Origin of the sequence: Streptomyces sp. LMG1-1-1.1 (assembly GCF_040815545.1) — a bacterium.
Lineage (GTDB): Bacteria > Actinomycetota > Actinomycetes > Streptomycetales > Streptomycetaceae > Streptomyces.
The window spans coordinates 1-114,634 of the sequence record NZ_JBFPNH010000018.1 but is presented as its reverse complement, the minus strand read 5'-3'; the positions used below and the strand labels follow the sequence as shown (position 1 = coordinate 114,634).

Genomic DNA, 114,634 nt, shown 5'->3' with positions numbered 1-114,634 from the left:
GAAGGAGCCCTTCAAGGGGTCGGTGCGGTCCGACGGGTCGACCCTGAACGCGGACCAGACGTCCTTCCTGCTGACCGTCAACCCGATCGAGACGGCCGTGTACGGGGAGCCGGAGAAGGACCCCGACGAGGACTTCGCGGCCAACAAGGCCTGGGCCGGGGACCTGCTGAAGGAGATCGACCGGGCGCGCGCGGGCCTCAAGGGCCGCCACTGGCCCGCCGCCGCCAACGGCCCGATCGCCGAGCTCGGCACCACCCTCGACGGGGCCTCGAAGCTGTGGGCCAAGCTGGCGACGGCCGCCGACGCGAAGGCCTACTGGGCCGCGTACGACACGGCCTGGGAGGCCCTGCCCCCGGACCTCGGCGCGGACGTGCGGACCGCGCTCGGCCTCACGGACACGCTGCCGGAGGGCCAGGGCGGCGCCTCGGCCTGAGCCGCCGACGGGACGAGTCGTTCCGCGGGCGGTCCAGGCGCCGTGGCCTTGCCGTGTCGTGCCGTTGCCTTGCCGACACGGCCGATGGCGGCCGGCCCGGGCTCCGTGCCGGGCCGGTCCGTCAGCGGCGGGTCAGGCCCCGGTCGATCGCGGTGATCAGTTCACCGTCCGGGGTGTCGGCGTCGAGGGACCAGACCATGGCGCCGCCGAGTCCGCGCTGCCGGACGTAGGACGCCTTGGTGCGCAGGACGGTGGGGTCGTCGTACGTCCACAGGGTGGTGCCGTCGAAGAGCCAGGCGTGCCCGTTCTTCGGTCCCCGGTAGAGCGTGTACGTCCCCGAATCCGCGAGCTTCTTCAGGTGCTTGTAGTCCTCGGAGCCGGCGGTCCAGGTCGCGGGCGCGGGTCCGGCGGCGGGCTGGCCGAGGCCGTCGCCGCCGCCGGTGACGCCGGTCCAGCCCTGGCCGTAGAACGGCATGCCGACGACGAGCTTGTGGGCGGGGGCGCCGCGGCGCAGCCAGGCCTTGACGGTCCCGTCGACACTGAAGTCGTTCTCGGCGAAGAGCGCGGACTGCTGGGCGGTGGTCTTCTCGCCGGAGACGTGGAAGTCGTAGCCCTGGAGGTTGACGAAGTCGAAGTCCCGCATGATCTTGGCGACTTCGAAGCCCGCGTCGATCTTGGCGGGGGCGGTGGGCACGTACGCGCTGAGGTCGTAGTGCCTGCGCTGCGGCAGCGAGCGGCCGTAGGCGTCGAGCTGGGTGCGGAACTCCCGTACCAGCTTGGTGAAGTTGGGCTTGTCCTCCGGGCGGATCACGTTTCCCGGGGCGCCGTCCGAGCCCGGCCACTCCCAGTCCAGGTCGACGCCGTCGAAGACGCCCGCCGCCGCTCCGGCGCCGCCGCGGGCGCCGTCGGCAGGGAGGTCGCCCTTGATGTACGTGTCGACGCAGGACGCCACGAGGGCCTTGCGGCCGGCGTCGGTGCGCACCGCGTCGGAGAAGTGGGCCGAGCCGCTCCAGCCGCCCAGCGAGATCATGACCTTGAGGCCGGGGTGCTTCGCCTTGAGCTCGCGCAGTTCGTTGAAGTTGCCGGCGAGGCGCTGGTCGGTGGTGTCGGCCACGCCGTCGACCGAGTTGGCGGCGTCGACCGGGCGCACGTAGTCGGCCCAGGGGTCGGATCCGGGGGCGTTGCCCATGAGGCACTTGCCGTCCGGGCCGATCACGCCGAACGCGTAGTTGACGTGGCTGAGCTTGGCGGCGGTACCGCTCGTCTCCAGGTCCTTGACCTGGAAGTTCCTTCCGTAGATGCCCCATTGGGTGAAGTAGCCGACGCGCTTCTGCGCGGGCGTGGGGGAGGAGGGCTGGTGCGCGTCGGCGGTCGGGGCCAGGGTGGCGAGGAGGCCGAGGGTGGCGGCGGCGGCCGCGCCGAAGGTCAGCTTGGTCATGGCTCTGGGACGCATGGGCTCGTTCCTGTGCGAGGCGGGATGGAGCGTGCGGTGGTTCCGGAGGGTTCAGGCAGGAACGTATTGGTCTGGACCAATGGGGTCAAGGGGTTCGGTGCCGCCTATCCGGGGTGACCGCGGGTAGCAAGCCCTCTCGTCAAGCTGTCATCACATCGGGTGAAACTTTGGCCCATGCTTGCGGATCGCCACCGTCGGTTGTCAGGCTGTAGCTGTCAGTCAACCTGAGGGGAGTGTCCAGTGACGTTCGGTGAGCAGCCCGCCTATCTGCGCGTGGCGAGCGATCTACGGGAGAAGATCGCCAACGGCTCGCTTCCTCCGCATACCCGCCTCCCCTCGCAGGCACGCATCCGCGAGGAGTACGGGGTGTCGGACACCGTCGCGCTGGAGGCCCGCAAGGTGCTCATGGCCGAGGGGCTCGTGGAAGGACGCTCCGGCTCCGGCACGTATGTGCGGGAGCGCCCCGTGCCGCGCCGCATCGCCCGCTCCGGCTACCGTCCCGCGGCCGGCGCCACCCCGTTCCGCCAGGAGCAGGCGGCCGAAGGGGCCCGCGGCACCTGGGAGTCGAGCAGCGAGCAGGAGCCGGCGAGTGCCGAGGTCGCCGAGCGGCTCGGCATCGACCCGGGGGAGCGGGTGATGCGCACGCGGTACGTGTACCGGGACGGGGGCGAGCCCATGATGGTCTCCACCTCCTGGGAACCGCTCGCCGTCACCGGCCGGACGCCGGTCATGCTGCCCGAGGAGGGGCCGCTGGGCGGCTGCGGTGTCGTCGAGCGGATGGCCGCCATCGACGTCGTCGTGGACAACGTGGTGGAGCAGGTCGGCGCCCGTCCCGGCCTCGCCGAGGAACTCCTCGCGCTCGGCGGGGTCCCCGGCCACGTCGTGATGGTCGTCGAGCGGACCTACTACGCCTCGGGCCGCGCCGTCGAGACCGCCGACGTCGTCGTCCCCGCCGACCGCTACCGCATCGCCTACCACCTACCGGTGCGCTGACACCCCCGCCGCCGCGCTGACACCCGCGCCGCCGTGCTGACACCCGCGCCAGCCGTGCTGACCCCCGCGCCGCCGCGCTGGCACCCGCGCCCGGATGCGCTGACCCCTGCGCTGCCGCGCCGGCGCCGGCGCCGCGCGGCGCCGGTCAGGTGGGGTGGCGTCAGGTGGGGTGACGGGTGCGCCGATGTCCGCGCCGGCGTGTGCGCCCCGGGCGTGGCGGGGGTGTGGGCTTCGGCCGCGTTCCGTCGGTTCCCGGCCGATCCGTGTCTCTTTGTGAAAACACATATCCGCTGTGTGAAGGTCAGGCGTAAGCTCCGGCATATGCGGATTGCGGTTTCCCGGAGATCCTCGACGGCGCCCGGACCGGCGGAAGGAGCAGCCTGATGACCGACGGTGGCCCCCTCCTTCCCTGGTTGGTCATAAGGCAGGACGACAACGGCAATCGCTACCGGGTGGGGCGGTACGCGACCAGGGACGAGGCGCAGAAGATCGCGGACAGCCTCGACGACCGCGGTCACAAGCAGCTCTACTGGGTCGAGCGCATCGGCACCCCCGCCCTCTGAGCCGCTCGGCCGCCGGCGGGGGCGGGCTACGCTCGCGCCCATGACCGAACGCGCCACCGACCCCGCACCGACCCGCGAACCCGACGCCGTGGTCGTCGTCGCGGGGGCCCTGTACGACGAGGGGCGGCTGCTCGCCGCCCGCCGCAGCGCCCCCGTCCAGCTCGCCGGCCGCTGGGAACTGCCGGGCGGCAAGCTCGAACCGGGCGAGACCGGGGAGCAGGCCCTGGTGCGCGAACTCCGCGAGGAGCTCGGCGTGGAGGTCGAGCCGGGTGAACGCATCCCCGGCGAATGGCCGCTGAAACCCGGTTACGTCCTGCGGGTGTGGACCGCCCGACTGGTCTCCGGCACGCCGCGCCCGCTGGAGGACCACGACGAGCTGCGCTGGCTCGCCCGGCACGAACTCGACTCGGTCGACTGGCTCGACCAGGACCGCCCGGCCGTCGCCGAGGCCGCGCTGCGGCTGCCGGAGGAGCCCTCCGGCGGAGCGCGGGGCTGAGTCTCTACGCCGTTCGTGCCACCGTGCGCCCGCTGCTGCGACCCACGCGATATCCCGCCCCGAATTCCGGGTATGTCCAGATTGATCCCTGTAAGGGGACGTGGCCCTTCCGCTGAGACACGGCTGGGGAAGTGATCGGGTGTGATCGACACCGACGGCGACCGCGCCGAGTGGAACTTCCCCGCGGAAGCGAACGCCGTGCGGACGGCCCGCCACGCTGTGCGCGAGACCCTGCGCGCCTGGGAGCTCGACGCGGCCCTCGGAGATGTGACCGTTCTGCTGGTCAGCGAGCTGGTGACCAACTCCCTGCGGTACGCGTCCGGCCCGATCGGGGTCCGGCTGGTCCGGCCCCGCCCCGCCGGCGCCGACCCGTCCCACCCGCCGTCGCTGCTCGTGGAGGTTTCCGATCCGCTTCCGGATCCGCCGACCGCACGGGCCTCCGGACCCGAGGACGAGGGGGGTCGCGGCCTCGGGCTCGTAGCCGGTTCCGCCCGCCGCTGGGGGACCCGTAAAGGGAGAACGGGCAAAACCGTATGGTTCGAGCTGGCTCTCCCTGGTGAGTAAACAGGGAGGGACAACGATCACCGGTACTCGGCACGGGACGACCGAGACCACCCTGTGATCGGGAACGTCGTGCCGTCGGGGCCTGCCGTATTGAATACTGCGGGAATGGCCGATCCGGTGCGGTGAGCTGGAGGGGACGGTCGCGTGAGCGAGATATTCGAGACGGCGAGCGGTGGCGTCGTGTGGCAGAGCAGCCCGCCCGGCTCCATCTACGACTACATTCGGGTCGCCTCCTTCTCGATCGGGCCCGACGGCCTCGTCGAGCAGTGGAGCCGACGGGCCGTGGACCTCTTCGGAGTCACCGCCGAGGAGGCCAGGGGCAAGGATCCCGTCGAGGCCTTCATGCCCGCCGACCTGCGCGAGCGCGGCCACCGACGGGTCAAGGAGATCCTCGACGGCAAGGAGTGGACGGGACTCGTCCCCTTCCGTCTGCCCGGCGAGGAGCAGCCCCACGGCATCGCCGAGATGTACGTGATGCCGAGCGAGACCCAGACCGGCGAACGGGCCGCGCTGTGCATCGTCGTCGATGTGCGCGCCCTCCGCCGCATCGAGACGGACCTCGCCGCCTCCCAGGCGATATTCGGCCAATCCCCCTTCGGTTTCCTCCTCTTCGGCACCGACCTCACGGTCAAGCGGGCCAACCGGCGCTTCGCCACCGTCTTCGGCGGCTCCGCCGACGACCACCGGGGCCGCACCGTCCACGACTACCTCACCCGGCCCGAGGCCGACCGGATGACCACCGCCCTCCAGCGGGTCCTCGACACCGGGGAGGCCGTCACCGACTTCCGGATCGTCGGCGCCGCGCCCGGCGCCCGGGACCGCCGCCACTGGTCCATCAACCTCTACCGGGTCCACAGCGGCTCCGGCCGGCCGGTCGGCGTCGCCGGCCTCGGCATCGACGTCACCCGCCGCCACAACGCGGCCAGGGAAGCGGCCAGCGCCCGGCGCAACCTCGCCCTCCTGAACGAGGCGGGGGCCCGCATCGGCAACTCCCTCGACCTGGAGGCCACCGCGCGGGAGCTGCTCGACGTCGCCGTCCCCGGCTTCTGCGACCTCGCCTCCGTCGACCTCTACCAGGGCCTGCTGACCGGCGACGAGGCCCCGCCCGGCCGCTGGGGCAGCTCCCACGACGTCGGCTACGGGGCGGGCAGCGCCGAACTCCGCAGGGTCGCCTTCGCCAGCGCCGTCTCGGACACCCCCCTCAGGTCCGACGAGGGCCACGCCGCCGACAGCGGCTGTTGCGGACCCGTGCCCATCGAGGTCGGGGCCGTCCACCGCTACCCCTTCAACTCGCCCTGCGCCGGGGCCCTGCGCACCGGCCGCGTCCGGACGGTGCCCGGCGCCGACGGCGAACTCGTCCAGTCCACGCTGGTCGTCCCGATGGTCGCCCACGACATCGTCGTCGGCCTCGTCCAGTTCTCCCGGGCCAAGGGCAGCGAACCCTTCGGGGAGCGCGACCGGGCCCTCGCCGTCGAACTCGCCGCCCGCGCCGCCGTCTGCATCGACAACGCGCGCCTCTACCGCCGCGAGCACGAACGGGCCCTCATCCTCCAGCGCAGCCTGCTCCCGCCCGGCGACCCCGAGGCGGCCGGCCTCGACATCGCCTGCCGCTACCTCCCGGGCACCACCGCCACCGAGGTCGGCGGCGACTGGTTCGACGTGATCGAACTCCCCGGCCACCGCACCGCCCTCGTCATCGGCGACGTCATGGGCCGCGGCCTGCGCGCGGCCGTCGCCATGGGTGAACTGCGCACCGCGGTCCGCACCCTCGCCCAGCTCGACCTGGAGCCGGCCGAGGTCCTCTCCCACCTCGACGAGATCGCCCGCGGCCTCGGTGCCCCCATCGGCACGCAGCAGTCCCGCAGCCAGAAGTCCCGCGGCCCCGAACTCTCCGAGGTGTACCTCGCCACCTGCGTCTACGCCGTCTACGACGCGGTCACCCGCCGCTGCACCTTCGCCAACGCCGGACACCTCCCGCCGGTGCTCGTCGAACCCGGCGAGGAGGCCCTGCTGCTCGACGTGCCCCCCGGGATGCCGCTCGGGGTCGGCGGCGAACCCTTCGAGGAGGTCGAGGTCGAACTCCCGGAGGGCGCCCTGCTCGCCCTCTACACCGACGGCCTCGTCGAGTCCCGCGACCATCCCCTGGACGAGGGCCTCAACGCCTTCCGGCGCGCCCTCACCGACCCGGCCCGTCCGCTCGAGGACGTCTGCGACCGCGTCCTGAGCAGCCTGAACACCGGCCACGGCGAGGACGACATCGCCCTCCTCATGGCCAGGATCCAGGGACTCCCCAGCGAGGCCGTCGGCGACTGGCAGCTGCCCAGGGAACCCCGCTCGGTCGGCCGCGCCCGCGAACTCGCCCGCGCCCAGCTCGCGGCCTGGGACCTCGGACCGCTCGTCGACACCGTCGAACTCCTCGTCAGCGAGCTCGTCACCAACGCGCTGCGGTACGGCGAGGGCGAGATCAGGCTGCGGCTGCTGCGCGACCGCACCCTCGTCTGCGAGGTCTGGGACGCGGGCCTGGTCCAGCCGAGGCGACGACGGGCCCGCGACACCGACGAGGGCGGCCGCGGCCTCCAGCTCGTCGGCCTGCTGTCCTCCTCCTGGGGCTCGCGCCGCACCCCGCGCGGCAAGACCGTCTGGTTCGAACTGGCCCTGCCGGACGGCGAGGGGGCGGCGGAGCCCACGGTGGAGCAACTCCTCAGCATGTTCTGAGGCGTAGTCCCGGACGGCCGCGAGGAGTCGCCGGATCAGCCCTTGAGCGCGGCCAGCCGGGCCTCGATCTCGGCGCTGTCGCCGAGCGCGTCCAGCTGCTCGAACTGGGCGTCCAGGGAGGAGGCGGCGAGCTCCTGCTTGCCCGTCGCCCGCGCCTCCTCCCGGCGCACCTTGTCCTCGAAGCGGTTCAGTTCGCTCGTCGGGTCGAGCACGTCGATGCTCTTCACCGCGTCCATCATGCGGTTCTGCGCCCGCGCCGACGTGGCGCGGGCGACCAGCTCGTCGCGCTTCGCCCGGAGCTCGCCGAGCTTGGCCTTCATCTGGTCCAGGCCGGTCCTGAGCTTCGCCACCACCTCGGTCTGGGCGGCGATCGTCGGCTCCGCCGTCCGCGCCTCCTTCTCGGACTGGAGCTGGCGGCCCAGCGCCACCTTCGCCAGGTTGTCGAACCGGTCCGCCTCCGCCGTCTGCCCGCCGCCCCGCAGCTCGTCCGCCTTCCGGCTCGCGGCGAGGGCCTTGCCGCCCCACTCCTTCGCGGCCTCCACGTCCTCTTGGTGGTCCTGCTCCATCAGCCGGAGGTTGCCGATGGTCGAGGCCACCGCGTCCTCCGCCTCCGCGATGTTGTTCGAGTAGTCGCGGATCAGCTGGTCCAGCATCTTCTGCGGATCCTCCGCCTGGTCGAGGAGCGCGTTGATGTTGGCCTTCGCCAGCTGGGTGACGCGGCCGAGGACGGTCTGCTTGCTCATGGCTCTCCTTGAGCTCCTTGAGAGGGACGGAAAAGGGGAGGACGGAGTGGACGCGGAGCGGTCCGCCCTCAGAAGCGGCCGCCGCCGCCCAGCCGGCCGCGCGTGCCGCTGCCGCCGAAGCTGCCGGGCCCGCCGCCGAAGCCACCACCCCCGAACCCCCCGCCCGAACCTCCACCGAACCCACCGTGTCCCCCTCCCCGTCCCCCGCCGAGCAGTCCGCCGAGGATGATGCCGCCGAGGACCGCGCCGCCGAGACCGCCGCCGCTTCCTCCTACTCCTGATACACCGCCCAGGCCGTTCGGGTTCCCATACGTGCGGACGTCCTGCTCGGCGAGGTCCTGGGCGCGCCGGGCCAGCGCGTCCGCCTGCCGGGCCTCCGCCAGCGCGGCCTGCGGGTCCTCGGCGGCGGCCGGCGCGTGGGCCTCGTTCCAGTGCCGCTGGGCCTCGGCCAGGCGCGTACGGGCCTCGCTGCCCACCGCGCCCCGGTGGGTGGTGATGTAGTCCGAGGCCGCTCCGATCGCGGAGCGGGCCGTCAGCATCGCCTGATCGAGGAGCGCGCGGGCGCGCCGGGTGCCCGACTCGCGCTCCCGCGCGCCCGCCAGGGCCTCGTCGAGCGCCGTGTCGGCCTCCTCGACCCGGCGCAGGGCGTCGATCGGGTCGTACCGCCCGGCCTCCATGCCGCGCCGCACCTCGGCGACCACCGACTCGGCCCGGGCGATCCGGCCCTGGAGGTCGGCCGTGGACACCTCGGCGGCGGTCCCGCCGAGCAGTCCGCGGGCGTCCGCGAGGTCCGCGTCCGTCTCCGAGAGCGCACCGGGCAGCTTGCCCACCGCCTCGGCCAGTTCCTGCGCCCTGCGGTCCACGGCCTCGATCAGCCGGGCCGCCTGGTCCACGGCGCCCTCGGCCGCCCTGATGTGCACGGCGGCGCCGCCGTTGTCGCCGGCGTCGATCCGCTGGCGGGCCTGGTTGACGTGGGTCGTCGCGAACACGAGCCGGTCCTTCGCCTGCTCGGCGTCGCCGGCGACGGGGGAGGCGGCCGTCTCGGCGTACCGCTCGCGCATCGCGGTCAGCGCCGCCTCGGCCGTGCCCACCTGCCCGGTCTGCTCCCGGAACGCGGCCTCGACCGCGGCCAGGGCCTCGGGGGCGGTCCGCTCCAGGGCCCGGAGCCGGTCGAAGTCCTCGGTCTCGGCGTCGAGCCGGGCGTCCGCCTCCGCGCAGCGGCGGAGGATCTCCTCCAGCATGGTCCGGCGGGTGGAGTCGTCCTCGGGGAAGGAGTCGTCCAGCTTCTGCCGCAACCGGAAGGATGCCGTCAGCTGCTCTTTGGCGAAGGCGAGGGCCTCGGTGAAGGGACCTACGGCGTCCTCGCCGAACTGGGCCGAGGCGAAGCCGAGTTCCTCCTGGCTGGTGCGGACGGCGTCGTCGGTGGCGACCAGCACGTGCCGGGCCTGGCCGTCGAGTTCGTCCAGGGACGGCGGTGCGGGTTCCGGCGGAGGACCCCAGCCCTGCCCGCCCCGGGGGGTGGTGCGGGTCTCGGTGCGCCGGCGCCGTTTGGTGTACGCGTAGGCCGCCACGGCTGCCGCGCCGCCGACGAGGACCACCGGCAGGACGAGGTCGGAGGCGGAGGTGCCGTCGTCGGCCGCGCCGCCGGGGTCGGCGGGTCCGGGGGTGATCGTCGGGGCGGGGACGGGCTGCCCGGCGAGGACGGCGGCGTAGCCGTTCGCGGCGCCGATGGCGGCGCCGGCCCAGTCGTTCCGCCGCAGCGCCGGTTCGATGGCGGTCCTGGCCACGTCGTCGAGCTGGTCCTGGGTGAAGCGCGAGGCCGGGTCGGCGGAGTAGCCGTACCGCCGGTCGCGGGTGGCGACGGCGAGGAGGACGTCCTCGGTGCCGAGGCCGTTGCGCTCGGCGGTGGCGTCGGCCCAGCCCTGCCCCGTGCGCCCGGAGAAGTCCCGTACGTAGACGACGAAGAGCTGGATCCGCCGGTCGTCGTAGAGCCGGTCGAGGGCCTCGACCACGGCGGGGCGGCGGTCGCCGAGGGCGTCCACCCGGTCGGTGATCTGCCCGTCGCGGGACAGGGCGACGGGGTCGTCGGCGTGGGCACCGTGAACGGCGGGCACGAGGAGCCACCACGCCGCCACCAGTGCTGCGAGAAGGGCTCGGGTGGCTATTCGCGTCACAAAGGGGAGGTTATGTCCCGGTATCGCGTGCCGCGACCGGGCGGAAACCGTTCCCGCCCGCCCGGCGTCACTGTCAGTGGCCGCCTCTACGGTGGTTCCAGTGGCGTGACGACCTTCGGGGGGCTCGGGTTGAACGGACGGCTGCGGCGGTGGTGGCGGCGGGGACGCTGGTGGGTCCTCGGCCTCGTGCTCGTCCTCGTCGTGCCCCCGCTCTTCGGGGCCCTCGCCCTCCGCGTCAGCTACGCCGGCGATCTCAGGGACGACGCCAGGACGCGCGGCAAGGACGCCTTCTGGATCGGCCACGCCTGGGTCGACGGCCGCAAGAAGGACGCCGACCTCACGGCGCTCGCCGCCCGGCTCAAAGGCACGGGCATACGCGACCTGTACGTGCACGCCGGGCCCCTGGAGCACGACGGCACCCTCCCGGCCGCCAGGTACCCCCAGGCGAAGTGGCTGATCGACGGGGTGCACCGGACCATGCCCGGGATACGGGTCCAGGCCTGGCTGGGCGACGTCCTGGCCACCGAGGGCCCGACGGGGCTGCGCCTGGAGGACGCCGGGTCCCGGCGGGCCGTGGTGGGCTCGGCCCGGCAGATCCTCGACGCCGGGTTCGACGGGGTCCACTTCGACCTGGAGCCGCTCCACTCCGACGACCGGGACTACCTCTCCCTCCTCGACGACCTCGGGAAGGTGACCCGCGCCCGCAAGGCCCCGCTCTCCGTCGCCGCCCACCAGATAGACCCGCTGCCGGGCGCCCACACGGCGCTCGGCGCGGTCAGCGGCAGCGAGAAGTGGTGGTCGCAGGAGTTCTTCGGCGAGGTCGCCCGGCGGGTCGACCAGATAGCCGTCATGTCGTACGACACGTGGATGCCGCTGGAGAGCCTCTACGGCGGGTACGTCGCCCAGCAGACGAGCCTCGCCCTGGAGGTCACCCCTGAGTCGACCGACCTGCTGATGGGGCTCCCCTTCTTCCACGAGGACGACCTCGGCCACCACGAGGACGCGGAGACCGTCGCCGCGGCCGTCAGGGGCGCGCGGCTCGGCCTCGGCCGCACGGACCCCGGCCGCGAGCGCTTCGGCCTCGCCCTGTACGTCGACTTCGCCGCGCGCGAGGGGGACTGGGCGGCCTACCGCGCGGGCTGGCACTGAGCGGTCCGGCACTGAGCGGTCCGGCACGGAGCGGGCCCCCGGCCGCCGGGTCGGGAACGGGCGGAGGAGGATGGGTGCCGCACGGCCCGTGCGGGCCGTGAACAGGGGGAGTACGCCATGACCAGTCGCATGCTGATGCCGGTGCGCGCCGGCCGCACCGCTGCCGCCGGCCCCGCCGGTGACGGGGGAACGCCCGCGGGGGAGGTCCCCGGTTCGACCCGGCCCACCCCGATCCTCGACCGGGAACACCCGCTCGTGACCGCCCTCGTGGCGCGGGTGCTGCGCGAGTCCGAGGCGCGGGGAGCCGTCACGGACCGCGCCAGGCTCCAGGTGGCGCACGGCGTCCTCGTCTCCGCCGTACGGCCGGTGTACTCGGTCGAGGACCGCCGCCGGGTGTCGCGCACGCTGCGGCTCGGCCGCGGTTCGTGCAGTCAGCGGATGGCCGCCCTGGAGGCGGTGGCCCGGTCGCTCGGCGTGGCGACCAGGGTGCGGGGCCTGCTGGTCGACGGCTCCTTCTGGTACCCGCGGTTTCCGAAGCTGCGCCCGTTCGTGCCCGCGGAGGTCCTGCTGGCCTGGCCCGAGTTCCGGCTCGACGGTGCCTGGGTGCCGATCGCGGAGCTGTTCGGCGCGGCGGCGGACCGGCCGGCCGACGCAGCGGGACCCGGCCGCGCCGGGCACGACGGCGGATTCACCAACACCGGCGCGGAGACGCTCTTCGAGGCCGTCGCCCGCACCGCCGTCGACTGGGACGCGCCGGCCGCCTGCGCCGGCTCCGCCCCCTGCGACCTCTCCGCCCACCTCCGTACGGACCTGGGCCGCTTCTCCTCCCGCGACGAGCTGTTCGACCGCCACGGCCAGACGCTGTGCCGCCCCGCCCGCACCCTCGCCGAGCCGGTCCTCGGCCGCTGGAGCGCGGGCGCGACCGCTCCCGCCGCCGGTACTAGTCCTTCCGCCGCCTGATCGTCTTCCCGAGCCAGACGAGCGGGTCGTACTTCCGGTCCACGACCCGCTCCTTCATCGGGATCAGGGCGTTGTCGGTGATCCGGATGGACTCCGGGCACACCTCCGTGCAGCACTTCGTGATGTTGCAGTAGCCGAGGCCGTGCTCCTCCTGCGCGGTCCGCCGCCGGTCGAGTCCGGCCTCGTCCGCCGCGTCCAGGGGGTGCATGTCGAGCTCCGCGATCCGCATCAGGAAGCGGGGCCCGGCGAAGGCCTCCTTGTTCTCGTCGTGGTCGCGCACCACGTGGCAGGTGTCCTGGCACAGGAAGCACTCGATGCACTTCCGGAACTCCTGGGAGCGGTCCACGTCCTCCTGCCGCATCCGGTACTCGCCGGGACCGACGCCGGCGGGCGGGACGAACGCCGGGATCTCCCGGGCCTTCGCGTAGTTGAAGGAGACGTCGGTGACGAGGTCGCGGACGATCGGGAAGGCCCGCAGCGGCGTCACGGTGATCACCTCGTCCCGCCCGAAGACCGACATGCGGGTCATGCACATCAGCCGCGGCCGCCCGTTGACCTCGGCCGAGCACGAACCGCACTTGCCGGCCTTGCAGTTCCAGCGCACGGCCAGGTCGGGCGTCTGGGTGGCCTGGAGCCGGTGGACGATGTCGAGGACCACCTCGCCGTCGTGCACCTCGACGGTGTAGTCCGTCAGCTCCCCGCCCCCGGCGTCGCCGCGCCAGATCCGGAAGCGGGCCTCGTAGGTGCTCATGCCTCCAGTTCCTCCTCCGCCAGGTACTTCGCGAGCTCCTCCCTCTCGAAGAGGGCGAGCAGGTCGGGCCGTACGGGTTCGGTGCGCACCCGTTCCAGGACGACACCGTCGTCCGCGACCCGGCACAGCAGGTTCACCGGGCGCCACGACCGCTCCATCGCCGGGCGGTCCTCGCGGGTGTGCCCGCCCCGGGACTCGGTGCGCTCCAGGGCCGCCCGGGCCACGCACTCGCTCACGAGCAGCATGTTCCGCAGGTCGAGGGCGAGGTGCCAGCCGGGGTTGAACTGCCGGTGCCCCTCGACGGCGACCCGGCCGGCCCGCTCCCGCAGGGCGTCGATCCGCTCCAGGGCCTCGGCCATCTCGCCCTCCCGCCGGATGATCCCGACGAGGTCGTTCATCGTCTGCTGGAGCTCCTGGTGGAGGGTGTACGGGTTCTCCCCACCGCCGTCGAACGGGGCCAGGGCCTCGGCCCTGGCGGCGTCCACCTCGTCCGCGACGACTCCGCCGCCCGCTCCCGACACCGCGTACTGCGCCGCGTAGAGCCCGGCCCGGCGTCCGAAGACGAGCAGGTCGGAGAGGGAGTTGCCGCCGAGCCGGTTGGAGCCGTGCATGCCGCCGGCCACCTCGCCGCAGGCGAAGAGGCCCGGGACGCCGACCGCGGCGGCCGTCTCCGAGTCGACGGCGACGCCGCCCATCACGTAGTGGCAGGTCGGCCCGACCTCCATCGCCTCGGCGGTGATGTCGACGTCGGCCAGCTCCTTGAACTGGTGGTACATCGAGGGCAGCCGGCGTCGGATGGCGTCCGCCGGCAGCCGGGTCGACACGTCGAGGAACACCCCGCCGTGCGGGGAGCCGCGTCCGGCCTTGACCTCGGAGTTGATGGCCCGCGCCACCTCGTCGCGCGGGAGCAGTTCGGGCGGGCGCCGGTTGTGCTCGGGGTCCTCGTACCAGCGGTCGCCCTCCTCCTCCGTCTCCGCGTACTTCTCCTTGAAGACGTCGGGGACGTAGTCGAACATGAACCGCCTGCCGTCGGAGTTCCGCAGCACCCCGCCGTCGCCGCGCACGGACTCGGTGACCAGGATGCCCTTCACGGACGGCGGCCAGACCATGCCGGTCGGGTGGAACTGCACGAACTCCATGTTCACCAGCGGCGCCCCCGCGAGGAGCGCGAGCGCGTGCCCGTCGCCCGTGTACTCCCACGAGTTCGAGGTCACCTTGAAGGACTTGCCGATGCCGCCGGTGGCGAGGACGACGGCGGGCGCCTCCAGGACGAGGAAGCGCCCGCTCTCCCGCTCGTAGCAGAAGACGCCGGCGGCCCGCCCGTCCGCGTCCTTGAGGATCCGGGTGACGGTGTACTCCTGGAAGACCTTCAGGCGCGACTCGTGGTCGCCGGTCTCGCGGTGGTCCTCCTGCTGGAGCCCGACGGCCTTCTGCTGGAGGGTCCTGAGCAGTTCCAGGCCGGTGCGGTCGCCGACGTGCGCGAGCCGGGGGTACTCGTGGCCGCCGAAGTTGCGCTGGGCGATCCGGCCGTCCGCGGTCCGGTCGAAGAGCGCGCCCCAGGTCTCCAGCTCCCAGACCCGTTCGGGGGCCTCCTGGGCGTGCAGCTCGGCCATCCGCCACTGGTTGAGGAACTTCCCGCCGCGCATGGTGTCGCGGAAGTGGACCTTCCAGTCGTCGTGCTCGTTGGCGTTCGCCATGGACGCGGCGATGCCGCCCTCGGCCATCACGGTGTGCGCCTTGCCGAAGAGGGACTTGCAGACGACGGCGGTGCGCGCGCCGGCCCGGCGCGCCTCGATCGCGGCCCGCAGCCCGGCGCCGCCCGCGCCGACCACGACCACGTCCCACCGCTGCCGTTCCACGGAGCTCACAGGACTCATGTCAGAAGAACCTCGGGTCGTCGAAGGCGCCGGTGGCGAGCAGGTAGACGTACAGGTCGCAGACGGCGACGCTGACGAGCGAGGCCCAGGCGAGCCGCATGTGGTGCCGGTTGAGCCGTCCGACCCAGGTCCACAGCCGGTAGCGGACGGGGTGTTTCGAGAAGTGCCGCAGCCTGCCGCCGACGATGTGCCGGCAGGAGTGGCAGGACACGGTGTACGCCCAGATCAGGGCGATGTTGAGGAGGAACAGCAGCGTCCCGAGCCCCGCGTGCCCCCAGGCGTAGGAGGAGTCGCGGAAGGTGAGGACGGTGTCGTACGTGAGGATCGCGGCGACCGGCACGGCCGCGTAGAAGAAGTACCGGTGGAGGTTCTGCAGGATCAGCGGGAAGCGGGTCTCGCCGGTGTACGTGCGGTGGGGCTCGGCGACCGCGCAGGCCGGGGGAGAGGCCCAGAAGCTCCGGTAGTACGCCTTGCGGTAGTAGTAGCAGGTCAGCCGGAAGCCCAGCGGGAAGACCAGGATCAGCAGGGCGGGGGAGAGCCCCCACCAGCTGCCGAAGATCTCGGCGTTCGGTCCGCCGCGCATGGGGACGCAGTTCTCCGCCAGGCAGGGCGAGTAGAACGGGGAGACGTAGGGGGCGGCGTAGTAGTCGGCGTTCGCGAAGGCCCGCCAGGTCGAGTACGCGATGAACGCCAGCAGTCCCGCCGCGGTGGCTGCGGGGGCGAGCCACCAGCGGTCGGTGCGCAGATGGGGGGCGGTGAGGGCGGCGCGTCCGGGGGAGCGGACCCCCGTCGCCGCTCCGTGGCTCGGCGGGGGCTGCGTACCTGCGGCCAACAGGGCCTCCTACGGTCGGTTGCCGGTCCGTCCTACGGGGCGTGGCGGTCGCGTGCTCCCAGTCCCTCGTCGTCGGTGTCCGTCCAGAGCCCGCTGTCGTACGGGGCGTCGGGGATGGTCACCACGCTTTCGGGGCGGCCCGGCGCCGGCGGCGGGGTCGTGCCCTCGGCCGCGACGGAGCGCTCCAGCTGTCCGACGGTGCGGACCAGGTCTTCGAGGCAGCGCTTGACGGCCGCCAGATCGTCCTGAACGGACATGGGTTGCCCTCACTTCCGCGAGCGGCTTCGGCAGGAGTGTCGCGCGTCACATCCCGCTTGGGAAGCCATGTGCACGGGATTCCACTCGTCCGGAGCGCCCGGTCCGGGGATGTTGAGCCGCACGAGTGGCGTTTTCCGGACGTGCCGCCGTGTCGCCGTGGCCGAAACCGCTCCGTCCTTTTCAGTGTATGAGCAATAGGTCTGATCATCTCTCTATGGCATAAATCTGGACGAAGGGGTACAAGTCATGTCCCAGATCGGCGCCCCTCGCGGGAGGACATGCTCCAGGAGCCCCCGCTCCCGCACGCTCCGCACCGTCGCCACCCTCACCAGCGCCGTCCTCGCCGTCACCGTGCTCGCCGGGTGCAGCTCCGACGACGAGGCCGACGAGTCCCGGGCCGCGGCCCAGGACAACGCGCCCGCGGCCCGCGACAAGGTCGCCGACGGCGGCACCGTGCGCTGGGCGATCGACGCGCTGCCCACCACCCTCAACAGCTTCCAGGCCGACGCCGACGGCGCCACCTCCCGCATCGCGGCCGCGGTGCTCCCCTCCCTCTACACGCTCGACGAGCGGGGCCGGCCGCAGCGCAACGCCGACTACCTGGAGTCGGCGCAGGTGGTCGAGACCGAGCCCAAGCAGGTCGTCCTCTACAAGCTCAACCAGCAGGCGGTGTGGAGCGACGGCCGGGAGATCGGGGCGCCCGACTTCGTGGCCCAGTGGCGGGCCCTGAGCGGCCGCGACACCGCGTACTGGACCGCCCGCAACTCCGGGTACGAGCGGATCGAGAAGATCGAGCGGGGCAAGAACGACCTGGAGGTGCGGGTCACCTTCGCCAAGCCGTACGCCGACTGGCAGTCCCTCTTCACCCCGCTGTACCCGAAGCAGGTGATGGGGTCCCCGAACTCCTTCAACGACGGGGCCCGCACCACCCTCAAGGCCACTGCAGGACCGTTCCTGCTGAAGTCGATCGACCTCAAGGGCGGCGGCGTCACCCTCACCCGCAACCCCCGCTGGTGGGGACAGGCCGCCAAGCTCGACAGCATCGTCCTCGCCGCCGTCCCCCGCTCCGAGCGGGCCGCCGCCCTCGCCGCCGGCAAGCTCGACCTGGCCGAGATCGACCGCTCCACCGCCGAACGGATCTCCCTCGCGCTCCGCGACGCCCGCGCCGGCCGGAACGGGGCGCAGGCCGCCCTCGCCCACGGCCCCGGCTCCGGGACCACCCCCTCCAAGGCGCTGAAGTCATGGGCCCTCGCCCACGGCTCCGACGTGGAGAAGGCGGACGCGGTCCAGGCCGCCCGCGCGAACAACCAGCAGGCCATCGCCCAGTACGCGGCCGCCCAGGACGCCCTGGCCGGATACGTGGTCCGCAAGTCCCTCGAACCCGCCTACACCCAGCTCTCGCTGAACGGCGAGTCCGGACCGCTCGCCGACGAGCGGGTCCGGCGCGCGGTGGCCCGCGCCATCAACCGCCAGGAACTGGCCGAATCCGTACTCAAGCCGCTCGGCCTCCCCGCCCGGCCCCCCGGCAGCCACCTGGCCCTCGCCGGCCAGGCGGCGTACGCCGACAGCAGCGACGCGCTCGGAGACCAGGACACCAAGGAGGCGCGGGCCCTCCTCGCCGACGCGGGCTGGGTCCCGGGCGGCGCGGCCCGCAAGCCCGCCGGCACCAAGGCGGGCAGCGAAGCCGAGGAGAAGGCGAAGGCGGAGAAGAGCGGGGGCGGCTCCACCGACAGCAAGAAGAAGGCCGCCGACACCGCCTCCGACGCCCAGAAGAAGGCCGCCGACACCGCCTCCGACGAGGGCCTCTACATCGTCGGCGACGACAAGCCCGGCGACCGGCGGGCCCCCGCCCCCGTCATCGGCGCGGGCGGCCCGGAGAACGGCACCGGCATCCTCGCCCCGGCCCCCGCCGCCGCCGTCCAGAGCGCCGCGCTCCTCGCCCGCGCCGAGGCCCTCGACACCGGTACGGGCTCAGGAGCCCGGGCCGGCGGCGCCCACTCGGTCGCCAAGCCCGACCAGGGCATGGCCGGGGCCTACGCCCCGCGCGGCACCGCCGCCCCCGTCACCGTGCCCGAGTCCGCGCAGGCCCTCGGCAAGGACGGCAAGGCCCTCAGCCTCCGCTTCGTCCTGCCCTCCGGGCCCGGCTCCGAGTCGCTGCGGGCGGTCGGCGACCGGATCGTCCGGATGCTCGACGCCGTGGGCATCCGTACCGAGGTGACCAAGGTCTCGGACGACAGCTTCTTCAAGGACCACGTGGCCTCCGGCGACTACGACCTCGCCCTCTACTCCTGGCCGGCGTCCGCCTTCCCGGCGACCGACGCCCGGCCGATCTTCGCCAAGCCCGAGCCCGCCTCGGACGGCTCGCTCCTGGTCGAGCAGAACTACTCGCGGGTCGGCACCGACCGCATCGACCAGTTGTTCGACCAGGCGGCGGGCACGCTCGACGAGGAGGAGGCGCGCGATCTGGTCCGCCAGGCCGACGCACGGATCTGGGCCGCGGCCGGCTCCATCCCCCTCTACCAGCGCCCCCAGCTGGTCGCCGCCAAGGCCGATCTGGTGAACGCCGGAGCCTGGGGTCTGGCCGGCCCCCGCTTCCAGGACATCGGCTACAAGAAGCCCGAAACCTCCAAGGGTGCCGAACGAAACCGCTGAAACCTCCGAAACCGCAGGTCACAACCTCAGAACCAGCTCAATTTCCTTGCCCGCCGGCGAACCCGGCGGGCAGGATCGCGTCGGCCCCTTGACCCGGTCGCACGACCCTCCCCACACCCTTGAAAACTCCCAGTAGACCCTCTCGGATCCCGGGCGGGGAAGCCCCTTGCGCGGCAGCCCCGTACCATAGGACTTAGCCGTGGCGCGTCCGCCCGGTGGGCGTAAGAGGAACTGACGCCGCATCCCACGATCCGAGAGAAGCGCAAGCACCCATGCCCACGCGCCACGACATCCGTAACGTCGCCATCGTCGCCCACGTCGACCATGGCAAGACGACCATCGTCGACGCCATGCTCAAGCAGGCCGGTGCCTTCGCCGCCCACCAGCAGCTCGACGACCGCATGATGGACTCGAACGACCTGGAGCGTGAGAAGGGCATCACGATCCTCGCCAAGAACACGGCGGTGAAGTATCACCCCAAGGACGGCGGGGCCCCGATCACGATCAACATCATCGACACCCCCGGCCACGCCGACTTCGGCGGCGAGGTCGAGCGCGGTCTCTCGATGGTGGACGCGGTCGTCCTCCTCGTGGACGCCTCCGAGGGTCCGCTCCCGCAGACCCGCTTCGTGCTGCGCAAGGCGCTCCAGCAGCGCAAGCCGGTCATCCTCTGCATCAACAAGACGGACCGCCCGGACTCCCGGATCGACGAGGTCGTCAACGAGACCTACGACCTCTTCCTCGACCTGGACGCGGACGAGGACCAGATCGAGTTCCCGATCGTCTACGCCTGCGGCCGTGACGGCGTCGCCTCGCTGACCAAGCCGGAGAACGGCACCGTCCCCGCGGACAGCGACAACCTGGAGCCGTTCTTCAGCGCCATCCTGGAGCACGTCCCGGCCCCGGTGTACGACGAGGAGGCCCCGCTCCAGGCCCACGTCACCAACCTGGACGCCGACAACTTCCTCGGCCGCATCGCGCTGCTCCGCGTCGAGCAGGGCGAGCTGCGCAAGGGCCAGACGGTCGCGTGGATCAAGCGGGACGGCACGATCTCCAACGTCCGCATCACCGAGCTGATGATGACCGAGGCGCTCACCCGCAAGCCGGCCGAGGTCGCGGGCCCCGGTGACATCTGCGCCGTCGCCGGTATCCCCGACATCATGATCGGCGAGACCCTGGCCGACCCGGAGAACCCGATCGCGCTTCCGCTGATCACGGTCGACCAGCCGGCCATCTCCATGACCATCGGCACCAACACCTCGCCGCTCGTCGGCCGCGGTGGCACCGGCAAGGGCGCGGACGCCAAGTCCGCGGTCAAGCAGCGCAAGGTCACCGCCCGCCAGGTCAAGGACCGTCTGGACCGCGAGCTGATCGGTAACGTCTCGCTCCGCGTCCTCGACACCGAGCGCCCCGACGCCTGGGAGGTCCAGGGCCGCGGTGAGCTCGCGCTCGCCATCCTGGTCGAGCAGATGCGCCGCGAGGGCTTCGAGCTCACCATCGGCAAGCCGCAGGTCGTCACGAAGCTCGTCGACGGCAAGGTCCACGAGCCGGTCGAGCGCCTCACGGTCGACGTCCCCGAGGAGCACATGGGCGCCGTGACGCAGCTCATGGGCGTCCGCAAGGGCCGCATGGACAACATGTCGAACCACGGCTCCGGCTGGGTGCGCATGGAGTTCGTCGTTCCGTCCCGCGGCCTCATCGGCTTCCGTACGGAGTTCCTGACCAACACCCGCGGTACGGGCATCGCCCACTCCATCCACGAGGGCCACGAGCCGTGGTTCGGCACGCTGACGACCCGTAACAACGGTTCGCTGGTCGCCGACCGCGCCGGCGCCGTCACCGCCTTCGCGATGACCAACCTCCAGGAGCGCGGCGTCCTGTTCACCGACCCCGGCACCGAGGTGTACGAGGGCATGATCGTCGGCGAGAACTCCCGCTCCGACGACATGGACGTGAACATCACCAAGGAGAAGAAGCTCACCAACATGCGCTCCTCCTCCGCCGACTCCTTCGAGGCGATCGTCCCGCCGCGGAAGCTGTCCCTGGAGCAGTCCCTGGAGTTCTGCCGCGACGACGAGTGCGTCGAGGTCACCCCGGAGGCCGTGCGCATCCGCAAGGTCATCCTCGACCAGAACGCGCGTGGTCGCGCCTCCTCCCGCGCCAAGAACGGCTGACACCGGCCGGAAGACGGGGAGTCGGGGACGAACCACCCGAGACCTCCCTCGAGTAGCGCCATGGGCGGGTGAGAGCGCTCGCTGATGTGACTGGGCCCCGGCGGTTGCGCCGGGGCCCAGTCGTACGAGGGCGGCTGTCGCCGTCCCCCGTACCGGACACGCGCAGCGCCCGACGAACGGCGATCGGAAGCCCGGCACCCCTCACGGGGTGTCGGGCTTCCGGCGATGTGACGTCCGACACCCCGTCAGGGAAGCGTGGGTGTGGTCGTTGACGTCAAGTCGAATACAACGACCGGATGTCCGGATACCGGGCGTCGCTCTCCGGAACGTGTATTAACAGTCCGTTTCGGGGGTGTCTGTCTGAACTCACTTTGTCCGGATTTCGGTATCCCAGGCCTCGGTGATGTTGTCAAAACGAGACCGCTTAAGTGTGGTTTACGGCCCGGACGTACTTAATAGTTGGCTCCATTGAGCTCGGGTCAATGGGTCACGCACTGTGGGGAGTGCCGACTCACGAGCACACTTGGGGTACATGAGTGCAACGCCGTCAGGGGTGTCGGCGAGACTCGAAGTACCCCCCATGAAGCGACAAGTGGACTCATGAGGAGGAACCCATGCGCGGTGCCAAGAGCGCCAAGTGGGTAACGGGCGCGATCATCGTCGCCCTGGCTGCGACCGCCTGTGGCGGGGGCAAGAGTGACGGCGGCTCGGACGCCAAGGGCGCTGTGGACCCGAACGGGATCTTCACCACCGACCTTGGTGAGCCGGAGAAGCTGCTGTACACCGGCGACACGATGGAGTCGAACGGCGCCGGCGTGATGAAGGCCGTCTACTCGAACCTGGTCGGCTACAAGGCCGATGGTTCGCTGGAGATGATCAACGCCGAGTCGCTCACCACGACCGACTCGAAGAAGTGGACCGTCAAGCTCAAGCCGGGCTGGACCTTCCACGACGGCACTCCGGTTACCTCCAAGTCCTACGTGGACGCGTGGAACTGGAACGCCCACATCGACAACGCCATGGGTCTCTCCTCGTGGTTCTCCGACATCGTCGGTTACGACAAGGTCCACCCGGACGCGGAGGGCGCCAAGGCGACCGCCAAGACCCTGGCCGGCCTGAAGATCATCGACGACACGTCGTTCACGATCGAGCTGACCACGGCCGTCCCGTACTTCGGTCACAAGCTCGCGTACACGCCGTTCGCGCCGCTCGCCGCGTCCTTCTACGCGAACCCGAAGGCCGCCGCCGAGAAGCCGGTCGGCAACGGTCCCTACAAGTTCAAGAGCTGGGACCACAAGAAGCAGATCGAGATCGTTCGCTTCGACGGCTACAAGGGCCCGAACAAGGCGAAGAACGGTGGTGTGATCTTCAAGAACTACACCACCCTCGAGACCGCGTACGAGGACCTGAAGTCGGGCAACCTCGACGTCATCCGCCAGATCGGTCCGAAGGACCTCCCGGTCTACCACCAGGACCTGGGCGACCGCGCCGTCGACGCCGACCACGCCGCCATCCAGTCCATCGGTGTCGCGTTCTACGCGGACCAGTGGAAGAAGCCGAAGCCGGTCGACGTCCGCGTCATCCAGGGCCTCTCGATGGCGATCGACCGCGCCACCATCACGAAGACGGTGCTCCAGGGCACCCGTGAGCCGGCGACGGGCTGGGTCCCGAAGGGCATCCTGGGCTACCAGGAGAACGCCGCGGGCGACGTCACCAAGTTCGACCCGACCAAGGCCAAGGAGCTCATCAAGGCCGGCGGCGGCGTCCCGGGCAACAAGATCTTCATCCAGTTCAACGCGGATGGCGGTCACAAGGAGTGGGTCGACGCTGTCTGCAACAGCATCACCCAGGCCACCAGCGTCGCGTGCGTCGGCGACAGCAAGACCGACTTCCAGGCGGACCTCACCGCTCGGAAGACGAAGCAGGTCAAGTCCCTGTACCGCTCCGCCTGGTCGCTCGACTACCCGGTGAACGCGAACTTCATCAAGGACCTGTTCCTGAGCACCGCGGCGGGCAACCAGGGTGGCTTCTCCGTCAAGGAGCTGGACACCAAGATCCTCGCCGCCGACTCGGCCGCCACCCTCGACCAGTCGGTGAAGCAGTACCAGGAGGTGGAGAAGGAGCTCGTGAAGTACATGCCCTCCATCCCGCTCTGGTACTACAAGGTCAACGCGGGCTTCTCGGAGAAGGTCTCCGGCGTGACGTACGGCCAGGACGGCGACCCGATCCTGGACACCGTGATCGTCAAGAAGTAACCACCCAAGCGTAGTCCGCACGCCGTCACGGGGCTGATGGAACGTCAGCCCCGTGACGGTGCCTTACGCAGCGGCCGGGGGGCCCTTCCACGACATCCCATGCCCGATCTCCGGGTATGCCGTGTCGGGGGAGGGCCCGTTGGTTGCCGCTGTCACATCTCAACGGAGGCATGATGGGGCGTTATGTCGCACGACGACTGCTCCAGATGATCCCGGTATTCCTCGGGACGACCCTGCTGATCTTCCTCATGGTGCACAGCCTGCCCGGTGACCCCGTGCTGGCGATGTTCGGCGACAAGGGCGCCGACCCGGCGACACTCGCCGCCAAGCGCCACGAGCTGGGTCTCGACAAGCCGACATGGCAGCAGTACATCTTCTACATGCGGGACATGGTCCTGCACCTGGACTTCGGTACCCAGATCCGCAACGGACTGCCGGTCACCGATGTGCTGGGCGACGCGTTCCCCATCACCCTCCAGCTGGCCACCCTGGCGTTCGCCATCGAGCTGATCTTCGGCATCGGCCTGGGTGTCATCGGCGGCCTGCGTGCCGGCCGCCTCGCGGACAACCTGATCCTGATCTTCACCCTGCTGATCATCTCGGTTCCGGTCTTCGTCCTCGGCTTCATCATCAAGATGGTCTTCGCCTTCAACCTGGGCTGGATCTCGCCGAACGTCAGCACCGAGCCGCAGTGGGCCGAGCTGATCGCGCCGGCCATCGTGCTCGGCTGCCTCTCCCTCGCGTACGTGGCACGACTGACCCGTACGTCCATGGCGGAGAACCTGCGCGCCGACTACATGCGCACGGCCGTCGCCAAGGGCCTGCCGCGCCGCCGCGTCATCGGCGTCCACCTGATGCGCAACTCGATGATCCCCGTGATCACCTTCCTCGGTACCGACATCGGCGCCCTCATGGGCGGCGCGATCGTCACCGAGTCGATCTTCAACATCAAGGGTGTCGGCGGTGTCATCGCCGAGTCGATCTCCCGTCGTGAAGGCGCCACCCTGGTCGGCCTGGTCACCATCCTGGTGATCGTCTACCTCGTCACCAGCCTGCTCATCGACCTGCTGTACGCGGTCCTGGACCCGAGGATCCGGTATGCCTGACGTGACCAAGACCGCCACCGCAGTCGAGGACGCCGTCGCCACCCCCTCGGTGGACGCGTCCGCGGCGGCGGGCAAGCCGGAGAAGGCCCGCAGCCTCTGGGGCGACGCCTGGGCCGACCTCCGCCGCAACCCGTACTTCCTCGTGTCGTCGGTGCTGATCGCGCTGCTGCTGCTGATCTCGGCGTGGCCGACCCTCTTCACCAGCGCGTCCCCGACCGCCGGTGACCTGGTCCACCACTTCCTGAGCAAGCCCGAGCTGAGCAAGGTCGGTTCGCCGGAGTGGCTCGGCTACGACCAGCAGGGACGTTCCGTCTACGCCCGACTGATCCACGGCACCAGTGCCTCGGTCACGGTCGGCATCGCCGTCACCGCGATCGTCACGGTCGTCGGCGGCATCATGGGCATGATCTCGGGCTACTTCGGCGGTCTCATCGACGCCGTCCTCTCCCGTCTCACCGACGTCTTCTTCGGCATCCCGTTCCTGCTCGGTGCCATGGTCGTCCTGCAGGCCTTCGTCGAGCGGACCGTCTGGGTCGTCGTCTTCGCCCTCGCGTTCCTCGGCTGGACCCAGATCACCCGCGTCATGCGCGGTGCCGTGATCACCATCAAGCAGGCCGACTACGTCCACGCGGCGAAGGCCCTCGGCGCCGGCACGACCCGGATCCTGTTCCGGCACATCCTGCCGAACGCCATGGCCCCGGTCATCGTCGTCGCCACCATCGCGCTCGGCGGCTACATCTCGGCCGAGGCGACCCTGTCCTACCTGGGCCTCGGCCTCGCCGCCCCGACCGTCTCGTGGGGTGTCGACATCTCCGCCGGTGTCGCCCAGATCCGAGTGGCCCCGCACGTCCTGCTCTGGCCCTCGATCATGCTGAGCATCACCGTTCTGGCGTTCATCATGCTCGGCGAAGCCGTCCGCAACGCCCTCGACCCCAAGCTGCGCTGAGGAGGGCGTAAAAGATGAGCATCATCGACAAGACCGCGGCCGTCCCCGCGCCGCGCGACGGAGCCGACTCCAACGGCCCGCTGCTCGAAGTCCGCAACCTGCACGTCGAGTTCCACACCCGTGACGGTGTGGCCAAGGCGGTCAACGGTGTCAACTACTCGGTGAACGCCGGCGAGACCCTCGCCGTCCTCGGCGAGTCCGGCTCCGGCAAGTCCGTCACCGCGCAGGCCATCATGGGCATCCTCGACATGCCGCCGGGCAGGATCCCGCAGGGCGAGATCCTGTTCCGCGGCGAGGACATGCTGAAGATGTCCGAGGAGGAGCGCCGGAAGATCCGCGGCCGGAAGATCGCGATGATCTTCCAGGACGCGCTGTCCTCGCTCAACCCGGTCCTCACCGTCGGCTACCAGCTCGGCGAGATGTTCCGCGTGCACCACGGGATGTCCAAGAAGGACGCCAAGGCCAAGGCCATCGAGCTGATGGACAAGGTCAAGATCCCCGCCGCCAAGGCGCGGGTCTCGGACTACCCCCACCAGTTCTCCGGTGGTATGCGCCAGCGCATCATGATCGCCATGGCGCTTGCCCTGGAGCCGGACCTGATCATCGCCGACGAGCCCACCACGGCTCTCGACGTGACCGTCCAGGCCCAGGTCATGGACCTCCTCGCGGAGCTCCAGCAGGAATACAACATGGGCCTGATCCTGATCACCCACGACCTCGGCGTCGTCGCCGACGTCGCGGACAAGATCGCCGTGATGTACGCCGGCCGGATCGTCGAGCAGGCGCCCGTGCACGAGCTGTACAAGCGCCCGGCCCACCCGTACACCCGCGGACTGCTCGACTCGATCCCGCGCCTGGACCAGAAGGGCCAGGAGCTCTACGCGATCAAGGGCCTGCCGCCCAACCTGCTCAAGGTGCCCTCCGGCTGCGCCTTCAACCCGCGCTGCCCGAAGGCCGACGACATCTGCCGTACGGAGATCCCGGCCCTGGTGCCGGTCACCGAGCAGGACGGCGCGGATCTCCCGGGCCGTAAGAGCGCCTGCCACTTCTGGAAGGAGACGATCCATGGCTGACCTCAGCACGAACGACGAGGCCGTGGCCGCCGCCCTCGATGCCCCCGTGGGCCGCGGCGAACCGATCCTCCAGGTGCGCAACCTGCAGAAGCACTTCCCGCTGACGCAGGGCATCCTCTTCAAGAAGCAGGTCGGCGCGGTCAAGGCCGTGGACGGGGTCTCCTTCGACCTCTTCCAGGGCGAGACCCTCGGCATCGTGGGCGAGTCCGGCTGCGGCAAGTCCACGGTCGCCAAGCTCCTGATGAACCTGGAGCGGGCCACCGCCGGCGAGGTCTTCTACAAGGGCCAGGACATCACCAAGCTGTCCGGGCGCGCGCTGAAGGCCGTCCGCCGCAACATCCAGATGGTGTTCCAGGACCCGTACACCTCGCTGAACCCGCGCATGACGGTCGGCGACATCATCGGCGAGCCCTTCGACATCCACCCCGAGGTGGCCCCGAAGGGCGACCGGCGCCGCAAGGTGCAGGAGCTGCTCGACGTCGTCGGTCTGAACCCGGAGTACATCAACCGGTACCCGCACCAGTTCTCCGGCGGCCAGCGCCAGCGCATCGGCATCGCCCGCGGCCTCGCGCTCAACCCGGAGATCATCATCTGCGACGAGCCGGTCTCGGCTCTGGACGTCTCCGTCCAGGCGCAGGTCATCAACCTGATGGGGAAGCTGCAGGACGAGTTCAACCTCTCCTACCTCTTCATCGCGCACGACCTGTCGATCGTCCGGCACATCTCGGACCGCGTCGGCGTCATGTACCTCGGCAAGATGGCCGAGATCGGTACGGACGAGCAGATCTACGAGCACCCGACGCACCCGTACACGCAGGCGCTGCTCTCCGCGGTGCCGGTGCCGGACCCGGAGGCCCGTGCCCACCGCGAGCGGATCATCCTCACCGGTGACGTCCCCTCGCCGGCCAACCCGCCGTCGGGCTGCAGCTTCCGCACCCGCTGCTGGAAGGCGCAGGAGCGGTGCTCCCAGGAGGCTCCGGTCCTCGCGGTCCCGGCGCACTTCAAGGGTCTCGACACCCCGGCCGCGCACTTCTCCGCGTGCCACTTCGCCGAGGAGAAGAACGTCGTCGCCGCGCACTGACGCATCGCGCGCATGACAGAGGGGCGCCCCCGGTCCACACGGACCGGGGGCGCCCCTTCGTCGTGGGGGCGTCCGTACGGGTGCCCTGGAAGTGCATACCCGTCAATATCAGGTGATATTGGGGCCTAAGTGAGACTCAGGACATACGGGAGGCACTCCATGCGCGGAGCCACGCACGCCAAGTGGGCCGCACTGGCCACCGCCGTCGCCCTCGCGGCGACTGCCTGCGGCGGCGGCGACGACAGCGGCGGCGGCGGAGGTGCCGACGGCATCGTGAGTTCCTCGTGGGGCGACCCGCAGAACCCGCTCGAGCCGGCCAACACCAACGAGGTCCAGGGCGGCAAGGTCCTCTCCATGATCTTCCGGGGGCTCAAGCAGTACGACCCCAAGACCGGCGAGGCCAAGGACATGCTCGCGCAGAGCATCGAGACCACCGACTCGACCAACTTCACGATCACGGTCAAGGACGGCTGGACCTTCTCCAACGGCGAGAAGGTCACCGCCAAGTCCTTCGTCGACGCCTGGAACTACGCCGCCCACCTGAAGAACAACCAGAAGAACGCGTACTTCTTCGGCCAGATCGAGGGCTACGACCAGGTGCACCCCGAGAAGGGCGAGCCGACCGCCGAGACGATGTCCGGCCTCAAGGTGACGGGCCCCCAGACCTTCACGGTCAAGCTCACCCAGAAGTTCTCCACCTGGCCGATCACCCTCGGCTACGCGGCCTTCTCGCCGCTGCCCCAGGCCTTCTACGACGACCACGCCGCCTGGCTCTCGAAGCCCGTCGGCAACGGCCCGTACACCGTCGACTCGTACTCCAAGGGCTCGCAGATGGCCCTCAAGCGCTGGGACTCCTACCCCGGCAGCGACAAGGCCCAGAACGGCGGCATCACCCTCAAGGTCTACACCGACAACAACACCGCCTACACGGACCTGACGGCCGGCAACCTCGACCTCGTCGACGACGTGCCCGCCTCCCAGCTCAAGAACGTCCAGGCGGACCTCGGCGACCGGTACATCAACGTCCCCGCCGGCATCATCCAGACCCTGTCCTTCCCGTTCTACGACCCGGCCTGGAACAAGCCCGGGCAGGAGAAGCTCCGCCAGGGCCTCTCCATGGCGATCGATCGCGACCAGATCACCGAGACGATCTTCCAGAAGACCCGCACCCCCGCCGTCGACTGGACCTCCCCGGTCCTCGGCGAGGACGGCGGCTTCAAGGACGTCTGCGGCGAGTTCTGCAAGTACGACGCGGCCCAGGCCAAGAAGCTCGTCGCCGAGGGCGGCGGCATCCCCGGCGGCACCATGAAGATCTCGTACAACGCCGACACCGGCTCCCACAAGGAGTGGGTGGACGCCGTCTGCAACTCCATCAACCGCGCCCTCGGCGACAACAAGGCCTGCGTCGGCAACCCGGTCGGCACCTTCGCCGACTTCCGCAACCAGGTCACCCAGTCGAAGATGGACGGCCCCTTCCGGGCCGGCTGGCAGATGGACTACCCGCTCATCCAGAACTTCCTCCAGCCGCTCTACTACACCAACGCCTCGTCCAACGACGGCAAGTACTCCAGCCCCGAGTTCGACAAGCTGGTGAACGAGGCCAACGCCGAGGCCGACACCGCGAAGGCCATCGGGCTCTTCCAGCAGGCCGAGGGCGTCCTCCGCGACGACATGGGCGCCATCCCGCTCTGGTACCAGAACGGCAGCGCCGGCTACTCGGAGAACGTCTCGAACGTGTCCCTGAACCCCTTCAGCGTCCCGGTCTACGACCAGATCAAGGTCAAGTGACGCCGTAGCAGGCCGTACAGGTCGGCGGCGTACGGCCCGGCCCGCGGACCCCCGCGCCGCCGGGCCGTACGCCTTCCCCAGTCCTCTCCCCGGAGCCAACCCCCGGAGCCCCTCATGGGTCGATATGTGATCCGGCGGCTGCTGCAGATGATCCCGGTCTTCTTCGGCGCCACGCTGTTGATCTTCCTGATGGTGAACGTGATGGGCGACCCCATCGCCGGACTGTGCGGCGACCGCCAGTGCGACCCGGCGACCGCCGCCCAGCTGGAGAAGGAGTTCGGCCTCGACAAGCCCGTCTGGCAGCAATACCTGACCTACATGGGCAACGTCTTCACCGGAGACTTCGGCACCGCCTTCAACGGGCAGCCCGTCACCGAACTGATGGCCAGCGCCTTCCCCGTCACCATTCGGCTCACCATCGTCGCGATCCTCTTCGAGATCGTCATCGGCATCAGCCTCGGCGTCGTCACCGGCCTCAAGCGCGGCCGCCCCGTCGACACCACCGTCCTGCTGCTGACCCTGGTCGTCCTCTCCGTCCCGACCTTCGTCACCGGCCTCCTCGTCCAGCTCCTCCTCGGCGTGAAATGGGGCTGGATCAAACCGGCCGTCTCGCCCGAGGCGACCTTCGGCGAGCTGATCGTGCCCGGCCTGGTGCTCGCCTCCGTCTCACTCGCGTACGTCACCCGGCTCACCCGGACCTCGATCGCCGAGAACAAGCGCGCCGACTACGTCCGCACGGCCGTCGCCAAGGGCCTGCCCCGCCACCGGGTCATCAGCCGGCACCTGCTGCGCAACAGCCTGATCCCCGTGGTGACCTTCATCGGCGCCGACGTCGGCGCCCTCATGGGCGGAGCCATCGTCACCGAACGGATCTTCAACATCCACGGCGTCGGCTACCAGCTCTACCAGGGCATCGTCCGCCAGAACACCCAGACCGTGGTGGGCTTCGTGACCATCCTCGTCCTGGTGTTCCTGCTGGCCAACCTCCTGGTCGACCTCCTGTACGCCGTCCTTGACCCGAGGATTCGCTATGCCTGAGCAGCCCGAGCCGCTTGAGTCGTACGAGGAGGGCCGAGCCATCGCCCCTACCGGTGCCGGCGGCGCGTCCGATCTCGCGACGGCCGAAGGCGAGACCCTGGAACAGCGTCCATCAGCCGCCTCCGGCGGGCGGGCGCCCGGCGGCCCGATGGGCACCGGTGCCGACAAGAAGCCCCGCTCCCTGTGGTCCGACGCCTGGCGCGACCTGCGCCGCAACCCGATCTTCATCATCTCCTCGCTGGTCATCCTCTTCCTGGTCGTCATCTCCATCTGGCCCCAGCTCATCGCCTCCGGAGACCCCCTCGACTGCGACCTGTCCAAGGCGCAGGAAGGCTCCCAGCCCGGCCACCCCTTCGGCTTCAACGGCCAGGGCTGCGACGTCTACACCCGCACCGTGTACGGCGCCCGGACGTCGGTGACCGTCGGCGTCCTCGCCACCCTCGGCGTCGCGATCCTCGGCAGCCTCCTCGGCGGGCTCGCCGGCTTCTTCGGCGGCGCCTGGGACGGCGTCCTGTCCCGGATCACCGACGTCTTCTTCGCCATCCCCGTCGTCCTCGGCGGCCTGGTGCTGCTGTCCGTGGTGACCAGCTCCACCGTCTGGCCCGTCATCGGCTTCATGGTGCTGCTCGGCTGGCCGCAGCTCTCCCGCATCGCCCGCAGCTCCGTCATCACCGCCAAACAGAACGACTACGTCCAGGCGGCCCGGGCCCTGGGAGCGTCCAACTCCCGGATGATGCTGCGCCACATCGCGCCCAACGCCGTCGCCCCGGTGATCGTCGTCGCCACCATCGCCCTCGGCACGTACATCGCGCTCGAGGCGACGCTGTCGTACCTCGGCGTCGGCCTGAAGCCGCCGACCGTCTCCTGGGGCATCGACATCTCCTCGGCGTCGCAGTACATCCGCAACGCGCCCCACATGCTGCTCTGGCCGGCCGGCGCGCTCGCCATCACCGTGCTCGCCTTCATCATGCTCGGCGACGCCGTCCGCGACGCCCTCGACCCGAAGCTGAGGTAGGGACCCATGCTGCTCGAAGTGCGCGACCTGCACGTGGAGTTCCACACCCGGGACGGGGTCGCCAAGGCCGTCAACGGCGTCGACTACTCCGTCGACGCCGGGGAGACCCTCGCGGTCCTCGGCGAGTCCGGCTCCGGCAAGTCGGTCACCGCCCAGGCCGTCATGGGCATCCTCGACATCCCCCCGGGCAAGATCACCCAGGGCGAGATCCTCTTCCAGGGCCAGGACCTCCTGAAGCTCAAGGAGGACGAGCGGCGCAAGATCCGCGGCGCCAAGATGGCGATGGTCTTCCAGGACGCGCTGTCCTCCCTCAACCCCGTGCTCAGCGTCGGCGACCAGCTCGGCGAGATGTTCCAGGTCCACAAGGGCATGTCCCGCAAGGACTCCAAGGCCAAGGCCGTCGAACTGATGGACCGGGTCCGCATCCCCGCCGCCAAGGAACGCGTCGGCCAGTACCCGCACCAGTTCTCCGGCGGCATGCGCCAGCGCATCATGATCGCGATGGCGCTCGCCCTCGAACCCGAGCTGATCATCGCCGACGAGCCCACCACCGCCCTCGACGTCACCGTCCAGGCGCAGGTCATGGACCTCCTCGCCGAACTCCAGCGCGAGCTGAACATGGGCCTCATCCTGATCACCCACGACCTCGGCGTCGTCGCCGACGTCGCCGACAAGATCGCCGTCATGTACGCCGGCCGGATCGTCGAACGGGCCCCCGTCCACGAGATCTACAAGGCCCCCGCCCACCCCTACACCCGGGGACTGCTCGACTCGATCCCGCGCCTGGACCAGAAGGGCCAGGAGCTCTACGCGATCAAGGGCCTCCCGCCGAACCTGCTGGCCATCCCGCCCGGCTGCGCCTTCAACCCGCGCTGCCCCATGGCCCAGGACGTCTGCCGCACCGACGTGCCCCCGCTCTACGACGTGACCGAGTCCCCGGTGCCGCGCGCCAGCGCCTGCCACTTCTGGAAGGAGTGCCTCCATGGCTGAGGCGATTCTCGAAGTCCGGGACCTCCACAAGTACTACCCGCTCATGCAGGGCGTCGTCTTCAAGAAGCAGGTCGGTGCCGTGAAGGCGGTCGACGGCGTCGACTTCGACCTCCACGCCGGCGAGACCCTCGGCATCGTCGGCGAATCCGGCTGCGGCAAGTCGACCGTCGCGAAGATGCTGGTCAACCTGGAACGGCCGACGTCGGGCGAGATCCGCTACAAGGGCGAGGACATCAGCAAGCTCTCCCCCCGCGCGCTGAAGGCCGTCCGCCGCAACATCCAGATGGTCTTCCAGGACCCGTACACCTCGCTGAACCCGCGCATGACGGTCGGCGACATCATCGGCGAGCCGTACGAGATCCACCCCGAGGTCGCCCCCAAGGGGGACCGGCGCCGCAAGGTGCAGGACCTCCTGGACGTCGTCGGCCTCAACCCGGAGTACATCAACCGGTACCCGCACCAGTTCTCCGGCGGCCAGCGCCAGCGCATCGGCATCGCCCGCGGCCTCGCGCTCCAGCCCGAGATCATCGTGGCCGACGAACCGGTCTCCGCGCTCGACGTCTCCGTCCAGGCCCAGGTCATCAACCTGATGGGGAACCTCCAGAGCGAGTTCTCCCTGTCGTACGTGTTCATCGCCCACGACCTCTCGATCGTGCGGCACATCTCCGACCGGGTCGGCGTCATGTACCTCGGCCGGATCGTCGAGATCGGCACCGACGCCCAGATCTACGACCACCCCACCCACCCGTACACGCAGGCGCTGCTCTCCGCGGTGCCGGTGCCGGACCCGGAGGCCCGCGCCCACCGCGAGCGGATCATCCTCACCGGCGACGTCCCCTCCCCGGCCAACGTCCCTTCCGGCTGCCGCTTCCGGACCCGCTGCTGGAAGGCCCAGGAGCGCTGCACCCTGGAGGTCCCCGAACTCGCCGTCCCGGCCGTCTTCCGCCTCACCGACAGCCCGGCCAAGCACGACTCGGCCTGCCACTTCGCGGAGGAGAAGCAGGTGGTCCCGCCGGAGGGCGGCGGCGAGGAGCCCAAGACCCTTTAACCCGCGGGCAACTCGACGGAATCCCTTCCGAGACACGGACACGGCAGGCTCGGAGACGTACGGCCGTGCGGGTGCCGTAGGCCGGCCGGGGCGCATCACGCGACCCGGCCGGCCGCCCGTATCCCGCGCGACTTCGGCCGTACATGCGGAACCGCTTGTTTCGGACGGTCGCGACCGTGAGTATCGGGTCCGTGACTGTGACACGACCGGCACGTCTCACGGGCGCCGCGCTGTGCGCCGCGCTCGCCCTCATCGCCGCCGTGTGGATCCTCAAGGACCTCGCCGCGCTCGGGTCGCCCGTCGACCTCGCGTGGTACTGGGCCGGGGACCGCTCCTTCCTCATGCGGGGGAGGTCCGCCACCTCGCTCGTCGACCCGGTGCTGCTCGTCGTCTCGGCGGTCGCCGCCGTCGCCGCGCTGCGCTCCCGGCACGCGGCCTCCGCGCTCGCCGCCGCCGGCACGGTCACGCTCGCCCTGCGGCTGCCCGGACTCTGGGCGCCGGACAGCGGGGCGCTCGTCACCGCGCTCGGCGAACTGGCCCTCGCCGCCGGTCTGGTCGTCACCGCGGCGGCGGGCCGGCGCCCGGCGACCGCCGCGTACGAACAGCTCCCCGGCCGGCCCCGTACGGGCCGCGCCGTCGCCGCCGGGGTCCTCCTCGCGGTCGCCGCCGCCGTCGTGGCCCTGTGGGAGCTGTACTGGGCGACCGAACTGCCCGTCGAGGTGACCGTCGACCGGCTCACCGGCGGCCGGTCCGTCGTCAAACCCGACCTGGCGCCCCCGCCCGGCTGGCTGTCCGTGATGCTCGTCGGCCTGTACGGCACGGCCGCCGGCTCCGCCTTCGCCCGCGCCCGCCACAGCCGGGCGTTCGGCCTCCTCGCCGGCGGCTTCCTGGCGGCCGGCGGTCTCGCCGAGGTCGCGCGGGCCGTCCGGTACGACGTGGTCGCCCACTTCGACGGCCTCGCCTCCGTCGGGCAGCTGAGCGTCCTCAGCGCCGTCTTCGGCCTGCTCGCCGGCATCGCGGTACTCGTCCTCCTGGCCGGGCGCGGCGCCCCGATCCCCCCTCCCACCCCATACGGGCAGTACGGCCAACACGGGCAGTACGGGGTTCCCGCGCAGCCCGGCCCGTACGGGTCCTACGGGTCCCACGGGCCGGCCGGGGCGGGTCCGCCGGCCCCGCCCTCCCCGCCGCCGCCCGGCTGGTGACCCGCCCGGGCGCCGACCGGCCAGGTCACCCGCCCATGGCCAGCGACCGCTTCAGGAAGTCGACCTGGAGCAGCAGCAGGTTCTCGGCCACCTGCTCCTGCGGTGTCATGTGCGTGACCCCGGACAGCGGCAGCACCTCGTGCGGCCGGCCCGCCGCGAGGAGCGCGGACGAGAGCCGCAGCGCGTGCGCGACCACCACGTTGTCGTCGGCGAGCCCGTGCACGACCATCATCGGCCGGGCCGGCCCCTCGGGCGCCGTGAGCCCCTCGTCGGTCAGCAGCGACTGCGCCGCGTACACGTCCGGATCGTCCTGCGGGGTGCCGAGGTACCGCTCCGTGTAGTGGGTGTCGTACAGCCGCCAGTCCGTCACCGGCGCCCCCGCCACCGCCGCGTGGAAGACGTCCGGCCGCTGGAGCACCGCACGGGCCGCCAGGTACCCGCCGTACGACCAGCCGCGCACCGCCACCCGGCCCAGGTCCAGCGGGAACCGCCCGGCCAGCGCGAGGAGCGCCTCCACCTGGTCGTCGAGCGTCGGCGTCAGATCGCGCAGGATCGCCTTCTCCCAGGCGGGGGAGCGGCCCGGCATCCCCCGACCGTCCGCCACGACCACTGCGAAGCCGTGGTCGGCGAACCACTGGGACGTCAGATACGGATCGTGCGCGGCGACCACCCGCTGCCCGTGCGGACCGCCGTACGGATCCATCAGGACCGGCAGCGGCCCGTCCCCCTCCTCGTACCCCGAGGGCAGCAGCACCGCGCACGGAATCCGCCGGGCGCCCGCCTCCGTGAGCCGCACCCGCGCGGAGATCACCGGCCGCTGCGCGTACGAGGCCACCACCGCGACCCGTGCGCCGTCCCGCAGCACCCGCGCCACGCTCCCCGGCTCCCCGGGCCGCGCCGACACCAGGACCGAGACCGCTCCGGAGCGCACCGCCCCGTGCACCCCGACGCCCTCGGAGAGCCGCTCGGCCCCCCTCGCCGCCGACACCCGGTACACATGGATCTCCCCGGTCTCCGGCCCCGCGCCCGCCGCCGGGCCGCCCGCCGTGCCGCCCGCCCCGGCCTCGCCCGCCGACGCCGACACGAGCACGTCGTCCGCGCCCACGTCGAGCACCGCCCGCACGTGCAGGTCCGCCCCCGTCCACGCCTCGTCCCCCACGGCCAGGGCGCGCGCCCCGCTCTCGTCCGTGATCCGCACGAGGCCGCCGCCGGGCCCCCACGCCGGCACGCCCCAGTGCGCCTCCAGCCACGCCGGGTCCGCCTCGGCGCGGACGACGGAGGTGCCGCCCGCCGCCACGTCCACCGCCAGGACCAGCTGCTCGCGCTGGTCCCGGGTCTGCACGAGCAGCAGCGGCGCCCCGGCCGCCGACCAGTGCACCCGCGCCAGGTACGGGTACCGCTCCCGGTCCCACCCGACCTCCGTGCGCGCCCCGTCCAGGCCCACGAGGAAGAGCCGGACCTCCGCGTTGGGCGTCCCCGCCACCGGATAGCCCACCCGCCGGGGCTCCCGCTCCGGATGCGCCGGGTCGGCGATCCACCAGCGCCGCACCGCCCGGTCGTCCACCCGCGCCACGAGCAGTCGATCCGCACTCGGGGACCACCAGTAGCCGCGGTCGCGCCCCATCTCCTCCGAGGCGATGAATTCGGCCAATCCGTAGGAGACGTGCCCGTCCTCCGGAGCGGCCAGCTCCCGGTCGCCCGAACCGTCCGCGCCCACCACCCGCAGCGCCCCCTCCGCCACGTACGCGACGAGCCGCCCGTCCGGCGAGGGGCGGGGGTCGATCACCGGCCCGGGCACCGGCAGCTCACGCGCCGTCCCCGCCCGCAGTTCCGCCGTGAACAGCCGCCCCGACAGGGAGAACGCCGCCAGCTCCACCGCCCCGTCCACCGCGTACGCCACGATGCCGCCGGAGCCCTCCCTGCTCCGCTCCCTGCGCGCCAGCTCCTCCTGCGACAGCTCCTCGTCCGCCCCCGCGAGCAGCGCCCCCGGGTCGGCGGCCACCCGCTCCGCCGGAACGCCGCCCGGCGGCAGGTCGAGCACCCACAGCAGGTGCGAGCGGTCCGTGCCCGAACCGGACCGGACGAACACCACCCGCTCCCCGTCCGGGGACACCGAGAACCCCCGCGGAGCCCCCAGCGTGAACCGCTGGGTGCGGGCGAGCTGTCGCGGGAAGGAGAGCGGGGCCGGGGGTGTGGCCGGCTGCTGTCGCGTCGAGGTCATGCGGCTGAAAGTAGCGCCGTGCGCCCCCCTCGTGCCTCCGTCCGCCGATCGATGCGATGGCACGGATAGTTATGATCCGTAGCGCTAGGTGGGTATGTACCCGACTGGCACATGCTCGCTGCCCTGTCCGATCGAATATCCGACCGAAGAAGTGTGGAGGTGAACCGCCGTGGCACTCTCGATTTCGGCGGTGGTGCTGCTGGCGATCGTCGTCTTCCTGCTGATCCGGAAATCCGGGTTGAAGGCCGGCCATGCGGCGGTCTGCGCGCTCCTGGGCTTCTACCTGGCGAGCTCGTCCATGGCTTCGTCGATCAGCACCCTCACGACGAACGTGGCGAGCATGATCGGCGGCCTCAAGTTCTGACCCGGCCGGGTGGCCCTGAGGGATCGGCGCCGCCGCGGGAGGGGTCTCGTAGGGTGGGGACATGACCGATCTCCCCGCCCGTCGTCTGCTCCTCGTGCACGCGCACCCGGACGACGAGTCGATCAACAACGGCGCCACCATGGCCAGGTACGCGGCCGAGGGCGCCCTTGTCACCTTGGTCACCTGCACGCTCGGCGAGGAGGGCGAGGTCATCCCGCCCGGCCTCGCCCACCTGGCACCCGACCGGGAGGACCGGCTCGGGCCGCACCGCGTCGGCGAACTCGCCGCCGCGATGCGCGAGCTGGGCGTCACCGACCACCGCTTCCTCGGTGGCCCCGGGCGCTTCCGCGACTCCGGGATGATGGGCGTCGAGCAGAACAAGCGCGACAACGCCTTCTGGAACACCGACGTCGACACCGCCGCCCCGTACCTCGTCGAGGTGATCCGCGAGACCCGCCCGCAGGTCCTGGTCACCTACGACCCCGACGGCGGCTACGGGCACCCCGACCACATCCAGGCACACCGGGTCGCCACCCGCGCCGCCGAGCTCGCCGCCGACCCCGGCCACCGGCCCGACCTCGGCGCCGCCCACACGATCGCCAAGATCTACTGGAACCGCGTCCCCCGCCCCGTCGTCGAGGCCGGATTCGCCCGACTCCGGGCCGAGGGCTCCGCCTTCCCCGCCGTCGCCGACGTCGCCGACGTCCCCGGTGTCGTCGACGAGGACCGGATCACCGCCGCGATCGAGGCCGGGCCCGAGCACGCGGCCCGCAAGAGCGCAGCGATGGCCGCGCACGCCACCCAAGTCGCCGTCGACGGTCCCTTCTTCGCCCTCTCCAACGACCTCGGCCAGCCGATCTTCACCACCGAGTACTACGAGTTGGTCCAGGGCGTCCCCGGCGCCCCCGCCGGCGTCCGCGAGACCGACCTCTTCGCGGGGGTGACCGCGTGAGCACGCCGTCCTCCGACCCCTCGCCGCAGCGGAACCCCAAGCCGGACCCGAAGCGGAAACCCGAGCCGGACCCGAAGCGGAACCCGAAGCAGGATCCGAAGCCCCACTCGAAGGCGCGCTCGAACGCCGGCCCCAAGGCGGCCGCGGAGGGCGCCGCGACCACGGCTCCGAAGGCGGCGGCGAAGCCCGCCCGGACGCCCGACCCGATGCCTTCCCCGGCCGTCCGATACGCCTGGTACGGGATCCTCGTCGTCCTCGGCGCCCTCGTCGGGACCGCCGGCGCCCTCGTCCAAGCCGCCTGGCTCCCCGGCGGCTTGATCCTCGCCCTCCTGGCCACCGCCGCGCTCTTCTACGGAGGATTGCGCGCCACCGGCACCCAGGTCGCCGTCGCCGCGGCCGGCGGCGGCTGGCTCGTCGCCATCGTCCTGCTCAGTTTCGGACGCCCCGAAGGCGACGGGGTGTTCGGCGGGGGCGTCGGCGAGCTGCTCTTCCTCTTCGGAGGAATGGCGGCCGCTGTGATGTGCACCACGCTCTCCCGGCTGCCGCGACCGACCCCGTGAACAGGACTACTTGAGACCGGGGACGTCCTGACTTCGGCCGGAATGCCCGTCGTACGTCACCCGGGGGTCGGGTACGAGGCGGCGGCGGCCAGTATGGTGGTGCGCGCCGCCGAACCGCCCGGGTAACACGAGCATCTGCAAGAGCGGGCGGTGGAGCCAACCGGGAGATCCTGCTTTGAGTCGTGAATCTGGTCGAGAGACTGACAGTTCGTCCTCCGGCGCCCAGGGGCGCGGTGGAGCCGCGTACCCCTCGGGTACCCCGCCGTACGGATCCCGCCAGTATCCGTCGCTCCACCCCACGCAGGACGCGCCGGAGGGGTCCCCCGTCGCGCCCGCGCTGCCGGAGGAGCCCAAGACCGAGACGACCCTGACGACCCGGATCCGGATCAACATCCCGGGTTCGCGTCCGATCCCGCCGGTCGTGGTCCGCCAGACGGTCAACGAGGCGCCCGCTCCGGACCCCGAGCCGGAGCCGGCCCCGGTCGCCGTCCCGGAACCGGAACCCGCGCCCGTGGCGGCCCCCGAGCCGCCGCAGGCCGAGGAGGCCCCGAAGGCGAAGGGGACCAGCGACTGGTTCGCGCCGCGCAAGGCGGCCGCGCCCGCCGCCCCGGCCGCCCCCGCCCTCCCCGCCGCCCCGGCACCCACGCTCAAGCCCGCCCCGCAGGCCACCGGCCCCGACACCCAGGGCACCGGCTTCGCGGGCTCGGCGACCTCCGGCGTCCCGACGGTCGGCAACACCCCGTCGAGCCGCCCGGTCACCTCGCCCCAGCCCGGCAACCCCCTCTACGAGAGCGGCACCCCCGCGGGCGGCACGCCGATGTACGACGGGACCCCCGCGGGCGGCACCCCGACGTACGACGGCACCCCGGCCGGCGGTACGCCCCCGTACACCGGGACCCCCGCGGGCGGCACCCCGATGTACGACGGCACGCCCGCCGCCGGCACGCCCCTGTACACCGGGACGCCCGCCGGCGGCACCCCCGTCTACCGGGGTCCGGGAGCGTCGGCCCCGACCGGCCCCACCACCGGCCCGGTCACCGGCACCGCCTCCCTCGGCGGCCCCGGCCCCTTCCAGGGCCAGGGTCCGCGTCAGGGCCAGGTCCCCGGACAGCCCCAGGGCCGGTCGGGAGCACCGGGCGCGGGCTCGCCGTTCCCCGGCGGTGCCCCCCGCATGTCGGACGACACCGCGATCCTGACCCCGCAGGCAGCCGCTCCGGCGTCCGGACGCGCACCCGCGCCCGGCCAGGGCGCGGCGGCCGACGGCGGCGCGGGCCACGTCTCCGGGGACACGCTCACCAGCGGCATCCCCGTGGTCCCGCCGGGCGCGGCCCGGCCGAACCTCACCCCGCGCATCGACGAGCAGGTGACCCCCGCGCCCGCCCCGGCACCGCGTCCGGCGCCCGCGGCCACCCGTCCCCCGGCGAAGAAGGGCCGCTCGAAGCTGGTCCTCGTCGCCGCCGGAGTCGTCGGCCTGGCCGGCGTCGCCTACGGTGCCGGACTGCTCCTCAACCACTCCGACGTCCCGAAGGGCACCACCGTGCTCGGCGTGGACATCGGCGGCGGTACGAAGGAGGAGGCCGTCAACAAGCTGGACAAGGCCCTCGGCACGCGCGCCCACGCGCCGCTCCGGCTCAGCATCGGCGGCACGAAGGTCCAGCTCGCCCCCGACAAGGCGGGCCTGGCACTCGACAGCCAGGAGACCGTCCGCGCGGCGGCCGGCAGCGACTACAACCCGGTCTCCGTCATCGGCTCTCTGTTCGGCGGCGAGCGGATCGCCAAGCCGGTCTTCCCGGTCGACCGCGAGAAGCTCGCCGTCGCCCTCACCGACCTGGCCGGCAGCTCCGCCTCGGCGACCGAGGGCACGATCCTCTTCGCGCCGAACAAGGTGACCCCCGTGCCGGGCAAGCCCGGCAAGGGCCTGGACGTCCAGCGTTCGATGATCTCCGTCCAGGACGCCTTCCGCGCCCAGGTCGAGACCGGCCAGGGCAAGCTCGTCGAACTGCCCGTCACCACCCGCCGGCCGACGGTCACCCAGGCCGAGCTGGACCGGGCGATGAAGGAGTTCGCCACGCCCGCGATGTCCGGCCTGATCCGGATCCAGGCGGGCGGCAAGAAGATCGACTTCGGTCCGGCGCGCTCGCTGCCGCAGATCCTCTCCATGAAGGCCGTGGACGGCCGACTGGTCGAGGTCTACGACAAGAAGGCCATCGAGCGGCTCCTCGACGGCGCCTTCGACGGCGTCATGATCACCAAGGGCGACGGCACCAAGCACCAGGTCTCCGCCGACGACGTCGCCTTCGTGATGCGCGACGCCCTGCGCGGCAAGACCCTCGCCGAGCGGACCAAGACCATCGACCTCAGCGGCGAAGGCTGACCGCACCCGCCCCGGCGCCCGAGCCCCCGTCCCACCCGGGACGGGGGCTCGCCGCGTCCCACCCGCGCACGCCCACCGCAGCCCCGTCCCGCTTCTTCCCCCGTCGCTAGTTCAGGCGCGCCCTGGCCGCCTGCGCGCGGCGTCGGATGGCGGTCGCCGACTCGGGGTCCACCGCGTCCATCACCTCCGCGTAGGCCTCCATCTCCACCGCGCCCGTCAGGAAATCCCCGCGCTGTACGAAGAGTTCGGCGCGCTCGTAGCGGAGGCGGGCCGGGTGGGAGGGGAGCAGCAGGGAGAGCTCCACCGCCCACAGGGCCACGTCGGAGCGTTCGGGACGGGAGGCGGCCCAGGCGCGGATGTTGTTGAGGATCCGCAGCACGATCGCGCCGGGCTCGGCGGGCCGGAGCATCGAGCGGTCCAGCGCCTCGCCCGTCGCGCTCGCCACGAGCAGCTCGGCGTCCGCGCCGGTCATGGCGCGCCCGCCCGCGAACGGGTCGGCGAGGTTCAGGTCGGCCGGGTCGCCGAAGCCCACGACGAAGTGGCCGGGCAGTCCGAGCCCGTACACGGGGGCGCCGGCCCGGCGGGCGACCTCCATCCACACGACGGAGAGCAGGATCGGCAGGCCGCGGCGGCGCCGGAGCACCTCGTGCAGGAGCGAGGACTCCAGTCGCTGGTAGTCCGCGGGCACGCCTTCGAAGCCCTCGTGGACGCCGAGGAGCGCGGCGAGCTCGGTGGCCCAGTCGCCGGTGATCCGGGTGGCGTACGGGACGAGCCCGGCCAGCCGGTCGAGCTCGATCTCCGCCTCGTCGAGGGCGTGCCGGGTGACCAAGGGGTCCGCCACCGCCCCGACCAGCAGGCAGAGCCGTGCGAGGTCCGGCCGCTCGGCCCGGGCCTCCTCGGCGAACTCCCGCCGCCAGTCGGTCACCTCGTCCGGGCCGTGGTCGCCGGAGCCATCGGCTCCGGCGTCCGGTGGTCCTTCCTCCGTCACGCCTCCACCCATCGGTAGTGGTGGTAGTGGTGATGGGCGGCGAAGCCCATCCCGTCGTACAAGGCCCGGGCGGAGTCGTTGTCCGCCTCCACCTGGAGCCAGGCCGCCGACGCGCCCTCGTCGAGCGCCTGTCGGGCCAGCGCCGTCATGACGGACGTCGCCAGGCCGCGGCGCCGGTGGGCCGGGTCGACCTCGACGGCCATGAAGCCGGCCCAGCGTCCGTCGACGACGCAGCGGCCGATCGCCGCCGGTACTCCTCCCGTGCCCGCCACGGAAGCGAACCACACACTCGGGCCGGAGGCGAGGACGGTGCGGACCGCCGGGCTCGCCTCCCCGGACCGCCGGTACGCGCCGAGCCAGGCGTCGTCGACCGTCCGGGACAGTCGGACGGCCGACACGTCGGCGTCGAGGTCGCCGATGGGGGCGAGGGCCGCGATCCGCACCTCGGCGGACACCTCGCGCCGCCAGCCGTGGCGGTCGAGTGCGGCGCACAGGAGCTCCTGGGTCCCTTCGGCGCCGGTCGCGGCCTGGACGTACGCGGGAAGGCTCCGGGCCGCGTACCAGTCCCGTACGCGTTTCAGCGCCTCGGCCGGCGGGAGCCCGGGGTCACCGAGCGGCAGCGCGGAGTTGGCCCGCCGGGTGAATCCGGCGGAGGCCCGCAGGGTCCACTCGCCGAGGGGTTCGCTCTCGACCGGCTGCCACGCGCGCGCGGTGGCCCTGGCCAGCTCGGGGAAGGTGGCGGCGGGGCCGCGGCGGCGGGCCGGGGCGGCCGGGACGACCTTCCCCGCGACGAGCGAGGACTCCTCGATCCGGACGGCCGCGCCGCCCTTTCGTGTGATCAGGAGCACACCGGAGTCCCATGATGTGAGAACTCCGACCGCATCGGTGTATTTCCCGCCCGCACCCGGTGCCTCCGTCACGCACCGAACGGAGACACGTTTTCCCACGTCAGCGCTGGTGATTCGGACCTCAAGGCGCCCTCCGCCGGTGAATTCCACAGCTTCTCCGCCCCTCCTGTTCGGATCGCCCCCAAGAACGGAGATACTAGGGGCGGGCATCGACGACGCCGCGCTCCCGCGCAGACCAGCCCTATCGAGGAGGAACGACAGCGTGACTTACGTCATCGCGCAGCCTTGTGTCGACGTGAAGGACAAGGCGTGCATCGAGGAGTGCCCCGTCGACTGCATCTACGAGGGCAAGCGGTCCTTGTACATCCACCCGGACGAATGCGTCGACTGCGGGGCCTGTGAGCCGGTCTGCCCGGTGGAGGCGATCTTCTACGAGGACGACACCCCGGAGGAGTGGAAGGACTACTACAAGGCGAACGTCGAGTTCTTCGACGACCTCGGTTCGCCCGGTGGCGCCTCCAAGCTCGGCGAGATCGAGCGTGACCACCCCTTCATCGCCGCCCTGCCGCCGCAGAACGGCTGATCGACCGCATCCGGTCCCGTACGGCGTCGGTCGCCGTACGGGACCGAGGCGTTTCCCCGTACGTAAGAGGAAGTGAGAGCCAACCCGTGAGCGCAGTCTCTTCGCGCCTGCCCGTCTTCCCCTGGGACAAGCTGGAGCCGTACAAGAAGACGGCCCTGGCGCACCCGGACGGAATCGTGGACCTCTCCGTCGGCACCCCCGTCGACCCGGTCCCCGCGCTGATCCAGGAGGCCCTGGTCGCGGCGGCGGACTCGCCGGGCTATCCCACGGTGTGGGGGACGAAGGAACTGCGGGACGCGCTCACCGGCTGGTGCGAGCGGCGGCTGGGAGCGGTGGGCTTCACCCACGGGAACGTTCTGCCCGTGGTGGGCTCCAAGGAGCTGGTGGCCTGGCTGCCGACGCAGCTGGGGCTCGGTGCCGGCGACAAGGTGGCGTACCCGCGCCTCGCCTACCCGACGTACGAGGTCGGCGCGCGGCTCTGCGGCGCCGAGCCCGTCGTCTACGACGACCCCACGGAGCTCGACCCGGCGGGCCTGAAGCTGCTCTGGCTCAACTCCCCGTCCAACCCGACCGGCAAGGTCCTCGGCAAGGACGAGCTGACCCGGATCGTGGCCTGGGCGCGCGAGCACGGCGTGCTCGTCTTCTCCGACGAGTGCTACCTGGAACTGGGCTGGGAGGCCGACCCGGTCTCGGTCCTGCACCCGGACGTCTGCGGCGGCTCGTACGAGGGCGTCGTCGCCGTCCACTCGCTGTCCAAGCGCTCCAACCTGGCCGGCTACCGTGCCGCGTTCATCGCCGGCGACGCGGCCGTCCTCGGCGAGCTGCTCCTGATCCGCAAGCACGGCGGCATGATGACCGCTGCCCCGGTGCAGGCGGCGACGGTCGCGGCGCTCGGCGACGACGCGCACGTGGCCGAGCAGCGCGGGCGGTACGCGGCCCGGCGCGCGGCGCTGCGGGCGGCCCTGGAGGCGCACGGCTTCCGGATCGAGCACAGCGAGGCGAGCCTGTACCTGTGGGCGACGCGGGACGAGCCGTGCTGGGACACCGTGGCGTACCTGGCGGAGCAGGGCGTCCTGGTGGCTCCCGGCGACTTCTACGGCGAGGCCGGGGAGCGGTTCGTGCGAGTGGCGTTCACGGCGACGGACGAGCGGGTCGAGGCGGCCGTCAAGCGCCTGGCCTGAGTCCGGGAGGCGCCGGAGGGCCCGGGGAGCTTTCGCTCCCCGGGCCCTCCGTGCGTGCGTGGCGCGGGTCAGCCGATGGGCAGGCCGCCCAGCGGCGCGGCGCCGAGGGCCTGGCCGGTGGGCAGGTTGCCGAGGCCGCCGCCGACGGCGCCCCCGGTCGGCGCCTCGGCGCCCTCGGCGGCGGCGCCGGCGGTCTTGCCGACGACCTCGCCCGCGCTGCCGGCGGTGTCGCCGGCGACCTTCTGGGCGGCCGGGGTGGCGGTCTTGCCCGCCGCGCCGACGGCCTTGCCCGCGGCGGGGACGGCCGTGCCGACGGCCTGGCCCCCGGCGGCGCCGACGACGCCGGTGGTGGTCTGGGAGGCGCCGTCGACGGCGGTGCCCGCACCGGCGGCGTCCAGGGCGGTGACACCGCCGAGGGCGCCGGTCGGGACGATGCCGTGGTCCAGGGCGCTCGCGGAGCCGGCCGCACCGACCACGGGGGCTGCTCCGGCCGCGATGAGGAGGGCGGCGCGGGCGATCCGACGGGTCAGGGGGAGGGACATGGTGCTCCTTCGACGAGGTGCGAGGTGTTCGTTCGGACGCAGTGACAACCGGCCCTGGGGCGGGAGAGGTTGCGGAGGTCGAAGGTAAAGAGTTGGCAATGCGTCGTATTGTCGGGTGGGGAGGAAAACGGACGAACGCGTCATTGCGAAGGTGTCTGCCGAACCGTCACTTCCCTTGCCCGGCAAGGGACTTGAGGGGGTGGAAAGGCACGCGGGAATTCCGGTGCGAAGGCGTCTCGAATTTCCCGCGCCCCGGACCGGGTCCGTGCCACCGTCGAGTGAACGACCGTACGCCTGACCGGCTACTGCGCGAGCCGGACGCGCACCGAATCCCCGCCGGAACTCCCCCCGGCCTTCCCGTCCGCCCCACCGCCCGCGGCGAGCGGACCCGAGGACTTCGACCATGCTCCGTCGGCCTCGCCCGCGCGCCACACCCGGCCCCGGTAGCCGACCTCCGCGACGCGCAGCTCGTCCGCCCGCGCCACCGCCCACTGCGCCAGCTCCCAGCCGCGCCGCTCCTCCGCCCCGGGCGCCGCACCCGACCCCGCCCGCACCGGCAGCGAGAGCACCACGGGCTCCGCCGCCGACCGGCCCGCGCTCGGGCCGCCCGTCACCGCCTTCGGCGCCGCCTTCTCGCCGAAGGCGCGCACCAGCTCCGCGCGGAACCGCTCAGGATCCCCCGGAGGGCCCTCCAGCTTGCTCGTCGTACAGATCAGCGCCGCCGGCGACCGGCCCGTCAGCGCGGCCGACAGCAGCGTGGCGTCCGGCTCGTGCTTCGCGTACGCCTGCGGGAAGCCGCTCCGCTGCACCTTCTGCGCCGCCACCGTCAGCGGCAGCCGCGAGTACCCGGGGACCTTCTCCAGGCCCGCGTAGAACTTCCCCGACGAGTAGACCGGGTCCATGATCTGGGCCGGCGTCCCCCAGCCCTGCGACGGCCGCTGCTGGAAGAGGCCCAGCGAGTCCCGGTCGCCGTGCTCGATGTTCCGCAGCGCCGACTCCTGCAGCGCGGTCGCCAGCGCGATCGTCACCGCCCGCTCCGGCAGCCCCCGGGTCGTGCCCACGGCCGAGATCGTCGCCGCGTTCGACGCCTGCTCCGGGGTGAACTCGTACTTGTTCCCGCCACTGCCCACCGTGCAGCGTGGCGCGCCCTTGCTGCCCGTCACCTGGTGGACGGCCACGTACGAGGCGAGGCCGAGGAGCACGGCGAAGGCGGCCGCGGAACGGGCGAGGCGGCCGCGACGGCGGGGGCGGGTGGGCTCGGACACGGGCCCACCGTACTGGAGGGCGCGTTAGGGTCGGCACATGGCAGACATCACCCCGCTCGACGGCCCCCTCGACCTGTTCCAGGACGGGGCCGCGCTCACCGCCGCCCTCGTCGACTTCCCGTCCGTCAGCGGGACCGAGCAGCCGCTCGCGGACGCGATCGAGCAGGCCCTGCGCCTCCTGCCGCACCTCACCGTCGACCGGTACGGCAACAACGTCGTCGCCCGCACCCGGCTCGGCCGCGGCGAGCGGGTCGTCCTCGCCGGCCACATCGACACCGTGCCGATCGCCGACAACGTGCCCTCGCGGCTCGACGAGGACGGCATCCTGTGGGGCTGCGGCACCACCGACATGAAGTCCGGCGTCGCCGTCCAGCTCCGGCTCGCCGCGACCGTCCCCGAGCCCAACCGCGACCTCACGTTCGTCTTCTACGACAACGAGGAGGTCGCCGCCGACCTCAACGGCCTCGGCAAGATCGCCGCCGCGCACCCCGACTGGCTCGAAGGCGACTTCGCCGTCCTCCTGGAGCCCTCCGACGCCCAGGTCGAGGGCGGCTGCCAGGGCACCCTCCGCGTCATCCTGCACACCGCCGGCGAGCGGGCCCACTCCGCGCGCGCCTGGATGGGCTCCAACGCCATCCACACCGCCGCCCCGATCCTCGCCCGCCTCGCCGCCTACGAGCCGCGCAAGCCGGTCATCGACGGCCTCCAGTACCACGAGGGCCTCAACGCCGTCGCGATCCAGGGCGGCGTCGCCACCAACGTCATCCCCGACGCCTGCACGGTCACCGTCAACTTCCGGTACGCCCCGGACCGCTCCCCGGCCGAGGCCCTGGCGTACGTCCGCGACTTCTTCGACGGCTGCGACATCGCCGAGTTCGTGATCGACGACGAGAGCCCCGGCGCCCTGCCCGGCCTCTCCCACCCGGCCGCCGAGGCCTTCATGAAGGCCGTCGGCGGCAGCGCGCAGCCCAAGTTCGGCTGGACCGACGTCGCCCGCTTCAGCGCCCTCGGCGTGCCCGCCGTCAACTACGGGCCCGGCGACGCCATCTACGCGCACAAGGTCAACGAGCACGTCGTCGTCGACCGGATCCACCACTGCGAGGCACGACTCCGCGACTGGCTGACTGCCTGACTTCCGTAATTTCGCGTTTCGTCACCTCTGTCGGCCTACTCTGACCGGACCAGAAGATCAGTTGGCGGTCGAACGACGACTGATCGCCGATCGGCGGAGGGAGCAGGCCATGGGCATTCCCGAGGGAATGGCGAAGCCCGAGGAGCAGCGTCTCGGTCCGGTGCTGCGGCGCAGGGAGCAGGTCCAGCCGGGGACGACGGACCAGCGGCTGCTCGACACCGAGGGCGACTCGGAGTGGGTGCACACCGACCCCTGGCGCGTCATGCGCATCCAGTCCGAGTTCGTCGAGGGCTTCGGCGCCCTCGCCGAACTGCCGAGCGCCATCAGCGTCTTCGGCTCCGCCCGCACGAAGCCGGACTCGCCGGAGTACGAGGCGGGCGTACGCATCGGCCGGGCACTCGTCGAGGCCGGCTTCGCCGTCATCACGGGCGGCGGCCCCGGCGCCATGGAGGCGGCCAACAAGGGCGCCAGGGAGGCCAAGGGCGTCTCCGTCGGCCTCGGCATCGAGCTCCCCTTCGAGCAGGGGCTCAACCAGCACGTCGACATCGGCGTGAACTTCCGCTACTTCTTCGTCCGCAAGACGATGTTCGTGAAGTACGCGCAGGGCTTCGTCGTCCTCCCCGGCGGTCTCGGCACCCTCGACGAGCTCTTCGAGGCCCTGACGCTCGTCCAGACCCGCAAGGTCACCCGCTTCCCGATCGTGCTCTTCGGCACCGCGTACTGGAAGGGCCTCGTCGACTGGCTCCGCGACTCCGTCGTCGCCGGCGGCAAGGCCTCCGAGCGCGACCTCCTCCTCTTCCACGTCACGGACGACGTGGACGAGGCGGTCGCGCTGGTGACGAAGGAGACCGGCAAGTAGGTCCGCTCCGGGGGCGCCGGATCCCGGCGCCCCCTCCCGCCCCCTACGCCAGCCCGCGCCGGGCCACGGCCGGCGCCCGGTGACCGGCGATGGACGCCACCATGTCGAGCACCTGCCGGGTCTCCGCGACCTCGTGCACCCGGTACACCCGCGCGCCCAGCCAGGCGGAGACGGCCGTCGTCGCCAGCGTCCCGAGGACCCGCTCCTTCACCGGCCGGTCCAGCGTCTCGCCCACGAAGTCCTTGTTCGACAGGGACACGAGCACCGGCCAGCCGGTCTCCGCCATCTCGCCGAGCCGCCGCGTCGCCTCCAGGCTGTGCCGGGTGTTCTTCCCGAAGTCGTGCCCCGGGTCGATCATGATCGCGTCCCGGCGGACGCCCAGCGCCGCCGCCCGCTCCGCGAGACCGACCGTCACGCGCAGGATGTCGGCCATCACGTCGTCGTACTCCACCCGGTGCGGCCGGGTCCGCGGCTCCGCGCCGCCCGCGTGCGTGCAGACGATGCCGGCACCGTACTTGGCGGCCACCTCCGCGAGGGCCGGGTCGACCCCGCCCCACGCGTCGTTGAGGACGTCCGCGCCGGCCTCGCAGACCGCCGCGCCGACATCGGCCCGCCAGGTGTCCACGCTGATCACCACGTCGGGGTGGCGCCTGCGGACCTCCGCGACGAACCCGACGGTGCGCCGCGCCTCCTCCTCGGCCGTCACCTCCTCGCCGGGACCCGCCTTGACCCCGCCGATGTCGATGATCGCGGCCCCTTCGGCGACCGCCTGCTCGACCCGGGCGAGCGCGGGCTCGTCCCGGAAGGTCGCGCCCTGGTCGTAGAAGGAGTCCGGGGTCCGGTTCACGATCGCCATGATCACCGGCTCGTGCGGCCCGAATTCACGCCGTCCCAAGCGCAGCATCCCTTTTGTCCTCCCTCGCGTCCGTTCGCCTGTGACCCTAACCGCCGGTGGCGCATGGCACGATCGGCACGGGACGAATTCCACTCCGGGGAGAGGCGCGCAGGTGTTCTGGTTTCTGCTCATCACGATGGTCGTGGTCGTGGCCGCGGTGACCCTGGCCGTGGTCGGCGGCGGCGAGAGCGAGGCGCTGCCCGAAGTGGCGCCCGAGCAGCTCGTCGACCCCCTTCCGGCGGCCCGGCCGGTCGACCGCGCCGACGTCGAGGCGCTCCGCCTCCCCGTCGCCGTCCGCGGCTACCGGATGGCGGACGTCGACGACGTCCTCGTCCGGCTCGGGGCGGAGCTCGCCGAACGCGACGCCCGGATCGCCGAGCTGGAGGAGGCGCTCGCGGGCGCCGGCGCCCGCGGGGACCGCGAAGGCGACCAGCAGTGACCGGGGAGGCGGTCCCCGGCCCCGACGGCCGGCTCCGCTGCCCCTGGGGCCTGTCCACCGAGGACTACGTCGCCTACCACGACGAGGAGTGGGGCCGCCCGGTCCACGGCGACGACGCCCTCTTCGAACGGCTCTGCCTGGAGGCCTTCCAGTCGGGCCTCTCCTGGATCACCATCCTGCGCCGCCGCGAGGGCTTCCGGCGCGCGTTCGCCGACTTCGAGATCGCCTCCGTCGCCGGCTTCGGGGAGGCCGACCGCGAGCGCCTCCTCGCCGACGAGGGCATCATCCGCAACCGCGCCAAGATCGACGCCACCCTCGCCAACGCGCGACTCCTCGCCGGCTGGACCCCGGGCGAACTCGACACCCTCATCTGGTCGTACGCCCCCGACCCGGCGACCCGGCCGGCCCCCCGCACCGTCGCCGACGTCCCCGCCGTCACCGACGAGTCCACCGCCCTCTCCAAGGCGCTCAAGAAGCGCGGCCTCCGCTTCATCGGCCCGACCACCGCCTACGCCCTGATGCAGGCGTGCGGCCTGGTCGACGACCACGTGACGGGGTGCGTGGCCCGGGGCGCGAGCCGCCCCGGGCCGGTGGTCCCCGCCTGATCAGAAGACGAGGACACCCGTTCCCGGGTGCGTCACCTGCCCAGGTAGCGGGGCTTCTCCTTGGCGATGAAGGCGCGGACCGCGATGGTGTGGTCCTCGGAGGCGCCGGCGAGGGTCTGGAGCTCGTCCTCCTTCTCCAGGGCCTCGGCGAGCGAGTGGTCGGCGCCGTACGCGAGGGACTCCTTGAGCGCCGCGTAGGCCACCGTCGGGCCCTCCGCGAGGGTGCGGGCCACCTTCACGGCCTCGGCGGCGAGGTCGGCGGCGGGGACCAGGCGGTTCACGATGCCGAGCTCGTACGCCTCCTGGGCGCTGATCGAACGCGGGAAGAGCAGCAGGTCGGAGGCGCGGCTCGGGCCGATCAGCCGGGGCAGCGTCCAGGACATGCCCGAGTCGGCGGTGAGCGCGACGCCCGCGAAGGAGGTGTTGAAGGCGGCCGTCTCGGCGACGATCCGGTAGTCCGCCGCCAGCGCGAAGCCGAAGCCGGCGCCCGCCGCGACACCGTTCACGGCGGCCACGACGGGCTTCCGCATGCCGGTGAGCGCCTTGACGATCGGGTTGTAGTGGTCACGGACGGTGTTCATGGTCTGGCTCGTGCCGGACTCCTGGTCCGCGAGGAGCAGACCCACGTGCTCCTTCAGGTCCTGGCCCACACAGAACGCCCGGTCGCCGGCCGCGGTGAGCAGCACCGCCCGAACGGCGGGGTCCGCCGCGGCCGTCTCGACGGCGTCCCGGAGGGCGACTTTCGCGGCCACGTTCATCGCGTTCATGGCCTCGGGCCGGTTGAGCGTGATGGTGGCGAGACCCTCGCTCACCTCGTACAGCACCGTGTCGGCCATCGGGATCCCTTCGCCTCATTGCGTGGTTGACCAGCCCAGCATGGCGGAGATCACGCGCGCCGCACATGTGAGCTGCGTCAAAGAACGAAGGTGCCCGGTCGGACGCAGAGCGGCGAAGTATCGCAGGCCGGTCGCCGAATTGTGGGGTTTTGAGAGAGCGCGTTGCGGAAGCGATGCAGATCGATGTTGGTCATCGGGTCCTGTGATGCGGGATAATGACCTGGAAGCAATGTGTTCGAAGCCGGTGACGCGTGCTCCACACCAAGGAGCTGCCCGGCTGACGATGAGCTGGTTTCAGGAAGGGGAACAAGCATGGCGGCCATGAAGCCGCGGACGGGTGACGGCCCGCTCGAGGTGACCAAGGAGGGGCGGGGCATCGTCATGCGCGTACCGCTCGAAGGCGGCGGTCGGCTTGTCGTCGAGCTGACCCCGGGTGAGGCCGAGGCGCTGGGCGACGCCCTGAAGAAGGTCGTCGGCTGACCCGACCCTCCACGCATTCATCCGCTGCCCCGGTACGGTCCGCCGCGCCGGGGCAGCGGTGCGTCCGGCCGCGGACGGGCCGGGGGCGGGGGGCCAGCGGTCGCGCGGGGCGTCAGCCGCGTCGGACGGCGCAGAGCAGGCCGTCGCCGACCGGGAGGATCGAGGCGATGAGGTCCTGGCTCTCGCGCACGGCCCGCAGCAGCTCGCGGACCCGCTGGACCTCCGGCGGCTGGGCGGCGGAGTCGACCGTGCGGCCGTCCGCGAAGACGCCCTCGAAGCAGACGAGACCCCCAGGTCGCAGCAGGCGCAACGATTCAGCGAGGTAGTCCAGGTACTCCAGCCGGTCGCCGTCGCAGAACACCAGGTCGTATCCGCCGTCCGCGAGCCGCGGCAGCACGTCCAGGGCGCGGCCGGGGATGAACCGGGCCCGGTTGCCCGCGAAGCCCGCCGCCCGGAACGCCGTCTTGGCCAGCTGCTGCCGCTCCGGCTGGAGGTCCACCGTCGTCAGCACCCCGTCCGGCCGCATCCCGTGCAGCAGATAGATGCCCGACACGCCCGTACCGGTGCCGATCTCCGCCACCGCCTTGGCGTCCGCCGTCGCGGCGAGCACCCGCAGCGCGCCACCGGTGCCGGGGGACACCGAGGGCAGCCCTGCCTCCCGGGCCCGCTCCCGGGCCCAGCGCAGAGCCTCGTCCTCGGCGACGAAGGCGTCGGCGAACGACCAGCTCGTCTGCCGGTTGGCGGTAATGGCCCTCTCCTGTCCCCGTAGTTGACGCAACGGTGACTGTATCCGCTGACAGCGGGAACCTGCTGATGGGACCGGGCGTTCACCAGGGGAGAGACGCGGCAGGAGGAAGCCGGGGGAGCCGGTTCCAAATTCGCGTAAAGATTCTTATCCGGAGCTAACGGGCGAGGTGGCTATGGTAGGGGCTCCACTGGACACCACCAGAGCCGACAGGGGAGGTGCGGCTGCGCCTGTGGATCGGGGAGGAGTGCTTCGGCGTCTTCTCAGGTCGGCGGGTGAGCCGAAATCCGTGACCGACACAGCTGACCGCTTCCGCACCACCGACTCCGCTCCCACCACCGCGACCTTCGCATCGGATGCGGAATCGCAGGCGTGGACCCCTCCCACCTGGGAGGAGATCGTCAGCACGCACAGTGGCCGGGTCTACCGCCTCGCCTACCGCCTGACGGGCAACCAGCACGACGCCGAGGACCTCACCCAGGAGGTCTTCGTCCGCGTCTTCCGCTCGCTGTCGACGTACACGCCGGGCACCTTCGAGGGCTGGCTGCACCGCATCACCACCAACCTCTTCCTCGACATGGTGCGCCGCAAGCAGCGCATCCGCTTCGACGCGCTCGCCGACGACGCCGCCGAAAGGCTGCCCAGCCGCGAGCCCTCGCCGCAGCAGGTGTTCAACGACACGCACTTCGACGCCGACGTGCAGCAGGCCCTGGACACCCTCGCGCCCGAGTTCCGTGCCGCGGTCGTCCTCTGCGACATCGAAGGACTGTCGTACGAGGAGATCGCCGCGACCCTCGGCGTGAAGCTCGGCACCGTCCGCAGCCGGATCCACCGCGGGCGCTCCCACCTGCGCAAGGCGCTCAAGCACCGCTCGCCCGAGGCCCGGGCGGAGCGCGCGCTCGCCTCCGTCGGATGGGAGGCAGGGACAGCGTGACCGGCACACGTCCTTCGTCGCCGACCCCCGCGGAACACCACCTGGGGGACCGGCTGGCCGCGCTCGTCGACGGCGAACTCGGCCACGACGCGCGCGAGCGGGTCCTCGCGCACCTCGCGACCTGCCCCCGCTGCAAGGCGGAGGCCGACGCCCAGCGCACCCTCAAGAGCGTCTTCGCGTCCGCGGCGCCCCCGCCGCTCTCGGAAGGCTTCCTCGCCCGGCTCCAGGGCCTCCCCGGCGAGCCGCCGGGCGGCTCCGGCGGCCCGGGAGGCCCCAGGGGGCCCCTCGAAGGGCTGCTCGCAAGCGGAGTGAAGTCCGACGGCTTCGCCACCGCCGCGGTCGTCACCCCGGGCCCGGGCGCCGCCGGCGGCGCCGGCTTCCGGATCCACGACGTCGGGGACCGCGCCGGGACGTCCGGGCGTGGCCGCCGTTTCGCCTTCGCCGCGGCCAGCGCGGTCTCGTTCGCCGCCATCGCCCTCGGCGGCACCCTGCCGATGGACACCTCGGTCAACGTGGGCGCACGCGGCGGCCAGGGCACCGGCAGCGCGGTCACCCCGCTGCGCGCCACCGGCACCACGGGCGGCGGCGGGAGCACGAGCCCCTCGTCACGCGGCACGCGCTCCGGCGAGCGCTACGGCGCCCAGTCCGTGGACGCCGGGGCGCTGACACCGCCGGCCTCGGCGGGCGTGCCCCACGGGCCCGTCGCGACGGCGCCCTCGGGCGCGGTCCCGCCGGGAGCGGTGCGCGTCGACGCCGCACCGCTGGTGGCCGTGGGGGTCCGGAACCCGGCACCGCAGTCGCTCCTGGCCCTTTCGCCGTTCATACGGCCGACCGCTCCGGCCCTCCGACTGGCCTTCGCGCCCGACCCCGCCACGGGGTCGACGTCGACGGCCGTACCGCTCGTCGCCCGGCGCTGACCCGAGACCTGGTTGAATCCAGGGACACGGGCGCCCGACCCAGGGGCGCGGACGGGTCAGCGGTTGCGGGGAGAGCATGAACAACGGGAAGCCGAACTGGTGGAGCCGGCCGTCGAACACACCGGAGGCGGCGCGGATACCCACGCCGCCGCCGGCCGAGGACGGCGACGGTGACTTTCCCCTGCCCGCACCCCAGCCGTCCGCGGCGCCCGACCCGGCCGTCCCGGCCGAGCCCGGGCCGGCCGCCGACCTGACGGAGACGGCGCCGACGGCCGGGTTCGCGGTGTCGGAGCCGCAGCCCCTCAGGGCCGAGCCCCTCCCGGCGGAGCCGCCGAACGCCGAACCGGCGAACGCCGAACCGCCGAACGCCGAACCGCCGGTGGCCGGGCCTCCGGCCGAGGCCCCGTCGTCCGGGCCCGCGCCGGCCGTCGGGCTGACGAAGTCCGCACCGGCGTCCGACGCCGACGCGGCGCCGACCGCGCCCGTCGCCGTACCCCCGGGGGACGAGACCCGGGGCGCGGTCTCCGTGGCGCAGGCCGAACCCGCGGCGCCGCAGCCGCTGCACGCCCCCGACGAGTACCGCACGCCGCCCTACGGCGAGCCGGGGCCGTGGGCGCCCGCGCCGCCCGTACAGCGCCCGCCGGCCCCCGTACCGCCGCAGCAGCAGGCGGCCGTGCCTCCGGCGCAGCCGCACCCGCAGCATCCCCAGCCTCAGCCGCACCCGCAGGGGCCCGTGCCGCCGCAGGGCGGCGGGTCGCCCTGGGTGCAGTACGACCCGTGGGGGGCCGGCGGGCCCGGGTTCGCGTTCGAGCCGGCTCCCGCGAGGAAGTCCCGGAAGGGCCTCGCCCTCGCGGGCGCGCTCGTCTTCGCCCTGATCACCGGCGTCGTCGGCGGCGGGATCGGCGCGTACGTCGAGCGCAACGGCGGCCTCACCACCGTCGAACTGCCGCAGGCCGAGGCCGGGGACACCGACCGCGCCCCGGAGAGCGTCGCCGGGATCGCCGCGAGCGCCCTGCCCGGCGTCGTCACCCTGCACGTCCGGGGCAACGGCTCCTCCGGCACCGGCACCGGCTTCGTCCTGGACACCAAGGGCCACATCCTCACCAACAACCACGTCGTCGACGGGGCCGCGTCCTCCGAGGACATCTCGGTCACCTTCTCCAGCGGCGAGACGGCCCGCGCCAAGCTCATCGGCAAGGACGCCGGCTACGACCTGGCCGTCGTCCAGGTCACCGGCGTCTCCGGCCTCAAGCCGCTGCCCCTCGGCAACTCCGACAACGTCCGGGTCGGCGACCCCGTCGTCGCCATCGGCGCCCCCTTCGACCTCTCCAACACGGTCACCTCCGGCATCATCAGCGCCAAGGAGCGCCCCATCACCGCCGGCGGCGAGAAGGGCGACGGCAGCGACGTCAGCTATGTCGACGCGCTCCAGACCGACGCCCCCATCAACCCCGGCAACTCCGGCGGCCCGCTCCTCGACTCCAAGGCCCGGGTCATCGGCATCAACAGCGCGATCCGCGCCGCCGGCGGCGGCTCCGGCGAGGGCGAGGGCGCCGGCGCGAGCCAGCCCGGCTCCATCGGCCTCGGCTTCGCCATACCGATCAACCAGGGCAAGCGCGTCGCCGAGGAGCTCATCAACACCGGCAAGGCGACCCACCCCGTCATCGGGGTGAGCCTCGACATGCAGTTCAACGGCGACGGCGCCCGCGTCGGCGAGAAGGGCAAGGACGGCTCCGCCTCCGTCACCGCGGGCGGCCCGGCCGCCAAGGCGGGGCTGCGGCCGGGAGACGTCATCACCAAGGTCGACGGCCAGCGGGTGCACAACGGCGAGGAGCTCATCGTGAAGATCCGCTCCCACCGCCCCGGCGACAAGCTGGAGCTCACGCTGACCCGCAACGGCAAAGAGCTGACAAAGACGTTGACCCTGGGCTCCTCGCAGGGCACCTGAGGGTCATGTGATGGATGCCGCAAGGTACCCGTCGGGCAGTTTCGGCGGGTACCTTGGACCGGGCCCTGGACCGGCGTGAAGGAGCTACTAGGTGTTCAGCGACATAGGCGCACTCGAGCTGGTGGCTCTTGTGGTGCTCGCCGTGCTCGTCTTCGGGCCGGAGAAGCTCCCGAAGGTGATCCAGGACGTCTCGCGCTTCATCCGGAAGGTCCGTGACTTCTCGGACAGCGCGAAGGAGGACATCCGCAGCGAGCTGGGGCCGGAGTTCAAGGACTTCGAGTTCGAGGACCTCAACCCCAAGACGTTCCTCCGCAAGCAGATGGAGCAGAACGACGACCTGCGGGAGCTGAAGGAGCTGCGGGGCAGCTTCGACCTCAAGAAGGAGATGAACGACGTCGCCGACGCCGTCCACGGCCGCGCGAGCGCGCCCGCCGCGGTCAACGGCTCCCCGGTCAACGGCACTCCGGACCTCCTCAAGAAGCAGGACAAGCCGGACACCGGCGAGCGCCCGCCGTACGACTCCGACGCGACCTGACGACGGGCTGTCACCGACCCGACGCGTCCTGGTGGCTATCCTCCCTCTGTTGACGGAACGAGGAGGCGGCCGAGATGGAGACCACGAGTCGGGCGGAGGGCGTGCCCACGGCCCGGCGGACCGCCGAGGGCTACCTGCGCGCGTCCTTCCCCTGGTACGGCCTCGATGAGGCGTTCACCGGCCCCCGCCGGCTGATGCAGGTCGGCACGGCAGCGGACGGCAGTGTGCAGCACGGATCGACCGGGCACGGTGACACGCCGTCCATAAAGTCGGACGTGAGCGGCGTGGAGAAGGAGCGCTTCGCCGTCGTCGTGACGGTCGCGGCGAGCCCGGTGCGGCGCACCGGCGACGGCACGGGCGTCCTCGACGCCACCACGGTCTCGTCCGCCGCCTGGCTGGCCGGTTCCGGGCTGCTCGTCCACACCTGGCCCGCGTCGCTCGACCACGCGACGCGCGACAACTGGCTGGACCAGCAGACCGAGACCGCCTTCGAACTCGCCGACGACCTCACCGGTCCCGCCTGGTCGACGCTGTCGCTGCCGGTGGACGGCGTGCCGGCGCCGTTCCACTACCGGGAGTCGGAGTTCGGCTGGGTCCTCGCGGGGTCCGCCCCCGGGGTCCACATCGGGGCGTACGGGCGGGGGATGAGCGCGTACGGGCTCGGCTTCTCGCAGATCAAGGACCTCGACGCCTACGCGTGACGGCTGACGCCTGGCCCTGACGGCACGACGCCTGACGGCAGGACGTCTGACGGCGTGACGGCGTGACGGCGGGACGGCATGACGAAGGGGCGCCCCGGAACCGGGGCGCCCCTTCGGCGTACGGCCGGAAGCCGTACCGCTAGAACTTGTTGCGGGGCGTGATGCCCAGGCTCATGCCCGAGAGGCCGCGCTGACGGCCGCCCAGCTTGCCGGCGATGGCGCGCAGGGCCGCGCCCGCCGGGGAGTCGGGGTCGGAGAGGACGACCGGCTTGCCGTCGTCGCCGCCCTCGCGGAGCCGTACGTCGATCGGGATGGAGCCGAGGACCGGGACCGTCGCGCCCGTGGTCTGCGTCAGGCCGTCCGCGACCTTCTGGCCGCCGCCGGTGCCGAACACGTCGACCATCTCGTCGCAGTGCGGACAGGGCAGGCCCGCCATGTTCTCGACGACGCCGACGATCTTCTGGTGGGTCTGGACGGCGATCGAGCCGGCCCGCTCGGCGACCTCGGCGGCGGCCTGCTGCGGGGTGGTGACGACGAGGATCTCCGCGTTCGGCACCAGCTGCGCGACCGAGATCGCGATGTCGCCGGTGCCCGGCGGCAGGTCGAGCAGCAGGACGTCCAGGTCGCCCCAGTACACGTCCGCGAGGAACTGCTGGAGCGCGCGGTGCAGCATCGGGCCGCGCCACACGACGGGGGCGTTGCCCGGGGTGAACATGCCGATGGAGATGACCTTCACGCCGTTCGCGGACGGCGGCATGATCATGTTCTCGACCTGGGTCGGACGGCCGTCCACACCCAGCATCCGCGGCACGCTGTGGCCGTAGATGTCGGCGTCGACGACACCGACCTTCAGACCGTCGGCGGCCATCGCCGCGGCCAGGTTCACGGTGACGGACGACTTGCCGACCCCGCCCTTGCCGGAGGCCACCGCGTACACCCGGGTCAGCGAGCCGGGCTTCGCGAACGGCACCTCGCGCTCGGCGCCCGTGCCGCGCAGCGCCGCCGCCAGCTCCTTGCGCTGCTCGTCGCTCATCACGTCCAGCGAGACGTCGACGCCCGTGACGCCCTCGACCCGGGAGACGGCCTCGGTCACGCGCTGCGTGATGGTGTCGCGCATCGGGCAGCCGGAGACCGTCAGGTACACCGTGACGGCGACCCTGCCGTCCGGTTCGATCTCCACCGACTTGACCATGCCGAGCTCAGTGATCGGCTTGTTGATCTCAGGGTCGTTCACCGTCGCCAGTGCTGCGAGCACCGCGTCTTCCGTAGCCATACCGACGATGGTACGGCGCCGACCACCGGCCCATGAAAGCCCTGTCAACGGTCGGGTACGTCACTTCCGCGACCGTCGGCCGACGGGAATAGATCCCGGCGCTCCTCCAGCTCCTTGATCAGGTCCTGGAGCTCCGACCGGATCCAGTCGCGGGTGGCGACCTCGCCGAGGCCCATCCGCAGCGCCGCGATCTCCCGGGTCAGGTACTCGGTGTCCGCGATCGACCGCTCGTTCTGCTTCCGGTCCTGCTCCAGATTGACCCGATCCCGGTCGTCCTGCCGGTTCTGGGCGAGCAGGATCAGCGGCGCCGCGTACGAGGCCTGGAGGGACAGCACGAGCGTCAGGAAGATGAAGGGGTACTCGTCGAACTTCAGCGACGACGGCGCGAAGACGTTCCACCCGATCCAGACGACGACCGTCAGGGTCATCCAGACCAGGAAGCGCCCCGTCCCCAGGAACCGGGCGATCCGCTCCGAGAGCCGTCCGAACGCCTCGGGGTCGTACTCCGGCAGCAGCCTGGCCCGCCGCTCGCGCGGCAGGTCGAGGCGGATGCGGGGCGACGGCCGCTCGCGGTCCCGCTCGCGCTCCCGGTCCTGCGTCCGCTCAGCGGCCATGCGGGGCCCCCTCTTCGTGGAACTCGGTCTCCCGCCAGTCCTCCGGCAGCAGGTGGTCGAGCACGTCGTCGACGGTGACCGCGCCGAGCAGCGAGCCGCTCTCGTCCACCACCGGCGCCGCCACCATGTTGTACGCGGCGAGGTAGCTGGTCACGGCCGGCAGCGGGGTGTCCGGGCCGAGCGGCGGCAGATCGCTGTCCACGAGCGAGCTGACCAGGGTGAACGGCGGGTCGCGGAGCAGCCGCTGGAAGTGCACCGTGCCCAGGTACTTGCCGGTCGGCGTCTCGTCCGGCGGCCGGCACACGTACACCTGCGCGGCGAGCGCCGGCGACAGGTCCTGCTGCCGGACCCGGGCCAGCGCGTCCGCCACGGTGGCGTCGGGGCGCAGCACGATCGGCTCGGTCGTCATCAGACCGCCCGCCGTGCGCTCCTCGTACGCCAGGAGCCGGCGCACGTCGGCGGCGTCGTCCGGCTGCATCAGGGTGAGCAGCCGCTCCTGGTCCTCCTCCGGCAGCTCGGACAGCAGGTCGGCCGCGTCGTCGGGGTCCATCGCCTCCAGGACGTCGGCCGCGCGCTCCTCCTTCAGCTTGCCGATGATCTCGACCTGGTCGTCCTCGGGCAGCTCTTCGAGGACGTCGGCGAGCCGGTCGTCGTCGAGGGCCGCCGCGACCTCGGCGCGCCGCTTGGGGGAGAGGTGGTGCAGGGCGTTGGCCAGGTCGGCGGGGCGCAGCTTCTCGAAGGTGGCGACGAGGTTCTCGGCGCCCTGCCCGTGCTCCTCCAGGGAGAAGCCGGTGACGGCCGACCACTCGACGGTCAGCGTCTCGCCCTTGCGGCTCAGCACCCCGCCCTTGCCCTTGCGGACGAAGACCTTGTCGATCTCCCAGTCGCGGCGGGCGGGCAGCTGCTGGATGGCGACGTCGAGGACGGTGACCTCCTCGCCCTCCCGCCCGTCGCTCCCGACGAGCCGGACGCGCCGGTCGAGGAGTTCGCCGAGGACGAGCCGCTCGGTGGGGCGCTGCTCGAAGCGGCGCATGTTGACCACGCCGGTGGTGATGACCTGACCGGACTGGACGCCCGTGATCCGGGTCATCGGCACGAACACCCGGCGGCGGCTCAGCACCTCCACGACCATGCCGAGCAGCCGGGGCGGCCTGCGGCCCACCCGCAGCATGGCCACCAGGTCGCTGACGCGGCCGACCTGGTCGCCGACGGGGTCGAAGACGGGGACTCCCGCCAGGTGGGAGACGAAGATCCGAGGGGCGCCTGCCGCCATGCCACGCGCCTCCTCGGTGCCGCACGATTCGAGTCGTCGCAGAGCTGTGCCGGTCATGGCAGAGCTTTGCCGGGTTCAGGCTAGCCCGTGCCGTTCCGACCCGCCCTGGCAGTGCCTCCGTACGGCTGCCTGCCGGGCCCGTCACCCGGCCCGGGTACGCTGCGGTCTGCCGTCCCCCCATCGGCCCCCGCACCGGACCCGGCCGTTCCGCCGGTCGGGAGCGCGGCCCGCCCGCCGGCACCCCGTACGGGCCAGGGCCCGTCGCACCCCCACGAAACGAGAGGCAGCGCAGATGACCGTCCGCACCCCGTCATCGCGTATCCGCAGGGCTGTCACGCCCCTGGCGCTCTGCGCCGGACTTGCGGTGGGACTCACGGCCTGCGCCGCCGATCCGGACGAGGGGACGAACGGGGTCGGGAAGCTCACCGCGCCCGAGATCGAGCGGAAGGCGCAGGCGGCGGCCGACACGGCGAAGGCGGTACGCCTCTCCGGCACGCTGGTCAGCAAGGGCGGCACCTTCAAGCTGAACATGCGCCTGAAACAGGACGGCGCGACCGGCTCGGTGACCACGAAGAACAGCACCTTCGAGCTGCTGCGCGTCGGCGACGCCCTCTACCTGAAGGCCGACGCGGGCTTCTGGGCGCATGACGACAAGGCGACCGAGGCGCCCACGGAGGCGGACTCCGAGGCCGCCGACAAGCTCGACGACATGTACGTGAAGGTGCCCCAGGGCGACCCCTCGTACAAGCAGCTGCGCGGCTTCACCGACATGGGCCCGCTCCTCGACGGTCTGATCGCCCTGCACGGCGATGCCGTCAAGGGCGACCGCGACCAGATCGGCGGCGTCCGCACGGTCAAGGTCAAGGGCGGCGCGGACGGCGAGGGCGGCACCCTCGACGTGGCCCTCGAAGGCTCTCCGTACCCCCTGCAGTTCGCGCGGGGCGGCGGCGCGGGCGTCGTCGTGCTCTCCGAATGGAACCGCGACTTCCCGCTCGCCGAGCCGTCCACGGAAGAGACCCTCGACTACGGCAAGCAGCTGCCCCGGACCTAGGCCCTGCCCGGGCCCTGGGCCATGCCCCCGGACCTAGCCCTGCCCGGGCCTGGGTCGTGCCTCGCGCGCGGGCCTAGCGGCGCTTGCGGCCGAACAGGAGCTTCGGCAGGGCGGCCGGTACGGGGCGGCGGGTGGTCGCCTCGGTCGGCAGCGGGACGGCGGACAGGGAGCCGTCCGGCAGATCGGTCGTCGAGGTGTGCGGGTCGAGCCGCAGGACCCGGCACTCGCGTGCCCAGCGGCCCGGCATCGCCTCGCCGTCGGGGGCGTTGAGCCGCTTGCCCTTCAGCTCGGCGACGGCCGCCTCCCACGCCTCGCTGCCGGGGGCGAGCTCGCGCACCGTGGCGGTCCAGGCGACGAGCCGGCCGCCCTTGTCCTTGCTGCGCACGGTCACCTCGGCCGTACCGCCGTCGGCCAGGCCGGGCAGCGGCTGCTCCCCGGGTCCGTCGCCGACGACGTGCGCGGCGCCGTCGTGCCAGACGTGCCAGAGCGCGCGGGCGGGGCCGGTGCCGCGCACCCAGACGAGGCCGGACTTCTTGGTGGCCTCCTCGACGAGGGCGCCGGTGAGCAGCGTGTCGGTCATGGCCGAAGCCTATCTAGAGCCAGCCGTTGCGCTTGAGGGTGCGGTGGATGGTGAAGCAGATGGCGATGATGCCGGTGAGCACCATCGGGTAGCCGTACTTCCAGTGCAGTTCGGGCATGTGGTCGAAGTTCATGCCGTACACGCCGCAGACGGCCGTGGGGACGGCGACGATCGCGGCCCACGAGGTGATCTTGCGCATGTCCTCGTTCTGCGCGACGGTCGCCTGCGCCAGGTTGGCCTGGAGGATCGAGTTGAGGAGCTCGTCGAAGCCGACGACCTGCTCCTGGACGCGGGCGAGGTGGTCGGCGACGTCGCGGAAGTACTTCTGGATGTCGGGGTCGACCAGTCGCATGGGCCGCTCGCTGAGCAGCTGCATCGGGCGCAGGAGCGGGGTGACGGCCCGCTTGAACTCCAGTACCTCGCGCTTGAGCTGGTAGATCCGGCCGGTGTCCGTGCCGCGGGTGGAGCCCTTCGCGGCGGGCGAGAAGACGTCGATCTCGAGCTGGTCGATGTCCAGTTCGACGGCGTCGGCGACCGCGATGTAGCCGTCGACGACGTGGTCGGCGATGGCGTGCAGCACGGCGGAGGGGCCCTTGGCGAGGAGCTCGGGCTCGCCCTGGAGGCGGTGGCGGAGGTTGCGCAGGGAGCCCTGGCCGCCGTGGCGGACGGTGATGACGAAGTCGGGGCCGGTGAAGCACATGACCTCGCCGGTCTCGACGACCTCGCTGGTCGCGGTGAGTTCGGCGTGCTCGACGTAGTGGATGGTCTTGAAGACGGTGAAGAGGGTGTCGTCGTACCGCTCCAGCTTGGGTCGCTGGTGGGCGTGGACGGCGTCCTCGACGGCGAGCGGGTGCAGCCCGAACTCGGCCGCGATTCCGGCGAATTCGGCCTCGGTCGGCTCGTGGAGGCCGATCCAGGCGAAGCCGCCGCTCTCCCGGACCTGGTGCATCGCGCCGCGCGGCGTGAGGCACTCGCGGTCGTCGATCCGGCGCCCGTCGCGGTAGACGGCGCAGTCGACCACGGCGCTGGAGGCCGAGTGGTCGCGGGTGGGGTCGTACGAGGTGTACGTGGTGGGCGTCTTGCGCAGGCTGTGCCGCAGGCTCGGGCGGACGGCTGCGGTGAGGTCACGGATCATCGACACGGGCGTGCTCCTTCACGGATCGGCCGTCGGCGCGGAGCGTGGCACAGCCCGGAATGAGGACGGAGAGGTACGTCGTCCACAAAGCGGGCGGCACCCGGAGAGGCGCGGTGACGGCGGTCGCTACAGACAGGGAAAGGCGAAATGCTCTTCCGTCGTGCGAGATGCCGGAGGGGCGGGTCCGTACGGGACCCGGACGTCACCGGAGGGAGCGCACCTGGCGGGGGTGCGGAGCGGCGGAAGAGCTGCTGGTACTGCCCGACCGACTTCGGTCCATCGCAGTCCCACCTCCTCCGGCCGGTCCCCTGTCGGGGATGACGTGTGACGAGCAGTCGGGAATCCCGACCAGTGGCCAACACTATCAGCCGACAGAGGGTCAATCCCTTACTTTGCCCGTTCCATACGCGATCTATGCTCCCTCCATGGCAGAAGTTCTTGCACTGGTCGAGGCCCGGCTGCGGACGGCGCTCGGAGAACCGGACGCGCGGGCCGCGGTGACGTTTCTCGGGACGGATCGGATCGAGGTGCTCCGGTTCATCGACGGCGATCTCGTGCGCTACGCGACCCTCGGCATGTCCGCGCAGCCGATGGCCGACCCGACGGCCGCGCTCGCCGACCCGGTGAAGGGTCCGCGCGCGGAACTCGTCCTCACCGTGCGGGCGGGGCTCGCCGACACCGACAAGGTGCTGCGGCCGCTCGCCGTGCTCGCCTCCACCCCGCAGGTCGAGGGCGTCATCGTGGCGCCCGGCGCCTCGCTCGACGTCGGCGACCCGCTCTGGCCCGGCGCCGCCTTCAGCTCCGTCCTGGTCGCCGAGTCCGGCGGCCTCGTGGAGGACCTCGAACTGGACGACCCGATGGACCCCGTCCGCTTCCTGCCGCTGCTCCCGATGACCCCCAACGAGGCCGCCTGGAAGCGGGTCCACGGGGCGCAGGCGCTGGAGGAGCGCTGGCTGGCCCAGGGGACGGACCTGCGCGATCCCCTGCGCGGGTCCGTGAAGCTGGACTGAGGCCGGGGGGTCCCGACCCTCGCCCGCCCCGTCCGAATCAGTCGTTTCAGGGGCGTATGTCCACCAAGGGTGAACGGCCCGGGCCGGACGGGTGATCGTCCGTGGGCGTCCTTGACGCGGGGCGGAAGAGCTAGGACCGTTGAGCCCTATGAGGGGCGAACCCAGTTGTCCGAAGTGCGGTGGCCGGGTCAGGGCGCCCGGTCTCTTCGCCGACTCCTGGCAGTGTGACGTGCACGGCTCGGTGTACCCGCTCCAGCCCGTGATCCCGCCCAGCGTCGAGGCGCTCGGTGTCGTGGTGAACCGGTCCCATGTCCCGGTGTGGATGCCGTGGCCGCTTCCCGTCGGCTGGCTCTTCACCGGGGTCGCGTACGCCGGTGACGACCGCAGCGGCGGTCGTGCGACCGCCGTCGCGTGTTCGGGACCCGGCCCCCTCGGCGGGATCGGCGAGCTGGTCCTCGTCGCCGAGGAGCTCGGCGTCGGCCTCGGCGCCCGGTACGCCGGCATCGACGGGCCGGATCCCGGACCCGGCATGTCCATCGACAAGCCGCCCCAGACGAAGGTGCTGGCCGCCGGCCGCCCCACCCCGCTCTGGCACGTCAACGGCGCGCCGCAGGACCGCGCGGTCTTCGCGGGCGAGGCGCGCGGCATGTGGCTGTGGGCCATCGTCTGGCCCGAGCAGTCCGGTCTCCTCATGTACGACGAACTCGTCCTGACGGACCTGCGCGACGCCGGCGCCGAAGTCGAACTCCTGCCGTGCGGCGCCCTCACCCCGAGGCTCCTCGGCTAGCCACCGGCCGGGTCCGCGGCCGGGTCCGCGCCCGGCCTTCGCCCGGGTCCCCCGTCCGGGTCCCCGCCCCGTCCTCGCCCCGTCCTCGCCCCGTCCTCGCCCCGTCCGCGCCCGGTCCGCGCCCGGGGGGAGCGCCTGACGTTCCGTACGGGCGTGTTCGATTCGCCCGTTATGCTGGAGCGTCCCTCGTCCGTGCCGAGCCCCCGGAGTACCGCGTCGTGCGCATCGATCTGCACACCCACTCCACGGCGTCCGACGGCACGGACTCGCCGGCGGAGCTCGTACGGAACGCGGCCGCGGCCGGGCTCGACGTCGTCGCGCTGACGGACCACGACACCACCCGCGGCCACGCCGAGGCGATCGAGGCGCTGCCCGAGGGACTGACCCTGGTCACCGGGGCCGAACTGTCCTGCCGCGTCGACGGGATCAGCCTGCACATGCTGGCGTACCTCTTCGACCCGACGGAGCCCGCGCTCCTCGCCGAGCGCGAACTCGTCCGGGACGACCGGGTGCCGCGCGCCCGCGCCATGGTCGGCAAGCTCCAGGAACTCGGCGTCCCCGTCACCTGGGAGCAGGTCGCCCGGATCGCCGGCGACGGCTCCGTGGGCCGCCCGCACGTCGCCGAGGCGCTCGTCGAGCTCGGCGTCGTACCGGACGTGTCGGGGGCGTTCACGCCCGAGTGGCTCGCCGACGGCGGCCGGGCGTACGTCGGGAAGCACGAGCTCGACCCGGTCGACGCGATCCGCCTGGTCAAGGCGGCCGGCGGGGTCACCGTCTTCGCGCACCCGCTCGCCGTCAAGCGCGGCCAGGTGCTGCCCGAGGCCTCGATAGCCCGGCTCGCCGAAGCCGGACTCGACGGCATCGAGGTCGACCACATGGACCATGACGAGGCGACGCGCGCGCGGCTGCGCGGGCTCGCGAAGGAGCTCGGGCTGCTCCCCACGGGCTCCAGCGACTACCACGGCAGCCGCAAGACCTGCCGCCTCGGCGAGTACACCACCGACCCCGAGATCTACGGCGAGATCACCCGCCGTGCGGCGGGGGCCTTCCCGGTCCCCGGCGCGGGGGGACCTGCCGCCTAGCCCTGGCGCGCGCGGCCCTGACACGGGCCGGGCAGGTACGGGCAGGGCAGGTACGGGCGGGGCCGCGTATGGCCTCGGCGCGGTCCCGGCTGCGGGGCCGTGGTCAGGGATGTGATCCGGGACCGTGGTCCGGGACGTGATCCGGGACCAGGTTCGGCGGGTCCGGTGCTCCGCACCCGAGCTGCCGGGCTCTGCGGTCCGGACCCGATCCCGTCCGGACCTGATCCCGTCCGGACCTGATCCCGTCCGGCTCCGTGTTCGTCCCGACTCCGCGAGGTTCCGTTCTCCCGAGCCTTGCGGGCGGCCGCCCGTCGTTCCCGGAGGTGCATGCCGGGCCGGACGGTCCCGTCCCGTGTCCGGCGCGTCGCCGCCTTCCGCCCAGGGCCCTTTTCCTCCTGGTCCGCCCCCGTACGGTTCCACGCCGTGCGCGGGGTGGCGTCCTTCCTGCCCTGCCCCCGGAACCCTGCATTCCGCACCGGGGGCCAGGGATCACACCCCACTGTTCGACCTCTCCCGCAAGGCACCCCAACGTGTTCGACGTCGCCGTCTTCGGCTCGCTGTTCCTGACCCTCTTCGTGATCATGGATCCCCCCGGGATCACGCCGATCTTCCTCGCCCTCACCTCCGGCCGCCCGGCCAAGGTGCAGCGCCGGATGGCCTGGCAGGCCGTCACGGTGGCCTTCGGCGTCATCACCGTCTTCGGCCTGCTCGGGCAGCAGATCCTGGACTACCTGCACGTCTCCGTCCCCGCGCTGATGATCGCGGGCGGTCTCCTGCTGCTGCTCATCGCGCTCGACCTGCTCACGGGCAAGACCGACGAGCCGAAGCAGACCAAGGACGTGAACGTCGCCCTGGTGCCGCTCGGCATGCCGCTGCTCGCCGGTCCCGGCGCGATCGTCTCGGTCATCCTGGCCGTGCAGAACGCCGACAGCGTCGCCTCGCAGGTCTCGGTCTGGACGGCCATCGCCGCCATGCACGTCGTGCTGTGGCTGACCATGCGCTACTCGCTGGTGATCATCCGGGTCATCAAGGACGGCGGTGTCGTCCTGGTGACGCGGCTCGCGGGCATGATGCTCTCCGCCATCGCGGTGCAGCAGATCATCAACGGCGTCACCCAGGTGATCCAGAACGCCTGACCGGCGGCCCGGGGCGGGTGCCCCGGACGCCACTGCGCCCCCGTACGGATTCCGCTCTTGCGAAGTCCGTGCGGGGGCGCGGTGCGTGGTGTGGACCGGGCCTGTTACGAGGCCGAGGTCTCGGCGGGGCGGATCCAGATGCGCTGGCCGATCGCGGCGGCCTGCTGCACGATCCGATTGACGGAGGAGGCGTCCACGACGGTCCGGTCGACGGGCGTGCCGTCGATGTCGTCGAGTCGCAGGATTTCGAAGCGCATGGGCTTCTCCCTTCGTCTGAGTTGATCCTCCTGATGGAGAACTGCGTTACACAGGGGTCCAACGAGATGCACCCTGCAAACATTCCTTACGCTAAGGAAAATTTTCGGATGGCTAACTACTGACGGGTATGAGGGTGTGGCGGCCGCGCCCCGACCGGCGGACAATGAGCCGCGTATGAACGACGCACAGACCACTCAGGTGACCGAGACGACCGCCCGCCTCCGCGAACTCGACGCGCGCCTGGAGCGCACCAACGAGCTGCTTCAGCGAATGCTGGCCGAGGTGGCCAAGACCCCTTCCACCCACGCCATCTTCGTCGACGCCGGTTACGTCCATGCTGCGGCCGGGTTGCTTGTGGCGGGCACCGAGGACCGGCGCTCCTTCGACCTCGACGCGGAAGGCCTCATCGAGGCCTTCATCGACAAGGCCCGCACGATCTTCGCGGACAGCAGACTGCTCCGCGTCTACTGGTACGACGGCGCCAGACGCCGCATCCACACCCCCGAACAGCAGGCCATCGCCGAACTGCCCGACGTCAAGGTCCGCCTCGGCAACCTCAACGCCAACAACCAGCAGAAGGGCGTCGACTCCCTCATCCGCACCGACCTGGAGTCCCTCGCCCGCCACCGAGCCATCAGCGACGCCGCCCTCGTCGGCGGCGACGAGGACCTCGTCTCGGCCGTCGAGGCCGCCCAGGGATACGGCGCCCGCGTCCACCTCTGGGGCATCGAGGCCGCCGAGGGACGCAACCAGGCCGAGGCGCTCCTCTGGGAGGTCGACAGCCAGCGCACCTTCGAGCTGGACTTCTGCCGCCCGTACGTCACCCGGCGCCCGGTCACCACGTACGAGAACGAGGGCGAGCCGCCGCCCTCCCGCGAGGAGGTCCGGTTCGTCGGCGCCCAGATCGCCGCGACCTGGCTCGGTGAGCGCGGCCGGGACCGGCTCGCCGAGCTCCTGCCCAGCGCGCCCTACCTGCCCGGGCCGGTCGACCAGGACCTGCTCGTCGAGGCGGAGCGCCTGCTCAGCCGCTCCCTGCGCGGACACGCCTCGCTCCGGCGCGCCCTGCGGGACGGCTTCTGGCAGCACCTCAAGGCGCAGTACTGACCTCGGCGGCGGGGGTGCCGCCGACGGGCGCGTCCGACCGCTCCCAGAAGGCGGCGAGACGGTCGGTCAGCTCCCGAGGGTGCGACACGTTGGGGGAGTGGCCGGCGCCCGCCACCACCGTGTGGTGCGCACCGGTGCGGGCCGCCGTCGCCGACAGGTCCGCCGGCGGCCAGACCGGCTCGTCCGCCCCGTACGCGATGTGCAGCGGCATCCGGAGCGTGGACAGCTCCTCGGTGCCGTCCTGACCGTTCACCAGCAGCCGTCCCGCTCCGGCGAGTTGGGCGATCCGCGTCCGCATCCAGCGCCGCCGCAGGAACTCCGTCAGCTCCGGCGCGTCCGTCGCGCCCGGCTCCTCGCCCCGGCTCTCCAGCCGGCACATCGCCTGCCACACCCGCTCCTTCGGGAGCACGGCGAGGGCCCCGCGCAGCACCCGCACCCGTATCCGCTGCGGCCGGGCCACCGGACCAGGGCCCGAGGAGAGCAGGGTCAGCGAGCGGAAGGCACCCGGGGCGAGCGCGGCCGCCGCCCGCGCCACCAGGCCGCCGAACGAGTGGCCGACCAGATGGACGGGCCCGTCCCCGAGCGCCGCCGCCTGCGCCACCGCGTCCAGCGCGAGCGCCCTGCGGCGGTACGCCCTCCGGCCCCGCGGGCCCGGGCTCTCGTGCTGGCCCCGCCCGTCGACGGCCACCGCCCGGTACCCCGCCTCGCCCAGCGGCCCGAGCAACGCCAGGAAGTCCTCCTTGCTGCCCGTGAACCCCGGTAGCAGCAGCACCGTCCCCCGCCGCTCGCCCACCGGCGCCGCGTCCAACACGGCGAAGTCACCGCGCGCGGTGACCAGCCGCCGGGCGCGAGTGCGAGGCGGGAGCACGAGGGAACGCGGCTTGCTCATATCTGGACTGTAGCGGCGCGAGGCGAAGGCGGCCGCGCGGGCCGGACGGGGGCGGGGACGAGCCGTGGACGGGGCCGTAACGCCGGGGGGCGGGTCCTGGTCCCAGGGCGGGGGCGGGGGCGTGACGCGGTCGTGCGGCCTGGTCAGGGGAGGGACGCGGGTCGTGACACGGGCGTGCGGCCTGGTCCCTTCCCTGGGCAGGGGCGGGGTTGTGACGCGGTCGTGCCGCGGCCCGGTCCCAGGGCGGGGGCGGGGGCGGGGGCGTGACGCGGCTGTGTGGCCGGTCTCAGGGGAGGGCGGGGTGACGGCACTGGCGTGCGGACCGGTCCAGGGGAGGGGCGGGGTCGTGGAACGGCCGTGCGGCCCGGTCCCAAAGGGGGGACCGGGCCGCACGGGTGTGACGGGTGGGGCGGGGATCAGCTCTCGGGCTGGGCCGCCGCCTTCTTCGTGGTGCGACGGCGCGGAGCCTTGGGGGCCTCCTCCGCCGCCGGAGCCTCGGCCTCGGCGGCCGCGGCCTTCTTGGTCGTACGGCGGCGCGTCGGCGCCTTCGGCTCGGAGGCGTCGGGCGCCTCGGCGGCGACCGCCTTCTTCGCCGCGCGGCGACGGGGAGCCTTCGGGGCCTCCTCGGCTACCGGCGCCTCGACCACGGCCTCCGCGACGGCCGCCTTCTTGGCCGTGCGGCGACGGGGGGCCTTCGGGGCCTCCTCGACGACCGGCTCGGCGGCGACGGCCTCGGCCGCGGGGGCCTCGGCGGTCGTCGGGGAGCCTGCGGCCTTGCGGGCGGTGCGGCGGGCGCGGGGAGCCTTGGGGGCCTCCTCGACGACCGTTTCGGCGACGGGCTCGGCGGCGGGGGCCTCGACCACGGGGGTCTCGGCCGTGACCGGGGAGCCTGCGGCCTTGCGGGCGGTGCGGCGGGCGCGCGGGGCCTTGGGGGCCTCCTCGACGACCGTTTCGGCGACCGGCTCGGCGACGGGCGCCTCGGCGACCACGGGGGTTTCGGCGGTCACCGGGGAGCCTGCGGGCCTGCGGGCCGTGCGGCGGGCGCGGGGAGCCTTGGGGGCCTCCTCGACGACCGGTTCGGCGACGGGCTCGGCGGCGGGGGCCTCGACCACGGGGGTCTCGGCCGTGACCGGGGAGCCTGCGGGCCTGCGGGCGGTACGGCGGGCGCGCGGGGCCTTGGGGGCCTCGACGACCGTTTCGGCGACCGGGGCCTCGACCACGGGGGCCTCGGCGACGGGCGCCTCGGCCACCGGGGCGTTGGTGGCCGGACGGACCGCGCGGCGGCGGCGCGGGGCGGGGACCTCAGCCGTGACCGCGGGGGCCGTGACCGCGGTGGCCTCGGCCACGGGGGCCTCGACGACCGGGGCGGCGGCCTGCTGGACGACCTGCTCGGCGACCGGGGATCCGGTGGCCTTCCGGGTCGCCCGGCGGCGCGGGGCCTTCTTCGGCTCCTCGACCGCGGGGGTCTCGGCGGCCGGAGCCTCGACGACGGCCGGAGCGGCGGCGCGCAGGGCGGCCGCGGCGGTCTCGACGGTCTGGAACGAACCGGTGTCCTCGACCGGCCGGGCCACGCGGGGACGACGACGGCGCGGGGCCGGAGCCGGCTCCTGGGCCGCCGGGGCCTGGGCGACGGGCGCGGCCGTCACCGGCGCCTGGCGGGGCGTGCGGCCACGGCGACGGGGAGCCTTCGGCTCCTCCGCCGGGGCCGCGGCGGAGGAGGCCTGAGCGGCCTCCGCCACGGGAGCGGCCTTGGCCACCGGAGCAGCCTGGACGGCCTTGGCCGCCGGAGCAGCCTGGACGACCGGAGCAGCGGCAGCGGTCTGGGCCGCCGGAGCAACCGCGGCAGCCTTGGCCACCGGGGCGGCCTGGAAGACCGGAGCGACGACCGCAGCGGCCTCGGCGACCGGCGCGGCCTGGGCCGCCGGGGCGGCCTGGGTCACCGGCGCGGTGCCCGGGACGCCGACGCGGGTGCGACGACGACGGCGCGGGGTGCGGGGGCCGGACTCGGTCCGGGCCTCGTCGGTGGTGGTGCCCGCCTCGACGGCCGGGGCCGCGGACGCCGGGGCGACCGAGACCGGGGCGTCGTCGGCGCCGCCGCGGGTGCGCCGGCGCTGACGCGGGGTCCGGGTGCGCTCCGGGCGCTCCTCGGTCCGCTCGGCCGGCTTCGGACCGCGCGCACGGCGTCCGCCGGGCTCGCCCAGGTCCTCGAGCTCCTCCGCGCCCAGACCCGCGCGGGTCCGCTCGGCGCGGGGCAGCACGCCCTTGGTGCCCGCCGGGATGTCCAGCTCCTCGAAGAGGTGCGGGGAGCTGGAGTAGGTCTCGACCGGGTCGTGGAAGTCGAGGCCGAGCGCCTTGTTGATGAGCTGCCAGCGCGGGATGTCGTCCCAGTCGACCAGCGTCACCGCGGTGCCCTTGGCACCCGCGCGACCGGTGCGGCCGACGCGGTGGAGGAACGTCTTCTCGTCCTCCGGCGACTGGTAGTTGATGACGTGGGTGACGCCCTCGACGTCGATGCCGCGGGCGGCGACGTCGGTGCAGACGAGCACGTCGACCTTGCCGTTGCGGAACGCGCGCAGGGCCTGCTCGCGGGCGCCCTGGCCGAGGTCGCCGTGGACGGCGCCGGAGGCGAAGCCGCGCCGCTCCAGCTGCTCGGCGATGTCGGCCGCCGTGCGCTTGGTGCGGCAGAAGATCATCGCGAGCCCGCGGCCGTTGGCCTGCAGGATGCGGGAGACCAGCTCCGGCTTGTCCATCGAGTGCGCGCGGAACACGTGCTGCTTGATGTTGGCGACGGTCACGCCCTCGCCGTCGGGCGAGGTGGCGCGGATGTGCGTCGGCTGCGACATGTAGCGGCGGGCGAGGCCGATGACCGCGCCCGGCATGGTGGCCGAGAACAGCATCGTCTGGCGCTTCGGCGGAAGCATGTTCATGATCTTCTCGACGTCGGGCAGGAAGCCCAGGTCGAGCATCTCGTCGGCCTCGTCGAGGACGAGGACCTTCACGTGCGACAGGTCGAGCTTGCGCTGGCCGGCCAGGTCGAGCAGGCGGCCGGGGGTGCCGACGACGACGTCGACGCCCTTCTTCAGCGCCTCGACCTGGGGCTCGTACGCCCGGCCGCCGTAGATGGCGAGCACGCGGACGTTGCGGACCTTGCCGGCGGTCAGGAGGTCGTTGGTGACCTGCTGGCACAGCTCGCGGGTCGGGACGACGACGAGGGCCTGCGGGGCGTCGGTCAGCTGCTCGGGCTTCGCCCGGCCGACCTCGACGTCCATGGGGACGGTCACGCGCTCCAGGATCGGCAGACCGAAGCCGAGGGTCTTGCCCGTGCCGGTCTTGGCCTGGCCGATGACGTCGGTGCCGGTGAGGGCGACCGGGAGGGTCATCTCCTGGATGGGGAAGGGGTTGACGATGCCGACGGCCTCAAGGGCCTCGGCCGTCTCGGGGAGGATTCCGAGCTCTCGGAAAGTCGTAGTCAGGGTGCTGCCTCTTCTGTGAGACGCGGCGCGAGGCGAACGAAGGGGGTCGTACCGTGCCGGAATCCTTCCGGCCTGATCGTGGAGATCACTGCCGGGTGGCACGGGACCACTGCCGTCGCTCGAGCGTCGTACCGCTGAGGGTGACCCTTCCGCGGGTCCGCCGGAAGGGCTGTCGGGCCGGAGCCGATCGGGCCACCGACCGGGCATCCTCATTCATGAGTCGGCCCACGGGGTACGTCCGAACGTGCGAAAGCATGTCCGCATACTCAGCAGGCGCTTTATCACTGTACCCCGGATTCGCGCATGTGTGTTGGGAGAAAACGTGATGAGGGCACGGTCACACTGACTGACCAGGGCCTTCCCGGGGACCGCGAGCGGGCTATTGTGCGCTCCATGGAGACGCCTGACAACGCCACACCCACCGGGATCGCCGCCGAGGACTGGGCCACGGCATCCGCCGAGCCGCAGTACCGCGCCGCCGTCATCGACCTCCTCGGCGCCCTCGCCTACGGAGAACTGGCGGCCTTCGAGCGGCTCGCCGAGGACGCCAAGCTGGCGCCCACCCTCGCGGACAAGGCGGAGCTGGCGAAGATGGCCTCGGCCGAGTTCCACCACTTCGAGCAGCTCCGGGACCGCCTCGCGGCCGTCGACGTCGAGCCGACCACGGCCATGGAGCCCTTCGCCAAGGCGCTGGACGACTTCCACCGGCTGACCGCTCCGTCGGACTGGCTGGAGGGCCTGGTCAAGGCGTATGTCGGCGACTCCATCGCCAGCGACTTCTACCGGGAGGTCGCGGCCCGCCTCGACTCCGACACGCGCGGGCTCGTCCTCTCCGTGCTCGACGACACCGGCCACGGCAACTTCGCCGTCGAGAAGGTCCGCGCGGCCATCGACGCCGACCCGCGCGTCGGCGGCCGGCTCGCGCTGTGGGCGCGCCGGCTGATGGGCGAGGCGCTCTCGCAGGCGCAGCGCGTGGTCGCCGAGCGCGACGCGCTCTCGACGATGCTGGTCGGCGGCGTGGCGGACGGCTTCGACCTCGCCGAGGTCGGCCGGATGTTCTCCCGGATCACCGAGGCGCACACCAAGCGGATGGCCGCGCTCGGCCTGGCCGCGTAAGGACGGCTCCTCAGCCGGTACGACCGACGGGTCGGGCGGCGCTCCTCACGCCGCCGCTGATCGGCGCAGCCTTCGGGCGGCCGGGCGGACGAGCAGCGACAGCAGGACCGCCGCCACCGCCACCGCGCCCAGCAGCGTGGCGAGGAAGTGGCCGGGGCCCAGGGCCCCATGGGTGACGAGCGCGCCGAACACGCCGCCGAGCGTGCCGGTGGTCAGGACCCTCCCCCTGGCGGGGAGGCGGTCGGCGAGCCGCTGCGCGGCGACCCAGGCCAGGGCGAAGCCGAGCAGGGCCGAACCGAGGGCTTCCAGGAACACGGGGGATCACCTCGCGGGGTGCTGCGGGGCGGGTGGTGCGGTCGCAGACCTCCTACCCCCGAGGGTCGGAACGCAATCCTCCCGTACCACCCTGACGTGGCCATACGGGCAGGCGAGAGGCCCGGCGGCCGGGCCCGTACGGAACGGCGCGCGGCACGGCGTACGACCGGAATGCGAAAGGCCCGGCGGACCGAGACGGTCCACCGGGCCTTCGTCGTTCCCTGGCTCAGAGCGCGCCGAAACCCACGCGGCGGACGGCGGGCTCGCCGAGCTCCACGTACGCGATCTTCTCGGCGGGAATGAGGACCTTGCGGCCCTTCTCGTCCGAGAGGGCGAGCAGCTGCGACGTGCCGGCCAGTGCGTCGGCCACCGCGCGCTCCACCTCCTCGGCGGACTGCCCGCTCTCCAGAACGATCTCCCGGGGTGCGTGCTGCACGCCGATCTTGACCTCCACGGCTATGTCCCTCCGAACGGTCAGCGTTGCGCGATTGTTTGCGCCGTACGCTGCACACATTAGCCCGGTGAGGGGACGCGCACGGCGCAGCCGCGGCACGCCAGGAGCGAACAGCGCGCGGGAATGCTCAGTGGCCCTCGGCGCTCAGCAGGCCGTCCACCGGGTGCAGCGGGAAGCCGGCGATGCCGCGCCAGGCGAGCGAGGTGAGCAGGCCGACGGCCTTGTCGCGGGGGATCTTGGACTCGCTGGACAGCCAGTAGCGGGCGACGACCTGCGAGACGCCGCCGAGGCCCACGGCGAGCAGCATCGACTCGTCCTTGGACAGGCCGGTGTCCTCGGCGATGACGTCGGAGATCGCCTCGGCGCACTGCAGGCTCACCCGGTCCACGCGCTCGCGTACCGCGGGCTCGTTGGTCAGGTCGGACTCGAAGACCAGCCGGAAGGCGCCGCCCTCGTCCTCGACGTAGGCGAAGTACGCGTCCATCGTCGCCGCGACACGGAGCTTGTTGTCCGTGGTGGAGGCGAGGGCGGTGCGCACCGCGAGGAGCAGGGACTCGCAGTGCTGGTCGAGCAGGGCGAGGTACAGCTCGAGCTTCCCGGGGAAGTGCTGGTAGAGCACCGGCTTGCTGACGCCGGCCCGCTCGGCGATGTCGTCCATCGCGGCCGAGTGGTACCCCTGGGCGACGAAGACCTCCTGGGCCGCGCCGAGCAGCTGGTTCCGTCGGGCACGTCGCGGCAGGCGCGTGCCCCGAGGGCGTGCTGCCTCTGTCTGCTCGATGGCGCTCACGCGGCCTCCCAAGAATCGATCCATGCGCGCTGTCGCGCCGCGCCGCCATCGTACTTTTGGGTAACCCGGCTGTGCGCGGTGCGAACGCAGAATTTCACGGACCGGACGTCCGGGTCGACAGTCGATTCAAGATTAAACCGAACAAATCAGCGGTAGTCGTCTTCGTCCAGGGTGACCACGCGCGCCTGTTCGGACGCGTCTGCCTCGTTCGCCGACTCGTGCTCGATATGGGTGACGGGTTCGTCCTCGCGTTGCTGCACTTCGGTGTGCTGCTCGGCAGCGTCGGCCTCCGGGATTTCCTGCTCCAGCAAGGCGACCTCTTCCTCGGCGAATGTGTCCGGCTCGGACGGATCGACAGTCATGCGGTTCCTTCCGGCACGCGGGTCGCGGTCCTCTCCGATGGCCCTCTCTTCGAGCCTAGGAGCACACGCGCCCCGCCGCACACGCACCTGTGACGGCACCCACACACGGAGCCGCGTGATCGTCTCGTAATATTGCGGCCATGTCGTCGACCGAGCTGCCGGAAAAACGGCCCGCCGCCGCACCACCCGCGCCGATGCCCCGCGCCGTACGGGTCGCCGACGGCGAGGAGCTCCGCTCCGTCGAGCTGCCCGGGCTCACCCTCACCGTCCGCTCCCGGCCGGGCGTCCGTCCCGGCCTGCCGCCCGCGCTGTACGTGCACGGCCTCGGCGGTTCCTCGCAGAACTGGTCCACCCTGATGCCGCTGCTCGCGGACCAGGTGGACGGCGAGGCGCTCGACCTGCCGGGCTTCGGCGACTCCCCGCCGCCCGACGACGGCAACTACTCGGTCAGCGGGCACGCCCGCGCGGTCATCCGGCTCCTCGACGCCGGCGGGCGCGGACCCGTCCACCTCTTCGGCAACTCGCTGGGCGGCGCCGTCGCCACCCGCGTCGCCGCGGCCCGGCCCGACCTGGTCCGCACCCTGACGCTGATCTCCCCGGCGCTGCCCGAGCTGCGCGCCCAGCGCACCGCCTGGCCCACCGTGATGCTCGCGGTGCCGGGCGTCGCCCCGCTCTTCGCGAAGCTCTCCCGGGACTGGACGCCCGAGCAGCGCGTCCGCGGTGTCCTCTCCCTCTGCTACGGGGACCCCCTCAGGGTCTCCGACGAGGGCTTCCTGCACGCCGTCGAGGAGATGGAGCGCCGCCTGGAGCTCCCCTACTTCTGGGACGCGATGGCCCGCTCCTCGCGCGGCATCGTCGACGCCTACACGCTCGGCGGCCAGCACGGGCTGTGGCGGCAGGCCGAGCGCGTCCTCGCCCCGACGCTCCTCGTCTACGGCGGTCGTGACCGGCTCGTCTCCTACCGGATGGCCCGCAAGGCCGCGGCCGCCTTCCGCGGCTCGCGCCTGCTGACCCTTCCCGACGCCGGGCACGTGGCGATGATGGAGTACCCCGAGACGGTCGCCCAGGCCGCGCGGGACCTGATCGCCGACCACGGCAGGAGCTGATCCGGGACCGTGGGACGACACAGTCGCAAGGGCGGCTCCGCACCCGCCGCACCTCCGGCGGCCGAGCAGGCGCAGCCGCAGACCCCGGCCCCCGCCCCGGCGGGGACGGGACGCCGACGCAGGGCCCCGGGCGGCGGCCAGGAGGCCACCGGCACTCCGGCCCACGGGACCCCGGCCTATGGCACTCCTGCCCACGGGACCCCGGCGTACGGCACTCCGGCCCACGGCACCCCTACGTACGGCTACGGCGCGAACTCCGGTGGTAGTCAGGGTGCCGGCGCGTACGGGACCGGTGCGGGCGGAAGCGGTGCGGGCGGTACCGGCCGCACCGGTGTCACGTACGGGACCGGTGCCTACGCGGGCGGGGCGTTCGACACCCCGGCGCACGGGACGCCCGGCACCCCGGCGCACGGCATCCCCGCCTACCGGACCCCCGTGCGGGGCGGCCATCCGCAGCACGACGAGGCCTCCGCCCCGCCGCCCGGCCCGTACGGAGGCCGGCGCGGCACCCACCGGGCCGCCGCTCCCGCGCCCGAACGGGCCGACGCCCAGGCGCCGTTCGTCCCCGGGCAGCGCCGTGTGGGTGACGTCGACGCCCCGGAGTCGGAAGGCCCGGCGGGCCGGGGCGGTCTCGGCCGCACCCTCACCGGGGTCGCGGCCGCCGGCGTCGCCACGGTCCTCGCCGTCGTCGTCGCCGGGCAGGTCGCCGACCGGGACACGGCCCCGCCGGTCACCCGTGCCGCCGAGCAGCCGGCCGAGCGCCCCGCGGACGACACCTCCGCCTCGCGCTCCGACGCCCGCGTCGTCCCGGCGACCCCGGCGCCGGCCGTCACCCCGGTGACGTACGAGCAGCTGATGACCCGGCAGTTCCCGATCGATCCGAAGCTGAAGGGGTCCGGCGCCTTCGAGGCCGTGCCCGGCTTCGCGAAGGCGCCCGGCAAGGGGCGTCTGATCCGCTACCGGATCGACGTGGAGAAGGGGATCGGCCTCGACGCCGGGCTCTTCGCCGACGCCGTGCAGAAGACCCTGAACGACAAGCGCAGTTGGGCCGGCAACGGCGAGATGAAGTTCGAGCGGATTTCCAGTGGGGAGCCGGAGTTCGTCATCACGCTCGCCAGTCCCGGCACCACCGGGACCTGGTGCAGGAAGTCCGGTCTCGACACCACGGTCGACAACGTGTCGTGCGACTCCGCCTCCACCGAACGCGTGATGATCAACGCATTCCGCTGGGCGCAGGGATCGGACACCTTCGGACCGAAGGCCATGCACGCCTATCGCCAGATGCTCATCAACCACGAGGTGGGTCACCGGCTCGGGCACAGCCATGTGAGCTGCCGTACGGCCGGGTCGCTCGCGCCCGTCATGCAGCAGCAGACGAAGTCCCTGAACGTCGACGGGATTCCGTGCCGCCCCAACCCCTGGGTGCACCCCGGAAGTTGACGTTCCCGCCGATCCCGTGGTGATCACATGGTGAGACCCGTGTCTCACTCCGGCCGCTGTCCGCGTTGACATCGCTCGCGTGTTCGTTCATATTTCTCGGCATGTCGCACCGTCACGTCGTATCCGATCGCGCCGCCATCGAGCTGGCGCTCATCGGCGTGACCGCACACACCGTGTCCGACATTCTCTGTAGCTGACGCCCGCCCGAGCGTTCGTCGGCTCCTTTTCCTTTCGGTAAGACCGACGACTTTCCGCGCCCGGGTGTTTCCTCCCCGCAGGCGCGGCTTTTCTTTTTGTCGACGTGATCTCCCGGACGACTCCGCCCGCCGTCGCCTGCGTGGAATTCCCCTTTTCCTTCCCGCAGTCCTCCGAGAGGTTTCTCCGATGCGTCAACCGTCCGTCATTTCCCGCCGCGTGGCAGCGGCCGCCGTCAGTGTCGTCCTGGCCTCGGGCGCCGCCGCCTGCGGTCCCGAGGACGCGGGCGCCGAGGGCGGTACCTCCGGCAAGGCCGCGGGCGCCCCGCAGAAGGGCGGCACGCTGACCGTCCTCAACAGCGAGGCCCAGAGCGACTTCGACCCGGCCCGGCTCTACACCTCCGGCGGCGGAAACGTCCCCTCCCTCGTCTTCCGCACGCTCACCACCCGCAACCGCGAGGCGGGGGCCGCCGGCACCCAGGTCGTCCCCGACCTCGCGACGGACACCGGCCGCCCCAACAAGGACGCCACGGAGTGGACGTACACGCTGAAGGAGGGCCTGAAGTTCGAGGACGGCACGCCCATCACCAGCGCCGACGTGAAGTACGGCATCGAGCGCTCCTTCGCGGCCGAGCTCTCCGGCGGCGCCCCCTACCTGCGGGACTGGCTGATCGGCGGCGACACGTACCAGGGGTCGTACAAGGACCCCAAGGGCCTCGCCTCGATCGTCACCCCGGACGCCAGGACCATCGTCTTCAAGCTGAAGAAGGCCGAGGGCGAGTTCCCGTTCGTCGCCACCCAGACCCAGTTCGCCCCCGTCCCCAAGGCCAAGGACACCGGCGCCAAGTACGAGGAGCACCCCGTCTCCTCCGGCCCGTACAAGGTCGTCGAGAACAAGAACGACGGCGAGCACCTCGTCCTGGAGCGCAACGAGCACTGGGACCCGAAGACGGACGAGGAGCGCAAGGCCTACCCCGACCGGATCGACGTCAAGTCCGGACTCGACGAGGCCGTCATCAACCAGCGGCTCGCCACCTCCTCCGGAGCGGACGCCGCCGCCGTCACCACGGACACCAACCTCGGCCCGGCCGAACTCGCCCAGATCGGCTCCGACAAGGCGCTCGCCGCCCGCGTCGGCACCGGCCACTTCGGCTTCACCAACTACATCGCCTTCAACCCCAAGGTGAAGCCCTTCGACAACCCGAAGGTCCGCCAGGCGATCTCGTACGCGGTCAACCGCACCAGCGTCGTCAACGCCGCCGGCGGCTCCGCCCTCGCCGAGCCGGCCACCACCTTCCTGCCCGAGCAGAAGGCCTTCGGCTTCACGCCGTACGACCACTTCCCGGCCGGGAAGACCGGTGACCCCGCGAAGGCCAGGGAACTGCTCAAGGAAGCCGGTTACCCGAACGGGCTCACCGTCACGCTGCTGCACTCCACCGCCCAGAACCGCGCCACCAGCCCCGAGATCGCCACCGCCGTCCAGGAGGCGCTCGGCAAGGCCGGCATCACCGTCAAGCTCGACGGCCAGGAGCCCAACTCCTTCAACGAGAAGCGCTGGAGCGTCAAGGACGCCCCCGGCTTCTTCCTCTCCCGCTGGGGCGCCGACTGGCCCGCCGGCGGTCCGTTCCTCGCGCCGATCTTCGACGGCCGCCAGATCGTCGCCGACGGCTCCAACTACAACCACGCCCAGCTGAACGACCCGGCGGTCAACCGCGAGATCGACGCGATCAACAAGCTGACCGACCTCAAGGCCGCCGCCGCCCGCTGGGGCGCCCTCGACAGCAAGATCGGCGAGCAGGCGCTCGACGTGCCCCTCTTCCACCCGGTCTACAAGCGGCTCGTCGGCAAGGACATCAAGAACGTCGTCATCAGCGACTGGACCGGCGTCCTCGACATCTCGCAGGTCGCGGTCAAGTGACCACGCTGACCGACACGCCGGCGCCCGTGGCGGGCACCCCCGCCACGGGCGCCGCCCGGCAGGCCTGGCGGCGGCTGCGCACCCGGCCGGCCGCGCTCGTCTCCGCCGCCGTCCTCCTGCTACTCGTCGCCCTCGCCCTCGCCGCCCCGCTGCTCGCCGCCCTGACGGGCCAGGACCCGACCACGTACCACGACGACCTCGTCGACTCGGCCCGCGGCGGCGTCCCGTACGGCGCCTTCGGCGGGGCGAGCGCCGACCACTGGCTCGGCGTCGAACCCGGCACCGGACGCGACCTTTTCGTCCGCCTCCTGTACGGCGCCCGGATCTCGCTGCTCGTCGCCGTCGGCGCCACCGTCGTCCAGGTCCTGGTCGGACTGCTCGTCGGCCTCGCCGCCGGACTCGGCAACCGTTGGGTCGACGCCGCCCTCGGCCGGATCACCGACGTCTTCCTCGCCCTGCCGTTCCTCGTCCTCGCCATCGCGCTCACCGCCGTGGTGCCCCGCGACTTCCCGCGCCCCCTGCTGCTCGTCCTGGTCATCGGGCTGCTCGGCTGGGCCGGCACCTCCAGGATCGTGCGCGCCCAGACCCTCACCCTCAAGAGCCTCGACTTCGTCTCCGCCTCACGGCTCGCCGGCTCGGGGCGGTGGCGGACCGCGCGGCGCGAGCTGCTGCCCTCGCTCGCCGCGCCCGTCATCACGTACGCCGCGATCCTCGTCCCCACCAACATCGTGGTCGAGGCCTCGCTCTCCTTCCTCGGGGTGGGCGTCACCCCGCCCACCCCGTCCTGGGGGCAGATGCTGTCCACCGCGCAGACCTGGTTCCGGGCCGATCCGGCGTACGTGCTGCTGCCGGCCGGACTGCTCTTCGTGACCGTGCTCGCCTTCACCGTGCTCGGCGACGCCGTCCGCACCGCCCTCGACCCGCGCGAGGCCGGCCGGCTCGGCGTGGGCACGCGAAAGGAGACCTCCCGATGACCCGCTACGTCCTGAAGCGGCTCGCGGGCGCCGTGCTCGTCCTCCTCGCGCTCTCCGTCCTCGTCTACGCCCTGTTCTACGTCGTGCCCGGCGACCCCGCGCGGCTCGCCTGCGGCGAACGCTGCAACCCGCAGCAGATCGCCCAGGTGCGCGAACAACTCGGCCTGAACGACGGCGTGTCCACCCAGTACCTGCACTTCCTCCAGGGAGTCCTCACCGGCCGCGACTACTCCACGGGCACCGGCGTCCAGCACTGCGACGCGCCCTGCCTCGGCCTGTCGTACCAGAACGACCAGCAGGTCACCGAGGTCATCCTGGAACGCATCGGCGCCACCGCCTCGCTCGCCCTCGGCGCCATGGTGATCTGGCTCGTCGTCGGCATCGGCACCGGGCTGCTCTCCGCGCTCCGCCGCGGCGGGATCACCGAGCGGGCCCTCACCGTGCTCACCCTCGCCGGCACCGGCACGCCCGTCTTCATCCTGGGCCTGCTCCTGCTCATGGCGGTCTGCGCCTACCTCCGGTGGCTGCCCTTCCCGACGTACGTGCCGCTGGGCGAGGACCCCGAGCAGTGGGCCTGGAACATGCTGCTGCCCTGGCTCACCCTCGGCTTTTTCGAATCCGCCAAATACGCGCGGCTCACCCGGAGTTCCACCCTGGAGACGCTCGCCGAGGACCACATCCGCACCTTCCGCGCCTACGGCGTGGGGGAGCGGTCGGTCGTCGCCCGCCACGCCCTGCGCGGCGCCGTACCGCCCGTCATCGCGCTCAGCGCCGTCGACCTCGGCACCATGTTCGGCGGGGCCGTGCTGACCGAGTCGCTCTTCGGCATCCCCGGGCTCGGCAAGACCCTCATCGACGGCGTCCGCCACGTCGACCTGCCCATCGTCGTGGGCATCGTGCTCCTCACCGGGGTCGCCGTGGTCCTCGCGAACGTCGTCGCCGACCTCCTCTACGCCCTCGCCGACCGAAGGGTCGCCCTGTCATGACGCTCCCGGACCCCGGGCCCGGCACCACGGCCCCGCTCGTGGAAGTCGACCGCCTCACCGTCGAGTTCGGCGGCGCCGTACGGGCCGTCGACGACCTCTCCTTCACCCTGGAGGCGGGGCGCGCGCTCGCCCTCGTCGGCGAGTCCGGCAGCGGCAAGTCCACCGTCGCCGGCGCCCTCCTCGGCCTCCACCGGGGCACCGGCGCCGGGGTCACCGGCACCGTGCGGGTCGGCGGGATCGACGTGGCCACGGCCGGCCCGGACGAGCTGCGGCGGCTGCGCGGAGGCGTCGCAGCGATGGTCTTCCAGGACCCGCTGTCGGCCCTCGACCCCTACTACGCCATCGGCGACCAGATCGCCGAGGTGTACCGCGTCCACCACCCCGGATCGCGCAAGGCCGCCCGTGCCCGGGCCGTGGAGGTCCTCGACCGGGTCGGCATCCCCGACGCGGCCCGCCGCTCCCGCTCCCGCCCGCACGAGTTCAGCGGCGGCATGCGCCAGCGCGCCCTCCTCGCGATGGCCCTCGCCTGCGAGCCCCGGCTCCTCGTCGCCGACGAGCCGACCACCGCCCTCGACGTCACCGTGCAGGCCCAGATCCTCGACCTGCTGCACGAGTTGCGGCGCGAGACGGGCACCGCGCTGCTCCTGGTCACCCACGACGTGGGCGTGGCCGCCGAGAGCGTCGACGACGTCCTCGTCATGCGGGGCGGCCGCGAGGTCGAACGGGGGCCGGTGGCCGGGGTGCTGGGCGCGCCGGCGGAGCCGTACACCCGCCGGCTGCTCGCCGCCGTGCCCCGGCTGGACGGGCCGGCGCGGACCGCCGCCGTACCGCGGCCCGACGGGCCGGCGCGGACCGCCGTGCGCGATCCCGCCGGGTCCGCCGGGGGAGCCGCGCGGGGCGAGCCGCTCCTCGAAGCCGTCGGGCTGCGGCGGGAGTTCGGCCGGGGCAAGACCGCCGTGACCGCCGTCGACGGGGTGTCCCTCACCGTCCGCGCGGGCGAGACCCTCGGCGTCGTCGGGGAGTCCGGCAGCGGCAAGACCACCCTCGGCCGCATGCTCGTGCGGCTCCTCGATCCGACGGGCGGCCGGCTCCGGTACGGGGGCGTGGAGATCGGCGCCCTGTCGGAGCGGGAACTGCGCCCGTACCGGCGCGAGCTCCAGATGGTCTTCCAGGACCCGGTCGCCTCCCTCAACCCGCGGCGCTCCGTCGGCGAGTCGATCGCCGACCCGCTGCGGGTCGCGGGGGAGCGCGACGAGACCCGGATACGGGGACGGGTGCGGGAGCTGCTCGACCGGGTGGGGCTCGACCCCGACCGGTACGGGGCCTACCCGCACGAGTTCAGCGGCGGCCAGCGCCAGCGCGTCGGCATCGCTCGCGCGCTCGCCGCCGAACCCCGCCTGATCGTCTGCGACGAACCCGTCTCCGCGCTCGACGTCACCACCCAGGCCCAGGTCACCGCCCTGCTCGCGGAGCTCCAGGCCGAACTCGGCCTCGGACTCGTGTTCATCGCCCACGACCTCGCGGTCGTCCGGCAGGTCAGCGACCGGGTCGCCGTCATGCGCGCCGGCCGGGTCGTCGAGGAGGGCACGGTCGGCGAGGTGTACGGCGCGCCCCAGGACCCGTACACCCGGCAGCTGCTCGCCGCCGTCCCCGCGCTCGACCCGGTCCTCGCGGCCGAGCGCCGGGGGCGGCGCCGGGAGCCGGCCGCCGTCTGACCGGGGCAGGAGAGGCCGCTGCCTGACCCTCCGTGACCGTTCCGGCGCGTAGCGCGACTGAACGCGACCGGGGTGGGAAAGTTACGTGCATTCACCCCTTCCGGTGGTGCGACGGACAACCGTCCGTCGTACCACCGGTGTCTCCGCTTACGTTCTTCCCGCTGCGAGTCGCCGGACCAACGGTGGCCGTCGTCAAGGGAGATCGGGGGTGCACTTATGCGGATCGGACTGCTCACGGAAGGCGGCTACCCGTACGCCGCCGGTGAGTCCGCACCCTGGTGCGACCGACTCGTACGCGGGCTCGGGCAGCACCAGTTCGACCTCTACACCCCCGGCGGACCCGGCACCCCGCTGCCGCTCCCCCCGAACGCCCGCGTCGTGCGCACCGCCGACCCGGAGGGCCCCGGCCCGGACGGCACGCCGAAGAACCGCCTCGAACGCGCCGCCTTCGGCGACGGCCGCGCCACCCGCCGGGCCTACGGCCGGCGCGAACGGCGCCGCTTCACCGAGGCCTTCCACGCCCTCGCCACCGGCCTCTGCCGCGAGGCCGAGACCGAAGCCGCGGCCGCATCCGGGCCGGCGGCGCCGTCCGGGCCCGTGACCGGACCCGGGTCGGGACCGGCGGCCGCGACCGATCCCGGCGGGGCCCAGTTCGCCGGCGGGCTCTACGCGCTCGCCGAACTCGCCCGCGAGCGCGGCGGACTGCCCGGCGCGCTCCGCTCCGACGACGCCGTCCGCGCGCTGGAGACCGCCTGCCGCGCGCCCGGCGCACGCCGGGGCGCGGCGGCCGCCGGGCTCCGGGACCACCTCGCCTTCGCCGACCACCTGGAGCGGGCCCTGCGCCCCCTCTCCTACGACTGGTACACCGAGGACGCGCTCGGCGCCGCCGACCTCTGCCACGCCGCCGCCGGAGGCGTCACCGCCCTCCCCGGCCTGCTGGCCAAACGCTTCTTCGGAACCCCGCTCCTCGTCACCGAGTACGGCGTCCGGCTCCGCGCCCACTACCTCTCGACCGCGGGCGCCGACCGCTCCGCACCCCTGCGGGCGCTGCTCGCCGCCCTCCACGGACGGCTCGCCGCCGAGACCTACCGGCAGGCCTCCCTGCTCACCCCCGGCAACGCGCACGCCCGCCGCTGGCAGGAGAAGTGCGGCGCCGTCCGGGACCGCATCCGCACCGTCCACCCGGGCATGCCCGCCGACCGCTTCGCCGAGATCGGCGAGGACGAGGAGAGCGGCGACCCCGCCACCCTGGTCTGGGTCGGCCGCGTCGAACCCGCCAAGGACCTCATCGCCCTCCTGCACGCCTTCGCGGAGGTCCGGGCCCGGCAGCCCGACGCCCGGCTGCGGATCGTCGCCGTGCCCGAACGCGAGCCGGGCGGCGGCGCGTACCTCGCGCACTGCAAGGGGCTCGCCGCCCAGCTCTTCCCCGACGAGGCCGCGGGCGCGCACGCCGTCGGCGAGAACCCCGTCACCTACGAGGAACTCGGCGGCCCCGAGGCGCCCACCCTGGAGGACACCTACGCCTCCGGCGCGGTCGTCGTCCTGTCCAGCGTCGTCGAGGGCTTCCCCACCAGCCTCGTCGAGGCCATGTTCTGCGCGCGCGCCACCGTCTCCACCGACGTCGGCGCGGTCGTCGAGATCATCGGCGGCACCGGCCTCGTCGTCCCCCCGCGCAACCCCCGGGCGCTCGCCGACGCCTGCCTCGCGCTGCTCCGCGACCCCGAGCGCCGCCACCGGCTCGGCGCCGCGGCCCGCGCCCGGGCGCTCGAACTCTTCACCGTCGAACAGAACCTCGCCGCGTTCCGCGACATCTACCTCGAACTCCTCTCGCACGCGCCCGTGCGCCACCGCCCCGGGGACGGCGTGCCCTTCGCCCACCCCGCCGAGGCCCATGTGCCGGGCAGCTGGACGCACAAGGCCGTGACCACGGGCTCAGGAGGCCCCGATGCCTGAAGGAGGCACTCCCATGCGCGGCCCCGCCGCCCCGACGAGCCCCGGAGCCTGGGACGCCCGCTCCGAGGCCCTCCTCGGCACGCCCGCCCTGACCCCGCCCCCCACCCCGCCGCCCGGCCTCGACCTGCGCGCCCCCGAGGGCCACGCGCCGGGCACGGAGGAGGACGCGGACCAGGCGGACCACGAGGACGACACGGACCACGAGGACCGGACCGCCGCCGACTCCGCCCGCCCGGCTGGCCCCGCGGGCCCCCCGCCGTCCGGGATAGCCGCGGCCCCGGAAGCGACCGGAACACCGCTCCCGGAGCCTGGCCCCGACCTGCCTGGTGCCCCGGTGCGGGGAGTCGCGTGGAGAGGGGAGCCGGAGGCCGCCGCGGCCCCGGGCGGACGGGCCGCCGCACCGCGGCCCCGGCGGGGGAACGCCGACCCCGTCAAAGTGCTCATGCACCGGCACCGGGAGCTCTGCGAGCGGGCCGTGGACCCGCTGGAGATCGCCGCCGGCCTGGAGGCACAGGGGTTCACGGACCGGACCGCCGCGCGGTTCCGGCACCGGGACGTGTTCTCGCTCGCCGACGAGCTGTACGCGCGCGTGCCGCGCGGACCCGAGAAGGCCGCGCCCGCGCCGGACCCGGAACCGGCCCGAGGCCCCTGGGCGCTCGCCGTGTTCGCCCCCGGGGCCGTCGCCGGGCTCGCGGGCCTGGGACTGACGTTCGCCTACGGGCCCGCGCGGATCGCCGTCGGGGCGGTCGCGGCGCTCGCGCTCGGCGGCGCGCTGCTGCTCGCCGTACGGCAGGGCCCCTTCCGGGTGCCCGACGGCGGGGCCGTACCCGCCGCCCGGCTCTGGACGCTGTGGCTCCTGGCGTACGCGGTCGGCGGCGACGGGCTCCTCCGGCAGGTGCTCAGCGGCGGCCCCGACGGACCGTGGGACCTCGCCCCCGGCCCCGTCCTCGGGCTCGCCCTGGCCGTGGCGCCCGCCGCCTGGTGCGCGCACCTCTTCGCCCGCCGGGCCCGCCGCCGGATCGCCGACAGCCGGGGCCTCGCCGACTTCGCCGCCGCCACCAGGCCGCTGCTCCTCGTCACCGTGACGGTCCAACTGCTCGCCCTCGCCGCCCTGCTCGGCGTCACCGCGTTCAGCCCCGGGGCCCTCGCCCTCGGCGCGCTCCTGCTGCTCGCCCGGATGCTCACCGTGCACGGCTTCCCCGACACTGCCTCCACGGCCCTCGCCGCCGCCTGCGCCGCCGAGGCCCTCGCCCTCGCGAGCGTCCTCGCCGCGCGGGTCCCGCTGCCCGGCATCGACGGGCTCGCCACCCCCGTGCGCGCCGTCGTCGACGCCTGGGGCGCCGGGGCCGTACCCACCCTCGTCTGCGGTGCCGCCGCGCTCGGCCTGCTGGCCCACGCGACCGGCGCCCTCGCCCGGGCCTCGGCCCACGCCACCCCCTGAGAACGGCACCCGCGGAGCCGACGCCGCGGGCGCGCCCCGTCACCTCTCTCATCACCTCGCAAGGAGACCGAAGACCATGACCCCTCAATCCCAAGGACCGGCCGGTCGGCACGTAGGGGCCGCACGATGAGGGTGCTACTGCTCGGAGCCAACGGCTTCATCGGGCGCTTCGTCGCCGACCGGCTGCTCGCCGACCCGGCCGTCCACCTCACCGCCCTCGGCCGGGGCGACGACGCCGACGTCCGCTTCGACCTCGCCTCCGGCAGCCCGGGCGCGCTGACCCGCTTCCTGGACGCCGTCCACCCGGGGGTCGTCGTCAACTGCGCGGGCGCCACCCGCGGCGGCGCCCGCGAGCTGACCCGGCACAACACGGTCGCCGTCGCCACCGTCTGCGAGGCCCTGCGCCGCAGCGGCTGCGGCGCCCGCCTCGTCCAGGTCGGCTGCGCCTCGGAGTACGGGCCGAGCCAGCCCGGTTCCTCCACCGCCGAGGACGCCGTGCCCCGCCCCGGCGGCCCGTACGGGGTGTCGAAGCTGGCCGCCACCGAACTCGTCCTCGGCTCCGGCCTCGACGCCGTCGTCCTGCGGGTGTTCTCGCCCGTCGGCCCCGGCACGCCCGCCGGCTCCCCGCTCGGCAGGCTCGCCGAGGCGATGCGCCGGGCGATGCAGGCGGGGGACGGCGAGCTCAAGCTCAGCGGCCTCGGCGTGCAGCGCGACTTCGTCGACGTGCGGGACGTGGCGCGGGCCGTGCACGCGGCCTCGCTCTCCGCCGCCCAGGGCGTCGTCAACATCGGCACCGGCCGCGCGGTCCGACTCCGGGACGCCGCAGCCGTCCTCGCCAGGGTCGCCGGCTACTCCGGCAACCTGCACGAGCTGGACGCCCCGCACGGCCTTGCGCAGCGCCCGATGATCGGCGCCCCCCGCACCGAGGGGACCATCGCCGACCAGCTGGCCTCCGCCCCCTACCCGTACCCCGACGGCTGCGGCACCTGGCAGCAGGCCGACGTCCGCACCGCCCGCGACCGGCTCGGCTGGCGGCCCCGGATCAATCTGGAGGAGTCGCTCGCCGACATCTGGATGGAGGCGGCGTGTCGCATCTGACGACCACCGCCACGGGGGCCGTCCAGGCGCTCGGCGTGGGCGTCCCCGGCTACGCCCACCCGCTGCTCGCCCCGGTCGAGTGGGCCGAGCTCACCCGCCCGGGGACCCCGGTGCACTGGGCGGTGCTCAACGTGGCGGAGGGCCCGGGGAGCCGGCCCGACCCGCACTGCCTGGAGGCGGCCGGCAAGCTCCGCAACGCGGGGGTCAGGGTCCTCGGGCACCTGGACGCGGCGCACGGCCGCCGGCCCTTCGGGGAGATGGTCTCGGACGCCCACCGCTTCCTCGACTGGTACAAGGTGGACGGCTTCTACCTGGACCGCGCCCCCGCGGACCGGGCGGACCTGGCCGGGACGAGGCGGGTCACGGCGACCCTGGAGGCGGTCCTCGGCGGCGAGGCCCATCTCGTCCTCGGCCACGGCACCCATCCGCATCCGGGGTACGCCGAGGTCGCCGACCAGCTGGTGACGTTCTCCGGCTCCTGGGTGGACTACCGCTGGTCGCAGGTGGCGGAGTGGACCGCCGACTACGCGGAGGCGAAGTTCGTCCATCTCGTGCACGGGGTCCCGCGCACCCACCTGGACGAGGCCCTCCGGGTCGCGCGCTGGCAGGGGGCGGGGACGATCTTCTTCACGGACCGCCCCGGGGGTCCGGGACAAACCGCGCCATTCCACTCGCTGCCCGGCTACTGGGACGAAATCGTCTCGCGGATCGGACCGGGTGTCTCGGAATGAGGAGGGGCGTGGCAGTGTTACGGGGAGAACAACCGTACTGACATACCGACAACCGGAGTCCCCGTGTCGCTGCCACCCCTGGTCGAGCCGGCTGCCGAGCTCACCGTAGACGAGGTCCGCAGGTACTCCCGCCACCTGATCATCCCGGACGTCGGGATGGACGGGCAGAAGCGGCTGAAGAACGCCAAGGTGCTGTGTGTCGGCGCCGGTGGCCTCGGCTCGCCGGCGCTGATGTACCTGGCCGCCGCCGGCGTGGGCACGCTCGGCATCGTGGAGTTCGACGAGGTCGACGAGTCGAACCTCCAGCGCCAGATCATCCACAGCCAGGCCGACATCGGCCGCTCCAAGGCCGCGTCGGCGCGCGACAGCGTGCTCGGCATCAACCCGTACGTGAACGTGATCCTCCACGAAGAGCGGCTCGAAGCCGAGAACGTGATGGACATCTTCAGCCAGTACGACCTGATCGTCGACGGCACGGACAACTTCGCCACCCGCTACCTGGTCAACGACGCCTGCGTGCTGCTGAACAAGCCGTACGTCTGGGGCTCGATCTACCGCTTCGACGGCCAGGCCTCGGTCTTCTGGTCCGAGTACGGCCCCTGCTACCGCTGCCTCTACCCGGAGCCCCCGCCGCCGGGCATGGTCCCGTCCTGCGCCGAGGGCGGCGTCCTGGGCGTGCTGTGCGCGTCCATCGGCTCCATCCAGGTCACCGAGGCCATCAAGGTCCTGGCCGGCGTGGGCGACCCGCTGGTCGGCCGCCTGATGATCTACGACGCCCTGGAGATGCAGTACCGCCAGGTCAAGGTCCGCAAGGACCCGAACTGCGCGGTCTGCGGCGAGAACCCGACCGTCACCGAGCTCATCGACTACGAGGCCTTCTGCGGCGTCGTGTCCGAGGAGGCCCAGGAGGCGGCGCTCGGCTCGACGATCACTCCCAAGCAGCTCAAGGAGTGGATCGACGAGGGCGAGAGCATCGACATCATCGACGTCCGCGAGCCGAACGAGTACGAGATCGTCTCGATCCCGGGCGCGCGTCTGATCCCGAAGAACGAGTTCCTGATGGGCACCGCCCTCCAGGACCTCCCGCAGGACAAGCGGATCGTCCTGCACTGCAAGACGGGTGTCCGCAGTGCGGAGGTCCTCGCGGTGCTCAAGTCCGCGGGCTTCGCGGACGCGGTGCACGTCGGCGGCGGCGTCATCGGCTGGGTCCACCAGATCGAGCCCGAGAAGCCGGTCTACTAGTCACCGGCCGGACGACGGCCCAGGGAAGGGCCCGGATCTCATGACGAGGTCCGGGCCCTTCCGGCCGTTCAGCAGGTCGTGCCGTACGCCGGGACCTTCCCGTCCAGGAAGTACGCGTCGACCTTCCGCGTCACGCACGCCGAACCGCCGTAGGCCCCGTGCCCCTCGCCCTTGTTGGTGACCAGGATCCCGACGCCGGCGCCGAGCTCCTTCGCCATCTTCTCCGCGCCCTCGTACGGCGTCGCCGGGTCGCCCGTCGTGCCGACGACCAGGATCGGGGCCGCACCCGGGGCACTCGCCTCCGGCGTCCGACGCTCGCCCTCCACCGGCCACCGCGCGCACCAGCCCGCCGTGTCCCAGGCGAGGAACGCGCCGAAGACGGGGGAGAGCCGGCGGAACTCCGGCAGCAGAGCCTTCGCCTGCGCGGCGGTAGGCCGCTCGCTGGAGTCCGCGCAGGAGATCGCCCGCTGGGAGTGCGACTGGGTGGAGTAATGGCCCTTCGCGTCCCGGTCGTTGTAGAAGTCGGCCAGGTCCAGCAGGGCGCTGCCGTCGCCGCGCTCGGCGTCGGCGAGCGCCCCGGTCAGCAGCGGCCAGTTGGCCTTCCCGTACAGCGTCACCGCGATGCCGGTGAGGGCCAGGCCCTCGGTGAGCCGGCGCCCGCCGACGGGCAGCGGCTGCCGGTCCAGCTTCCGCAGCAGGCGGGCGATCCGCTCGGTCCCGGCCTTCGGGTCCTCGCCGGTGCTCTTCAGGTAGTTGTCCAGGGCCCGCTGGAAGCCGATCGTCTGGTTGCGGGCGTGCCCGGCGGCGTCGGCGGTCGGGTCGACGACGGCGTCGAGGACGATCCGGCCCACCCGCGCGGGGAAGAGGTGCGCGTACGTGCCGCCGAGCTGGGTGCCGTACGAGATGCCGAAGTAGTGGAGCTTCTCGTCGCCGAGGACCTGCCGCAGCAGGTCCATGTCGCGGGCGGTGGCGGTGGTCGTGGTGTGCGGCAGGAGCTTCGCGGAGCGGCGGGCGCAGCCGGCGGCGAAGGCGGCGCCGTCCGCCAGGTAGGCGGCCTCCTCGGCCGCCGTGTCCGGGACGAGGTCGACGGAGGCCTCGGCCGCGGCCTGTTCGGCGTCGTCCCGGCAGACCACCCCCGCGCTGCGGCCCACGCCCCGCGGGTCGAAGCCGACCAGGTCGTAGCGCTCGTTCAGGTCCCCGTACTCCTCGGCCGCCTGCGGCAGGATGTCGACCCCGGACGCGCCGGGCCCGCCGAAGTCGAACAGGAGCGAGCCGATGCGGTCGCCCTTGTTCCGGGCCTCCTTGCGGATCAGCGCGACCGGGATGGTCTCCCCGTCGGGCTTCGCGTGGTCGAGCGGCACCTTCACCGTGGCGCAGCGCCACTCCGCACCGGGCCGCGGCCCGTTCTCCGGGGCATCGCAGGACGCCCAGTCGGGGCGCTGGCCGGTGAGGGAGGCGGGGAGCGCGGGGGCGGTCGCGGGGTTCGTCGACCCGGCGCCGGAGGTGGCCGGCGGGGCCTTCGTCGTCCCGGTCGCGCCCTCCGTGCTCGTGCATCCGGCGACGAGCACCCCCGTCACGGCCAGCACGGTCATGCGTACGCGTATGGACATGCGTTCCCCCAGGATCCCGGCAAGGCGGCCATCCTAGGGCGGCCGGGCGTCCCCTTTCGGACGGCCTACTTGCAGACGGTCCCGGAGGCGGGCACCTTGCCGTCCAGGAGGTATCCGTCCACCGCCTTCTTCACGCACTTGTCGCCGCCGTTGTAGGCGCCGTGGCCCTCGCCCTCGTACGTCAGCTCCACGCCGACGCCCTTGCCGAGCGCGTTCACCATCGACCGGGCGCCCTCGTACGGCGTGGCCGGGTCGCCGGTGTTGCCCACCACCAGGATCGGCGCCGAGCCCGGCGCGGACACGTCCGGGTGCTCCCACAGACCGGGCACCGGCCACTGCGAGCAGCTCGCGAGCGCCCAGCCCATGAAGTCGCCGAAGACGGGGGAGGCCTCGCGGAACTGGGGGAGCCGCTCCTTGGCCTGCCCCAGGGTGTAGCGCTCCTTGAAGTCGACGCAGTTGATGGCGGCGTTGGCGGCCTGGATGTTGCTGTACGAGCCGTTCTGGCCGCGCCCGTTCATCGCGTCGGACAGCGACAGGAGCAGCGCGCCGTCCCCGCCGTCGGCCGCGTCGAGCCCCTGCTCCAGGTACTGCCAGTACTCCTTCGAGTACAGCGACTGCGCGATGCCGTTGGTGGCCTGCGTCTGGGTGAGCTTCCGGTCGCCGATGCCCGGGATCGGCTCCTTGTCCAGCGACGCCAGGAGGTCCAGGACGAACCCCTCGATCTCGGCGACCGTCGAACCGGGCAGGGTGCAGGCGTCGCCGCGGTCGACGCAGTCCTGGGCGAAGTTGTCCAGGGCGAGCTGGAAGCCCTTCGCCTGGCCGAGGGCACCGTCCTCGACGCCCGCGTCCGGGTCGACCACGGCGTCGAAGACGGCCCGGCCGACGTTCGACGGGAACAGGTGCGCGTACACGCCGCCGAGTTCGGTGCCGTACGAGATGCCGAAGTAGTGGAGCTTCTCGTCGCCGAGGACCTGGCGCATCAGGTCCATGTCGCGGGCGGCGTTCTCGGTGCCGACGTGCGGCAGCGCCGCGCCCGCGTCCCTCTCGCAGCCGGTCGCGTACTTCTTCTGCGCGTTCGACAGGGTCCGCTCCTCGGCCTCGTCGTCGGGCGTGAAGTCCAGGGCGTAGTAGGCGTCCAGCTCCTTGTCCGTGGCGCACTCGACCGGATCACTGCGGCCCACCCCGCGCGGATCGAAGGACACCAGGTCGTAGCGGCCGCGCAGGGTCTCGTACGTGGACGCGAAGCTCGGCAGCGCGGTGACCCCGGAGCCGCCGGGCCCGCCGAAGTTGAAGACGAGCGAGCCGATCCGACGGGTGCTGTCCCTGGCCCTGGCCCGGATGAGGGCGAGCTCGATGGTCTCGCCGTCCGGCACCGACCAGTCGAGGGGCGCCTGGAGGAAGGAGCACTCCCAGGTCGCGCCGCCGGGCAGCGGGGACGGCGCGGGCCCGCCGCCCTCGGCCGCCGACGGCGCCGGGCACGGCGCCCACGACAGCTTCTGCGAGGTCAGTGCCGAGACCCCGGAGCCGCTCGGCTTCGTCGCGTCCGCCGTGTCGTCGCCCCCGTCCGAGCACCCGGCGGCGAGCAGCACGGTGGTGGCGGTGAGCAGGGCGGCGCGCTGGGCGGCGGAGATCGGCATACGCCCATCGTGGGCCGCCGCCCGCCCACCCGCGCGGGACGGGGGTCCAACCGGGTGCCCCCGGGAGCGTCCTCCTACAGCGCCTCGCGCTTCGTCAGCCAGTTGAAGCAGAGCCAGCCCGGCAGGACCGGGATCCACAGGGTGAGCAGGCGGTACAGGAGCACCGCCGGGGTCGCCACCTCCAGCGGCAGGCCCACCGCGACCAGACCGAAGGTGAGCGCGCCCTCGACCGCGCCGACACCGCCCGGCGTCGGCGCCGCCGAGCCGAGCGCGTTGCCCGCGAGGAAGACGACGGCCACGCTCGCGTAGCTGACCGACTGGTCGCCGTGGCTGAACGCCCGGATCGACGCGTCCAGACAGAGCACGAACAGACCGGTGAGGAGCAGCATCCCGCCGATGCCGGTCGCCAGCTTCATCGGCCGCTGGAGCACGTCCAGCATGCGCGGCACCACGCCGGCGAACAGCGAGCGCAGCCGCGTCGACACGAACTTGCGCATGAACGGGATCGCCGTCACGACCAGCACCAGCACCGCGACCGTCAGCAGACCGGCGATGACCGTCCTCGACGGGGTGAACGACTGCGACTTCTCCGTCCCCGTCAGATAGCCGAAGGAGAGCAGGAGCAGGATGTGCGCCCCCAGCCCGAACAGCTGCGAGGCGCCGACGCTCGCCACCGCGAGCCCCGGCCGTACGCCCCCGCGTTGGAGGAAGCGGGTGTTCAGGGCGACACCGCCGACCGCCGCCGGGGCGACGATCTTCACGAACGAGCCGGCGACCTGCGCCACCACCGTCCGCCAGAACCCGACCCGCTCCGGCACGAAGCCCAGCAGGCTCATCGCCGCCGCCACGTAGCTCAGCGCCGAGAACAGCACCGCGGCCGCCACCCAGCGCCAGTCCGCCTGGCTGATCGTCGACAGCGGGGTCCGGGCGATCTGCGACAGCAGGAAGTACGCGGCGACCGCGCCCGCGATGAGACTGACCAGGGTCCGCGGCTTGATCCGCTCCAGGCGGACCGGCTCCACCGGGGCCTGCGGGCGGATCAGCAGCACCTGCTGCCGGATCTGGGCGAGCAGGTCCTCCTCGCGGGCCTCGTCGAGCGCCGTGTCGAGGGCCCGCTTCTCGGCCTTCTTGTCCGCTCTCTTCTCGGCCTTCGCCCCGGCCTTGATCCCGGCCTTCTTCTCCGCCGGTACGTCCTTCAGGTCCACCGAGGCCGCGGCCTTCGCGAGCTCCCGCTCGTGCTTCGCCGCCTCGGAGGCCGCGAGCACGGCCTCCCGCTCCCGCGCCGACCGCTCGCGCGCCAGCTTCCGCAGCGTCGCGCGCGTGGAGCGGCTCAGCGCGATCGGCTGGAGCAGCGGCAGGCAGTCGGCGACGGTGTCGGGGCCGAGGACCCCGACGGCCGCGGCGACCGCCCGCTCCGCCCCGACCCGCAGACCGAGGGTGGTGAGCAGCTGGGCGATGTCCATCCGCAGGATCAGGTCGCCGGCCGCGATCTCGCCGCCCCGCAGGTCGGTGAGGATCACCTTGCCGGAACGATCCACCAGGATCGCGTCCCCGGTCAGCCTGCGGTGCGCGATCCGCCGCGACTGGAGCGCCCGGACCTGCCGGAACGCGCTGGTGACCAGCTCGTCGGTGATCTCGTCGTCGTCGAGCGAGTCCAGACTCCGGCCGCCGATGTGCTCGTACACGAGCATCACCGCGTCCGGGCCGAGCTCCGAGGTGGCGATCAGCTTCGGCGCGTTCGCCCCGGCGGCGATGGCCGCGTACGCGAGCAGCGCCTCCTGCTCCAGCGCCTGGCGCAGCGAGACGATCGACCGGCGGGTGGTGATCGTCCGCAGGGTGATCCGCCGCCACGCGCGGTAGAAGAAGCCGTGCGCCTGCTGCTCCCGGTCGACCACGGTGACGTCCAGCGGTGGCCCGTCCTCCAGGGTGACGATGTACCGGCGGCCGCGGTCCCCGCTGTCCGCCGAGTCGGGCACGCCCTCGGCGCGCAGCGCCGTCACCGGCCGGAAGCCGACCCGGCGCAGGCCGGCGAGGAGGGTCTGCCCGGTGGGCCGGACGTTGGGGGAGCCGACCGCGTAGAGCGTGCCGTACGCCACCGTCCAGCCGATCAGGACGGTCAGGATGATCGAGAGGGCGGTGGTGTAGCCGGCCACCAGCATCGTGAACGCGTCGAGCAGCAGCACCACCCAGAGCGACACCCGCCAGCGGGGCCTGCGGGCCATGCCGACGGCCGTCATGTACGCGATGACCGGGGCGAGGTAGTTGTGCACCGGGTCGGTGAGCCCGCCGCCGGACTGCGGCTGGGTCAGCGCGTCCTGGATGGTGCCGGGCGCGGCTTGGGCGACCCACAGGTCGGTGGCGAGGGTGACGCCGTGCGCGAGGACGGCGGCGAGGACGCCGTCCGCGATGCGCAGCCCGTCCCGTTTGATCAGCCGCTCGATGGCGAAGGCGACCGGGACGAGCAGGACGGCGATCGACGAGACGAGACCGGCGATCTTGACGAAGACGTCGGGGGCGCCGACGGCACCCTTGTTGATGTCCTCTTCCAGGCCCGAGGTCGTGGCGTGGGCGAACGCCGCGATGGCGATGACGAGCCCGATGGCGAGCAGGCCGACGAGCAGCCGCATCAGATCGGAGGGCCGGTGGACCCGGGCGGCGAGCAGCGGCTCGTCCCCGGAGACCCGCTCGGGCACGTCGGCCTCGCCCTCCTCAGGAGGCTGCGTGTCGTGCCCCATCATCCTGTCCGTCTCTTCGTACGCGTCGCGTCGATCACGTTCTTGTTCTCGTACTTGTCGCTCTTGATCTCGTATCACCAGTCACCGCCCGGACGATGGTGGCACGAAGAGCCGTCGCGCGGAGGCATCAGGGCCATGTCGGTGGGGTGAGGCAGGATGGGGCGGATGAGCATGGAGGAACCCGTGGGGGAGACCGGAGAACTGCCCGAGTACGCGGAGCGGGTGCTCGACGTCGCCGACGGGATTCCGCCGGGCCGGGTCATGACGTACGGCGACGTGGCCGAGTGGCTGGGCGAGGGCGGGCCGCGGCAAGTGGGCCGGGTGATGGCCCTCTACGGCGGCTCGGCGCCGTGGTGGCGGGTGGTCCGGGCGGACGGCACCCTCCTCCCCGGCCATGAGCTGCGGGCCCTCGGCCACTACCGCGACGAGGGCACCCCGCTGCGCGCGGCCGGCCCCGCGTCCGAGGGACACGTACCCCGCATCGACATGCGGCGGGCACGCTGGGACGGCACCGCGGACCCGGCACCCGGCGACGGCGCGGGTACCGGCGGGGGTGCCGGAACTCACACCTGAGGGCGCGGGCAGGGAAGGCGCCGGTGAGGCGGCCCCGCCGGGGTGGACGAGGTCCGGAGTACGGCTCGTCGGCGGCCCGCTTCGCGTAACGTCGACGTGCGCGACCCGCGGACCGGCCGCACGGCCGGCTCCCGGGACACCTCGGGCGGCGGCCTCCCGGCCGGTTCCCGGGACGACTCCCGCGTCGGCTTCCCGGCCGGCGCCCGAGGCGCTCCCCGAGGCGGCGGCCACGGCACACGGCCGCCTCACCCGCACCACCACACCCACCAGGACCGGCGATCCACGTGAGCACCTCCTCCACCACCCGGCGAACGCCGCCGCACCAGGGACAGCCGTACCCGGGTTCGGGACGGCAGCGGACCCCGGGCGCGTACCGACTGGTGCGCACCACGCCGGCCCCGCAGGATCCCCCTCAGCTGGACGCAACCCAGCGGCAGGTGGTTGACCACCGCGGCGGACCTCTCCTCGTCCTCGCCGGACCCGGCACCGGCAAGACGACGACGCTGGTCGAGGCCGTCGCCGCCCGCATGGAAGCCGGCGCCGACCCCGAACGCCTCCTCGTCCTCACCTTCAGCCGCAAGGCCGCCGTCGAACTCCGCGACCGCATGGCCGCCCGGCTCGGCGGCCGCCGCCCGCCGCAGGCGACGACCTTCCACTCGTACTGCTACGCCCTGATCCGCGCCCACCAGGACGCCGAGCTCTTCGCCGAACCGCTCCGGCTGCTCTCCGGACCGGAACAGGACCTCGCCGTCCGCGAGCTGCTCGCCGGCCACATCGACCTGGAGAAGTCCGGGCTCGGGAGCATCCGCTGGCCCGACGAACTCCGCGCCTGCCTCACCACCCGGGGCTTCGCCGACGAGGTACGGGCCGTCCTCGCCCGCTCCCGCGAACTCGGCCTCGGCCCGGACGCCCTCGCCCGCTTCGCGGACCGGGTCGGCCGCCCCGACTGGAAGGCCGCCGCCGGATTCCTCGCCGAGTACCTCGACGTCCTCGACCTCCAGGGCGTCCTCGACTACACCGAGCTCGTCCACCGGGCCGTCCTGCTCGCCGGCGACGTCACCCTGCCCCCGTACGACGCGATCTACGTCGACGAGTACCAGGACACCGACCCGGCCCAGGTCCGGCTCCTGCACGCGCTCGCCGGCGGCGGCCGGGGCGACGTCGTCGCCTTCGGCGACCCGGACCAGTCCATCTACGCCTTCCGCGGCGCCGACGTGAACGGCATCCTCGACTTCCCCGCCGCCTTCGGCGACGCCCCGGTCCGCGTCCTCGGCACCTCCCGCCGCTCCGGCGCCGAGCTCCTCGAAGCGACCCGGCAGCTCGCCCGGCGCATGCCCATGCACCGGCTCCCCGCCGACAAGGTCCGCGCCCACCGCGACCTCACCCCCGTCCGGGACGGCGGCCGCGCCGAGGCGTACACCTACCCCACCGCCTCCGCGGAGGCCGAGAACATCGCCGACCTCCTCCGCCGCGCCCACCTCGAGGACGGCGTCCCCTGGCAGGACATGGCCGTCCTCACCCGCGCCGCCGCCCCCCTCCCCGCCCTCCGCCGCGCCCTCACCTCCGCCGGCGTCCCCGTCGAGACCGACGCCGCCGACACCCCCCTCCGCCACGAACCCGCCGTCGCCCCCCTCCTCCTCGCCCTCCGCGCGGTGTCGTCCGACCCGGTGGCCCCGGCCGAGCCCGCGCACGGGTCCGACCCTGTGGCGGGCCCTCGTCCGCCAGGGGCGGAACAGGTGGGCACCACCACCCACAGCACCGCACCGCCGGCGCATCCCTCGGACCCCTCGGACCCCTCGGACCCCTCGGATCCCTCGGACCCCTCGGGCCCCGTGGACCCCTCGGACCCCGCGGACCCCGCGCACCCCCAGGACGCCGCGGACCCCGCGGACCCCCAGGACGCCGCGGACCCCGCGCACCCCTCGGACCCCGCACCCATCGAGCCCGCCGACCCCACCGAGCCCACGGCACCCCGCGCCGACGCGCGCCCGGATTCCGCCGACGCGCAGCCGGACGGCGCCCGCACCGCCCCGACCTGGCTGCCCGTGGACACCGCGCTCGAACTCCTCGCCTCCCCCCTCGCCGGCATCGACCCCGCCGACCTCCGCCGCCTCGGCCGCGCCCTCCGCGACGAACAGCGCGCCGCCGGCAACAGGATCCCGCCCCCCTCCGACGTCCTCCTCGCCCAAGCCCTCGCCGAGCCCGAGCGACTCGCCGCCCACGACCCCGCGTACGCCCGCGGCGCCAAGCGGCTCGGCGACCTCCTCCGGGAGACCCGCGCGCTGCTCGGCGACGGCGGCACCGCGGAGGAGGCCCTGTGGGTGCTGTGGAACGGCACGCCCTGGCCCGGCCGCCTGGAGCGCGCCGCCCTCCGCGGCGGCCCCGCGGGACGCAACGCCGACCGTGACCTCGACGCCGTCTGCGCCCTCTTCGAGACGGCCGCCCGCGCCGAGGAGCGCGTCGGCGGCCGGGGCGTCCTCAACTTCCTTGAGGAGCTCGACGCCCAGGACATCGCCGCCGACACGCTGACGCGCCGGCACACCCGCCCGGACGCGGTCCGCCTCATGACCGCCCACCGCTCCAAGGGCCTCGAATGGGGCTTCGTCGTCGTCGCCGGCATGCAGGAGCGCCTCTGGCCCGACCTGCGCAGGCGCGGTTCGCTCCTGGAGGCGGACCGCATCGGCCGCGACGGCCTCGCCGAACCCCTCACACCGGGCGCGCTCCTCGCCGAGGAGCGACGCCTCTTCTACGTGGCCGCCACGCGCGCGCGTGACCGGCTGGTCGTGACGGCGGTGAAGGCCGCGGCCGAGGACGGCGACCAGCCGTCCCGCTTCCTCACCGAACTCGGTGCCGAGCCCAAGGACGTCCCCGGCCGCCCCCGCCGCCCCCTCGCCGTCTCCGCCCTGGTCGCCGAACTGCGCGCCACCACGGTCGACCCGGACGCCTCGCCCGCCCTGCGGGACGCGGCGGCCCACCGGCTCGCCGCCCTCGCCGCGCTCACCGACGAGGACGGCCAGCCGCTGGTACCGGCCGCGCACCCGGACCGCTGGTGGGGCCTGTTCGAGCCGACGCGCGGCCCGGAGCCGCTGCGCGAGCGCGACCGGCCCGTGGCGCTCTCGCCGAGCGCGCTGGAGAACCTGGTCGGGACCTGTTCCCTCCAGTGGTTCCTGGGCCGTGAGGTCAAGGCCGCGGCGCCCGCCACCGCCGCCCAGGGCTTCGGCAACGTCGTCCACGTCCTCGCCGACGAGGTCGCCTCCGGCCGTACGCCCGCCGACCTCGACGTCCTCATGGCCCGCCTCGACTCCGTCTGGGACGCCCTCGCCTTCGACGCGCCGTGGAAGTCGGCGCAGGAGAAGGGCCACGCGCGCGTGGCCCTCGAACGCTTCCTGCGCTGGCACGTCATGGACCGCGGCGGCCGCACCCCCGCCGCCTCCGAGCACGGCTTCGACGTGACCCTGGAGGCGGGCGCGTACGAGGTCCGCATCCGCGGCTCCATGGACCGGGTCGAGACCGACGAGCACGGGCGCGCGTACGTCGTCGACTTCAAGACCGGCAAGTCGGCCCCCACGCGCGACGAGGTCGCCCACCACCCGCAGCTCGCCGTCTACCAGCTCGCGGTCCGCGAGGGCGCCCTCGACGAGGTCTTCGACGGCCGCCGCCCCGAGCCGGGCGGCGCCGAACTCGTCCAGCTGCGGCAGAGCGCCCCGCAGAAGGAGGGCGGCGACGCCCTGCCGAAGGTGCAGGCGCAGGAGCCCCTGGCCGGCGAGTGGGTCGGCGAGCTGCTCGCCACCGCGGCCGGCCGGGTCCTCGACGAGCGGTTCACCCCGAGCACCGGCCAGCACTGCACGACCTGCGCCTTCCGGGCCTCGTGCAGCGCCCAGCCGGAGGGCCGCCAGGTCGTCGACTGACATCCTCCCGACGCTTTGTGCGGAGCGTCACGTTCCTCGCCGTGCATCCATTGTTCGGCCTCACCCGTCAATGTCTTCGCGACGTCCACGTAAAGACGTCGTCAAGACAAGCTGTGAAAACGCCGTCCAGGACGGCTGTGAGGAGTGCGCGCATGAGGGCCGACAGGAAGCTCTGGACGGTGGCGACGGTCTGCGTGGCCGTGGTCGCGGGTGTCACGGGCTGTTCCAAGGGCGAGGAGAAGGCCGCCGACCCCTTCGCCGGACTCACCGCCGACGCCATCGCCGACAAGGCCGTCGAGACGACGAAGAAGGCCACCGCCTTCCGCATGAGCGGCAGCGGCAAGACCGACGGCGAGGAGATGGCCGTCGAGTTCTCCGTCGACGACAAGGGCAACTGCCAGGGCACCATGAAGGCCGCCAAGGGCGGCAGCGCCGAGATCGTCGGCACCGGCGGCACCAGCTACATGAAGGGCGACGACGCCTTCTGGAAGTCCTCCGGTGGTGAGGAGGGCGCCTCCGCGGAGGAGTCCGACTCCATGTCCGCGATGCTCAAGGGCCGCTGGCTGAAGATGCCGGACGAGGGCGGCGCGGGCGAGGGCGGCGCCGGCGCGTTCTGCGACCTGAAGCAGATCGTCAAGGACATGGACGAGGAGACGCCGCGCAAGGGCATGACCCGCGAGGCCGACGCCGACGTCGACGGCAAGCCCGCCGCCGTGCTCAGCAAGAAGGAGAAGGCGGAGACCACGACCTTCTACGTCGCCAAGGACGCCGCCAAGCCGTACGTCCTGCGCGTCGTGACGACCGGTGGCGACGACCCCGGCACCGTCGACCTGAGCGACTTCGACAAGCCGGTCACCGTCACGGCCCCGCCGGCCGACCAGACCGTCGACATGGCGGAGCTCATGAAGGGCGCCTCCTGACGCACGGGACCCTGCCCGCGACGCACGAGTAGCGGGCACGCGCGCGCGGGGCGACGCTGGTGAGACGGCCCGGGGGAATCAGCGAGGAGGCTCGCATGACGTCCCACTCCCACCGAAAGCTCCGCGCCGCGGCCGTCGTCTGCGCGGTCGCCGTCGTCGCGGGTCCCGCGCCGGCGGCGGCCTGGGCGACGGCCGACGGCCCGCCGCGGGCGGCCGCCGTCGCGCCCTCCCCCGATCCCTTCGTCGGCCTCACCGCCGACGAGATCGCCGACCGGGCCGTCACCGCGACCCAGTCCGCGACCTCGCTCCGCATGACCGGCCGGGTCTCCACCGAGGGACAGCCCGTCGACATCGACTTCGCCGTCGACGACCACGACGAGTGCACCGGCGTGATGAAGATCAAGGGCGGCGCCGCCGAACTCCGCAAGATCGACGACATCACGTACATGAAGGGCGACGAGGCGTTCTGGCGGGCGTCCATGAGCTCCCAGGGCATGCCCGAGGCGCAGATCGACGCCACGATCGAGCTGCTCAAGGGCCGCTGGCTGAAGATCGCCCCGGGACAGGCGGGCAGCGACGACCTCGGCAGCGTCTGCGACCTGAAGTCGCTCCTCGCCGACCTCGGCAAGGACAAGGACGAGCGCAGCGGAATGACCCGCGGACCGGACGGCGAGGTCGACGGCAGGCCCGTCGCCACCCTGGTGAAGAAATCCGGCGCCGAGACCACCACCGTGTCCGTCGCCCGGGAAGGCAAGCCGTACATCCTGAAGATGGTCAAGACCGGCGGCGACGAACCCGGCGCGATACTCCTCTCCGACTACGACAAGCCGGTCGTCGTGAAGGTCCCGCCCGCCGACGAGACGGTGGACCTGACGAAGCTCGACCAGGGCACACCCGCGTGACCCGTCCGTGAGAACCGCAGGTGGGAGCGGTCCGGGTCCGGAATGTCAGTCGGCCCCGTTAGCCTCTTTGGGGTGACCGCACGCATCACCGACCCCGAGCAGCTCAAGGAGCTCCTCGGCATCCCTTTCACACCGGAGCAGACGGCCTGCATCACCGCGCCGCTCGCCCCGCAGGTCGTCGTGGCCGGAGCCGGCTCCGGCAAGACGACCGTGATGGCCGCCCGGGTGGTCTGGCTGGTCGGCACGGGCCAGGTCGCCCCCGAGCAGGTCCTCGGCCTCACCTTCACCAACAAGGCCGCCGGCGAACTCGCCGAGCGCGTCCGCACCGCCCTCGTCCGCGCCGGAGTCACCGACCCCGACGTCATCGACCCCGACGACCCGCCGGGCGAGCCCCGCATCTCCACGTACCACGCCTTCGCCGGCCAGCTCCTCACCGACCACGGCCTCCGCATCGGCCTCGAACCCACCTCCCGGCTCCTCGCCGACGCCACCCGCTACCAGCTCGCCGCCCGCGTGCTCCGCGAGGCACCCGGCCCGTACCCGGCGCTCACCCGGTCCTTCCCGACCCTCATCACCGACCTCCTGGCCCTCGACGCCGAACTGGCCGAGCACCTCGTGCCGCCCGAGCGGCTCCACGCGTACGACTCCGAGCTGCTCACCGCCCTCGCCGGCGCCCGGCTCAGCAACGCCGAGCTCCGCAAGGTCCCCGAGGCCGCCGCCGCCCGCCGCGAGCTCCTCGACCTCGTCGTCCGCTACCGGGCCGCCAAACGCTCCCGCGACCTCCTCGACTTCGGCGACCAGATCGCCCGCTCCGCCGAGCTCGCCACCACCAGGCCCGAGGTCGGCGAGATCCTGCGCGGGGAGTTCCGGGTCGTCCTCCTCGACGAGTACCAGGACACCTCCGTCGCACAGCGGCTCCTCCTCTCCGGACTCTTCGGCCAGGGCCCCGCGGGCCGGCCCACCGGACACGCCGTCACCGCCGTCGGCGACCCCTGCCAGGCCATCTACGGCTGGCGCGGCGCGTCCGTCGCCAACCTCGACGACTTCCCCGAGCACTTCCCGCACGCCGACGGCCGCCCCGCCGACCGCTACTCGCTCTCCGAGAACCGGCGCAGCGGCGGCCGCCTCCTCGACCTCGCCAACGGGCTCGCCGCCCCCCTGCGCGCCATGCACGCGGGCGTGGAGGCGCTGCGCCCCGCACCGGGAGCCGAGCGGGACGGCAGCGTCCGCATCGCCCTGCTCCCCACCCACGCCGAGGAGATCGACTGGCTGGCCGACTCCCTCGCCCACCTCGTGCGCACCGGCCGCGAGCCCGGCGAGATCGCCGTCCTGTGCCGTACGGCCGGCGACTTCCCGGCCATCCACGCGGCCCTCGTCGCCCGTGATGTACCCGTCGAGGTCGTCGGCCTCTCCGGCCTCCTCCACCTGCCCGAGATCGCCGACCTCGTCGCCGTCTGCGAGGTCCTCCAGGACCCCGGGGCCAACGCCGCCCTGGTCCGCCTCCTCACCGGCCCACGCTGGCGCATCGGCCCCCGCGACCTCGCCCTCCTCGGCCGCCGCGCCCGCCTCCTGGTCCACCGGGGCGGCGACGACCCGGACCACGAGCAGCGGCTCGCCGCCGCCGTCGAGGGCGTGGACCCGGCCGAGGTCGTCTCCCTCGCCGACGCCCTCGACACCTTCCTCGGCTCCGGCGGCACCGACGACGACGGCCTGGCGTTCTCCGCCGAGGCCCGGGTCCGCTTCGCGCGCCTCGCCACCGAGCTCCGCGCCCTGCGCACCTCGCTCGCCGACCCCCTCATGGACGTCCTGCACCGCGTCCTCACCGCCACCGGCCTGGAGGTCGAGCTCTCCGCCTCCCCGCACGCGCTGGCCGCCCGCCGCCGCGAGACCCTCGGCCGGTTCCTCGACCTCGCCGCCGGCTTCGCGTCCCTCGACGGCGAGGCCAGCCTGCTCGCCTTCCTCGGCTTCCTGCGCACGGCCGTCCAGTTCGAGAAGGGTCTCGACAGCGCCCTCCCCGGCGGCGAGAACACCGTCAAGGTCCTCACCGCCCACAAGTCCAAGGGCCTGGAATGGGACGTCGTCGCCGTCCCCGGCCTGGTCACCGGCCAGTTCCCCAGCGCCCGGGCCCGCGAGTCCTGGACCTCCCAGCCCCAGGTCCTCCCGCACGCCCTCCGCGGCGACGCGCCCACGCTGCCCCGGATCGACGCCTGGGACGCCAAGTCCCTCACCTCCTTCAAGAACGAGATGCGGGACCACCAGCACACCGAGGAACTCCGCCTCGGCTACGTCACCTTCACCCGCCCCCGCTCGCTCCTCCTCGGCTCCGCCCACTGGTGGGGCCCCTCCCAGAAGAAGCCCCGCGGCCCCTCCGACTTCCTCCGCGCGCTGTACGACCACTGCGCCCTCGGCCACGGCGACATCGAGTCCTGGTCCGACGAACCCGAACCGGACGCGGCGAACCCCGCGCTGGCGGAGTCGACCCGGGAGCAGGCCTGGCCCCTCCCGCTGGACGGCGAGGCCCTGACCCGCCGCAGGAAGGCGGCGGAGCAGGTCCTGGCCCGGTTGCGGACCATCGCCCCGCAGGGCGACGGCGGTACCTCCGGACGGAGTCCGGGGGAGGGCCGGTCCAACCCCCCGCGCACGGGGCCCGCCCCCCGGGGCCCGCACTCCGAGGACGCCCGTGCCGAGGACCTCTGGCCCGACGAGGAACCGGTCCGGCCCGAAGAGGAACCCGCCTGGGAGGACGAGGAACCGGTCTGGGAGGACGAGGAACCGGTCTGGGAGGACGAGGAGACCCTCCCGGAGGACACCCACGCGGACGCCGTCCCCGCCCCCCGCGAGGAGGCGCGACCGGTGACGCCCGACGACTCGGCACCGGTCACCCCCGAAGACGCCCGGACCATCGCCTCCTGGGACCGCGACCTCACCTCCCTCACCACCGAGCTCCGCCGCGCCCGCGCCACCACCCGCGAAGTCGTCCTGCCCGCGTACCTCTCCGCCTCCCAGGTCCTCCGGCTCGCCGAGGACCCGGACGGGTTCGCCCAGGAGCTGGCGCGCCCGATGCCGAAGGCGCCGCAGCCCGCGGCCCGCCGGGGCACCCGCTTCCACGCCTGGGTGGAGTCGCGCTTCGAGGAGCTGCCGCTGCCGTTCCTGGGCCCGGAGGACCTCCCGGGCGGCGAGGACTTCGCGGGCGAGCCCGAGATCCTGGACGAGCGGGACCTGGACGAACTCAAGGAGGCCTTCGCCCGTACCCCGTACGGCCACCGCACCCCGTACCGCGTCGAGGTCCCCGTGCACCTCTCGCTCGGCGGCCGGGTCGTCCGGGGCAGGATCGACGCCGTCTACCGGGACCCGGACACCGGCGCGTACGAGATCGTCGACTGGAAGACCAGCCGGCACCGCACCGCCGACCCGCTCCAGCTCGCGATCTACCGGCTCGCGTGGGCCGAGCAGCACGGCCTCGCGCCCGAGGAGGTGGCCGCCGCCTTCGTGTACGTCCGGACGGGCGAGGTGGCCCGTCCCACCCGCCTCCCGGGCCGTGCCGAGCTGGAGGCCATCCTGCTGGGCGGGGCACCCCCGGACGCCGGATAGGCTCGGAGGCATGAGCGAGACCCCGGACAGCGCCGTCCACGCCGTACGCACGTACATCGACCAGCACCGTGCCGCCTTCCTCGGCGACCTCGCCGAGTGGCTGCGCATCCCCTCGGTGTCCGCGCAGCCCGACCGGGCCGGGGACGTGCGGCGCAGCGCCGAGTGGCTCGCCGCCAAGCTCACGGAGACCGGCTTCACCACCGTCGAGGTGTGGGAGACGGACGGCGCCCCGGCGGTCTTCGCCGAGTGGCCCTCCGACGACCCCGACGCCCCGACCGTCCTCGTCTACGGCCACCACGACGTCCAGCCCGCGGCCCGCGAGGACGGCTGGCACACGGACCCCTTCGAGCCGACCGTGGTCGACGGCCGGATGTACGCGCGCGGGGCGGCCGACGACAAGGGCCAGGTGTTCTTCCACACACTCGGCGTCCGCGCCCACCTCGCCGTCACCGGCCGCACGGCTCCCGCCGTCAACCTGAAGCTGATCGTCGAGGGCGAGGAGGAGTCGGGCTCCCCGCACTTCCGCGCCCTCGTCGAGGACCGCGCCGAGCGCCTCGCCGCCGACGCCGTGATCGTCTCCGACACCGGCATGTGGTCCGAGACGACCCCCACCGTGTGCACCGGCATGCGGGGCGTCGCCGACTGCGAGATCGAGCTGTACGGCCCCGACCAGGACATCCACTCCGGTTCCTTCGGCGGCGCCGTCCCGAACCCGGCCACCGTCGCGGGCCGGATCGTCGCCGCCCTCCACGACGAGCACGAGCACGTGGCCGTCCCCGGCTTCTACGACGGGGTCACCGAGCTCTCCGACGCCGAGCGGGCCCTCGTCGCCGAGCTGCCCTTCGACGAGGCGGCCTGGCTGCGCACGGCCAAGTCCCACGGCACCCTCGGCGAGGACGGCTTCACCACCCTGGAGCGGGTCTGGGCCCGCCCCACCGCCGAGGTCAACGGCATCGGCGGCGGCTACCAGGGCCCCGGCGGCAAGACGATCGTCCCCGCCTCCGCCCAGCTCAAGCTGTCCTTCCGGCTGGTCGCCGGCCAGGACCCGGCCAAGATCGAGCTCGCCGTACGGGACTGGCTCGCCGGACTCGTCCCGGCCGGCATCCGGTACGAGATCGTCTTCGGCGCCCCGACCCGCCCCTGCCTCACCCCCCTCGGCCACCCCGCCCTTAGGGCGTTGGCCGGGGCCATGAGCAAGGCCTTCGACGGCGCCAAGGTCCGCTACACCCGCGAGGGCGGCTCCGGACCGGCCGCCGACCTCCAGGACGTCCTGGAAGCACCCGTCCTGTTCCTCGGCATCTCCGTCCCGTCCGACGGCTGGCACGCCCCCAACGAGAAGATCGAGCTCGATCTCCTCATGAAGGGCGTCGAGACGACCGCTCATCTGTGGGGCGACCTGCCCGCCGCCCTCGAGCGCTGAACCCACACACCGATCCGGGGGAGTTGGAAGCACCTGTGAGCACCCTGAAGAACGCGTCCGCGGACCGCCCGATCTCGCTCACCGCCCCGAGCGGCATCGACCGAGCCGCCCACCACCGCCTCGACGAGGCATGGCTCGCGGCGGCCTGGAGCCACCCCACGACCCGGGTCTTCGTGGTCTCCGGGGGCCAGGTGCTGATCGACGACCGGCCCGACGGCACGACCGAGCTGGTCATGACGCCGGCGTTCGAGGCCCCCGTCACCGAGACCCACCGCTACTTCCTGGGCACGGACGCCGACGGCGTCTCCTACTTCGCGCTCCAGAAGGACTCCCTGCCCGGCCGCATGGACCAGTCCGCCCGCCCCGCCGGGCTGCGCGAGGCCGGTCTGCTGCTGTCGGACCGGGACGCTGGCCTGATGGTGCACGCCGTCGCCCTGGAGAACTGGCAGCGCCTCCACCGCTTCTGTTCGCGCTGCGGCGAGCGCACCGTCATCGCCGCGGCCGGCCACATCCGCCGCTGCCAGGCCTGCGGCGCCGAGCACTACCCGCGCACCGACCCCGCGGTGATCATGCTCGTCACCGACGACCAGGACCGGGCGCTGCTCGGCCGCCAGGTCCACTGGCCCGAGGGCCGCTTCTCCACCCTCGCCGGCTTCGTCGAGCCCGGCGAGTCCATCGAGCAGTCGGTCGTCCGCGAGGTCTTCGAGGAGGCCGGCGTCACGGTCGGCGAGGTCGAGTACATCGCCAGCCAGCCCTGGCCGTTCCCGTCCAGCCTGATGCTGGGCTTCTTCGCCCGGGCCACCTCCTCGGAGATCACCGTGGACGGCGAGGAGATACACGAGGCGCGCTGGTTCTCCCGCGACGACCTGGCCGCCGCCTTCGAGTCGGGCGAGGTCGTTCCCCCGTACGGCATCTCGATCGCGTCCCGGCTGATCGAGCGCTGGTACGGCAAGCCGCTGCCCAAGCCCGGTGACGTGGTCTGACACCCTCTGGCACGATGCCCGTCATGACACGCGACGGGGTGTACGACGCCGAAGGGCCGGTGGGCGCGTACCAGCGGGGCAACCAGATGCCCGAGGAGTCGCTCCGTGACTGGACCCGGCTCATCGGGTCCTTCACGGACCGCCCGGCCCCCGCGATCGTGGAGGTCGGCGCCGGCACCGGCATGTTCTGCGCCGCCGCGGCCCGCTGGCTCGCGCCGTCGACGGTCGTCGGCGTCGATCCCTCCGAGGCGATGCTCGCCGAGGCCGCGCGCCTCCACACCCACCCCGTGGTGCACTATCTGCGCGGCGACGCCGAGGCGCTGCCCGTCCGCTCCGGCACCTTCGACCTCGCACTTCTGTCCCGGGTCGTCCACCACCTGCCCGACCGGCCCCGCGCGGCCCGCGAACTGGCGCGGGTGCTGCGGCCCGGGGGAGTGGTGGTCGTCCGCACGACCTTCCGGGAGCGTCTGGACGCCCTGGTCTACGACTACTGGCCGCGGCTCCGCGAGCTCGACCGGGAGCGCTTCCCCTCGGCGGACGACCTCATCGGGGACTTCGCCGGCGCCGGCTTCACGGTGCTGAAGGTCACGTCCTTCGCCCGCCCCGTCGCCGAGGACCTGCGCACCTACCACGCGCGGCTGACCACCCGACCCCCGTCGAAATTCGGCCGCCTCAGCCCGGCCGAGTTCGAGGACGGACTCGACCACCTGGCGGCCGACGCCCGCCGCGAACGCGCCACCGGCCCGGTCCCCGTCGACAAGCGCTACGACCTGATGGTCCTGACCGCTCCCTGACCGCTCGCCGCGCCGCCCTACGACGAACCCCCGGCCGGGCGGTGCGCCGGTCGGGGGTTCGGGTGCGCTGGGGACGGCCGGGCTCAGACGCCGATCTTCTGCTTGACCTGCGCGAGCGAGGGGTTCGTCAGCGTCGAGCCGTCCGGGAAGAGAACGGTCGGGACGGTCTGGTTGCCGCCGTTGGCCTTCTCGACGAACGTGGCCGAATCAGGGTCCTGCTCGATGTTGATCTCGGTGTACGCGATGCCCTCGCGGTCCATCTGGCTCTTCAGCCGACGGCAGTAGCCGCACCACGTGGTGCTGTACATCGTCACAGTGCCCTGCATGGTGAGGCGCTCCTCTTGTTCGCTGACAGGTGCCGAGAAGAAGAACGTACGCCCCCGCCGCCCCATTCCCGGAATTCGTGTGACCGGATTATTCGTATGACCGCAGCCGCCGGCCTGTGGACAGTCCTCCGCACCGACCCCGCCGAACCTGGCAGCATGGCGGAGTGACAGCAGCAACGCACTCCACTCTCTTCCCGCAGGTCCCGGAGACGGCCGACGCGGTGCTCGACGGGCTCGACCCCGAGCAGCGCGAGGTCGCCCTGGCCCTGAACGGTCCGGTGTGCGTCCTCGCGGGCGCCGGCACGGGCAAGACGCGGGCCATCACGCACCGGATCGCGTACGGGGTGCGCGCGGGCATACTCCAGCCCGCCAGCGTGCTGGCCGTCACGTTCACCAACCGGGCCGCCGGCGAGATGCGCGGGCGCCTCCGGGAGCTCGGCGCCGGTGGCGTCCAGGCCCGCACCTTCCACTCCGCGGCCCTCCGCCAGCTCCAGTTCTTCTGGCCGAAAGCAGTCGGTGGCGACCTGCCCCGGCTCCTGGAGCGGAAGGTCCAGCTCGTCGCCGAGGCCGCCGCCCGCTGCCGCGTCCGCCTCGACCGGAACGAGCTCAGGGACGTCACCGGCGAGATCGAGTGGGCCAAGGTCACCCAGACCGTCCCCGCCGACTACCCGGCCGTCGTCGCCAAGTCCGTCAGGGACGCCCCCCGCGACCCGGCCGAGATCGGCCAGATCTATGCCATGTACGAGCAGCTGAAGCGCGACCGCTCGGTGATCGACTTCGAGGACGTGCTGCTGCTCACCGTCGGCATCCTCCAGGACCGGCACGACATCGCCGACCAGATCCGCCGCCAGTACCAGCACTTCGTGGTCGACGAGTACCAGGACGTCTCCCCGCTCCAGCAGCGCCTGCTCGACCTCTGGCTCGGCGACCGCGACAACCTCTGCGTCGTCGGCGACGCCAGCCAGACCATCTACTCCTTCACCGGCGCCACCCCCGACCACCTGCTGAACTTCCGCACCCGCCACCCCGGCGCCACGGTGGTCAAACTCGTCCGCGACTACCGCTCCACCCCCCAGGTCGTCCACCTCGCCAACGGCCTGCTCAGCCAGGCCCGCGGCCGGGCCGCCGAGCACCGACTCGAACTGATCTCCCAGCGCGACCCCGGCCCCGAGCCGGCCTACACCGAGTACGCCGACGAGCCGGCCGAGGCCGAGGGCACCGCCCGCCGCATCCGCGACCTCATCGCCGCCGGCGTCCCGGCCGGCGAGATCGCCGTCCTCTACCGGATCAACGCCCAGTCCGAGGTGTACGAGCAGGCCCTCGCCGACGCCGGAGTGCCCTACCAGCTCCGCGGCGCCGAGCGCTTCTTCGAGCGCCAGGAGGTGCGGGAGGCCGGCGTCGCCCTGCGCGGCGCAGCCCGCGCCGGGCGCAACGACTCCCTCCTCGACGACGCCGAGGACCTCCCCGCGCAGGTCAGGGCCGTCCTCTCCACCAAGGGCTGGACCGACAGGCCGCCCGCGGGCTCCGGCGCCGTCCGCGACCGATGGGAGTCGCTGGCCGCCCTCGTCCGGCTCGCCGAGGACTTCGCCCGCGCCAAGCCCGGCGCCACCCTCTCCGACCTCGTCGCCGAACTCGACGAGCGGGCCGCCGCCCAGCACGCCCCCACCGTCCAGGGCGTCACCCTCGCTTCGCTCCACGCGGCGAAGGGCCTCGAATGGGACGCCGTCTTCCTGGTCGGCCTCACCGAGGGCATGATGCCGATCACGTACGCCAAGACCGACGAGCAGGTCGAGGAGGAGCGCCGCCTGCTGTACGTCGGCGTCACCCGCGCCCGGCTCCACCTCACGCTCTCCTGGGCGCTCTCCCGCTCCCCGGGCGGCCGGGCCTCCCGCCGCGCCAGCCGCTTCCTCAAGGGCCTGCGCCCGGGCTCCGGGCGCCTCGGCTCCGCCTCCACCGCGGGCGGCGGCGGCATCGAGCGGGCCGCCGGCGCCGGGCGGCGCAAGGCACGCGGCCCCGTGCTCTGCCGGGTCTGCGGCGCGACCCTCACCGAAGCGGGCGCCATGAAACTCATGCGCTGCGAGGACTGCCCCTCGGACATGGACGAGGGCCTGTACGAGCGGCTGCGCGACTGGCGCGCCGAGCAGGCACGGGAGCTGGCCCAGCCCGCCTACTGCGTCTTCACCGACAAGACGCTCATGGCCATCGCCGAGCGGGTCCCCACCACCGACGGGGAGCTCTCCTCGATCTCCGGCGTCGGCGTCCGCAAGCTGGACCGCTTCGGAGCCGACGTCCTGGCCATCTGCGCAGGTGAGGGGGGAAGGGCGGACGACGACGAAGTCCGATGAAAACTCGTCGAGAAAATAGTTTGCGCCTGCCCCGTCAAGCGCCATAGGTTCTTAACCACGGAAACAGCGGCTTCTTCGAAGCCCTGTCTTCGTGCTGTACTTGTCCACATATACATACGAGGGTCCGGCTCACCCCGAGCCCTCCGAGACGCCGAGAGGAGGCGATTCCAGTGATCAGCAACAACATTCAGACCAGCACCGCCAGCATCGTCAGCGCCGCCGGCGTCTTCGGCACGGCCAAAATGACCGATCGCTCGGTCGTCTCCGCCTGCACCCTCGGCCTCTCCGCCTCGGTTCTCATCGGCACCGGTCTGCCCGTCGCCGGCCTGCCCGTCACCGGTCTCTCCGGTCTCGGCATGGTCGCCGTGGAGCGGCGCAATGAGCGACCGACCAAGGCACTGGAAGCAGGAGCAGCAGGCAAGGCCACGGCGTATGGCTTTGCGGCGACCGGTGCCGGCACCCAGCAGCAGACGACGATGCACCACCACACGATGTGGGCCTTCCGTGGGCTCGAACCCTGGAGTGATCCAGTCTGATCCAGGATCAGACCGGCGCCTTCAGGGCCGCGGAACCCCACCCGGGATCCGCGGCCCTTCTGTTTGTCCCCGAACGGGGATGACGGAGCGAAGGGGCCTCGGGCAGAAACACCCGGTACCAGCCGAAACCCCGGCCAACAGGCCGGAACGACCAGACGAGGAAAGACCACCGTGCAACTCGAAGCGCACGCCCCGTCCGTACCGCATTCCGACTCGATCCCCCTGCCCGGCCTCACGGAGGACCCCGCTTTGACCCCGCTCACCGCGCTCACCGCGCTCGACGACGCCATCGAGAACCTCGGCGTCCCGGTCCCCTGTCGCGCCTACGACCCCGAGGTCTTCTTCGCGGAGTCCCCGGCCGACGTCGAGTACGCGAAGTCCCTCTGCCAGACCTGTCCGCTCGTCGCCGCCTGCCTGGCCGGTGCCAAGGAGCGTCGCGAGCCCTGGGGTGTCTGGGGTGGCGAGCTCTTCGTCCAGGGCGTGGTCGTCGCCCGCAAGCGGCCCCGTGGCCGTCCGCGCAAGAACCCGGTCGCGGCATGAGCGCCACCGGAACCATCGACCGCCCCCTCACGCACGATCCCCAGAAGCAGGCCCCGATGACCTCGTCCGCAAGTGAGCCGTTCGGCTCCGCGACCCCAGTCTTCTCCCCCGCCGCCGCGTACACCGCGCGTCAGAACAGGACCCGTGAAATGCAACTCATCCCAGAAGCCATGGCCCGTGCCCATATGCACGAGCGACAGCGTGAGGCCGAAGCGGAACGCCAGGCCGTGCGCCTGGTCGCCGCCCGGCGCATGCAGCGCCGCGCCGAGCGCGTCTCGCTGCGCGCCCGCCGCGCGCTCGCCATGGCCGTCATGAACTGAGCATCTTCCTGATGCCCACGCCTTCGCGGGGGCCGGTCCGAACGGACCGGCCCCCGCGGTGCGTTGCCCGCGCCGCCGCCGCCGTGCCGGGCTATCGTCGCCAGGGTGAACGAAGCACGCGACCCCGAGGAGCCCGTCTCCTGCGCCCGCTGCGGCCGGACCGCCGACCCCGTCCCCATGACCTGGACCTGCTCCGTCGAGAACGGCCGCCGGCAGTACTTCTGCGACGAATGCGCCCGGGCCAACATCCGCGCCATCGAAGGCCGCCTCGACCCCACCTGGTGGTAACCCCCCACCCCCCTGAGCCCACCCCCGCCGTGGCCACAACACACGACACCCCGGCCCCCTCATTGCGGCCACACGCACGCCGCCCACCCCGGCCCCCTCGTTGCGGGCGCAATGGACGGCGCCTGCCCCGGCCCTCTCGTTGTGGGCACACGCACGGCGCCCGCCCCGGCCCCCTCGTTGCGGGCACACGCACGCCGCCCGCCCCGGCCGCCTCGTTGCGGGCCGACGGACGGCGCCCGGCCCCGGCGCCCTCGTTGCGGGCGCAACGGACAGCACCCACCCGTCACTCTCGTTGTGGGCAATCGTTCCGCTGGGGCGGAACGGGTGGGCACAACGGAACGGCGCCCCCTGCCGGGCCTAGGCTTCCGCGCCCGAACCCGCACCGGTTGCGCGCCCAGGTAGAGGTGCGGGCAGGTACAAGGGGCGGAGGCGCCGCCGAGGGCGCCGTCCCGTGTGCCCACCCGTCCCGCCCCAGC

100 protein-coding genes (1 of these 100 cut by a window edge) are annotated in these 114,634 nt (G+C 72.8%); 69 read left to right on the top strand and 31 right to left on the bottom strand.

All coding sequences use genetic code 11. The features are described 5' to 3' along the window. Nucleotides 1–433, top strand: the 3' portion of a protein-coding gene (locus MRBLMG1_RS09245; protein WP_367822569.1) for a DUF4190 domain-containing protein. The gene continues 653 nt to the left of window position 1, outside the view; 433 of the gene's 1,086 nt are visible here — the last part of the coding sequence; the start codon falls outside the window, past its left edge; its stop codon occupies nt 431–433. Between the two features lie 121 nt (nt 434–554). Here MRBLMG1_RS09245 and MRBLMG1_RS09240 read toward each other — a convergent pair whose 3' ends face one another. Further along, nucleotides 555–1,886 (bottom strand): glycoside hydrolase family 18 protein, encoded by a 1,332-nt coding sequence (locus MRBLMG1_RS09240; protein ID WP_367822567.1) that lies wholly within the window; start codon nt 1,884–1,886, stop codon nt 555–557. 240 nt (nt 1,887–2,126) lie between these two features. Here MRBLMG1_RS09240 and MRBLMG1_RS09235 point away from each other — a divergent pair, with 240 nt between their 5' ends. The 5 genes from MRBLMG1_RS09235 to MRBLMG1_RS09215 all read left to right on the top strand — a co-directional run bounded on the left by MRBLMG1_RS09235 (nt 2,127) and on the right by MRBLMG1_RS09215 (nt 7,217). Beyond that, entirely contained in the window at nt 2,127–2,879 is a 753-nt protein-coding gene (locus tag MRBLMG1_RS09235; protein ID WP_367822566.1) for a GntR family transcriptional regulator, read from the top strand. Between the two features lie 383 nt (nt 2,880–3,262). After that, a complete protein-coding gene (locus MRBLMG1_RS09230) occupies nt 3,263–3,442 on the top strand; it encodes an SPOR domain-containing protein (RefSeq protein ID WP_367822564.1) in 180 nt (59 codons plus the stop codon). Nucleotides 3,443–3,482: 40 nt separating this feature from the next. Then, a complete protein-coding gene (locus MRBLMG1_RS09225; RefSeq protein WP_367822562.1) occupies nt 3,483–3,938 on the top strand; it encodes a (deoxy)nucleoside triphosphate pyrophosphohydrolase in 456 nt (151 codons plus the stop codon). A 141-nt stretch (nt 3,939–4,079) separates the two neighbouring features. Next, on the top strand, nt 4,080–4,502 hold the full coding sequence (locus MRBLMG1_RS09220; protein ID WP_367822560.1) for an ATP-binding protein: 423 nt from the start codon (nt 4,080–4,082) through the stop codon (nt 4,500–4,502). 144 nt (nt 4,503–4,646) lie between these two features. Next, complete coding sequence (locus MRBLMG1_RS09215) at nt 4,647–7,217, top strand: SpoIIE family protein phosphatase (protein WP_367822559.1); 2,571 nt, start codon at nt 4,647–4,649, stop codon at nt 7,215–7,217. A 35-nt stretch (nt 7,218–7,252) separates the two neighbouring features. On the opposite strand, the gene MRBLMG1_RS09210 is transcribed toward MRBLMG1_RS09215, so the two are convergent. Both MRBLMG1_RS09210 and MRBLMG1_RS09205 read right to left on the bottom strand, forming a co-directional pair. Further along, complete coding sequence (locus MRBLMG1_RS09210; protein WP_367822557.1) at nt 7,253–7,960, bottom strand: PspA/IM30 family protein; 708 nt, start codon at nt 7,958–7,960, stop codon at nt 7,253–7,255. Between the two features lie 68 nt (nt 7,961–8,028). Then, nucleotides 8,029–10,134, bottom strand: coding sequence for a TPM domain-containing protein (locus MRBLMG1_RS09205; protein WP_367822555.1), 2,106 nt, complete (start codon nt 10,132–10,134; stop codon nt 8,029–8,031). 12 nt (nt 10,135–10,146) lie between these two features. Between MRBLMG1_RS09205 and MRBLMG1_RS09200 the strand changes: the two genes are divergently transcribed. Beyond that, nucleotides 10,147–11,283, top strand: a complete 1,137-nt coding sequence (locus tag MRBLMG1_RS09200; RefSeq protein WP_414721515.1) for a hypothetical protein — start codon at nt 10,147–10,149, stop codon at nt 11,281–11,283. A 117-nt stretch (nt 11,284–11,400) separates the two neighbouring features. After that, nucleotides 11,401–12,243, top strand: coding sequence for a transglutaminase domain-containing protein (locus MRBLMG1_RS09195; RefSeq protein ID WP_367822553.1), 843 nt, complete (start codon nt 11,401–11,403; stop codon nt 12,241–12,243). Here MRBLMG1_RS09195 and MRBLMG1_RS09190 read toward each other — a convergent pair. From MRBLMG1_RS09190 to MRBLMG1_RS09175, 4 genes are read right to left on the bottom strand one after another with little or no spacing between them, the layout of a single operon-like run. Then, nucleotides 12,224–12,994: a succinate dehydrogenase/fumarate reductase iron-sulfur subunit gene (locus tag MRBLMG1_RS09190; protein WP_367822551.1), complete on the bottom strand. Its 771-nt coding sequence runs from the start codon at nt 12,992–12,994 to the stop codon at nt 12,224–12,226. The two genes, MRBLMG1_RS09195 and MRBLMG1_RS09190, sit on opposite strands and share 20 nt — an antisense overlap. Next, nucleotides 12,991–14,862, bottom strand: coding sequence for a fumarate reductase/succinate dehydrogenase flavoprotein subunit (locus MRBLMG1_RS09185; protein ID WP_367822636.1), 1,872 nt, complete (start codon nt 14,860–14,862; stop codon nt 12,991–12,993). The genes MRBLMG1_RS09190 and MRBLMG1_RS09185 overlap by 4 nt, the downstream gene beginning before the upstream one ends. A 10-nt stretch (nt 14,863–14,872) precedes the next feature. After that, a complete protein-coding gene (locus MRBLMG1_RS09180; RefSeq protein WP_367822549.1) occupies nt 14,873–15,703 on the bottom strand; it encodes a hypothetical protein in 831 nt (276 codons plus the stop codon). 32 nt (nt 15,704–15,735) lie between these two features. Beyond that, nucleotides 15,736–15,960 carry a hypothetical protein gene (locus tag MRBLMG1_RS09175; RefSeq protein WP_367822547.1) on the bottom strand — a complete coding sequence of 75 codons (225 nt, stop codon included), beginning with the start codon at nt 15,958–15,960 and terminating at the stop codon, nt 15,736–15,738. A 247-nt stretch (nt 15,961–16,207) separates the two neighbouring features. Between MRBLMG1_RS09175 and MRBLMG1_RS09170 the strand changes: the two genes are divergently transcribed. From MRBLMG1_RS09170 to MRBLMG1_RS09110, 13 genes are all read left to right on the top strand, one after another. Further along, nucleotides 16,208–18,613, top strand: a complete 2,406-nt coding sequence (locus tag MRBLMG1_RS09170; RefSeq protein WP_367822545.1) for an ABC transporter family substrate-binding protein — start codon at nt 16,208–16,210, stop codon at nt 18,611–18,613. Nucleotides 18,614–18,885: 272 nt separating this feature from the next. Continuing rightward, nucleotides 18,886–20,787 (top strand): translational GTPase TypA, encoded by a 1,902-nt coding sequence (gene typA / locus MRBLMG1_RS09165; RefSeq protein WP_355967926.1) that lies wholly within the window; start codon nt 18,886–18,888, stop codon nt 20,785–20,787. Between the two features lie 614 nt (nt 20,788–21,401). Continuing rightward, a complete protein-coding gene (locus MRBLMG1_RS09160) occupies nt 21,402–23,042 on the top strand; it encodes a peptide ABC transporter substrate-binding protein (protein WP_367822543.1) in 1,641 nt (546 codons plus the stop codon). Between the two features lie 173 nt (nt 23,043–23,215). After that, on the top strand, nt 23,216–24,148 hold the full coding sequence (locus MRBLMG1_RS09155; protein WP_367822634.1) for an ABC transporter permease: 933 nt from the start codon (nt 23,216–23,218) through the stop codon (nt 24,146–24,148). Continuing rightward, nucleotides 24,141–25,094 carry an ABC transporter permease gene (locus MRBLMG1_RS09150; protein ID WP_367822541.1) on the top strand — a complete coding sequence of 318 codons (954 nt, stop codon included), beginning with the start codon at nt 24,141–24,143 and terminating at the stop codon, nt 25,092–25,094. Before MRBLMG1_RS09155 ends, MRBLMG1_RS09150 begins: the two co-directional genes overlap by 8 nt. Nucleotides 25,095–25,108: 14 nt before the next feature. Then, on the top strand, nt 25,109–26,167 hold the full coding sequence (locus tag MRBLMG1_RS09145) for an ABC transporter ATP-binding protein (protein WP_367822539.1): 1,059 nt from the start codon (nt 25,109–25,111) through the stop codon (nt 26,165–26,167). Next, nucleotides 26,160–27,248 (top strand): ABC transporter ATP-binding protein, encoded by a 1,089-nt coding sequence (locus MRBLMG1_RS09140; RefSeq protein ID WP_367822538.1) that lies wholly within the window; start codon nt 26,160–26,162, stop codon nt 27,246–27,248. The genes MRBLMG1_RS09145 and MRBLMG1_RS09140 overlap by 8 nt, the downstream gene beginning before the upstream one ends. A 159-nt stretch (nt 27,249–27,407) precedes the next feature. Next, nucleotides 27,408–29,036 (top strand): peptide ABC transporter substrate-binding protein, encoded by a 1,629-nt coding sequence (locus MRBLMG1_RS09135; protein WP_367822536.1) that lies wholly within the window; start codon nt 27,408–27,410, stop codon nt 29,034–29,036. 114 nt (nt 29,037–29,150) lie between these two features. Continuing rightward, the gene (locus MRBLMG1_RS09130; RefSeq protein ID WP_367822535.1) at nt 29,151–30,074 is read left to right on the top strand and encodes an ABC transporter permease; all 924 of its coding nucleotides are present in this window, start codon (nt 29,151–29,153) and stop codon (nt 30,072–30,074) included. Then, nucleotides 30,067–31,089, top strand: coding sequence for an ABC transporter permease (locus MRBLMG1_RS09125; RefSeq protein ID WP_367822533.1), 1,023 nt, complete (start codon nt 30,067–30,069; stop codon nt 31,087–31,089). The genes MRBLMG1_RS09130 and MRBLMG1_RS09125 overlap by 8 nt, the downstream gene beginning before the upstream one ends. A 6-nt stretch (nt 31,090–31,095) precedes the next feature. After that, nucleotides 31,096–32,079, top strand: a complete 984-nt coding sequence (locus MRBLMG1_RS09120) for an ABC transporter ATP-binding protein (protein WP_367822531.1) — start codon at nt 31,096–31,098, stop codon at nt 32,077–32,079. After that, nucleotides 32,072–33,127 (top strand): ABC transporter ATP-binding protein, encoded by a 1,056-nt coding sequence (locus MRBLMG1_RS09115; protein ID WP_367822530.1) that lies wholly within the window; start codon nt 32,072–32,074, stop codon nt 33,125–33,127. The genes MRBLMG1_RS09120 and MRBLMG1_RS09115 overlap by 8 nt, the downstream gene beginning before the upstream one ends. Nucleotides 33,128–33,318: 191 nt before the next feature. Next, nucleotides 33,319–34,329 (top strand): hypothetical protein, encoded by a 1,011-nt coding sequence (locus MRBLMG1_RS09110; protein ID WP_367822528.1) that lies wholly within the window; start codon nt 33,319–33,321, stop codon nt 34,327–34,329. Between the two features lie 25 nt (nt 34,330–34,354). Here MRBLMG1_RS09110 and MRBLMG1_RS09105 read toward each other — a convergent pair whose 3' ends face one another. Then, entirely contained in the window at nt 34,355–36,550 is a 2,196-nt protein-coding gene (locus MRBLMG1_RS09105) for a prolyl oligopeptidase family serine peptidase (RefSeq protein ID WP_367822526.1), read from the bottom strand. Between the two features lie 169 nt (nt 36,551–36,719). On the opposite strand from MRBLMG1_RS09105, the gene MRBLMG1_RS09100 reads away from it, so the two are divergent. The 4 genes from MRBLMG1_RS09100 (at nt 36,720) to MRBLMG1_RS09085 (ending at nt 40,800) form a co-directional block, all read left to right on the top strand. Further along, nucleotides 36,720–36,914, top strand: coding sequence for a hypothetical protein (locus MRBLMG1_RS09100; protein WP_367822525.1), 195 nt, complete (start codon nt 36,720–36,722; stop codon nt 36,912–36,914). A gap of 61 nt (nt 36,915–36,975) precedes the next feature. Then, nucleotides 36,976–37,866, top strand: a complete 891-nt coding sequence (gene mshB / locus MRBLMG1_RS09095; protein ID WP_367822524.1) for an N-acetyl-1-D-myo-inositol-2-amino-2-deoxy-alpha-D-glucopyranoside deacetylase — start codon at nt 36,976–36,978, stop codon at nt 37,864–37,866. 206 nt (nt 37,867–38,072) lie between these two features. Further along, on the top strand, nt 38,073–38,426 hold the full coding sequence (locus MRBLMG1_RS09090) for a DUF6113 family protein (protein ID WP_367822632.1): 354 nt from the start codon (nt 38,073–38,075) through the stop codon (nt 38,424–38,426). Between the two features lie 175 nt (nt 38,427–38,601). Further along, nucleotides 38,602–40,800 carry a hypothetical protein gene (locus MRBLMG1_RS09085; RefSeq protein WP_367822522.1) on the top strand — a complete coding sequence of 733 codons (2,199 nt, stop codon included), beginning with the start codon at nt 38,602–38,604 and terminating at the stop codon, nt 40,798–40,800. Between the two features lie 106 nt (nt 40,801–40,906). Here the strand turns inward: MRBLMG1_RS09085 and MRBLMG1_RS09080 are convergent, their stop codons facing one another. Further along, nucleotides 40,907–41,788, bottom strand: a complete 882-nt coding sequence (locus MRBLMG1_RS09080; RefSeq protein WP_367822520.1) for a tetratricopeptide repeat protein — start codon at nt 41,786–41,788, stop codon at nt 40,907–40,909. Continuing rightward, complete coding sequence (locus MRBLMG1_RS09075) at nt 41,785–42,786, bottom strand: GNAT family N-acetyltransferase (RefSeq protein ID WP_367822518.1); 1,002 nt, start codon at nt 42,784–42,786, stop codon at nt 41,785–41,787. Before MRBLMG1_RS09075 ends, MRBLMG1_RS09080 begins: the two co-directional genes overlap by 4 nt. A gap of 112 nt (nt 42,787–42,898) precedes the next feature. On the opposite strand from MRBLMG1_RS09075, the gene fdxA reads away from it, so the two are divergent. Next, the gene (gene fdxA / locus MRBLMG1_RS09070) at nt 42,899–43,219 is read left to right on the top strand and encodes a ferredoxin (protein WP_030207635.1); all 321 of its coding nucleotides are present in this window, start codon (nt 42,899–42,901) and stop codon (nt 43,217–43,219) included. An 86-nt stretch (nt 43,220–43,305) separates the two neighbouring features. Beyond that, entirely contained in the window at nt 43,306–44,400 is a 1,095-nt protein-coding gene (locus MRBLMG1_RS09065; RefSeq protein ID WP_367822516.1) for a bifunctional succinyldiaminopimelate transaminase/glutamate-prephenate aminotransferase, read from the top strand. 68 nt (nt 44,401–44,468) lie between these two features. Here MRBLMG1_RS09065 and MRBLMG1_RS09060 read toward each other — a convergent pair whose 3' ends face one another. Next, a complete protein-coding gene (locus tag MRBLMG1_RS09060; protein ID WP_367822514.1) occupies nt 44,469–44,942 on the bottom strand; it encodes an ATP-binding protein in 474 nt (157 codons plus the stop codon). Between the two features lie 302 nt (nt 44,943–45,244). After that, nucleotides 45,245–46,207: a hypothetical protein gene (locus MRBLMG1_RS09055; RefSeq protein WP_367822512.1), complete on the bottom strand. Its 963-nt coding sequence runs from the start codon at nt 46,205–46,207 to the stop codon at nt 45,245–45,247. Between the two features lie 37 nt (nt 46,208–46,244). Here MRBLMG1_RS09055 and dapE point away from each other — a divergent pair, with 37 nt between their 5' ends. Next, a complete protein-coding gene (dapE, locus tag MRBLMG1_RS09050; RefSeq protein ID WP_367822510.1) occupies nt 46,245–47,339 on the top strand; it encodes a succinyl-diaminopimelate desuccinylase in 1,095 nt (364 codons plus the stop codon). Nucleotides 47,340–47,448: 109 nt separating this feature from the next. After that, a complete protein-coding gene (locus MRBLMG1_RS09045; protein WP_367822509.1) occupies nt 47,449–48,198 on the top strand; it encodes a TIGR00730 family Rossman fold protein in 750 nt (249 codons plus the stop codon). A gap of 43 nt (nt 48,199–48,241) precedes the next feature. On the opposite strand, the gene folP is transcribed toward MRBLMG1_RS09045, so the two are convergent. Further along, nucleotides 48,242–49,102: a dihydropteroate synthase gene (folP, locus tag MRBLMG1_RS09040; protein ID WP_367822507.1), complete on the bottom strand. Its 861-nt coding sequence runs from the start codon at nt 49,100–49,102 to the stop codon at nt 48,242–48,244. Nucleotides 49,103–49,205: 103 nt separating this feature from the next. Between folP and MRBLMG1_RS09035 the strand changes: the two genes are divergently transcribed. Together MRBLMG1_RS09035 and MRBLMG1_RS09030 are read left to right on the top strand one after the other, a co-directional pair. After that, a complete protein-coding gene (locus MRBLMG1_RS09035; protein ID WP_367822505.1) occupies nt 49,206–49,532 on the top strand; it encodes a hypothetical protein in 327 nt (108 codons plus the stop codon). Then, nucleotides 49,529–50,137: a DNA-3-methyladenine glycosylase I gene (locus MRBLMG1_RS09030; RefSeq protein WP_367822503.1), complete on the top strand. Its 609-nt coding sequence runs from the start codon at nt 49,529–49,531 to the stop codon at nt 50,135–50,137. Before MRBLMG1_RS09035 ends, MRBLMG1_RS09030 begins: the two co-directional genes overlap by 4 nt. Nucleotides 50,138–50,169: 32 nt before the next feature. Here MRBLMG1_RS09030 and MRBLMG1_RS09025 read toward each other — a convergent pair whose 3' ends face one another. Continuing rightward, nucleotides 50,170–50,973, bottom strand: coding sequence for an enoyl-CoA hydratase/isomerase family protein (locus tag MRBLMG1_RS09025; RefSeq protein ID WP_367822501.1), 804 nt, complete (start codon nt 50,971–50,973; stop codon nt 50,170–50,172). Nucleotides 50,974–51,285: 312 nt separating this feature from the next. On the opposite strand from MRBLMG1_RS09025, the gene MRBLMG1_RS09020 reads away from it, so the two are divergent. Then, nucleotides 51,286–51,453 carry a DUF3117 domain-containing protein gene (locus MRBLMG1_RS09020; RefSeq protein WP_017239934.1) on the top strand — a complete coding sequence of 56 codons (168 nt, stop codon included), beginning with the start codon at nt 51,286–51,288 and terminating at the stop codon, nt 51,451–51,453. Nucleotides 51,454–51,565: 112 nt separating this feature from the next. Here MRBLMG1_RS09020 and MRBLMG1_RS09015 read toward each other — a convergent pair whose 3' ends face one another. Next, a complete protein-coding gene (locus tag MRBLMG1_RS09015; RefSeq protein ID WP_367822499.1) occupies nt 51,566–52,231 on the bottom strand; it encodes an O-methyltransferase in 666 nt (221 codons plus the stop codon). 142 nt (nt 52,232–52,373) lie between these two features. Here MRBLMG1_RS09015 and sigE point away from each other — a divergent pair, with 142 nt between their 5' ends. The 5 genes from sigE (at nt 52,374) to MRBLMG1_RS08990 (ending at nt 57,233) form a co-directional block, all read left to right on the top strand. After that, complete coding sequence (sigE, locus tag MRBLMG1_RS09010) at nt 52,374–53,132, top strand: RNA polymerase sigma factor SigE (protein ID WP_078623434.1); 759 nt, start codon at nt 52,374–52,376, stop codon at nt 53,130–53,132. Continuing rightward, a complete protein-coding gene (locus MRBLMG1_RS09005; RefSeq protein ID WP_367822497.1) occupies nt 53,129–54,049 on the top strand; it encodes a zf-HC2 domain-containing protein in 921 nt (306 codons plus the stop codon). Before sigE ends, MRBLMG1_RS09005 begins: the two co-directional genes overlap by 4 nt. 76 nt (nt 54,050–54,125) lie before the next feature. Beyond that, the gene (locus tag MRBLMG1_RS09000) at nt 54,126–55,997 is read left to right on the top strand and encodes a S1C family serine protease (protein WP_367822495.1); all 1,872 of its coding nucleotides are present in this window, start codon (nt 54,126–54,128) and stop codon (nt 55,995–55,997) included. Nucleotides 55,998–56,088: 91 nt separating this feature from the next. Next, complete coding sequence (locus tag MRBLMG1_RS08995; protein ID WP_367822494.1) at nt 56,089–56,532, top strand: sec-independent translocase; 444 nt, start codon at nt 56,089–56,091, stop codon at nt 56,530–56,532. Nucleotides 56,533–56,606: 74 nt separating this feature from the next. Next, on the top strand, nt 56,607–57,233 hold the full coding sequence (locus MRBLMG1_RS08990; RefSeq protein ID WP_367822492.1) for a hypothetical protein: 627 nt from the start codon (nt 56,607–56,609) through the stop codon (nt 57,231–57,233). A gap of 139 nt (nt 57,234–57,372) precedes the next feature. On the opposite strand, the gene MRBLMG1_RS08985 is transcribed toward MRBLMG1_RS08990, so the two are convergent. The 3 genes from MRBLMG1_RS08985 to MRBLMG1_RS08975 are packed head-to-tail and all read right to left on the bottom strand — an operon-like array spanning nt 57,373 to nt 60,393. Next, nucleotides 57,373–58,506, bottom strand: a complete 1,134-nt coding sequence (locus MRBLMG1_RS08985) for an Mrp/NBP35 family ATP-binding protein (RefSeq protein WP_367822490.1) — start codon at nt 58,504–58,506, stop codon at nt 57,373–57,375. Between the two features lie 44 nt (nt 58,507–58,550). Next, a complete protein-coding gene (locus tag MRBLMG1_RS08980; protein ID WP_367822488.1) occupies nt 58,551–59,120 on the bottom strand; it encodes a DUF1003 domain-containing protein in 570 nt (189 codons plus the stop codon). After that, complete coding sequence (locus tag MRBLMG1_RS08975) at nt 59,110–60,393, bottom strand: magnesium transporter MgtE N-terminal domain-containing protein (RefSeq protein WP_367822630.1); 1,284 nt, start codon at nt 60,391–60,393, stop codon at nt 59,110–59,112. Before MRBLMG1_RS08975 ends, MRBLMG1_RS08980 begins: the two co-directional genes overlap by 11 nt. Before the next feature lie 292 nt (nt 60,394–60,685). Here MRBLMG1_RS08975 and MRBLMG1_RS08970 point away from each other — a divergent pair, with 292 nt between their 5' ends. After that, nucleotides 60,686–61,444, top strand: coding sequence for a hypothetical protein (locus MRBLMG1_RS08970; RefSeq protein WP_367822486.1), 759 nt, complete (start codon nt 60,686–60,688; stop codon nt 61,442–61,444). Between the two features lie 73 nt (nt 61,445–61,517). Here MRBLMG1_RS08970 and MRBLMG1_RS08965 read toward each other — a convergent pair whose 3' ends face one another. Together MRBLMG1_RS08965 and MRBLMG1_RS08960 are read right to left on the bottom strand one after the other, a co-directional pair. Then, nucleotides 61,518–62,024, bottom strand: a complete 507-nt coding sequence (locus MRBLMG1_RS08965) for a hypothetical protein (RefSeq protein ID WP_367822484.1) — start codon at nt 62,022–62,024, stop codon at nt 61,518–61,520. Between the two features lie 13 nt (nt 62,025–62,037). Next, nucleotides 62,038–63,165 (bottom strand): magnesium and cobalt transport protein CorA, encoded by a 1,128-nt coding sequence (locus tag MRBLMG1_RS08960; protein ID WP_367822482.1) that lies wholly within the window; start codon nt 63,163–63,165, stop codon nt 62,038–62,040. A gap of 419 nt (nt 63,166–63,584) precedes the next feature. Between MRBLMG1_RS08960 and MRBLMG1_RS08955 the strand changes: the two genes are divergently transcribed. From MRBLMG1_RS08955 to MRBLMG1_RS08940, 4 genes are all read left to right on the top strand, one after another. After that, a complete protein-coding gene (locus MRBLMG1_RS08955; RefSeq protein WP_367822480.1) occupies nt 63,585–64,169 on the top strand; it encodes a suppressor of fused domain protein in 585 nt (194 codons plus the stop codon). A gap of 148 nt (nt 64,170–64,317) precedes the next feature. Beyond that, entirely contained in the window at nt 64,318–64,956 is a 639-nt protein-coding gene (locus tag MRBLMG1_RS08950; protein WP_367822478.1) for a DUF6758 family protein, read from the top strand. A 218-nt stretch (nt 64,957–65,174) separates the two neighbouring features. After that, nucleotides 65,175–66,038, top strand: coding sequence for a PHP domain-containing protein (locus tag MRBLMG1_RS08945; protein WP_367822476.1), 864 nt, complete (start codon nt 65,175–65,177; stop codon nt 66,036–66,038). A 530-nt stretch (nt 66,039–66,568) separates the two neighbouring features. After that, complete coding sequence (locus MRBLMG1_RS08940) at nt 66,569–67,174, top strand: MarC family protein (protein ID WP_367822475.1); 606 nt, start codon at nt 66,569–66,571, stop codon at nt 67,172–67,174. A gap of 104 nt (nt 67,175–67,278) precedes the next feature. Here the strand turns inward: MRBLMG1_RS08940 and MRBLMG1_RS08935 are convergent, their stop codons facing one another. After that, entirely contained in the window at nt 67,279–67,431 is a 153-nt protein-coding gene (locus tag MRBLMG1_RS08935; protein WP_017239951.1) for a hypothetical protein, read from the bottom strand. Nucleotides 67,432–67,606: 175 nt separating this feature from the next. Between MRBLMG1_RS08935 and MRBLMG1_RS08930 the strand changes: the two genes are divergently transcribed. Beyond that, nucleotides 67,607–68,536 carry an NYN domain-containing protein gene (locus MRBLMG1_RS08930; RefSeq protein ID WP_367822473.1) on the top strand — a complete coding sequence of 310 codons (930 nt, stop codon included), beginning with the start codon at nt 67,607–67,609 and terminating at the stop codon, nt 68,534–68,536. Here MRBLMG1_RS08930 and MRBLMG1_RS08925 read toward each other — a convergent pair. Together MRBLMG1_RS08925 and MRBLMG1_RS08920 are read right to left on the bottom strand one after the other, a co-directional pair. Further along, nucleotides 68,520–69,425: an alpha/beta fold hydrolase gene (locus MRBLMG1_RS08925; RefSeq protein WP_367822471.1), complete on the bottom strand. Its 906-nt coding sequence runs from the start codon at nt 69,423–69,425 to the stop codon at nt 68,520–68,522. The genes MRBLMG1_RS08930 and MRBLMG1_RS08925 overlap by 17 nt on opposite strands. Nucleotides 69,426–69,841: 416 nt before the next feature. Further along, entirely contained in the window at nt 69,842–72,805 is a 2,964-nt protein-coding gene (locus tag MRBLMG1_RS08920) for a DEAD/DEAH box helicase (protein WP_367822469.1), read from the bottom strand. Between the two features lie 486 nt (nt 72,806–73,291). Here MRBLMG1_RS08920 and MRBLMG1_RS08915 point away from each other — a divergent pair, with 486 nt between their 5' ends. Beyond that, nucleotides 73,292–74,014, top strand: coding sequence for a ferritin-like fold-containing protein (locus MRBLMG1_RS08915; protein ID WP_367822467.1), 723 nt, complete (start codon nt 73,292–73,294; stop codon nt 74,012–74,014). A 45-nt stretch (nt 74,015–74,059) separates the two neighbouring features. Here the strand turns inward: MRBLMG1_RS08915 and MRBLMG1_RS08910 are convergent, their stop codons facing one another. From MRBLMG1_RS08910 to MRBLMG1_RS08895, 4 genes are all read right to left on the bottom strand, one after another. Next, nucleotides 74,060–74,329: a hypothetical protein gene (locus MRBLMG1_RS08910; RefSeq protein ID WP_367822465.1), complete on the bottom strand. Its 270-nt coding sequence runs from the start codon at nt 74,327–74,329 to the stop codon at nt 74,060–74,062. 226 nt (nt 74,330–74,555) lie between these two features. After that, the gene (locus MRBLMG1_RS08905) at nt 74,556–74,783 is read right to left on the bottom strand and encodes a DUF3107 domain-containing protein (RefSeq protein WP_367822463.1); all 228 of its coding nucleotides are present in this window, start codon (nt 74,781–74,783) and stop codon (nt 74,556–74,558) included. Between the two features lie 127 nt (nt 74,784–74,910). Further along, on the bottom strand, nt 74,911–75,570 hold the full coding sequence (locus tag MRBLMG1_RS08900; RefSeq protein WP_367822461.1) for a TetR/AcrR family transcriptional regulator: 660 nt from the start codon (nt 75,568–75,570) through the stop codon (nt 74,911–74,913). A 146-nt stretch (nt 75,571–75,716) separates the two neighbouring features. Continuing rightward, complete coding sequence (locus MRBLMG1_RS08895) at nt 75,717–75,932, bottom strand: hypothetical protein (RefSeq protein ID WP_367822459.1); 216 nt, start codon at nt 75,930–75,932, stop codon at nt 75,717–75,719. Nucleotides 75,933–76,072: 140 nt separating this feature from the next. Between MRBLMG1_RS08895 and MRBLMG1_RS08890 the strand changes: the two genes are divergently transcribed. The 12 genes from MRBLMG1_RS08890 (at nt 76,073) to moeZ (ending at nt 90,730) form a co-directional block, all read left to right on the top strand. Continuing rightward, nucleotides 76,073–77,038, top strand: a complete 966-nt coding sequence (locus MRBLMG1_RS08890; RefSeq protein ID WP_367822457.1) for an alpha/beta fold hydrolase — start codon at nt 76,073–76,075, stop codon at nt 77,036–77,038. A gap of 9 nt (nt 77,039–77,047) precedes the next feature. Further along, entirely contained in the window at nt 77,048–78,478 is a 1,431-nt protein-coding gene (locus MRBLMG1_RS08885) for a DUF3152 domain-containing protein (protein WP_367822456.1), read from the top strand. A 101-nt stretch (nt 78,479–78,579) separates the two neighbouring features. Then, on the top strand, nt 78,580–78,675 hold the full coding sequence (locus tag MRBLMG1_RS08880; protein WP_324611690.1) for an Ms4533A family Cys-rich leader peptide: 96 nt from the start codon (nt 78,580–78,582) through the stop codon (nt 78,673–78,675). Between the two features lie 187 nt (nt 78,676–78,862). Further along, on the top strand, nt 78,863–80,590 hold the full coding sequence (locus MRBLMG1_RS08875) for an ABC transporter substrate-binding protein (RefSeq protein WP_367822454.1): 1,728 nt from the start codon (nt 78,863–78,865) through the stop codon (nt 80,588–80,590). Beyond that, nucleotides 80,587–81,564: an ABC transporter permease gene (locus tag MRBLMG1_RS08870; RefSeq protein WP_367822452.1), complete on the top strand. Its 978-nt coding sequence runs from the start codon at nt 80,587–80,589 to the stop codon at nt 81,562–81,564. Before MRBLMG1_RS08875 ends, MRBLMG1_RS08870 begins: the two co-directional genes overlap by 4 nt. Next, a complete protein-coding gene (locus MRBLMG1_RS08865) occupies nt 81,561–82,550 on the top strand; it encodes an ABC transporter permease (protein WP_367822450.1) in 990 nt (329 codons plus the stop codon). The genes MRBLMG1_RS08870 and MRBLMG1_RS08865 overlap by 4 nt, the downstream gene beginning before the upstream one ends. Beyond that, nucleotides 82,547–84,265, top strand: coding sequence for a dipeptide ABC transporter ATP-binding protein (locus MRBLMG1_RS08860; RefSeq protein WP_367822448.1), 1,719 nt, complete (start codon nt 82,547–82,549; stop codon nt 84,263–84,265). Before MRBLMG1_RS08865 ends, MRBLMG1_RS08860 begins: the two co-directional genes overlap by 4 nt. Before the next feature lie 216 nt (nt 84,266–84,481). Then, nucleotides 84,482–86,218, top strand: coding sequence for a glycosyltransferase (locus MRBLMG1_RS08855; protein ID WP_367822447.1), 1,737 nt, complete (start codon nt 84,482–84,484; stop codon nt 86,216–86,218). A 13-nt stretch (nt 86,219–86,231) separates the two neighbouring features. Then, nucleotides 86,232–87,659: a hypothetical protein gene (locus MRBLMG1_RS08850; RefSeq protein ID WP_367822445.1), complete on the top strand. Its 1,428-nt coding sequence runs from the start codon at nt 86,232–86,234 to the stop codon at nt 87,657–87,659. Between the two features lie 126 nt (nt 87,660–87,785). Next, nucleotides 87,786–88,757, top strand: coding sequence for an NAD-dependent epimerase/dehydratase family protein (locus MRBLMG1_RS08845; RefSeq protein ID WP_367822443.1), 972 nt, complete (start codon nt 87,786–87,788; stop codon nt 88,755–88,757). Next, the gene (locus tag MRBLMG1_RS08840; protein WP_367822441.1) at nt 88,745–89,488 is read left to right on the top strand and encodes a spherulation-specific family 4 protein; all 744 of its coding nucleotides are present in this window, start codon (nt 88,745–88,747) and stop codon (nt 89,486–89,488) included. The genes MRBLMG1_RS08845 and MRBLMG1_RS08840 overlap by 13 nt, the downstream gene beginning before the upstream one ends. Nucleotides 89,489–89,551: 63 nt before the next feature. Further along, on the top strand, nt 89,552–90,730 hold the full coding sequence (gene moeZ, locus MRBLMG1_RS08835; RefSeq protein WP_367822439.1) for an adenylyltransferase/sulfurtransferase MoeZ: 1,179 nt from the start codon (nt 89,552–89,554) through the stop codon (nt 90,728–90,730). Nucleotides 90,731–90,798: 68 nt separating this feature from the next. On the opposite strand, the gene MRBLMG1_RS08830 is transcribed toward moeZ, so the two are convergent. From MRBLMG1_RS08830 to MRBLMG1_RS08820, 3 genes are all read right to left on the bottom strand, one after another. Then, on the bottom strand, nt 90,799–92,340 hold the full coding sequence (locus MRBLMG1_RS08830; protein WP_367822437.1) for an alpha/beta hydrolase: 1,542 nt from the start codon (nt 92,338–92,340) through the stop codon (nt 90,799–90,801). Nucleotides 92,341–92,405: 65 nt separating this feature from the next. Continuing rightward, complete coding sequence (locus tag MRBLMG1_RS08825; protein ID WP_367822435.1) at nt 92,406–93,977, bottom strand: alpha/beta hydrolase; 1,572 nt, start codon at nt 93,975–93,977, stop codon at nt 92,406–92,408. A gap of 74 nt (nt 93,978–94,051) precedes the next feature. Beyond that, complete coding sequence (locus MRBLMG1_RS08820) at nt 94,052–96,712, bottom strand: flippase-like domain-containing protein (protein ID WP_367822628.1); 2,661 nt, start codon at nt 96,710–96,712, stop codon at nt 94,052–94,054. Nucleotides 96,713–96,868: 156 nt separating this feature from the next. On the opposite strand from MRBLMG1_RS08820, the gene MRBLMG1_RS08815 reads away from it, so the two are divergent. From MRBLMG1_RS08815 to MRBLMG1_RS08780, 8 genes are all read left to right on the top strand, one after another. After that, on the top strand, nt 96,869–97,285 hold the full coding sequence (locus tag MRBLMG1_RS08815; RefSeq protein ID WP_367822433.1) for an MGMT family protein: 417 nt from the start codon (nt 96,869–96,871) through the stop codon (nt 97,283–97,285). Nucleotides 97,286–97,569: 284 nt separating this feature from the next. After that, nucleotides 97,570–101,193 carry an ATP-dependent helicase gene (locus MRBLMG1_RS08810; RefSeq protein ID WP_367822431.1) on the top strand — a complete coding sequence of 1,208 codons (3,624 nt, stop codon included), beginning with the start codon at nt 97,570–97,572 and terminating at the stop codon, nt 101,191–101,193. A 152-nt stretch (nt 101,194–101,345) separates the two neighbouring features. After that, nucleotides 101,346–102,113 carry a hypothetical protein gene (locus MRBLMG1_RS08805; protein WP_367822429.1) on the top strand — a complete coding sequence of 256 codons (768 nt, stop codon included), beginning with the start codon at nt 101,346–101,348 and terminating at the stop codon, nt 102,111–102,113. 95 nt (nt 102,114–102,208) lie between these two features. Beyond that, a complete protein-coding gene (locus tag MRBLMG1_RS08800) occupies nt 102,209–103,015 on the top strand; it encodes a hypothetical protein (RefSeq protein WP_367822428.1) in 807 nt (268 codons plus the stop codon). A gap of 72 nt (nt 103,016–103,087) precedes the next feature. Continuing rightward, nucleotides 103,088–106,606: a UvrD-helicase domain-containing protein gene (locus MRBLMG1_RS08795; RefSeq protein ID WP_367822426.1), complete on the top strand. Its 3,519-nt coding sequence runs from the start codon at nt 103,088–103,090 to the stop codon at nt 106,604–106,606. Nucleotides 106,607–106,616: 10 nt separating this feature from the next. Next, nucleotides 106,617–108,026, top strand: a complete 1,410-nt coding sequence (locus MRBLMG1_RS08790; RefSeq protein ID WP_367822424.1) for a dipeptidase — start codon at nt 106,617–106,619, stop codon at nt 108,024–108,026. Between the two features lie 35 nt (nt 108,027–108,061). Then, the gene (gene nudC / locus MRBLMG1_RS08785; protein WP_367822422.1) at nt 108,062–109,009 is read left to right on the top strand and encodes an NAD(+) diphosphatase; all 948 of its coding nucleotides are present in this window, start codon (nt 108,062–108,064) and stop codon (nt 109,007–109,009) included. Between the two features lie 23 nt (nt 109,010–109,032). Beyond that, the gene (locus MRBLMG1_RS08780) at nt 109,033–109,803 is read left to right on the top strand and encodes a class I SAM-dependent methyltransferase (RefSeq protein WP_367822420.1); all 771 of its coding nucleotides are present in this window, start codon (nt 109,033–109,035) and stop codon (nt 109,801–109,803) included. Between the two features lie 83 nt (nt 109,804–109,886). Here MRBLMG1_RS08780 and MRBLMG1_RS08775 read toward each other — a convergent pair whose 3' ends face one another. Further along, on the bottom strand, nt 109,887–110,129 hold the full coding sequence (locus tag MRBLMG1_RS08775) for a mycoredoxin (protein ID WP_367822419.1): 243 nt from the start codon (nt 110,127–110,129) through the stop codon (nt 109,887–109,889). A gap of 164 nt (nt 110,130–110,293) precedes the next feature. Between MRBLMG1_RS08775 and MRBLMG1_RS08770 the strand changes: the two genes are divergently transcribed. The 5 genes from MRBLMG1_RS08770 to MRBLMG1_RS08750 all read left to right on the top strand — a co-directional run bounded on the left by MRBLMG1_RS08770 (nt 110,294) and on the right by MRBLMG1_RS08750 (nt 114,158). Further along, a complete protein-coding gene (locus MRBLMG1_RS08770) occupies nt 110,294–112,474 on the top strand; it encodes an ATP-dependent DNA helicase UvrD2 (protein WP_367822417.1) in 2,181 nt (726 codons plus the stop codon). A gap of 170 nt (nt 112,475–112,644) precedes the next feature. Next, nucleotides 112,645–113,010 (top strand): hypothetical protein, encoded by a 366-nt coding sequence (locus MRBLMG1_RS08765; RefSeq protein ID WP_367822415.1) that lies wholly within the window; start codon nt 112,645–112,647, stop codon nt 113,008–113,010. 171 nt (nt 113,011–113,181) lie between these two features. Further along, nucleotides 113,182–113,550 carry a WhiB family transcriptional regulator gene (locus tag MRBLMG1_RS08760; RefSeq protein ID WP_017239984.1) on the top strand — a complete coding sequence of 123 codons (369 nt, stop codon included), beginning with the start codon at nt 113,182–113,184 and terminating at the stop codon, nt 113,548–113,550. Beyond that, nucleotides 113,547–113,870, top strand: coding sequence for a hypothetical protein (locus tag MRBLMG1_RS08755; RefSeq protein ID WP_367822413.1), 324 nt, complete (start codon nt 113,547–113,549; stop codon nt 113,868–113,870). Before MRBLMG1_RS08760 ends, MRBLMG1_RS08755 begins: the two co-directional genes overlap by 4 nt. Before the next feature lie 105 nt (nt 113,871–113,975). After that, nucleotides 113,976–114,158 (top strand): hypothetical protein, encoded by a 183-nt coding sequence (locus MRBLMG1_RS08750; protein WP_367822411.1) that lies wholly within the window; start codon nt 113,976–113,978, stop codon nt 114,156–114,158. Nucleotides 114,159–114,634 lie beyond the last annotated feature (476 nt).

What these genes read in the sequence shown, in the direction of transcription:
- sigE (WP_078623434.1), top strand. Translation starts at nt 52,374, where the DNA reads ATGGTAGGGGCTCCACTGGACACCACCAGAGCCGACAGGGGAGGTGCG.
- MRBLMG1_RS08985 (WP_367822490.1), bottom strand. Translation starts at nt 58,506, where the DNA reads ATGGCTACGGAAGACGCGGTGCTCGCAGCACTGGCGACGGTGAACGAC.
- MRBLMG1_RS09135 (WP_367822536.1), top strand. Translation starts at nt 27,408, where the DNA reads ATGCGCGGAGCCACGCACGCCAAGTGGGCCGCACTGGCCACCGCCGTC.
- MRBLMG1_RS08875 (WP_367822454.1), top strand. Translation starts at nt 78,863, where the DNA reads ATGCGTCAACCGTCCGTCATTTCCCGCCGCGTGGCAGCGGCCGCCGTC.
- MRBLMG1_RS09045 (WP_367822509.1), top strand. Translation starts at nt 47,449, where the DNA reads ATGGGCATTCCCGAGGGAATGGCGAAGCCCGAGGAGCAGCGTCTCGGT.
- MRBLMG1_RS08790 (WP_367822424.1), top strand. Translation starts at nt 106,617, where the DNA reads ATGAGCGAGACCCCGGACAGCGCCGTCCACGCCGTACGCACGTACATC.
- MRBLMG1_RS08860 (WP_367822448.1), top strand. Translation starts at nt 82,547, where the DNA reads ATGACGCTCCCGGACCCCGGGCCCGGCACCACGGCCCCGCTCGTGGAA.
- MRBLMG1_RS08950 (WP_367822478.1), top strand. Translation starts at nt 64,318, where the DNA reads ATGAGGGGCGAACCCAGTTGTCCGAAGTGCGGTGGCCGGGTCAGGGCG.
- MRBLMG1_RS09000 (WP_367822495.1), top strand. Translation starts at nt 54,126, where the DNA reads ATGAACAACGGGAAGCCGAACTGGTGGAGCCGGCCGTCGAACACACCG.
- MRBLMG1_RS08825 (WP_367822435.1), bottom strand. Translation starts at nt 93,977, where the DNA reads ATGCCGATCTCCGCCGCCCAGCGCGCCGCCCTGCTCACCGCCACCACC.
- MRBLMG1_RS08990 (WP_367822492.1), top strand. Translation starts at nt 56,607, where the DNA reads ATGGAGACCACGAGTCGGGCGGAGGGCGTGCCCACGGCCCGGCGGACC.
- MRBLMG1_RS08890 (WP_367822457.1), top strand. Translation starts at nt 76,073, where the DNA reads ATGTCGTCGACCGAGCTGCCGGAAAAACGGCCCGCCGCCGCACCACCC.
- MRBLMG1_RS08805 (WP_367822429.1), top strand. Translation starts at nt 101,346, where the DNA reads ATGAGGGCCGACAGGAAGCTCTGGACGGTGGCGACGGTCTGCGTGGCC.
- MRBLMG1_RS08800 (WP_367822428.1), top strand. Translation starts at nt 102,209, where the DNA reads ATGACGTCCCACTCCCACCGAAAGCTCCGCGCCGCGGCCGTCGTCTGC.
- MRBLMG1_RS08920 (WP_367822469.1), bottom strand. Translation starts at nt 72,805, where the DNA reads ATGACCCTCCCGGTCGCCCTCACCGGCACCGACGTCATCGGCCAGGCC.
- MRBLMG1_RS09230 (WP_367822564.1), top strand. Translation starts at nt 3,263, where the DNA reads ATGACCGACGGTGGCCCCCTCCTTCCCTGGTTGGTCATAAGGCAGGAC.
- MRBLMG1_RS08820 (WP_367822628.1), bottom strand. Translation starts at nt 96,712, where the DNA reads ATGGGGCACGACACGCAGCCTCCTGAGGAGGGCGAGGCCGACGTGCCC.
- MRBLMG1_RS08830 (WP_367822437.1), bottom strand. Translation starts at nt 92,340, where the DNA reads ATGTCCATACGCGTACGCATGACCGTGCTGGCCGTGACGGGGGTGCTC.
- MRBLMG1_RS09125 (WP_367822533.1), top strand. Translation starts at nt 30,067, where the DNA reads ATGCCTGAGCAGCCCGAGCCGCTTGAGTCGTACGAGGAGGGCCGAGCC.
- MRBLMG1_RS08975 (WP_367822630.1), bottom strand. Translation starts at nt 60,393, where the DNA reads ATGGCGGCAGGCGCCCCTCGGATCTTCGTCTCCCACCTGGCGGGAGTC.
- MRBLMG1_RS08755 (WP_367822413.1), top strand. Translation starts at nt 113,547, where the DNA reads ATGAGCGCCACCGGAACCATCGACCGCCCCCTCACGCACGATCCCCAG.
- MRBLMG1_RS09210 (WP_367822557.1), bottom strand. Translation starts at nt 7,960, where the DNA reads ATGAGCAAGCAGACCGTCCTCGGCCGCGTCACCCAGCTGGCGAAGGCC.
- MRBLMG1_RS09105 (WP_367822526.1), bottom strand. Translation starts at nt 36,550, where the DNA reads ATGACCTCGACGCGACAGCAGCCGGCCACACCCCCGGCCCCGCTCTCC.
- MRBLMG1_RS08855 (WP_367822447.1), top strand. Translation starts at nt 84,482, where the DNA reads ATGCGGATCGGACTGCTCACGGAAGGCGGCTACCCGTACGCCGCCGGT.
- MRBLMG1_RS09020 (WP_017239934.1), top strand. Translation starts at nt 51,286, where the DNA reads ATGGCGGCCATGAAGCCGCGGACGGGTGACGGCCCGCTCGAGGTGACC.
- MRBLMG1_RS08925 (WP_367822471.1), bottom strand. Translation starts at nt 69,425, where the DNA reads ATGAGCAAGCCGCGTTCCCTCGTGCTCCCGCCTCGCACTCGCGCCCGG.
- MRBLMG1_RS09190 (WP_367822551.1), bottom strand. Translation starts at nt 12,994, where the DNA reads ATGAGCACCTACGAGGCCCGCTTCCGGATCTGGCGCGGCGACGCCGGG.
- MRBLMG1_RS08965 (WP_367822484.1), bottom strand. Translation starts at nt 62,024, where the DNA reads ATGACCGACACGCTGCTCACCGGCGCCCTCGTCGAGGAGGCCACCAAG.
- MRBLMG1_RS08970 (WP_367822486.1), top strand. Translation starts at nt 60,686, where the DNA reads ATGACCGTCCGCACCCCGTCATCGCGTATCCGCAGGGCTGTCACGCCC.
- MRBLMG1_RS08845 (WP_367822443.1), top strand. Translation starts at nt 87,786, where the DNA reads ATGAGGGTGCTACTGCTCGGAGCCAACGGCTTCATCGGGCGCTTCGTC.
- MRBLMG1_RS09060 (WP_367822514.1), bottom strand. Translation starts at nt 44,942, where the DNA reads ATGTCCCTCCCCCTGACCCGTCGGATCGCCCGCGCCGCCCTCCTCATC.
- MRBLMG1_RS09120 (WP_367822531.1), top strand. Translation starts at nt 31,096, where the DNA reads ATGCTGCTCGAAGTGCGCGACCTGCACGTGGAGTTCCACACCCGGGAC.
- MRBLMG1_RS08815 (WP_367822433.1), top strand. Translation starts at nt 96,869, where the DNA reads ATGGGGCGGATGAGCATGGAGGAACCCGTGGGGGAGACCGGAGAACTG.
- MRBLMG1_RS08780 (WP_367822420.1), top strand. Translation starts at nt 109,033, where the DNA reads ATGACACGCGACGGGGTGTACGACGCCGAAGGGCCGGTGGGCGCGTAC.
- MRBLMG1_RS09195 (WP_367822553.1), top strand. Translation starts at nt 11,401, where the DNA reads ATGACCAGTCGCATGCTGATGCCGGTGCGCGCCGGCCGCACCGCTGCC.
- MRBLMG1_RS08955 (WP_367822480.1), top strand. Translation starts at nt 63,585, where the DNA reads ATGGCAGAAGTTCTTGCACTGGTCGAGGCCCGGCTGCGGACGGCGCTC.
- MRBLMG1_RS09115 (WP_367822530.1), top strand. Translation starts at nt 32,072, where the DNA reads ATGGCTGAGGCGATTCTCGAAGTCCGGGACCTCCACAAGTACTACCCG.
- MRBLMG1_RS09130 (WP_367822535.1), top strand. Translation starts at nt 29,151, where the DNA reads ATGGGTCGATATGTGATCCGGCGGCTGCTGCAGATGATCCCGGTCTTC.
- MRBLMG1_RS09160 (WP_367822543.1), top strand. Translation starts at nt 21,402, where the DNA reads ATGCGCGGTGCCAAGAGCGCCAAGTGGGTAACGGGCGCGATCATCGTC.
- MRBLMG1_RS09155 (WP_367822634.1), top strand. Translation starts at nt 23,216, where the DNA reads ATGGGGCGTTATGTCGCACGACGACTGCTCCAGATGATCCCGGTATTC.
- MRBLMG1_RS08775 (WP_367822419.1), bottom strand. Translation starts at nt 110,129, where the DNA reads ATGCAGGGCACTGTGACGATGTACAGCACCACGTGGTGCGGCTACTGC.
- MRBLMG1_RS08880 (WP_324611690.1), top strand. Translation starts at nt 78,580, where the DNA reads ATGTCGCACCGTCACGTCGTATCCGATCGCGCCGCCATCGAGCTGGCG.
- dapE (WP_367822510.1), top strand. Translation starts at nt 46,245, where the DNA reads ATGGCAGACATCACCCCGCTCGACGGCCCCCTCGACCTGTTCCAGGAC.
- MRBLMG1_RS09225 (WP_367822562.1), top strand. Translation starts at nt 3,483, where the DNA reads ATGACCGAACGCGCCACCGACCCCGCACCGACCCGCGAACCCGACGCC.
- MRBLMG1_RS08895 (WP_367822459.1), bottom strand. Translation starts at nt 75,932, where the DNA reads ATGACTGTCGATCCGTCCGAGCCGGACACATTCGCCGAGGAAGAGGTC.
- MRBLMG1_RS09200 (WP_414721515.1), top strand. Translation starts at nt 10,147, where the DNA reads ATGTCCCGGTATCGCGTGCCGCGACCGGGCGGAAACCGTTCCCGCCCG.
- MRBLMG1_RS08865 (WP_367822450.1), top strand. Translation starts at nt 81,561, where the DNA reads ATGACCCGCTACGTCCTGAAGCGGCTCGCGGGCGCCGTGCTCGTCCTC.
- folP (WP_367822507.1), bottom strand. Translation starts at nt 49,102, where the DNA reads ATGCTGCGCTTGGGACGGCGTGAATTCGGGCCGCACGAGCCGGTGATC.
- MRBLMG1_RS08915 (WP_367822467.1), top strand. Translation starts at nt 73,292, where the DNA reads ATGGAGACGCCTGACAACGCCACACCCACCGGGATCGCCGCCGAGGAC.
- MRBLMG1_RS09240 (WP_367822567.1), bottom strand. Translation starts at nt 1,886, where the DNA reads ATGCGTCCCAGAGCCATGACCAAGCTGACCTTCGGCGCGGCCGCCGCC.
- MRBLMG1_RS08935 (WP_017239951.1), bottom strand. Translation starts at nt 67,431, where the DNA reads ATGCGCTTCGAAATCCTGCGACTCGACGACATCGACGGCACGCCCGTC.
- typA (WP_355967926.1), top strand. Translation starts at nt 18,886, where the DNA reads ATGCCCACGCGCCACGACATCCGTAACGTCGCCATCGTCGCCCACGTC.
- MRBLMG1_RS09145 (WP_367822539.1), top strand. Translation starts at nt 25,109, where the DNA reads ATGAGCATCATCGACAAGACCGCGGCCGTCCCCGCGCCGCGCGACGGA.
- MRBLMG1_RS09090 (WP_367822632.1), top strand. Translation starts at nt 38,073, where the DNA reads ATGCCTTCCCCGGCCGTCCGATACGCCTGGTACGGGATCCTCGTCGTC.
- MRBLMG1_RS09140 (WP_367822538.1), top strand. Translation starts at nt 26,160, where the DNA reads ATGGCTGACCTCAGCACGAACGACGAGGCCGTGGCCGCCGCCCTCGAT.
- MRBLMG1_RS08850 (WP_367822445.1), top strand. Translation starts at nt 86,232, where the DNA reads ATGCGCGGCCCCGCCGCCCCGACGAGCCCCGGAGCCTGGGACGCCCGC.
- MRBLMG1_RS09170 (WP_367822545.1), top strand. Translation starts at nt 16,208, where the DNA reads ATGTCCCAGATCGGCGCCCCTCGCGGGAGGACATGCTCCAGGAGCCCC.
- MRBLMG1_RS09025 (WP_367822501.1), bottom strand. Translation starts at nt 50,973, where the DNA reads ATGGCCGACACGGTGCTGTACGAGGTGAGCGAGGGTCTCGCCACCATC.
- MRBLMG1_RS09175 (WP_367822547.1), bottom strand. Translation starts at nt 15,960, where the DNA reads ATGTCCGTTCAGGACGATCTGGCGGCCGTCAAGCGCTGCCTCGAAGAC.
- MRBLMG1_RS08930 (WP_367822473.1), top strand. Translation starts at nt 67,607, where the DNA reads ATGAACGACGCACAGACCACTCAGGTGACCGAGACGACCGCCCGCCTC.
- mshB (WP_367822524.1), top strand. Translation starts at nt 36,976, where the DNA reads ATGACCGATCTCCCCGCCCGTCGTCTGCTCCTCGTGCACGCGCACCCG.
- MRBLMG1_RS09150 (WP_367822541.1), top strand. Translation starts at nt 24,141, where the DNA reads ATGCCTGACGTGACCAAGACCGCCACCGCAGTCGAGGACGCCGTCGCC.
- MRBLMG1_RS08980 (WP_367822488.1), bottom strand. Translation starts at nt 59,120, where the DNA reads ATGGCCGCTGAGCGGACGCAGGACCGGGAGCGCGAGCGGGACCGCGAG.